A 110908-nucleotide genomic window follows, 5' to 3' on the forward strand; every position below is an offset into this window, starting at 1 on the left:
ACAGCTGGACCTGCTCGGGTGGGCAGGCCTGGGGGCTGCGGTGCGGGCGGGAGCTGCGGTCGAGCAAGCCATCGGGGCCTTCGTTGCGAAAGCGGGCCATCCACTTGTAGCCGGTGCGCAGGCTCACGCCTGCGGCTTCGCTGGCTTGGCGCATCGTCCAGTTCTGCTGGAGCACTCTGTCGACCAGAAGGGCTCGACCTGCGCGGGTCAATCGCGCATGCTTATGACTGTTCATCCGGTGTCCTGTCCTGAGTTGCTGGGGCCTGGTAACCACAGCTTCCCAGGTCGGGCCTGGATGAACAACCTATTGAGACATCACAGCTAGGACGTCATCTCGATTGCCATCATGGGTTCGGCAAGTGATTGGCCGTGGCCCATGGAACCTCGCCCCAGTGCCTTCTCCAGGCGGCCCCGCGGGTATTGCCCCGTGCCGTCCCCCGTCGCTCCCCCCTAAGCTCCCGTCTCCACAACACCCACATTCGGAGATCCCCCATGCGCTTGCGCACTTGGCTCACCGCTGTCGCCCTGGCCTGCACGTCCGTGGCTGTGCCGGCCCAGCCCGCTTTCCCCTCCAAACCCATCCGCGTAGTGGTCGGCTTCCCGGCCGGAGGCCCGCTGGACCAGCATGCGCGGCTGCTGACCGACAAGCTGCAGGCGGTACTGGGCCAGCCGGTGGTGGTGGACTACAAGGCCGGGGCCGGCGGCACGGTGGGCGCGCAGGATGTGATGAAGGCGCCGCCCGACGGCCATACGCTGATGCTGGCCAACACGGGCGTGATGGTCATCAACCCGGCGCTCTACGGCAAGCTGCCTTACTCCACGCTCAGGGATTTCACGCCCATCGCGCGCACGGCGATGCAGCCGCTGGCGCTGCTGGTCAATCCGAAGCTGCCGGCGCAGAACCTGCAGGAGTTCATCGCGTACGCGAAGGCGCGGCCGGGGCAGGTCAATTTCGGCTCGGCGGGCAACGGGGGCATCAGCCACCTGGTGCCGGAAATGTTCAAGACGGCCACGGGGCTGTTCATGGTGCACATCCCGTACCGCGGCAGCGCGCCGGCCTTCACCGACCTGATGGGTGGGCAGGTGCAGTTCATGGCCGAGAGCATTCCGCAGGCGGCGGCGTACCACAAGCAGGGCAAGGTGCGCGCGCTGGCCGTCACCAGCCGCGAGCGCAACCCGGCGCTGCCCGATGTGCCGACGGCGATCGAGAGCGGGCTGAAGAACTTCGAGGTGGTGGGTTTCTACGGCTTTCTGGCACCGGCCGGCACGCCCAAGGATGTGGTGGCGAAGCTCAGCGATGCGTTCGGCCAGGTCATGCAGTCGCCCGACGTGAAAAACCGCATGGTGGCGCAGGGCGCCGATCCGGCCTTCCTGGGCGCCGATGCGTTCGCCAGCTTCCTCGCGGCGGAGATGCCGCGCTGGGCCGTGGCGGTGCAGCAGTCCGGCGCCAAGCTGGACTGAACTGGGTTGAACCGGAGCCGCCGGCGGGCGTGCGGCGGTGGCTTACGCCGTGCCCGGCGTCGGCGTGCCGGCCGGCTCCCTGGGCGGGAGGGCGGCTGTGGCGGACAGCGGCGCCACGGCGGTGGTGGCCGGGGGCGAGAGCGCCAGGCCTGCGGCGCGCAGCGATTCGAGGACGGAGAACAGCAGGTCGCTTTTCACGCCGCCGGCGTTGCGCGGGTTGCTCACGTAGCCAATGGCCAGGAAGGTGAGGGTGCCGCTCACGATGTCTTCCAGGGTGACGCTGGGCCCGGGGCTCTCCAGGATGCTTTCGTGCGCCTTGAAGGCATCCAGGATCAGGGCGCGCATGCGCTGGGCGTCGGTGTCCAGCGGGGCCGGCAGGCGCAGCAGCACGCGGCCCTGCGAGCCGCCCCAGGTCATGTTGCGCACGGTCTTGGTGATGAACTCCGAGTTGGGCACGATCACGGTGGAGTGGTCGCCCAGCTGGATCTCGGTGGCGCGCACGTTGATGCGGCGGATGTCGCCTTCGGTGTCGCCGAGCTTGACCCAGTCTCCCACCTTCACGGGCCGTTCTGCCAGCAGGATCAGGCCCGAGATGAAGTTCTGCACGATGGCCTGCAGCCCGAAGCCGATGCCCACCGACAGCGCGCTCGCGACCCAGGCGATGCGCTCCACGCTGATGCCCAGCGCCGCCAGCGCGGCTGCGATCACCATCACGCCGCCGAAGTAGCCCAGCAGGGTGGTGATGGAGCTGCGCATGCCCGGCTCCAGCGTGGTGCTGGGAAAATACCGGTCGCTGAGCCAGCGCTTGATCACGCGGATGCCGATGAAGCCCGCCACGACGACGCCCAGGGCCGTCAGCAGGGCCTGCGGGGCCAGCGCGAAGTTGCCGAGGTTCAGGCCCTGGTCCATCGCGCTGCCACGGCGGAACAGCTCGTCCGGGCCGGTGCCGAAGGGGGCCAGCAGGGCGATGACCAGGTAGAAGAACAGCACGACGCGCAGGGCGCCGGACAACACGACCGCCGCCTGGTCGAGCAGGCCCGGGTCGATGCCCATGCCCGTGTGCAGGCGCCGCCCGAAGCCGCTGCGCGAGGAGAGCATGGCGTCGCAGAGGTCGTCCACCAGTTGGTAGAGCAGGTACGCGGTGGCGAAGGCGACACCGCTCCAGACCATCTGCCGCGCCAGCGCCCCGGCCAGCGCGATGTAGCCGAAGGCGACCAGCAGCAGCACCGCGAGGGAGGCGATGCCCGCGCAGGCGACCAGCAGGCCGACCCAGAGAGGGCGCGCCGGCGGGGCGGCCGGAGCGGGCGCGGAGTCTTCGCCGGCGGCCGGCTCCTGCGCCGGCACGGGCAGCGGCGCGTTGAGCTGCCGCACCGACGCGGCGACGACCGCGGCCACCAGCAGCGCGAAGCAGGCCTGGGCGGTGATTTCCGCGGCGAGGCTGGCGCCCACGGCGGCGTTGATCTCCGTCACCATGCCGCCGAGCGCCGCGATGATCGCGATCCACCAGGGGTAGGGGCTCAACCGCCGGGCAAGGTCGTCGGGCAGCGAGGGCAGGCGCCAGGAGCTGCGCTTGCGCGAGAGCAGGGCGTGCCCCAGGCCGATCACGAAGGCCGCGAAGACCGCGAGGCCCACGGCGGTGTGCCCGAGCCCGTCGAGCCGCTCGCCGAGGTTGTCGCCCGCGTCGAGCCCGCTCAGCAGCCATTGCGCGGCGGTGCCGGTGAAGATCACGTTCGCCAGCACGGAGGCCGAGGCCAGCAGGGAGCGCCGCAGCCGGCCCGCGGGCAGTTTGGCCGGCGCGATGCGCACGAGCAGGCGCTCGCCGGCCCAGTTGCCGACCACCAGGAGCAGCAGTGCGCCCAGCAGGCTGACGAGGAAGGTCCGGCGCCGTTCGGGTTCGAGGGCGCGCTGCGCGGCCTGCCGGGCCTCGATGGCCAGGACGGACAGGCGCTCGGTGTCCGTGGGCCATGCGGCGCGCAGGTTGCGCCAGAAGGCGGCGCCCAGGGGCGAATCGGCGCGTGCGGTGAGTTCGGCCTGGAACTGCTGGCGCCGCTGGCGCAGCAGGTCGGCGCCGAGCTGTTCCGCATCGACGGCGATCAGGCGCGCGAGCTTGAGGTCCGCATCGACGGTGGCGCGCTGCTTGGCGAGGGCGCTGCGCTGCTGGACGACGTCGGGCGAGTCGGCGGGCGCGCCTTTTTCGGGGGCGGGGCCGAGTCCGGCGAGGCGGCTGTCCAGGTCCGCAAGGTCGGCCGTGCGGCGGGCCACCACCTGCTCGGCCGTGGCGCCGACGGCGTAGGCCTCGTTCACGAGCTTGCGGCCGTCGTCCTGGTCTCCGAGCTTGCGGGGGATGGCCTCGAGGCGCTTGCGCAGCTCGTCCACGGAGGGCAGCGGCGTGTCGGGATCGACGATGTTCCCCGCGGCCGCCGCCGCAGCGGCCCGCGATGCCGCCGCGCTGCTGGCGGAGGCCGGGGCCGAGGCGGGTACCTGTGGTGCTGCTTGCACCATGCCGGGCGGCCACGCCAGCAGGCAGGCCGCCAGGAGGATCATCGCCAGCGCCGTGCGCGGAAGGCGCCGCAGGAAACGAAGCAGGGAAAGGGAGTGAATGGTCGCGTCCATGGCTGGACCCGCGAGGGTATCACCGCGCCGGACTGAAGAGGTCCACCCGGTCGGTGATGATCCCGTCGGTGCCCAGGTCGATGAGCCGCTGCGCGGCCCATTCGTCGTTCACCGTGTAGCTGAGCGTGCGCAGGCCGCAGGCCTTCACGGCGGCGACGTGCTCCGCCGTCCAGAGCGCGTGGTTGCAGACCACCGCCGCGCAGCCGAGCTGGCGGGCGGTGTCCAGCCAGCCGGGCTCCAGGGTGCCGAGCAGCAGCCCGCGCGGCAGCAGGGGCGCGGCGTCGCGCGCGCCCGTGAGCGCCGCCACCTTGAAGGAGGTGAGCAGCGGAGGGATGTCGGCCTGGTGCCAGAGCCGGGCCGCCAGCGCCGCGACGGCGCGGCCGGTTTCTTCCTCGGTGCCCGGCGTGGGCTTGATCTCGATGTTCAGCAGGTAGCCGTTGCCCAGGCAGTAGCGCGCCAGATGCTCCAGGGTCGGCAGGGGCTCGCCCGCGCTGCCGCGGGAATGCCAGCTGCCCGCGTCGAGCTGCGCGAGTTCGCCCCAGGGGCGCTCGCCGGCGGTGCCCTGGCCGTTGGTGGTGCGGTCCAGGGTGGCGTCGTGCAGCAGGAAGACGACGCCGTCGCTGCTGAGCTTGGCATCGCATTCGAACATGCGGTAGCCGTGGCGCGCGCCGAGCCGGAAGGCCGCCAGGGTGTTCTCGGGGGCCAGCCGGCCCGCGCCGCGGTGGGCGATCCATCGGGGGTAGGGCCAGGCGGCGGGGGGCGTGGTGGATGGGGTGGCAGTCATGGCGATGAACTATAGGACCGACGGCAGCGACCGTGGCGCTCAGGAAGAGCGGATCTCTTCGCCGAACTTGAGCAGGTTGCCGTGGGGATCGTGCACGTAGAGTTCGCGCATGCCCCAGGGGCGCTCCACGGGCGGCGGCAGGTCCAGCCCCCGCTGCGCGAATTCGGCATGCAGCGCGCGCACGTCGCCGCGCACGTAGCAGGAGGTGTTCTCGGCGATGTGGCGCTCGCGGCAGAGCCAGAAGTGCAGTTCGCAGCCGTCGCGCGCGGCGATGAGGTAGTCCTGGGCGCGCAATGCGACCGAGAAGCCCAGCCGTCCGGAATAGAAGGCGGCGCTTTCTTCGAGGTCGAGGGACGCCAGCACCGGGATGGTGGCGTGCAGCGGGGCCTTGTCTGCCATGCGGGCGGTGCCGGGCCGCTCAGAGCCGCTTTCCGGAGGCGGCGTCGAACCAGTGCAGCCGGTCCATGCGGGGCTCCACGTGGATCATGTCGCCGGGCTGGGGATGGTGGGTGCCTTCCTCGATGCGCACGATGACCGGCTCGTCCCCGCCGCCCGACTGCAGGCGGCCATAGACGAGGCGCTCGGCGCCCAGCAGCTCGACCGTCTCCACGCGCAGTTCCCAGCCCGCTCCGGCGATGTCGATGTGCTCGGGCCGGATGCCGAGGATCGCGCCCTGCCGCCCGCCCGGGGCGTTTTTCAGCAGGTTCATGGGCGGCGAGCCGATGAAGCTCGCGACGAAGGTCGATGCGGGCGTGTGATAGACCTCCTCGGGCGTGCCGAACTGTTCCATCACGCCGCCGTTCATCACGATCATGCGCTGGGCCAGCGTCATGGCCTCGACCTGGTCGTGCGTGACGAAGAGGCTGGTGATGCCCAGTTCGCGGTGCAGCTTCTGGATCTCCAGGCGGGTCTGCGCGCGCAGCTTGGCATCGAGGTTGGAGAGCGGCTCGTCGAACAGGAACACCTGGGGCTGGCGCACGATGGCGCGGCCCATGGCGACGCGCTGGCGCTGGCCGCCGGAGAGTTCGCGCGGCTTGCGCTCGAGCAGGTGGCCGAGTTCCAGGATCTTCGCGGCCTTGTCCACGCGCGCCTTGATTTCGTCCTTGGGCACCTTGGCGATCTTCAGGCCGTAGGCCATGTTCTCGAAGTTCGTCATGTGCGGATAGAGCGCGTAGTTCTGGAACACCATGGCGATGTCGCGCTGGGCGGGCTCCAGGTCGTTGACCACGCGGTTGCCGATGGCGATCTCGCCGCCGGAGATTTCCTCCAGGCCGGCCACCATGCGCAGCAGGGTGGACTTGCCGCAGCCGGACGGGCCGACGATGACGATGAATTCGCCATCGGCGATTTCGGCGTTCACTCCGTGGATGACCTGGTTGGCCTTGGGGCCGTGGCCGTAGCGCTTGACGACGTTGCGCAGGGAAAGAGATGCCATTTTGCGATTGGGTGCGTAGCTGGATGCGTGGGTGGAATGGGGCCGGGGGGACGGGGGCGGACTACTTCTCGGTATCCACCAGGCCCTTCACGAACCATTTCTGCATGAGGATCACCACCACGGCGGGCGGCAGCATGGCCAGGATGGCGGTGGCCATGACGATGTTCCATTCGTTCTGGCCGTCGCCGCCCGCGATCATGCGCTTGATGCCGATCACCACGGGGTACATGTCCTCGCTCGTGGTCGCCAGCAGTGGCCAGAGGTACTGGTTCCATCCGTAGATGAACTGGATCACGAAGAGGGCGGCGATGGAGGTGCGCGACAGGGGCACCAGCACGTCCTTGAAGAAGCGCATGGGCCCGGCGCCGTCGATGCGCGCGGCCTCGACCAGTTCGTCCGGCACCGTCAGGAAGAACTGCCGGAACAGGAACGTGGCGGTGGCCGACGCGATCAGCGGCACCGTGAGGCCCGCGTAGCTGTTGAGCATGCCGAGGTCGGACACCACCTGGTAGGTCGGTCCGATGCGCACTTCCACCGGCAGCATCAGCGTGACGAAGATCAGCCAGAAGCACAGGCCCTTGAACGGGAAGCGGAAGTACACGATGGCGAAGGCCGACATCAGCGAGATGGCGATCTTGCCGAACGTGATGACCAGCGCCGACACCAGGCTCACCCACATCATGCGCGCCACGGGGGCGGTGGAGCCCGCGCCCTGGTCGCGTCCGAAGAGCGCGGCGGAGTAGGTTTCCCAGAAGTGGCCCCCCGGCAGCAGCGGCATGGGCGCCTGCACGATCTCCTGGGCGGTGTGGGTGGACGCCACGAAGGCGAGGTAGAGCGGGAACGCCACGATGGCGACCCCCAGGACCATGATGAAGTGCGCGAGCATGCCGCGCGTGAGGCTGCGTTCTACCATCTCAGTATTGGACCTTCTTCTCGACGTAGCGGAACTGCACGACGGTGAGCGCCACCACGATGAGCATCAGCACCACCGACTGCGCGGCCGAGCCGCCCAGGTCCATGGCCTTGAAGCCGTCGTAGTACACCTTGTAGACCAGGATGGCCGTGTCCTTGCCGGGGCCGCCCTGCGTGGCGGCATCGACGATGGCGAAGGTGTCGAAGAACGCATAGACCACGTTGATGACCAGCAGGAAGAAGGTCGTGGGCGAGAGCAGCGGGAACTGCACGCTCCAGAACCGTCGCCAAGGGCCGGCGCCGTCGATGGCGGCGGCCTCGATCAGCGATCTGGGGATGGACTGCAGGCCGGCCAGGAAGAAGAGGAAGTTGTAGGAGATCTGTTTCCAGACCGAGGCCATCACGATCAGCGCCATGGCCTGGCCGGAGTTCAGCAGGTGGTTCCAGTCGATTCCGAGCTTGCCCAGCGCATACGACACCACGCCGAGCGACGGCGAGAACATGAACACCCACAGCACGGCGGCCACGGCAGGCGCCACGGCGTAGGGCAGGATCAGCATGGTCTTGTAGAACATCGCGCCGCGCACGATGCGGTCGGCGAACACCGCCAGCAGCAGCGACAGCACTATCCCTGAGCCGGCCACGAGCACCGAGAACAGCGCCGTCGTCTTGAACGATTCGATGTAGCCGGGGTCGTCGAACAGGCGCTGGAAGTTCTCGAGCCCCACCCACTCGGTGGAGGTGCCGAAGGCATCCTGCATCTGCATCGACTGCACGAGCGCCTGGCTGGCCGGCCAGAAGAAGAAGACGAGGATGATGGCCATCTGCGGGGCTATGAGCAGCCAGGGCAGCCAGGCGGATTGGAATCGGACGCGTTTTTCCATGGGGATGCGCGGGGCCCTGGGCATGCGCCCTCAGGTGCGTGCCGCAGGGGGGAGATGACGAAAAAACCCTCCCCGCTCGGCGGGGAGGGCCGGATGGGGCGGCCGGGCCGGCCCGCGTGGCGGATCAGCCCTTGTTGGCCTTCTGGAAGCGCTCCAGCTGTTCGTTGCCGCGCTTCACGATGGCGTCGAGTGCCTCCTTGGCGGTCTTCTTGCCGGACCAGACCTGTTCGAGCTCTTCGTCCTCGATGGCGCGGATCTGCACATAGTTGCCCAGGCGGATGCCGCGGCTCTTGTCGGTCACCTTGCGGATCATCTGCGTCACGGCGACGTCGGTGCCGGGGTGCTCCTTGTAGAAGCCCGACTTCTCGGTCAGCTCGTAGGCGGCGGTCGTCACGGGCAGGTAGCCGGTGCGCTTGTGGCTGGCCGACTGCACTTCAGGCGTCGAGATGAACTTGAAGAATTCGGCCACGCCCTTGTACTCGGCGGGCTTCTTGCCGGCCATCACCCAGAGGCTTGCGCCGCCGATGACGGTGTTCTGCGGGGCGCCGGGAACGTCCGGGTAGTAGGGCAGGGGGGCGAGGCCGTAGGCGAACTTGGCGTTCTTGGCCACGTTGCCGTAGAAGCCCGACGACGTGTTGATCATCGCGCACTCGCCGGAGACGAAGCTCGCCTCGGGCACGTTGCCGCGGCCCTTGTACACGAACAGGCCCTGCTTGGCCATGTTGGCGAGGTTCTCGATGTGGCGAACGTGCAGCGGCGAATCGACCTTCAGGCGTGCGTCCAGGCCCTGCAGGCCGTTGGCCTTGCTCGCGAACTCCACGTTGTGCCAGGCCGAGAAGCTTTCCACCTGCGTCCAGTTCTGCCACGCCGTGGTGAACGGGCACTTGTGGCCGGAGGCCTTGAGCTTGGCGGCGGCATTGACCACTTCGGGCCAGGTGGCCGGCGCCTTGTCGGTGGGCAGGCCGGCGGCCTTGAAGGCGTCCTTGTTGAAGTAGAAGATGGTGGTGGAGCTGTTGAACGGGAAGCTCAGCATCTGACCGTTGGGGGCCGTGTAGTAGCCGGCCACGGCGGGGATGTAGGCCTTGGGGTCGAACGGCGCGCCGGCATCCTGCATCACCTTGCCCACGGGCACGATCGCGCCCTTGCTGGCCATCATGGTGGCGGTGCCCACTTCGAATACCTGCAGGATGTGCGGCGCGTTGCCGGCGCGGAAGGCGGCGATCGAGGCCGTCATCGATTCGTCATAGGTGCCCTTGTAGGTGGGCACGACCTTGTAGTCCTTCTGGCTCTCGTTGAACTGGCGGGCCAGGTCGTTCACCCATTCGCCGTTCACGGCCGTCATCGAGTGCCACCACTGGATCTCGGTCTGCGCGTGGGCCGAAATGCAAGCGGATGCGGCGATGGCGGCTGCCAGGGCCAGGTGCTTGGGCTGCATGGAAACTCCTCAAAGTAGCGATGAAAGCGGCGCATGGTATGCGCGCTACATGTCATCGGTATGTCGTTGTCGCATAGACAGGGTTTTCCACGGATCAGGAACTTCCCTGGATGAAGGGCTCTGCGTGGCGAAATTGTGTCTGTTTTGTGACGGTTTTCCGGGCTCGACCGTCGCCTGCGTGACCGGGATTCCACGGTGTGGATCGAAAAGCCCCGCAGGTACAGGGTTTCTTCCCATTGCACAATGGTCGGCCGCCTGCAAGGCGTTGGCCTGCTCCCTTCCCTTCCTTACTTCTCCTTCCCCGTAGTTCCATGACCAAGACATCGCTGGACAAGAGCAAGATCAAGTTCCTTCTGCTGGAGGGTGTGCACCCTTCCGCGCTCGACGTGCTGCGCGGCGCGGGCTATACCCAGATCGAGGCATTGCCGGGGGCGCTGGAAGGCGAGGAACTGCACCGCAAGATCGCCGACGCGCATTTCCTGGGCATCCGTTCGCGCACCCAGCTCACGGCCGAGGTGTTCGCGCACGCACACAAGCTCGTGGCCGTGGGGGCCTTCTGCATCGGCACGAACCAGATCGACCTGGAGGCGGCGCGCGAGCGCGGCATCGCGGTGTTCAACGCGCCGTATTCCAACACCCGCTCGGTGGCCGAGCTGGTGCTGGCCGAGGCCATCCTGCTGCTGCGCGGCGTGCCCGAGAAGAACGCCGTGGCGCACCGCGGCGGCTGGCTCAAGAGCGCCGAGAACGCCTACGAGATCCGCGGCAAGACGCTGGGCATCGTCGGCTACGGCTCCATCGGCACGCAGCTGTCGGTGCTGGCCGAGGCGCTGGGCATGCATGTCGTCTTCCACGACGTGGTCAGCAAGCTGCCGCTGGGCAACGCCCGCCAGGCGCCGTCGCTGCAGGCCCTGCTCGCGCAGAGCGATATCGTGACCCTGCACGTGCCCGAGCTGCCCTCCACGCAGTGGATGATCGGGCCCGAAGAGATCGCGGCCATGAAGCCGGGCGCGATCCTGATCAATGCGGCGCGCGGCACGGTGGTGCGCATCGAGGCGCTGGCCGAGGCGATCCGCGCCAGGAAGCTGCTCGGCGCGGCCATCGACGTGTTTCCGGTCGAGCCGCGCAGCAACAAGGACGAGTTCACCTCGCCCCTGCGCGGCCTGGACAACGTCATCCTCACGCCCCACATCGGCGGCTCCACCATGGAGGCGCAGGCCAACATCGGGCTGGAGGTGGCGGAGAAGCTGGTGAAGTACAGCGACAACGGCACGTCCACCTCGTCGGTGAACTTTCCCGAGGTGGCGCTGCCCGCGCACCCGGGCAAGCACCGCATCCTGCACATCCACCGGAACGTGCCGGGTGTGCTGTCGGCCATCAACCAGGTGTTCGCCGACAACCAGATCAACATCGCCGCCCAGTACCTGCAGACCAACGAGAAGGTGGGCTACGTGGTGATCGACATCGACGCGCAGTCGTCCGAGCTGGCGCAGGACAAGCTCGCGAGCGTCCCGGGCACCATCCGCAGCCGCGTGCTGTTCTGAGCGCGGGGCGGCGGCGGCCGTGCGCGCGGCTGCGTGCCCGGCAGCGCCGCCGCCGCCCGAGCACGGCAGGGGCGGCTGGCTTAAAATCGCGGCCCCTCCCAAGGTTGGGAGCGTCCACGCTCCCCAGGTGATCCCCCCGATGAATGCACCCACTGAGTTGGCAGCCCTGATGCCACAGGCCGCCGAGCCCACTCGCCTGCGCGAGATTCCGTACAACTACACCTCGTTTTCCGACCGGGAAATCGTCATCCGGCTGCTGGGCTCCGCCTCCTGGGACGTGCTGGACCAGTTGCGCCGCGAGCGGCGCACCGGGCGCTCCGCCCGCATGCTGTACGAGGTGCTGGGCGACATCTGGGTCGTGCAGCGCAATCCCTACCTGCAGGACGACCTGCTGGACAACCCCGACCGCCGCAAGGCGCTGGTGGACGCCCTGCAGCACCGCCTGGCCGAGATCGGCAAGCGCCGCACGCCGGGTGAGGACGAGGAGCGTGACCGCCTGGTGGGGCAGTTGGTGGAGGCGGCGCGCCGCGCCATCGCGGAATTCGACGCCACTTTCGTGGAGGCGGCGCAATTGCGCCGGCAGGTGCAAAAGCGCCTGGGCCGCCACACGGCCCGCGACAACATCAAGTTCGACGGCCTCTCGCGCGTGTCGCACGTGACCGACGCCACCGACTGGCGCGTCGAATACCCGTTCGTGGTGCTCACGCCCGACACCGAGGCCGAAATGGCCGCGCTGGTCAAGGCCTGCATCGAGCTGGAACTGACCATCATTCCGCGCGGGGGCGGCACCGGCTACACCGGAGGCGCGATCCCGCTCACGTGGCGCAGCGCCGTCATCAACACCGAGAAGCTCGAAGCCATGACCGAGGTGGAAATGCGCCGCCTGCCGGGCATGGACCGCGAGGTGGGCACCATCTGGACCGAGGCCGGCGTGGTCACGCAGCGCGTGGCCGATGCGGCCGAGCGCGCGGGATTCGTCTTCGCGGTCGATCCGACCAGCGCAGAGGCCTCGTGCATCGGCGGCAACATCGCCATGAACGCGGGCGGCAAGAAGGCCGTGCTCTGGGGGACGGCGCTGGACAACCTGGTCAGCTGGCGCATGGTGACGCCCGAGGCGCAGTGGCTGGAGGTCACGCGCCTGGACCACAACATGGGCAAGATCCACGACGTGGAGACGGCCACCTTCGAGCTGCAGTATTTCGAGGCCGACGGAAAGACCCCGGTCCGCACCGAGCGGCTGGCCATTCCCGGCCGCACCTTCCGCAAGGAAGGCCTGGGCAAGGACGTGACGGACAAGTTCCTCTCCGGCCTGCCGGGCATCCAGAAGGAGGGCTGCGACGGCCTCATCACCAGCGCGCGCTGGGTGGTGCACCGCATGCCGGCGCACACGCGTACCGTGTGCCTGGAGTTCTTCGGCAACGCCAAGGACGCGGTGCCGAGCATCGTCGAGATCAAGGACTTCATGTTCGCCGAGCAAAAGCGCAGCGGCGTGCTGCTGGCCGGCCTGGAGCACCTGGACGACCGGTATCTCAAGGCCGTGGGCTACGCCACCAAGAGCAAGAAGCACGGCGGCGGGCTGCCCAAGATGGTGCTGTTCGGCGACATCGCGGGCGACGACGCCGACGCGGTGGCGCGCGTGACCAGCGAGGTCGTGCGCATCGCCAATTCGCGCGCGGGCGAGGGGTTCATCGCCATCAGCCCCGAGGCGCGCAAGAAGTTCTGGCTGGACCGCAAACGCACGGCCGCCATCAGCCGCCACACCAACGCCTTCAAGATCAACGAAGACGTGGTGATTCCGCTGCCTCGCATGGCCGAGTACACCGACGGCATCGAGCGCATCAACATCGAACTCTCGCTGCGCAACAAGCTCAAGCTGTGCGACGCGCTGGAGGAGTTCCTGCTGCGCGGCGACCTGCCGCTGGGACGCCAGGACGACGCGCACGAAATCCCTTCCGCCGAGTTGCTGGAAGACCGCGTGGCCCAGGCCGTGGCGCTGATCGGCGAAGTGCGGTCGCTCTGGAGCGGCTGGCTGCAGGGCGTGGAAGCGCTCTTCCCGCAACTGCAGGACCACACGCTGCGCGCGAGCTGGAAGACGCAGCTGCGCGAGCCGCTCGCCAAGATCTTCCCGGGCGCGTCGTTCCAGCCGATCATGGACGAGGCGCAGGCCATCCACCAGCGCGTGCTCAAGGGCCGCGTGTGGGTGGCGCTGCACATGCACGCGGGCGACGGCAACGTGCACACCAACATCCCCGTCAACAGCGACGATTACGACATGCTGCAGACGGCGCACGAGGCCGTCGAGCGCATCATGGTGCTGGCGCGTGGCCTGGACGGCGTGATCTCGGGCGAGCACGGCATCGGCATCACCAAGCTGGAGTTCCTCACGGACGACGAACTGCGCCCCTTCGCCGACTACAAGCGCCGCGTGGACCCGCAGGGCCGTTTCAACAAGGGCAAGCTGCTGCGCCATCAGGTGCCTGCCGCGCACGCAGAGAAGGCGCCCGCAGCCGTCTCGGCGCGTGAATCGCTGATGTTCTCGGACCTCACCAATGCCTACACGCCGAGCTTCGGCCTGATGGGGCACGAATCGCTCATCATGCAGCAGAGCGACATCGGCGCCATCGCCGATTCGGTCAAGGACTGCCTGCGCTGCGGCAAATGCAAGCCCGTGTGCTCCACGCACGTGCCGCGCGCCAGCCTGCTCTACAGCCCGCGCAACAAGATCCTGGCGACCTCGCTGCTGGTCGAGGCCTTCCTCTACGAGGAGCAGACGCGCCGTGGCGTGTCGATCAAGCACTGGCAGGAGTTCGAGGACGTGGCCGACCACTGCACCGTCTGCCACAAGTGCTACACGCCGTGCCCCGTCAAGATCGACTTCGGCGACGTGACGATGAACATGCGCAACCTGCTGCGCAAGATGGGCAAGAAGAGCTTCCGGCCCGGCAACAAGCTGGCGATGGCCATGCTGAACGCCACCAACCCGGACACCATCAAGCTGATGCGCTCGGCGATGGTGGACGTGGGCTTCAAGGCGCAGCGCGCGGTGGTCGATCTGGCGCGCGCCGTGGGCCGCCGCCAGACCGCGCATCCGCCGGCTACGGTGGGCACGGCGCCGGTCAAGGAGCAGGTGATCCACTTCGTGAACAAGAAGCTGCCGGGCGGCCTGCCGAAGAAGACGGCGCGCGCGCTGCTGGACATCGAGGACAAGAACTACGTGCCCATCATCCGCAACCCGGCCGCCACCACGGCCGAGACGGAAGCCGTGTTCTATTTCCCCGGGTGCGGATCGGAGCGCCTGTTCAGCCAGGTGGGCCTGGCCACGCAGGCCATGCTCTGGCATGCGGGCGTGCAGACGGTGCTGCCGCCGGGCTACCTGTGCTGCGGCTACCCGCAGCGCGGCAGCGGCCAGTTCGACAAGGCGGAGAAGATGATCACCGACAACCGGGTGCTCTTCCATCGCGTGGCCAACACGCTGAACTACCTGGACATCAAGACGGTGGTGGTGAGCTGCGGCACCTGCTACGACCAGCTGCAGGGCTACCAGTTCGACAAGATCTTCCCGGGCTGCCGCATCATCGACATCCACGAATACCTGCTGGAAAAGGGCATCCGGCTGCAGGGCAAGGGCGCCTACCTGTACCACGAGCCCTGCCACAACCCGATGAAGCTGCAGGACTCGGTGAAGACCGTGAAGGCGCTCGTCGGCCCGCAGGTGACCAGGAGCGACCGCTGCTGCGGCGAATCCGGCACGCTGGGCGTGACGCGGCCCGACATCTCCACCCAGGTGCGTTTCCGCAAGGAGCAGGAGATCCTCAAGGGCGAGGCGGCGCTGCGTGCCAGCGGCGCCGTGGGGCCCCAGGACAACGTGAAGATCCTCACCAGCTGCCCGAGCTGCCTGCAGGGCCTGAACCGCTACCAGGACGACCTGCAGAACGGTCTGCTGGAGGCCGACTACATCGTCGTCGAGATGGCGCGCGAGATCCTGGGCGAGAACTGGATGCCCGAATACGTGCGGCGCGCCAACGCGGGCGGCATCGAGCGGGTGCTGGTCTGATGGCGTCGGCCTGTCCCCTGTGCGGCGGCGACGGCGGCACGCTGGTCTGGCGCGGCCGGCAGATGCGCGTCGTGCATGCCGGCGAGGAGGCCGATCGCGGCTTCCCGGCGTTCTATCGCGTGATCTGGAACACGCACGTCGCGGAGTTCTCGGACCTGTCCGAAACCGAGCGCGCGCTCTGCATGGCCGCCGTGGCGGTGGTGGAGCAGGTGCTGCGCGAGCAGCTGCAGCCCACGAAGATCAACCTGGCGGCCCTGGGCAACATGGTGCCGCACCTGCACTGGCACGTGATCGCCCGCTTCGGTTGGGACAGCCACTTTCCCGCGCCCGTCTGGGCTCCGTCCCAGCGCGATCGCGACCTCGAGCGGGAGGCTGCCGTGCAGGCCCGCGGCGAATCCATCGCGCAGCAGCTGCGCGCGCGCCTTGCGCAGGCCGGCCTGGACTGAATCCGCGCATACGCGCCGGAGCACCGGCCGGCCGTGTTCTCGGCGCGTTCAGTCCGCCGTCGTCACGCGGTTGCGGCCTGCTTCCTTGCTGGCATACAGCGCCTGGTCGGCCCGGGCAATCGCGGCCTCCAGCGATTCGCCTCCGCGCAACTGCGCCACGCCCAGCGAGAGGCTCGCCGGGATGGCTTGCGTGCCGCGGCGGGCCGGATCTCCGGCCACGATGGCGCGCATGCGCTCGGCCAGGGCCTGCGCGTCGCCCAGGCCGCACGAGGGCATCACCAGGAGGAATTCCTCGCCGCCCCAGCGCGCCAGCAGGTCGTGCGCGCGGCTGCTGCGCTCCATGAGTTCCGCCACGTGCACGAGGACCTGGTCACCGGCTTCGTGGCCATGGGTGTCGTTGATGCGTTTGAAGTGGTCGATGTCGGCGATCACCACCGAGGTCGGCTGGCCCGCGGCCCGTGCCTGCGCGATGCGCTCCTGCGCCAGGCCGGCGAGGCGCCGCCGGTTGGACAACCCCGTGAGCGGGTCGGTGCACGCCTGCTCTTCCAGGCGGCGCTCGGCCCGAAGCACCGAGCCGTAGTAGTAGCGGACGGTGTAGGCCGCCATGGCGAATACCACCGCCACGTTGAACGCATGCGCGATCGACTGTCCCAGCGGATCGAGCGGCGCCTGCGCGCCATGGCGGCGCGAAAACTCGTACATGCCGACGTAGAAAACGAAGAGCGCAAACAGCATCACGGGCGTGGCGGCGCGGCGGCCCCGGCCCACCACGATGGCGGGAATGAACATCAGCAGGTAATAGTGGAAGCCGCTGTTCCAGCCGATCAGCCAGGTGCCGATGGCCGAGTGGCCCACCACCTCGAGCCAGATCAGCGCCAGCGCAGCGCCGTTGCGGTGCCGCTGCAGCAGTGCGTAGGCCGCGGCGTACATGCCGATGCTCACCAGGTTCAGCCAGGTGAGCAGCGGCGATCCGAGCATCAGGAAAAGGGGAATGAAGGCCGCGTCCACGGCCGCGGCCATCACGGTCACCCGCTGGGTCATCACCCAGAACGACTTGCGGGCCATGTGCCCCTCCCGGTGGGAGAGGGGGGCCGTGATGGCGGAAGCGTCGGTGGAGGGCATGGTGGCCTGGGGCGGGCTGCGGCTGGTGGGACAATTCTCGTCCACCAATGTAAGAGTTGCTACCGCCGCCTCCGGGCGTGGCGGACGAGAGGATCTCCCATGGCAGACCAGCACGCGGCCGCTGCCGCGCCGCAATCGCTCACCGTGCACGGCGCGTCGCGCGTGCTCGAAATCGCCTTCGACGACGGGGCGAGCTTCCGCATTCCGTTCGAGTTGCTGCGGGTGTATTCGCCCTCGGCGGAAGTGCAGGGCCACGGCCCGGGCCAGGAGGTGCTGCAGACGGGCAAGCGCGATGTGCAGATCACCGCCATCGAGCCCGTGGGCCACTACGCGATCAGGCCCGTGTTTTCCGACGGGCACCAGAGCGGCCTCTTCACCTGGCCGTACCTGTACAGGCTCGGGCGGGAGCAGGAATCGCTCTGGCAGCAGTACCTGCAGCGCCTGGCGGACGCCGGGCTGGACCGCGACGCGCCCATGCCGGCCCCGCGCGGCGGCGGTGGCAGCGCGTGCGGAACGCATTGACCCTATGCTCCAGTATCGGTAGCACCAGGTGAATTGCCCGTCAGCGCCAGCGCCGGTTTTTCTTTCCATCCACGCGTACCCGCCGCGCGACACATGCCCCAACCCGTTGCGGGGTTGTCGCTGCCTGCGCGGCCTTCGCACTCTTAGCATCCCACCATGAGCACCACCCATTTCGGCTTCCAGACCGTGGACGAGAACGACAAGGCGCGCCGCGTGCGCGGGGTTTTCGATTCCGTCGCTTCCAAGTACGACGTCATGAACGACCTCATGTCGGGCGGCCTTCACCGCGCGTGGAAGGCCTATACCGTCATGGTCGCCAACCTGCGCGAGGGCCAGCGCGTGCTGGACATCGCCGGCGGCACGGGCGACCTGGCGCGCGCGTTCGCGAAGAAGGTGGGCGCGAGCGGCACGGTGGTGCACACCGACATCAACGAATCCATGCTGCGCGTGGGGCGCGACCGCCTCATCGACGAAGGCACCGTGCTGCCCACGCTGGTCTGCGACGCCGAGCGGCTGCCGTTTCCCGACAACCATTTCGACGTGGTGAGCGTGGCCTTCGGCCTGCGCAACATGACCCACAAGGACGTGGCGATCGCCGAGATGTGCCGCGTGCTCAAGCCGCGCGGCCGGCTGCTGGTGCTGGAGTTCTCGCAGGTGGCCAAGCCGCTGCGCAAGCCCTACGACTGGTATTCCTTCAAGGTGCTGCCGCGGCTCGGGAAGCTCGTGGCCGGCGACGATGCGAGCTACCGCTACCTGGCCGAGTCGATCCGCATGCATCCGGGCCAGGAAGAACTCAAAACCCTCATGCAGAAAAATGGCTTTGGGCATGTGGACTATCACAACATGACTGGCGGTATCGTGGCCCTGCATGTTGGAATCAAGTGCTGAACTGGACGAAGCGCACGCTTTCGATAACTAAACCGAGTGGAGATGACATGATGAAATTCTGGTCTGTGGCTTTGGTGGCGATGCTCGCGGTGGTGCACCTCGATGCCGACGCCCGCCGCATGGGCGGCGGCAAGTCGGTGGGCAAGCAGTCGAGCAACGTGACGCAGCGCGAGGCCGCGACCCCGCCGGCCACGCCCGCGGGCCCCACGCAGAACGCGGTGGGCAACAGCCCCGCCAACGCAGCCGCGGCGAAGCCGGCGGCGGCACCGAACGCGGCGCCCGCCGCCGCCCCCAAGAAGCCGTGGGGCGCGATGCTGGGCGGCCTGGCCGCGGGCCTGGGCCTGGCGTGGCTGGCCCACTCCCTCGGCCTGGGCGAGGCCTTCGGCAATTTCCTGCTGATCGCGCTGCTCGCGCTCGTGGCCTTCGCGGTGATCGGCATGGTCATGCGTTCGCGCAGGCCTTCTTCCGCTGCGGCGATGGGCGGCGCGCCCTTCGCCTTCCAGGGGGCCGGGTCCGCATCCCCCTCCGATGCGGCCGTACCCCGGCAGTACAGCCCGCAGAACGTGGGCAACGATGCCTCCGCGCGCCCCTTCGAGCGCAGCGGCATGGCGTTCGACGCGTCCCGTACCGGCGGCGCGGGCAGCGGGGTGGTGATCGGCTCGGGCCTGTCCGGTTCGCAGAACTGGGGTATTCCCGCCGACTTCGACACGCAGGGCTTCCTGGACGCCGCCAAGCGCAACTTCGTGACGCTGCAGGCCGCCTGGGACCGCTCGGACATCGCCACGCTGCGCTCGATGATGACCGACAGCATGGTCGATGAGATCCGCGCGCAGCTCGGCGAGCGCGAAGCCCTGCGCGGTGCCAGCCAGCCCAACCACACGGACGTGGTGATGCTGGAGGCGCAGCTGCTGGGCATCGAGGACCTGGGCGACGGCTACATGGCCAGCGTCGAGTTCTCCGGCATGATCCGCGAGGAGCTCTCTGCCGGCCCGAGCCCGTTCCGCGAGGTCTGGAACATGACCAAGCCCAAGAGCGGCACCAGCGGCTGGCTGGTGGCGGGCGTGCAGGCGCTCCAGTGAAACCGGCGGGGCCGGTCCGCCGCGCGGCGGGCCGGGCTCCAATGGCACGGACCGTGTACGGGCAAGCTTTCGGGCATCCGGGCGAGTTCGGGGAATAATCGGGGACTATGGCAGCACCACAGTCCCCTTTTTCGTTCCTGGACGGGCTCTTCGAGCGCCTGGCCAGCGGCCCCCAGCCCCCGCAATGGCTGGTGCATGAGGTGCAGCACCGCCTGGTGCTGCTCGTCAACCACGTGCTCATGCAGGAACCCGAGGCCATGGAGCGGCTCGTGCGCCAGAGCGGCAGCGTGGCGCGCGTGCAGTGGCGCATCTACTCCATGTCGCTGCGCGTGACGCCGGCCGGCCTGTTCGATCTGGCTGGCGAGGCGGCGGTGCCCGACCTGCGCATGGAGATCACCGACATGTCGCCGCTGGCGCTCGCCCAGGCCGCCCTGCGCGGCGACAAGCCCGCCATCCGCATCGAAGGCGACGTGCAGCTGGCGGCCGAGATCCAGTGGCTGGTGGACCACGTGCGCTGGGATCTCGAGGAAGATCTTTCGCGCCTGCTCGGCGACGCGCCGGCGCATGCGATATGCACGGCCGCCCGGCGTGCCGCGCAGGCGCTCAGGCAGTTCGTCGGCATGCGCATGGGAGGACGCCCCGCAGCGGGCGGCACCGCCCAGGCGGCCGCTCCCGCTTCCGATCGCGGCGTTCCATGAGCCGCCTTTTCCGCGGCGCCACCATCGTCTGGGTGGTGCTGCGCTATGGACTGGATGAGCTGGTACTGACGAGCTTCCAGAAGCCGTGGCTGCGGCTGCTGGCACGCATCGTCTCCTTCGGCCGCAAGCTGGACGCGCCGCGCGGACAGCGCCTGCGCGAGGCCCTCGAGCGGCTGGGGCCCATCTTCGTGAAGTTCGGGCAGGTGCTGTCCACGCGGCGCGACCTGCTGCCGCCGGACATCGCCAACGAACTGGCGCTGCTGCAGGACCGCGTTCCGCCCTTCGACCCGGACGTGGCCGTGGCCACCATCGAACGCGCCTTCCGCCGGCCGGTGGGCGAGGTGTTCGTCTCGTTCGAGCGCGTGCCGGTGGCGAGCGCATCCATCGCGCAGGTGCATTTCGCCATCGTGCGCGACCGCCACGGCGTGGAGCGCGAGGTGGCCGTGAAGGTGCTGCGGCCCGGCATGCTGCCCGTGATCGACAACGACCTGGGCCTCATGCGCGCCATGGCCGGCTGGGTGGAGAGCCTGTCGGCCGACGGCAAGCGCCTGAAGCCGCGGCAGGTGGTGGCGGAGTTCGACAACTACCTGCACGACGAGCTGGACCTGATCCGCGAGGCCGCCAATGCCGCGCAGCTGCGCCGCAACATGGAGGGACTGGGCCTGGTGCGCATCCCGGAGATCCTCTGGGACTTCTGCCACCCGGAAGTGCTGGTGATGGAGCGCATGAAGGGCGTGCCGATCAGCCAGATCGAGCGGCTGCGCGCGGCCGGGGTGGACATCCGCCAGCTGGCGCGCGACGGCGTCACCATCTTCTTCACCCAGGTCTTCCGCGACGGCTTCTTCCACGCGGACATGCACCCGGGCAACATCCAGGTGAGCCTGGAGCCGGGTTCGTTCGGCCGCTACATCTCGCTGGATTTCGGCATCGTCGGCTCGCTCACCGAGTTCGACAAGGAATACCTCGCCCAGAACTTCACCGCCTTCTTCCGCCGCGACTACAAGCGCGTGGCGGAGCTGCACGTGGAGAGCGGCTGGGTGCCGGCCGACACGCGCATCAACGAACTGGAGTCGGCCATCCGCGCCGTCTGCGAGCCGTACTTCGACCGCCCGCTCAAGGAGATCTCGCTCGGCATGGTGCTGATGCGGCTGTTCCAGACCTCGCGGCGCTTCCACGTGGAGATCCAGCCGCAGCTCGTGCTGCTGCAGAAGACGCTGCTCAACATCGAAGGCCTGGGCCGCCAGCTCGACCCGGAACTGGACCTCTGGAGCACAGCCAAGCCGTTCCTGGAAAAGTGGATGCTCGACCAGATGGGGCCGCAGCGGCTCTGGCGCGAAGTGAAGGCCGAGTCGCCGCATTTCGCGAAGATGCTGCCTGAGCTGCCGCGCCTGCTGCACGACTACCTGCACCACAAGCCGCACGATCACCGGCGCGAGATGCAGGAACTGCTCGCCGAGCAGCGCCGCACCAACCGGCTCCTGCAGAGCATCATCTACGGTGGCATGGGTTTTGTATTGGGACTGCTGGCGCTGCAGTTCCTGATCCGCATCCGGTTCTTCCACTAAAGCCCCCCGCAGCGCCGCCTGCGCATTCCCTTTCCCGACAACCCTCACTTCGCGACATCGAGGAGCATGCCGTGCTGCTGACCCTGGTCATCGTCTATCTGCTGGTCACCATCGCCATCGGGCTGGTGGCGGCCAAGCGTGTCAAGAACACGGCGGATTTCGCCATTGCCGGGCGCAACCTGCCGCTCTACATGATCATCACCACCACCTTCGCGACGTGGTTCGGTTCGGAGACGGTGCTGGGCATCCCCGCCAAGTTCATCCAGGGCGGCCTGGGCAACGTGGTGGAGGATCCCTTCGGCGCCGGCTTCTGCCTGATCCTGGTGGGCATCTTCTTCGCCGCGAAGCTCTACCGCATGACGCTGCTCACGATCAGCGACTACTACCGCGAGCGCTACGGCCGGGCGGTGGAGGTGATCTGCTCGCTCATCATCATGTTGAGCTACCTGGGCTGGGTCGCGGCGCAGGTGACGGCGCTGGGGCTGGTGTTCAACCTGCTGTCGGGCGGCGCCATCAGCATTCCGGTGGGCATGACGATCGGGGTGGCATCCATCCTCGCCTACACGCTCTTCGGCGGCATGTGGTCGGTGGCGGTGACCGATTTCATCCAGATGATCATCCTGGTGGCGGGCCTGGCCATCATCGCGGTCTTCGCGGGCGAGATGGCGGGCGGGGCCGGCAAGGTGATCGATTTCGCGGCCAGCCGCGACCTGTTCCGCTTCCTGCCGGAGCCTGAATTCCACGACGTGGTGTTCTTCATCGCGGCCGGCATCACCATGATGTTCGGGTCGATCCCGCAGCAGGACGTATTTCAGCGCGTGATGTCCGCCAACAACCTGAAGGCCGCCACGCGCGGGCCCGTCATCGGCGGCATCTGCTACATCCTGTTCGCCTTCGTGCCCATGTTCCTCGTGGCCAGCGCGCTCATCATCATGCCGGCGGAGACGGCGGCGCTGCTCCAGGACGATCCGCAGAAGGTGCTCCCCGCGCTGGTGCTCGAGAAGATGCCCTTCGTGATGCAGGTGCTCTTCTTTGGTGCGCTGCTGTCGGCGCTCAAGTCCACCGCCTCGGCCACGCTGCTGGCGCCCAGCGTCACGTTCACCGAGAACATCTGGCGCCAGTTCCGCCCCTCCATGACCGACCGCGAGCACCTGCGCACCATGCGCATCAGCACCCTGGTGTTCAGCCTGCTGGTGCTGGCGTATTCGATCCGCATGCAGGGCACGTCCATCTACGAACTGGTGTCCGGCGCCTACCAGGTGCCGCTGGTCGGCGCCTTCGTGCCGCTGGTGTTCGGCCTGTACTGGAAGCGTGCCACGACCCAGGGCGCGCTGTGCGCCATCGTGCTGGGCCTGGGCTTCTGGCTGGCGTTCATGGCGCTGCCCGCGGGCGAGGTGTTCCCGGCGCAACTGGCCGGCGTGCTGGCCGCCGTCGCGGGCATGCTCGCCGGCTCGCTGGCACCCCAGTGGGTGGGTAACCGCCACGGATCCCACCACCGCGTGGTCGGTGCGGAGTGAGCCTCAGGGGGCCGCGCGGGCCGCGAAATGAGGGCTGGCAGGGGTGCCGGAGCGCCTGCCTATAATTGAAGGTTTTGCAAACCCTCCTTCGCGCCTTGAATAGCACGGTAAAAAATGCCTATCTATGCCTATAAATGCGGCTCCTGTGGCCATGCCAAGGATGTGCTGCAGAAGATCTCCGATGCCCCGCTCACGGTCTGCCCCGCCTGTGGCGCCGAGACGTTCTCCAAGCAGGTCACGGCCGCCGGCTTCCAGCTCAAGGGCTCGGGCTGGTACGTGACCGATTTCCGCGGCGGCAACGGCGGCGGCGCCAGCGCCCCGGCTCCGGCCGCGGAAGGCGCCGCGGCGCCCGCGCCTGCCCCCGCGGCGCCCGCGCCTGCCCCCGCGGCGGCACCCGCACCGGCACCGGCTGCTCCCGCCGCGGCGCCCGCCGCCCCCACCTCCAAGAGCTGAACGTCCTCGATGTCCGCTTTGCGCAAATGGCTGTTCACGGGCCTGCTGGTGATCGTTCCGGGCGTGATCACCGCCTGGGTCCTGCACTGGATCATCAGCACGCTCGACCAGACCCTGCAGATCCTGCCGGAGAACTGGCAGCCCGACCGGCTGCTGGGCTTCCACATCCCCGGCTTCGGGGTGCTGCTCACGTTCGCGATCCTGCTCACCGTGGGCGCGCTGGCGAGCAACTTCGCCGGCCGCAAGCTGGTGGAGTGGGGCGACCGGCTCGTGAGCCGCATCCCCGTGGTGCGCTCGATCTATTCGAGCGTCAAGCAGGTCTCGGACACGCTGTTCTCCGAAAGCGGCAACGCCTTCCGCACGGCGGTGCTCGTGCAGTGGCCGCGCGAGGGCGTCTGGACCGTCGCCTTCATCACGGGGGCGCCGAGCGGCGAAGTGGCCGCCTACCTGCGTGACGGCTACGTCAGCGTGTACGTGCCGACGACGCCCAATCCCACCGGTGGCTATTTCGTGATCCTGCGCAAGAGCGACTGCATCGAGCTCGACATGAGCGTGGACGCCGCGCTGAAGTACATCGTGTCGATGGGCGTGGTGGCTCCCCCGGACCTCACGCTCACCGATTCCAAGTAACCCTTTCCCTTCGGCGCGCCCCGCGCGGGCGCCTGATACCTCCCTCCAGTTTGGGCGCCCCCCGCGGGCGCAGGAAGAAGCACCCATGGCCATGCGTTCCCACTATTGCGGTCTCGTCACCGAAGCCCTGATGGGCCAAACCGTCACCCTCGCGGGCTGGGTGAACCGCCGCCGCGACCATGGCGGCGTGATCTTCATCGACCTGCGCGACCGCGAAGGCAACGTGCAGGTGGTGTGCGACCCGGACCGCGCCGACATGTTCAAGACGGCCGAGGGCGTGCGCAACGAGTTCTGCGTGCAGGTCAAGGGCCTGGTGCGCGCGCGCCCCGAGGGCACGACCAACGACAGCCTCAAGAGCGGCAGGATCGAGGTGCTGTGCCACGAGCTGAACGTGCTGAACCCCTCGGTGACGCCCCCGTTCCAGATGGACGACGAGAACCTGTCGGAAACCACGCGCCTCACGCACCGCGTGCTCGACCTGCGCCGCCCGTACATGCAGCGCAACCTGATGCTGCGCTACAAGACGGCGATCCAGGTGCGCAACTTCCTGGACAAGGAAGGCTTCATCGACATCGAGACGCCCATGCTGGGCAAGAGCACGCCCGAGGGCGCGCGCGACTACCTCGTGCCCAGCCGCGTGCACGACGGCCAGTTCTTCGCGCTGCCGCAGTCGCCCCAGCTCTACAAGCAGATGCTGATGGTGGCCGGCTACGACCGCTACTACCAGATCACCAAGTGCTTCCGCGACGAGGACCTGCGCGCCGACCGCCAGCCCGAGTTCACGCAGATCGACTGCGAAACCTCGTTCCTGAACGAGGAAGAAATCCGCGCGATCTTCCAGCGCATGGTGACCGAGGTGTTCAAGACCCAGCTGGACGTGGACCTGGGCGAGTTCCCGATCATGACGTACCAGGACGCGGCGTTCCGCTTCGGCTCCGACAAGCCCGACCTGCGCGTGAAGCTCGAGTTCACCGAACTGACCGAGGTCATGAAGGACGTGGACTTCAAGGTGTTCTCCGGCGCGGCCAACATGCAGGGCGGCCGGGTGGTGGCCCTGCGCGTGCCTGGCGGCGCGCGCGAGAACGGCGGCCTGTCGCGTGGCGAGATCGATGCGTACACCGAGTTCGTGAAGATCTACGGCGCCAAGGGGCTGGCCTACATCAAGGTCAACGAACTGGCGAAGGGCCGCGACGGCCTGCAGTCGCCCATCGTGAAGAACATCCACGACGCGGCCATCGCCGAGATCCTGAAGCGCACCGGCGCGCAGGACGGTGACCTGCTGTTCTTCGGCGCCGACAAGACCAAGGTGGTCAACGACGCGATCGGCGCGCTGCGCCTGAAGATCGGTCACAGCGAGTTCGGCAGGAAGAACGGCCTGTTCGAGAACGTCTGGGCGCCCCTCTGGGTGGTGGACTTCCCGATGTTCGAGTACGACGAGGACGACGCGCGCTGGGTGGCCGTGCACCATCCCTTCACGAGCCCCAAGGATGGCCATGAAGACCTGATGGATACCGACCCGGGCAAGTGCCTCGCCAAGGCCTACGACATGGTGCTGAACGGCTGGGAGCTGGGCGGCGGCTCGGTGCGGATCCACCGTGCCGAGGTGCAGAGCAAGGTGTTCGCGGCCCTCAAGCTCACGCCCGAGGACGCCCGCGCCAAGTTCGGCTACCTGCTGGACGCGCTGCAGTACGGCGCGCCTCCGCATGGCGGCCTCGCCTTCGGCCTGGACCGCCTCATCACGCTGATGACGGGCGCCGAGTCGATCCGCGACGTGATCGCCTTTCCCAAGACCCAGCGCGCGCAGGACCTGCTCACGCAGGCCCCGAGCCCGGTGGACGAAAAGCAGCTGCGCGAACTGCACATCCGCCTGCGCAACCCGGACGCCGCCAAGGCCGCCTGACCGGAGGCCGGCAACGGTTTGACCCGGCATGGCAGGGGCCTCGCGGCTTCTGCCATTTTTTTTAGCGAGGAACCTGTCACATGCGGACTTTCGCGAAGGGCGCCGCGGCCCTGGCGGCGGTGCTGGCCCTGGCGGCCTGCGGCGAGAAGAAGACGGAACTGGGCGAGGGCGGTTCGGTGGTGAGCGGTTCGGCCGGCCCCCAGGGCGCGCGCAACGCCGCGCACGAACTGGTGCGCTGCGACGCACCGGTCGCCACGCTGGCGCTGGCCGAGAACCCGAACGGCTACGTGATGGGCTCGGCCTACCAGCTGCCGGCGTCGCCCGTGCCGCTGGTCAAGCTGCTCGCCCAGCAGAGCGGATGTTTCCGCGTGGTGGACCGGTCGGCTGGCCTGCGCGGCACGGTACAGGAGCAGGAACTGCGCGAGGCCGGTGTTCTGCGCAAGGACACCACGGTGCACAAGGGCCGGGGCTACGAGGCGCAATACACCCTGACGCCGAGCGTCACCTTCAGCGAGCAGGATGCCGGGAGGGGCCTGGGCGGCATCCTCGCGATGATCCCCGGGCTGCGCGACATGGCCGGCCTCATCGGCCTTGCGGAGCAGGTGAAGTTCAAGGAGGCCCAGACGGCGCTGCTGCTGTCGGACAACGAGACCACGGAGCAGGTGGCCGCCGCCACGGGCGCTGCCCGCACCACGGACCTGGGCGTGGGCGGCCTGGTGCTGGGCCGCCTGGGCGGCGGCGCCGGGGCCGGCTGGAGCAACACCAACGAGGGCAAGGTGATCGCCGCGGCGTTCCTCGACGCGCACAACCAGCTCGTGGCGCAGGTGCGCGCGCTGCAGGCGAAGGAGTTGCCTCCGGCGGTGCCGGTGCGCAAAACCGCGGCAGGCAGCTGAACGCCGGCTCAGGGTTGACGAGAGTCCGGCGGGTGCGATTTGCTTACAGTGGTTCGACCTTTCCATGGCATCGGGGGAGCGGGTGTGTCCCGTGGTGGGTATGCACTCTCTCGTGGCGGGCCGGCGCTGGACCTGGCGGCTTTGATGGCGGCTGGCTGATGCGCCAGGGATACGTGCGGCCCCAGGCACCTCCATCCCGCGGCGTCGCGGGCTACAAGATTCCCGAGTCGGTGCTGGTGGTGATCCATACGCCTGCCCTCGAGGTGCTGATGATCCGCCGCGCAGGCGGCGGGGACCCGCACTGGCAGTCCGTCACGGGCAGCAAGGACTGGCCGGAGGAGCCCTTCGAGGCCGCCGCCGTCCGCGAGGTGTTCGAGGAGACCGGGATCGATGCCCGGGCGCCAGGGCATGTGCTGACGGACTGGTTTCTCGAGAACGAGTACGACATCTGGCCCCAATGGCTGTACCGCTATGCGCCGGGCGTGGTGCGCAACCGCGAGCGGCTGTTCGGGCTGCGGGTGCCCGCGGGCACGCCGGTGGCGCTGAACCCGCGCGAACATGACGCCTGGCGGTGGCTGCCCTGGCGCGAGGCCGCGCTGGCCTGTTTCTCGCCGTCGAATGCGGAGGCCTGCCTGTGGCTTCCGCGGTTCGCGGCCTGCGCGAGCCCGGAAGACCCCGGTTGACCTCGGGCGGAGAGACCCGCGCCGCTGGCGGATCGTGGCGCCAGGCGCTCAGACAGGGCGCAGCCGCAGCATGTCGGCGGCATCTCCGCCATGGGAGGCGTCGGCTTCCGGCCCGCTGTCCGTGTCGGGAGGCATGGAAGCGGCTGCCCTGGCGGCTGCGCCGGCGGGCGCTCGGCCGGTGCGCAGCACGAGTTCCCCGGGCTTGCGCTCCGTGCCCTGTCCGAGCATCGCCCTGGCCGGGGCATGGCCGCAGCGGGAGCGCAGGGTGTCGATGCGTTCCTGGTGCCGGGCGGCCACCGAGGCATCCAGCCGGGGGGCATAGCGCGTGAGCACCTGCTGTGCCAGGTCCAGCAGCTTGGTGTTCAGCGTGCCGTCCGCATGCGCGAGGAGCTGGTCCACGGCGCTCGCCGGATCGCCGCCGAGGCTGCGGGCGATCGCTTCTTCCGCTGCCCGGTTGACCCGGGGGAGGCAGGCCCGCAGGGCTTCCGCGTATTCCGGGCAGAGGCTGCCGGCCCGCGCCAGCAGCTCGCACAGGCTGCGCGTATTGGAGTAGCGCATGCCCAGCGATTCGATCCATCCAGGAGCGTCCGGCAGGTCGATGGAGGTGCGCGTCAGCACGGCCAGCAATCCCACCAGGTTGCATGCGGCCTCGAAGTCGAAATCCGGGGCCGTGGCCTCCGCGGCCATCCCGCGCACTCCGGCCACCGCCTGCGCGAACTGCCGCTGCAGGATCAGCTGCAGGGCGCGGACCACGTTCTCGAAGCGCAGCAGGCGCTGGCTGGCCGGATGGCGCTCGCGGATGCGCGCGAAATCCGCCATGCAGCGCTCCAGCCCCTTGCGGTCGGTCGTGTCGAAGTAATTGAACGCGAGCAGCACCACCGACTGATAGTCGAAGAGCTTGGAGTCCAGGCCGAGCACCGCGGCGCGGTAGAGCATCTTCGTGGCGGTATCGTGGTCGCCGAGGTAATAGGCCATCATGCCCAGCTTCTGCAGCCGCACGACGGAATCGGGCGTGAGCTGCGCCGCGGTGCGGTAGGTGCCGAGCGCCTCTTCGAACTGGCCCATCTCGACCTGCGCGCGCCCGAGGACGTCGTAGGCGTCGGCGAACGATGCGTCGTCGCTGATGATGCCCTGCAGGGTCGTGACCGCGCGCGGTGCCTGGCCGGCCTCGATCTGCGAGCGGGCCACGCCCAGCTTGGCCCAGGGCAGGGCGCGTGCATCGATCACGGCCTCGAACAGCGTGCGGGCCTCGTCGTGCCGGCCCAGCCGCAGCAGCAGCTCGCTGCCGATGCGCGCGGCATACAGCCAATAGGGCTCGCGCGCCTCGAAGCGCTGCACGCAGAGCCTGGCCGCGCCTTCGAAGTCCTCCTCGCCGATCGCGTCGAAGATGGGCTTGAGGTGGTTCTTGCGCAGCCGCGCCAGCGACAGCCGCTCGAACAGGGCGCTGGGCGTGAACGGCTTGAGCAGGTAGCCGTCGAGGGCGGATTCGGCCGCTTCGGCCACCGCCGCATACGACGCCTCGGCCGTCACCATGAAGAAGACCGTGGAAAAGGGCAGCATCTGCGCGCGGCGCAGGTCATCGAGCAGCGTCTGCCCCGACTGCCCGGTTTCCTGGAAGTACTGCTCGCACAGCACGTAGTCGAACACGGTGTGTTCCAGGCGCGCGCGCGCGTCCTGCACCCTGCTGCACTGCACGACACGCGCTATGCCGTATTCCCGCAGTTGCGCCACCAGGATGCTGCGCGACGTGGCGTTGCCATCGATGACCAGGGCCTGCGATTCGGCGAGGTGGGCGGCTTTGGCGCTGGACATGGAGGGCCGCGGAGCGGCTTGAGGAAAAGGTGGAGAGGCGACGTGCCAGTGTAGGGCCTGGCGGCCGGGAACGGGAGAGGGAAAGCGCGGGAGGCCGGAAGGCTGCGCCACAATCGCGCCATGGAACCATGGGACGTCTCCGACGGCACCGGCATTCTCCGGATTGCCACCTACAACATCCACAAGGGCGTGCAGGGCCTGGGCCCCGCCCGGAGGCTCGAGATCCACAACCTCGGCCATGCGGTCGAGCAGCTGGACGCCGACATCGTCTGCCTTCAGGAGGTGCGCAAGGTGCACCGGCGCGGTGCACGGCATTTCCCGCGCTGGCCCGAGCTGCCGCAGGCCGAATTCCTCGCCCCGGAGGGCTACGAGGCGGTCTATCGCACCAATGCGTTCACGCGCCATGGCGAGCATGGCAATGCGCTGCTCACGCGCTGGCCGGTGATCGGCCACCAGCACGAGGATATGTCGGACCATCGCTTCGAGCAGCGGGGGCTGCTGCATGTGGAGGTCGAGGTCCAGGGCCGCCGCGTGCATGCCATCGTCGTCCACCTGGGCCTGATCCCGGGCAGCCGGGTGCGGCAGGTGGAGCAGCTGCAGCGTTTCGTGGCGCGGGAGGTACCGCCCGGCGCGCCGCTGGTGGTCGCGGGGGATTTCAACGACTGGGGCCGGCAGGTCAAGCACGCGCTGGCGGCGTTCGGCCTGCGCGAGTACGAAGGGGAGCCGCGCGCGCTGACCTATCCGGCCCGCCTGCCGCTGGTGCAGCTGGACCACGTGTACGTGCGCGGCATGGAGCCCATGGGCCTGCACGTGCCGCGCGGCCGCATCTGGTGGCGCATGTCGGACCACCTGCCGCTGATCGCGGAATTCCGGCTGTGACGCCGCAGGCCCCGCGTTCCGCTGCGCCGGCACCCGCGTCCGCGCCCGCACCGCGGCGCGGCGTGCCCCGCTTCACCCTGCGCCGGCGCCGCGCGGCTCCGGCCCCCTTGTCCGGCGGGCACCGCGTCGCGCTGCTGCAGGGCTCGGCGGAGCTGTTCGCCGCGCTGGTGGCCGACATGGATGCGGCGCTCTCGGACATCCAGTTCGAGACCTACATCTTCGACTGCACCGGCTCCGGGGCCGACATCGCGGAGGCGCTGATCCGCGCGGCCCGCCGGGGCGTGCGCGTGCAGCTCGTGGTGGACGGGGTGGGCACGGGCCGCCTCTGCCCGCCGTGGCCCGAGCGCTTCGAAGAGGCCGGGGTGCGCATGCAGGTGTACTCGCCGCTGGGCCCGCTGGGCCTGCTGCTGCCCAGGCGCTGGCGGCGCCTGCACCGCAAGCTGTGCGTGGTGGACGGCTGCGTGCTGTACTGCGGCGGCATCAATGTGCTGGACGACCTGCACGACCCCAACCATGGCGCGCTGGAGTCTCCGCGGTTCGACTTCGCCGTGCGGGTGGAAGGCCGCCTCGTGGAGGAGGCCGGCGAAGCCATGGAGCAGGTTTGGTGGCGCCTGCAGGCCACGCGCGATGCACGCCAGCACCGGCTGGCCGACCTGATGCGCGATCTGCGCGCCGCCGCGCAGGCGCGCCAGGCGGAGCGCAGGGCCCGGGAGGCCGCGTCCGATGGCCCTACGGCGGCGCACGGGCTGCGTGCCGGGCTGCTGCTGCGCGACAACCTGCGCAACCGCAGCCGCATCGAGCGCGCCTACCGCCGCGCCATCGGCAACGCCCGCCACGAAGTCATCATCGCCAACGCCTACTTCCTGCCGGGGCGCAAGCTGCGGCACGCGCTCGTGCTGGCCGCGCGCCGCGGCGTGCGCGTGCGGCTGCTGCTGCAGGGGCGCTACGAATATTTCATGCAGTACCACGCGGCGCGGCCGGTCTATGGCGCGCTGCTGGCGGCCGGGGTGGAAATCCACGAGTACGCGCCGAGCTTCCTGCACGCCAAGGTGGCGGTGATCGACGCGCAGGGAGAGCGCCCCTGGGCGACCGTGGGTTCGTCCAACCTCGATCCGCTGTCCATGCTGCTGGCGCGCGAGGCGAACGTGGTGGTGGAGGACGCAGGATTCGCCCGGGTGCTGCGGGAGCGGCTGGTGGACGCCATGGAGCACGCCGGCCGGCGGCTGGACCCGCAGGCCTGCGGGGCGCGCCCCTGGGGCCAGCGGCTGCGCGACCGGGTGGCGTTCGCGCTCATGCGCCTCGCTCTGTGGGTGACCGGCAGCCGGTACTGAGGCGGCCCTGCCTATCGGCGTTTGCTATTGATTTGGTAGCTCGATGTGGCCCGTTGGCGCCGCCAGAGTCGGCGAAACCCTTGTCGAGCCGGGGTGGCGCATCGCTGGTACCATCGCCTGCATGTTCACACACCTCGCCGACGATCCGAACAGCGCTCCCCCGCCCGAAGGCGCGCCTGTCTCGGCCAAGATTCGTGAGCGCCTGCTCGCGGCCCGCAAGCGGTTCCATGCCAACGACAACATCGCCGATTTCCTGGAGCCCGGCGAACTCGAGCAACTGCTCGACGAGGTCGAGGCCAAGATGCAGGGCGTGCTCGACAGCATGGTCATCGACACGGCCGGCGATCACAACACCCAGGACACCGCGCGCCGCGTGGCGAAGATGTACCTGGGCGAGGTGTTCCGGGGCCGCTACGTCAAGCAGCCCGCGATCACCGAGTTCCCCAATGCCGAGCACCTGAACGAGCTCATGATCGTCGGGCCGATCACCGTGCGCAGCGCCTGCAGCCACCATTTCTGCCCCGTGATCGGCAAGCTGTGGATCGGCGTGCTGCCCAATGAGCACACCAACGTCATCGGCCTGTCGAAGTACGCGCGCCTGGTGGACTGGGTCATGGGGCGCCCGCAGATCCAGGAGGAGGCCGTGGTGCAACTGGCCGACCTCATCATGGAAAAGACCCAGCCCGACGGCCTCGCGATCGTGATGGAGGCCAGCCACTTCTGCATGTCCTGGCGGGGCGTGCGCGAGATGGACAGCAAAATGCTGAACTCGGTGATGCGCGGCGTGTTCCTGAAGGACGCCGCGCTGCGCCGGGAATTCCTCTCGCTCATCCCCGGAAGGACCTGACATGCTCGTACGCCTGCTCTATGCGAGCCGCGCGGTGGATACCTCCAGCGCGGCCATCGAAGACATCCTGGCCCAGTCGCGCCAGCACAACCCCGGCAGCGGCATCACCGGCGTGCTGTGCTATGGCGGCGGCGTGTTCCTGCAGGCCATCGAGGGCGGCCGCTCCGCCGTGAACGAACTCTACGGCCACATCCTGCGCGACCCCCGCCACAAGGACGTCGAGCTCCTGCACTTCGAGGAAATCGAGGAGCGCCGCTTCGGCGGCTGGACCATGGGCCAGGTGAACCTCGGCCGCATCAACCATTCGACCCTGCTGAAGTATTCCGAGAAGCCGGAACTGGATCCGTACCTGGTGTCCGGCCGGGTCTCCCTGGCGCTGCTGGAAGAGCTCATGGCCACGGCGTCGGTCATCGGCCGCACCTGACGCGGCGCGCCTGCAGCCTCCCGGGCTGCCCGGCGCTTTCCGTTCCGCTGTCGCCCTGCCGCCGCAGGGCCCCGCATGCCCCTTTCCGCCTTCGCGCTCATCCTGCTGGCCGGCCTCATCCACGCGGGCTGGAACATCGTCGCCAAGAAGGCGGGGGGCGATGCGCGCTTCGCCTTTTTCACCTCGGCGGTGATGATGGTCGTCTGGGCCCCGGCCGGTATATGGCTGGGCCGGGAGGCCGTGCCGCTCTGGGGCGCCGTGGAGTGGGGTTTCGTGGCTGCCAGCGGTCTGCTGCACGTCGCCTACTACGTGATCCTGCTGCGCGGCTACCGCAAGGCGGACCTCACCGTGGTGTACCCCGTGGCGCGGGGCTCGGGGCCGCTGCTGTCCTCCTTCATGGCCATCGCCTTCCTGGGCGAGCACATCAGCGCGCTGGGCCTGGCCGGCATCGCAGGCGTGGTGGGCGGGGTGTTCCTCATCGCCGGCGGACCGGCACTGCTGCGGGCGTCGCACGACCCCGTCGCGCGCGCCCGGGTACACAAGGGCATCGCCTACGGGCTGCTCACGGGCGCTTTCATCGCGAGCTACACCGTGGTGGACGGCTACGCCGTGAAGGTGCTGCTGATGTCGCCCATCCTCGTGGATTACATGGGCAACTTCGTGCGGGTGGCGCTGCTGGCGCCGGTCGTGCTGCGCGACGTGCCCACGGCACGCCGGCTGTGGCGCGCCCAGTGGCGATTCGCCGTCGTCGTGGCGGTGGTGAGTCCGGTGGCCTACGTGCTGGTGCTCTATGCGATGCAGGAGGCGCCCCTCTCGCACGTCGCGCCGGCCCGGGAGGTGTCGATGCTGTTCGCGGCCCTCATCGGCGGCCACCTGCTCGGCGAAGGCGACCGCGCAGCCCGCCTGGCGGGCGCCGTGCTCATCGCGGCCGGCGTGGTGGCGCTGGCATTGGGTTAGTCCATGGCGGCACCGGCGCTCCCTGCTGACCCTGTCCCCCGGCCGCTGCTGCTCGGCTGCGACTTCTCCAGCAGCCCCGGCCGGCGCAAGCCCATCGTGGTCGCGCTCGGCCACGAGCGCGGGGGCCGGGTGGCGCTGTCGGCGCTGGAGCGGTTCGAAACGCTGGAGTCCTTCGGCCGCTGGCTGGCAGCTCCCGGCGCCTGGGTGGGAGGCTTCGACCTGCCGTTCGGACTCCCGCGCGGCCTGCTGGAGACGTTGGGCTGGCCCATGGACTGGGCCGGCAGCATGGCCCACTACCGCAGCCTGACCCGGCCGCAGATCCGCGAGACGTTCGCTGCCTTCTGCGCCGCGCGGCCCGTGGGCGCGAAGTTCGCCCACCGCGCCACCGACGGGCCGGCCGGATCCAGCACCTCCATGAAATGGGTGAACCCGCCCGTGGCCTACATGCTGCACGCGGGGCTGCCGCTGCTGATCGATGCGGGCGTGCACATTCCGGGGCTGCGGGCCGGTGATCCGGCGCGCGTGGCGCTGGAGGCCTATCCGGGCCTGCTGGCGCGCGAGATCCTCGGGCGGCGCAGCTACAAGAGCGACGAGGTGGCGAAGCAGACCACCGAGCGCTTCATCGCCCGCAAGGACCTGGTCGCGGGCCTGGAAGCGGGCGCCACCCGCCTGGGCCTGCGGCTGGCGCTCACGCACGCGCAGCGGGACACGCTGGCCGGTGACGCGAGCGGCGACAGCCTGGATGCCGTGCTGTGCCTCGTGCAGGCCGCGTGGGCGGCACAGCGCCATGCCCGGGGCGACGCGCTCTACGGGCTGCCTGCCGGCATGGATCCCCTGGAAGGCTGGATCGTGACCGCGCCGTTCCCCGATCGCTGACGGCCCACGGCAAATCCCTGCTTTGCGCCGGCTTCACACGGGGGCCGCACAATGCGGCCAGGATCGCCGCGGACATCGGCGACCAAAGGAGTTCCGCATGCTCGACAAGGCCATGGCAAGAAAGGCGGCATGGCGCCGACCGGCCTGCGCCGCACTGGCAGCAGTGTGCTGCATGGCCGCGCACGCCGGTCCTGCCGCCTGGTATTACTGGCGCAGCAAGGTGGACGGCCAGCGCGTCTGTGCGCAGGTGTCTCCCGGCCCGGGCTGGGAGCGCGACAGCGGACCCTATGAAGGCCCGGGATGCACGGCGCCGCGCAAGGTGCTCGTGATCCCGATGCGTTGATCCCCGGCTCCGCCCGCCGCTGCGCGCCCCGTCAGCTCCCCAGCGCGGTCTTGGCGAGCGCGGACATCAGGTTCCTGGCGTCCGCCGGGGCGGCCACCTGCCCGGCCCCGATCAGTTCCACCCCGCCCGTGCCCCGCGTTTCCACGGTGGCCGGGCGGAACAACATGCCTGCGGGCCCGTCGGCGGCGGCGAGCAGCGTGAGCGGATCGTAGAGGTTCAGCCGGCTGATGCTTTCCCACACCGCGTCGAAGGATGCCTCGGCGGATGCCCGCCACGCCTCGAAGGCCGGTGCGTCCTGCCCGGGTCGGGCGACGAACGTGTCATAGAACCAGCGTTTGTCGAGCCGGGCAATCTGGCCTTCCATGATGCTCCGCCACAGATGCCTGAGTGCGTCGCGCTGGATGTCCATCAGATAGCTGCCCACGGGGTGGCCGGTCTGGCCCAGCGCTTCGTAGAGCTCCGGCGGTACTGCCGCCTGATAGGCGGCTTCCTTGCTGACGATGCGCAGGGGAATGCCGTATTCCTGGGCCGTGCGGTAGAACGCGCGCGCGGCGGCCTGGTCGGTGTGGTTGTTGTAGGCGCGTTCGTCGGGCTGCACCCACCCTTCGGCGTCCGGGGCCTGCTCGATGCCACCCATGATGACGATGCGTTCCACCTTCTCCTTGACGAGATCAGGGTGCTGTTGCAGCAGGGCGTTGGCGTCGGTCATTCCGGCGATCGCCACCAGCGTGGCCTTGCCGTCCAGGCGAGCCAGGCTGCCGCCGATGTCCTGCCCTGCTTCCGGCCCCAGGCGGTCTTCCGGAACGCATAGCGATTCTCCTCGCCGCAGAAAGACACCATGGTCTGCCGATCGCCGGCCGATGTCGTACTCGCGGCCCGCCGATACGGCGACCTCGGGCATGCCGAGGGCATCGAATACCCCCTTGGCGAATCGCGCGCGCTCCTTCCGGATGTCGGCAGGGCCGAGTGTGGTCACGACGTGGTGGATCTTCGCCAGCCCCATGTCCTGCAAGGGTTTTCCGATGACGAAGGACACCGCGTCGTCCGGGTCCTTGTTGGGATCACTGAACAGAATGCAGTTCTGCGGCCGGGCGGGGCGGGATTGCCTGAGCCGCTCGAGGACCGCGGCTTCCGCTGCGGACAGGGGCACTGGCGTGCGCGCCGGGCGCGAGCTTTCCGCCCGGGTCCAGAGCGCCGCGAACAGGAGCGCGGGCCAAAGTGCTGCCGCCGGCGCCTGCCGGGGGGCGCGCAGTCCTGCGCGGGATGGCGGGCGGCCCAGGCCCGGGCCACGGATGCCGCGCAGCTCTGCCAGCGGTCCTGCCGCATCGCGGCGGGATGAGCGGCGGGTCTGCGACGGCCGTGCCGTGCCGCTTTCGCCGCCGGGCACCGGGGTCGCGGGCCGGGCGGATTCGGTGCGGCCCGGACGGAATGATGGAGGAATGGATGTCATCTTTCCATCCTGCGCGAACGCCGCCAGTTGCCGGATGGAGGAGCGCAGAGCCTCGCGATACCGCGAAGCGCAACACGCAGTGCGCGCCCGCGCCTGCCTGCATCGCATCAAACGCTCTCGCGCTCCACGATCGAGAACCCGATGTCCACCCGGGGTTCGGGCACGGCGCGGCCCTCCGCCCGATCGGCAATGAAGGCCGCTGCCGTGCGGCCGATGCGCGTGCCGTCGATGCGCACGGTGGTCAGGCTGGGCGCCAGCGTGGCAGCGAACTCGATGTCGCCGAAACCCACCACGGCCAGGTCCTGCGGCACCGTGATGGCGTGCTCGCGGGCCTCCGTGAGCACCCCGAGCGCCAGCATGTCGGAACTGCAGAACACGGCATCGATGTCGGGGGCGTCCTTCCGCAGCGCAGCCAGTCCTTCGCGCCCCTGGGCATGCGACGTGGGGGCGGGGACCCACCGCAGGACCGGCTCCTGCAGGCCCAGTTGCCGGGCGGCCTCGGAAAAACCCCGCTGGCGTCGCGCGGCGCGCTCGTCGTCACCGCTGATGAGCGCCAGCCGGCGCCGGCCGCGGCCATGCAGGTAGCGGCACACGGCCTCGCCCAGCCGCTCGTGCGACAGCCCGACCAGCATGTCGATGGGCGTGGGCGTGGTGTCCCAGGTTTCCACCACGGGAATGCCCGAAGCGAGCAGCAGGCGCCGTCCCTCGGGGGAATGCATCACGCCCGTGAGCACGATGCCGTCCGGGCGCCGCCCGACGATGGCGCGCAGCAGTTCGTCCTCGCGCGACGCTGCGTAGCCCACTTCGCCGAATACCACCTGGAACCCTCGCGCATGCAGCGCATCGGTGAGCGACTGGATCATTTCCCCGAACAGCTGGCCGCGGATGGTGGGCACCAGGGCCATGACGAGGTGGCTGCGCGCAGAGCGCAGGCCGCCCGCCAGCAGATTGGGCACGTAGCCCAGGGCGGACACGGCTTCCTCCACGCGGGCCCGGGTGGCCTCGCTGACCTGCTGCGGAGTCTTCAGCGCGCGCGATACCGTGATCATCGATACCCCCGCACGGTCGGCCACTTCACGCAGGGTGACGGCCGCGCGGGCAGACGACCCTGCACGGGCGGCCGCACCGGGGGGCAGGGAAGGGGAGTCGGGGAGCAGGGCCATCCGGTGAGTCTAGGGGGTGCTGCTCCGAGCGATGGCGCCGGGTGACGGAACTGCCGATCCATCGTGCAGGGTTTACCCTCTGCGTTCGATGGATGTTAACGTTAACATCCGCAAAAAGGAGACAAAAGCCATGCCCGCCACCCGATTCCGGCGCTGCCTCTGCGCCGCCCTTTCGCTGTCCGCCATGCTCTGCGCTGCGCCGCCTGCCTTCGCGCAGGGCGCCTGGCCGGACAAGCCGGTCACCATCATCGTCCCGTTCCCCGCGGGCGGTTCCACCGACATGGTGGCGCGCGCCATGGCCCAGTACATGGGGGACAGGCTGGGCCAGAACTTCGTGGTGGACAACCGGCCCGGCGCGACCGGCACCATCGGCGCGGGCTTCGTGAAACGCGCGGCCCCGGATGGCTATACCCTGCTGGTGTCCTCGCTGGGCGCCTTCGTCGTCACGCCGCACCTGCAGAAAAACGTGCCCTACGACGCCACCAGGGACTTCGACTACATCACCGTGCCGGTGCAGGCGCCGAACGTGCTCGTGGCCAACGTGGCGCAGAAGGCCCGCACGGTGCCCGACGTGATCGCCCAGCTCAAGGCCCAGCCCGGCAAGGTGAGCTTCGCGAGTTCGGGCAACGGCTCCTCCGATCACCTGGCCGCCGAAGTGTTCTGGCAGCAGACCGGCACGCAGGGCCTGCACATTCCCTACAAGGGCGGTGCGCCGGCCATCAACGACCTGCTGGGCAACCAGGTGGACTTCTCTTTCCAGAACGTGAACGCCGTGCTGCCGCACATCCGCGCGGGCAAGCTGCATGCCATCGCCGTCACCGGCAGCAGGCGTTCGCCCGTGCTGCCCGATGTGCCCACGCTGGCCGAGGCCGGGGTGACGGGTGCCGAGGTGTATTCCTGGCAGGGCATGGCCGCGCCCAGGGGCCTGCCCGCCGCCGTGAAGGACAAGCTCGCCGCCGCCGCCATCGCATCGATGAAGGATCCTGCCGTGCGCAGGCGCATGGAAGAGCAGGGCCTGGAAATCGTGGCCAGCACGCCGGCCGAATTCACGGCCTTCCAGGCGCGCGAATGGACCCGCTGGAAGCAGCTCATCGAAACGCGCAAGATCACCTCCGACCAGTGAACGGCACCTCCCTGAGCGGCTGCGCCGCTTCCCTGTGCTCTCGCCGTGCTGCGCACGGCGTCCGCTGGCGTGGCCTGCCCAGCGGCCATCTGGTGGTTGCACGGCGCGCCGGATAGGGCACCGGGTGCAGTACTTACTTTCCTTTCCTCATTCACCATGACCTCTTCCGAGCACCTCCAGGCCCCGGGCGCCACGCCCGTCATCACCGACCTGCGCGTCGTGCCCGTGGCCGGCCACGACAGCATGCTGCTGAACCTGAGCGGCGCGCACGGCCCCTTCTTCACGCGCAACCTGCTGATCCTGCGCGACAGCGCCGGCCGCACCGGCGTGGGCGAAGTGCCGGGCGGCGAGAAGATCCGGCAGACGCTCGAAGACGCGCGCGCGCTGATCGTGGGGCAGGGCGTGGGCAACCACCGCGCGGTGCTGAACGCGATGCGCGCGCGCTTCGCCGACCGCGACAGCGGTGGCCGCGGCCTGCAGACGTTCGATCTGCGCGTGACCATCCATGCCCTCACCGCCGTGGAATCGTGCTTTCTCGACCTGCTGGGCCAGCACCTGGGCGTACCCGTGGCCGCATTGCTCGGCGACGGGCAGCAGCGCGAGGCCGTGCAGGTGCTGGGCTACCTGTTCTACGTGGGCGACCGCCGCAAGACCGACCTGGCCTACCGCGACGAATCCGGGGCGCAGGACGACTGGTTCCGCCTGCGCAACGAGGAAGCGCTCACGCCCGAGGCCATCGTGCGCCTGGCCGAGGCCACCCACGCGCGCTACGGCTTCGCCGACTTCAAGCTCAAGGGCGGCGTGCTGCGCGGCGAGGACGAGGTGGAGGCGATCCGCGCGCTGCACGAGCGCTTCCCTCAGGCGCGCGTCACGCTCGATCCCAACGGCGGCTGGCTGCTGAAGGATGCCGTGCGCCTCACCCGTGACCTGCACGGCGTGATGGCCTATGCCGAAGACCCCTGCGGCGCCGAGGGCGTGTATTCCGGCCGCGAGGTGATGGCCGAATTCCGCCGTGCCACCGGCCTGCCCACGGCCACCAACATGGTCGCCACCGACTGGCGCGAGATGTCGCACAGCCTGTCGCTGCAATCGGTGGACATCCCGCTCGCCGACCCGCATTTCTGGACCATGGCCGGATCGGTGCGCGTGGCACAGGTGTGCGAGGCCTTCGGCCTGACCTGGGGCTCGCACTCCAACAACCACTTCGACGTGTCGCTCGCCATGTTCACCCACGTGGCGGCCGCGGCGCCCGGCAAGGTCACGGCCATCGACACCCACTGGATCTGGCAGGACGGCCAGCACCTCACATGCGAACCCTGCCGCATCGAGGGCGGGCAGATCCAGGTGCCGCAGCGCCCCGGCCTGGGGCTGGAGCTGGACATGGACGCGGTGGAGGCCGCGCACCGGCTCTACCTGCAGCACGGCCTGGGCGCGCGCGACGATGCGGTCGCCATGCAGTACCTCGTGCCGGGCTGGCGCTTCGACAACAAGCGGCCCTGCATGGTGCGCTGAGGGCGCGGCACCGCCTGCCGGTTCGGGCGGATGCCTTACAGCCTCGCCGGGCAGGGCGCCATCGTGTCCAAGTTCTGCAGCGCCGGCCAGACCTGCGTGTGCGCCAACCGCATCTACGTGCCGGCCGGAGTGTATGGCGCCTCGTGGGAAAGCTGGCCGAGGCCATGCGGCGCCTGAAGGTCGGAAACGGCATGGACGAAGGCGTAGATCATGTTTCGCCCATCGACGAGGCCGCCCTGAAGGAGGTCCAGGAGCACCTGTTGGACGTCGTGGACAAGGGCGCGCATCCTGGCGGGCGGCAAGCCGCATGCACGGGCGGCAGCTTTCTTCGTCCCCATCGTGCTGTCCGATGCGCCGCAGATGCGGTCTGACGAGGCGGCCTGTTCGGCGGCGTGAAGCAATCCGGTCGGTGGCGCGAGGGCTCCCGCTACGGAACCGGTGGCTTTCTGGTCATCGAGTACCTGTGCCTGGGCGTGATGCGCTCCTCCTGAAAGTTCGAAAACCACGACATCGCTTCGCTCGGCCTGCCGTTATGTCTCCGACTGATCATTCCAAATGTGGTGGATACAGGTTATCCAATCACAGGAGTGGAGGTTTGCAATGGACAACAACATCATCAGTCATCGCGCATCCGGCCGAATGAACAAACTGCAGTCGCCGGTCTCCGATGCGGAGATTGGACAGGGAAAGCCAGACGCGGCGAGTCCATCCAATGCATCGGAACCAGTTACCGGCCTGCAGGCGCGGGCGACGGATTACGGGCAGCAGGCCGCCGTGCGGCCCCGCGTCAGCCTGCCGTCCACCACCGGAGCTGCCGAGTCCGGGGCGAGCCTGGACTTGGAGGCAGGCATTACCGAGTCGCGGGGAGCCCTGCAGGCGGAGCGGGGCGGTGCGATTGCTTCCACACCACCGGCCGCACGGCGCGCAGCTCTGCAGCGTATGCAGGTGTCGCTCGCGGAGCAATCATCCCGGGAGGTCAATCCACAGATGGCCGTGGACCTGGTGAACCGCTTGCGTCCGCTCATGAGGCAGATACCCACGCACTCGGATCTCATGAGGGAGGTGTCGGAAACCGATGTAGAGGCATGGTACGGAGCCCAGGGCCTGGACCGAGAGGATGTGGATGCACTGCAGCGCAGCGCTTTCCTGTCAGGCTTGCCGAATCCCACCGGATCGTTCATGAACAATGCGCTGCAATATATCGTCTCGCCGTGGGTCAACTACGCCACGGGCAATCCCTGGGCCGGCGCCGGGATCGGGTTCGGCACGGCCGCCATCGCTGCTCCCATGAACGCCCTGCAGCAGTCGGCCGTCGTGACCCTGTGCGAGTCGCTTCGCGAACGCCACGGCCCGGTGATCGTTCCCGACAAGAAGAACATCAACGACAGGCACTGGCTGCCCGAACTCTCCAAAGCGCTGGAACACGAAGTCGTTCAGTTCAGTGCCCTGCACGACCGGATGCGCGCTACGCTGGCAGAGCACGGCATCCAGGCGTCCCTGGGAGGTCCACCCGACGCCGTGCTCGCGGCGCTTTCCGGGCTCACCCGCGAGGCGCGCCAAGAACTGCACCTGCAGGCGAGGCAGTGGCTGGACTCCGAGAAGAAACTGCACAAGACCCATGGAGAATTCATGATGACGCAGGGAGCGCATGAACGCCAATGGATGGGCAACAGATGGCAGTTCGTGCCCCGGACCTTGCGTTCCCCCGCAGCCAGCCTGCTGGGGCTGGTGGGCAAGTCGGGAGCCGCCCGGGTCCTGCCGCCCACGCTGCAGGTGGTGGCCTCACTCATGCTGACGGCAGCCCAGCACGTCGCCGCGGGTTTCGACGAAAGGGCCAAGCAGGAATACAACAATGTCCTGAACCTGCTCTACGGACAATTCTTCACCGCTTCGGGTGCCGACAAGCTGGCCCGTGGGCAGCCATTGGACGCGGATGACATCGATACCGCAAAGCTCCGGGGTTTCATCTCGATGCCGATGCAGTCCCTGGTCAAGCGTGTTTCAGCGGAGGTGGAGCGGCAGGTGACAACCTTGCGGGGCCTGCTGGCCGATCGTCCGCCGGCCGCCGGGCAGGGCGAGACCGACAGTCGGGCGAGCGATCAGGCGGCCCTCGCCGGCATGGAGAACGATGCGACGCTGCTCCGGGAAGGGCGGTTGTCGGAATTGGACCCCGACGGACTCGCGCAGTCCCTTCTCCTCGCATCGGAAAAGTCGGTGCTCTCAGAGCAGCTATGGCGGGATCTCGTTGCCAAGTACACGGTGAAGGAGTTTTCCGCGCAGACCGCGCAGCGGCTCGGGCAGGCCTTCCACCTCGGGGTCTTCGGCAGTGCCGCGTCCTCGATCATCGGCAAGGTGACGTCCGCGGCATCCGGAGGCACGCGGCAGGCCCCGGTCGCGCAGACCGTGGGGGTGTCGGTGCTGTCCGGTGTCATGGCGGCCATCGGGGCGAGCAACCAGCACACTGCCATTTCCGTCAAGAACAACCGGCGAGAGGGCGAAGTCGATGTCGGTCTGGGGAAGCAAGTGCTGCGCGGCGTCATGGGCGGCCTGAGCGAATCGCTGGCCCAACGCCGCGGATCACGTGCGGGTCAGGACATGAAGGCTTTGCTGGCCCAGGACCAGATCGGGAACCTGCTGGGTTTCGTTAAATTACTGAACCAGCAGTTGAGCGCAGAATTCGACGTCGCGCCCGAGACCCTCTCCCTGTCCGAGGCTGGCAGGGTACTGGGTCCGGGCCATGCCTCTGCAGCGGGTGCGACGGAAATAGTGATCGAGATGGACCAAGACCAGGCCACGTCCGGGACGCCCCTGACTGCGTCGTCTCATCCGCCCGTCAGCGACAGGTAGGCCCGCCGCGTCTCCGGCGATACCGATTCCACCAACTGCTGGTGCGGCGTACGGTGGCGGGCCACCATGCGCGCCGAGGCCACCGTCTTCGACTTGCAGAACCAGTGGCAGGTGTGCTGCATCAGCAGCAGCTCCGCCGTCAGCGTGAAAGCCTTGTCGCGCTGCGTGAGGCCGGCATCGTTGCGCACGCCGCGCGCGATGCCCTGCGCATGGACCACGAACGCCTGCCGCAGGTCGAAGGACACCGCGGGAAACAGCTGCAGCGCGAAAGGCAGGGCCACCGGAATGCGGCTCACGCGCGTCTTCTCGGGCGGCACCTGCGAAAACTCCGCCGCGAAGCGCTGGAACTGCTCCGCCAGTTGCTGTTCCGTGGTGCGCAGCAGTTGCCAGATCTGGTCGCGCCGCGCTTCCTCCTTCTCGCCGAGCGCCCGCAGGTACCCTTCCAGCAGGTTCTCCATGAGCTTTTTGATCTGGTAGTTCGCCAGATGGCGGGCCAGCAGGCCGATGCGGCGGCGCTGCTGCCGGAGGTTCAGCATGTGCACGCCGGCGGCGATGAGGGCCGCCATGATCAGGGTATCCATTCGGTGGGGTGTCCAGGGAAGTAGGGGCGAAAAAAAAGATGTGCCGCGGGTTCATGCCCGGCGTGGTGCCGGCCTGCGCGGCATGCCGGAGGTTCCCCTCACGCCCACGACAGCGCCGACAGGTCGTTGGCGAAGATGGGCATGTCCTTCCACAGGCCCCGCAGGTTCCGGTTGGCCACCGTGGCCCATTGCGCCTGGTAGAGGAACGCGTGCACGCAGTCCTCCGCCAGCAGCCGCTGCGCATCGCCCAGCAGCCGGGCCCGGTCGGCGGGCTGGGCCGCGTTCCTGATCTGCTCGTAAAGCGCGTCGAACCGCGGCGAACGGTATCCCCAGTAGTAGTCGGGCTTGGCGAAATTGCCCAGATCGAAGGGCTCCACGTGGGAAATCAGCGTGAGGTCGTAGTTCCTGTTGGCATAGGTGCCGCTCAACCACTGCGCCCATTCCACGTTCCTCGGCTTCGCCACGATGCCCACCTTGGCCAGCTGCGCCGCGATCACCTCGCCGCCCTGGCGCGCATAGGGCGTGGGGGGGAGCGTCATCGTGAGCTCGAGCGGCGTCTTCACGCCAGCCTCCGCCAGCAGCCGCCGGGCCTTGTCGGGGTCGTAGGGGTTGACTCCCGTGGTGTCCACGTAGCCGAACGCGCCCGGGACGTAATGGCTGCCGATGGGAACGCCCAACCCGTCCGCGCCGCCCTGGATCACCGCCTTGCGGTCGATCGCTGCCGCGATGGCCCGGCGCACGCGCACATCGTCCAGGGGCTTGCGCTGGTTGTTGATCGCGAGGATGGTCTTGGCGCGGGAGCCGCTCACGATCACCTGGAAGCGCGGATTGGCCTTGAACTGGGGCACGCTGCGCGGCGCCACGCGCGGGAACGCGTCCACGTCGCCCGCCATCAGGGCCGCCACCTGGGCGGCAGGATCGGAGATGAAGCGGAACACCGCGCGGCGGATCTTCGCCGTGCCCGGCGTGCGGTAGCCGTCCCACGCGGTCAGCGTGACGGACGCCCCCTGGCTCCAGGCCGTGAACTGGTAGGGCCCCGTGCCCACCGGCCGCACGCCGTTGCCCTCCGCACTCGTGGGCTCCACGATCGCGGCCGTGGCCTGGCCGAGCAGGAACAGCAGGTCCGGATCGGCTTCCTTGCTGGCGACGGTCACCGTGTGCTCGTCCACCACCTGCGCCGTGAGGTTCGCGAAGGTGCGCTTGTCCTTGTTGGTGCTTTTCTCCACGGCCGCACGGTCGAAGGAATACTTCACCGCCTCGGCATTGAACGCTGCGCCATTGTGGAATTTCACGCCCCGGCGCAGGTGGAAAGTGAGGGTCTTCAGGTCCGGGGAGATGTCCCATCGTTCCGCCAGCAGCGGGGAGGTACTGCCGTCGGGGTTGATCCGGGTCAGCGTCTCGAACACGTTGTAGAGCGTGATCTCGCCGATGGCCGATGCCGCACCAGACGTCGGATCCAGGCCCGGCGGCTCCAGCGTCATCGCCAGCACGACGGTGTCCTTCCGGGGCTGGGCCAGGGCGGGCAGCGGCAGTGCCAGCGGCGAGGCGGCAGCTGCGGCGAGGAGGGTGCGGCGGTCGATGGGCATGGGCGGTGTGTCTCCGGTGGGTCCGGGTGCGTTTTTACACCACGTGGCGCATTCCACCATGCTGCCCGGCGTCGCCAGGCCGGTCCGACACCGTCACCCCGGCGCCCCCGAGCCGGTCGTCGCCCGCGAACGGCAGCATCTCCAGGATCGACAGACGCGCCGGGCGGTCGATATGGCGGATGACGCGCTCGCCCCAGCGGTCAGGCCGGGCATCGACGATGGCGCCCGGCAGGATGGGCAGATCCTCGCTCAACGGACAGGGGCGGCCAGGTCCGCGAGCCCTTGCGCCTGGTGGATCAGCCACAGCCACATCACATATCTATGAATACGAAGCACTGCCCTCCTGCCCGGACGCCACCCGGGGAACGGCTGCCACCAGTTCCCGGGTATAGGGATGCCCGGGTGACCGGAACAGCACGTCCGGCGTTCCCCGCTCCACGATGCGGCCTTCCCTGAGCACCACGACCTCGTCGCACAGGTGGCGCACCACGGCCAGGTCGTGGCTGATGAGCAGCAGGGAGAGCCCGGCCTGCTCCTGCAGGTCCTGCAGCAGGTTCAGGACCTGGGCCTGCACCGAGACGTCGAGCGCGCTCACCGGTTCGTCGGCCACGACCAGGGCCGGGCGGGTGATGATGGCCCGCGCGATCGCGATGCGCTGGCGCTGGCCCCCGGAAAACTCGTGCGGATACTTGCCCGCATCGGATGGGCGCAGGCCCACCTGGGCCAGCACTTCGGCCACGCGCTCGCGCTGCTGCGGGCGGGGCAGGCCCGCCAGCGCCGCCAGTGGCTCGGCCACGATGCGCTCCACGGTCATGCGCGGATCCAGCGAACCATACGGGTCCTGGAACACCATCTGCACGTCGCGCCGTGCCGCGCGCAGGCCCGCCGCGCCGAGCGCGTGCAGATCGCGCCCCCGCAGCAGCACCTGGCCCGCGGTCGGCGTGTCCAGCGCCATCACGAGCCGCGCCAGCGTGGACTTGCCCGAGCCCGATTCGCCCACCACACCCAGGCTGCGGCCCGGCGCCAGCGCGAAATCCACGCCGTCCAGCGCCCGGAAGCGGGGTGCCGGAGTCCACAGGCGCTCGCGCGGCAGCGGATAGTCGCGCACCAGGCCGCGCACTTCCAGCAGCGGTGCCGGCAGGTCGTCCGCCTCCGCCGCAGCGCGGCCCGGGGCATGCTGCCCGCTCACCGCCGTGCCTCCGCCGCCTCTGCTGTCTGTGCCGCCTCCACGGCCTCCAGCCGGATGCAGCGCGCATGGTGCGCCGGCCCCACCTCCACAGGCACCGGCAAGCCGGCGTCGCAGTCCGCCACCGTGAACGCGCAGCGGCCCGCGAACGGGCAGCCCGGCGGCAGCGCGCCGATCTCCGGCACCGTGCCGGGAATGGTCGGCAGCCTCGCCCGGCTGCCTCCGGCCGCGCTTCCGGCTTCTTCCGTCCAGCGCGGCCGCGCAGCGAACAGCCCATGGGTGTAGGGATGGGCGCGGTGCGCGAACACCTCGCGCGTCGGGCCGTCCTCGACCACGCTGCCGCCGTACATCACCAGTACCCGTTCCACGTTCTGCGCGACCACGCCCAGATCGTGCGAGATCAGCACCAGCGCCATGCCCCGCTCGGCCACGAGCCCCGCGATCAGTTCCAGGATCTGGCGCTGCACGGTGGCATCCAGCGCGGTCGTCGGCTCGTCGGCGATCAGCACGTCCGGCCCGCAGGCCAGCGCCATCGCGATGGTGATGCGCTGGCGCTGCCCGCCCGAAAATTCATGGGGATAGGCGTCGAAGCGCTGCGCTGCCCGCGGTATGCCCACGCGGTCCAGCAATGCCACCGCCCGCGCGCGCGCCTCGGCCCGCGCCATGCCGAGATGGCGCCGCAGCGGCTCGGCCACCTGCGCGCCGATGGTGTGCACGGGGTTGAGCGCCGTCATTGGCTCCTGGAACACCATCGCGATGCGCCGCCCGCGCAGGCGCGCCAGTCCGGCGTCGGGCATGTCCAGCAGCTCCTGGCCGTCGAAGCGCACGCGGCCCGTGGCCCGGGCGCCCTCGGGCAGCAGCCCCATGAGCGCCATCGCGGTGAGCGACTTCCCGCAGCCCGACTCGCCCACCAGGCCGATCGTGCCGCCGCGTGCGAGCGTGAAATCCACCCCGCGCACCGCTCGCGCCATGCCGTGGCGGGTGGGCAGGTCCACCTGGAGGCCGCGCACCTCGAGCAGGGCGCCCGGAGTGGTTGAAGGGGCGGGGGGGAGGAACTTCCCGGAAGTCACTGGCGGACCTTCTTCGTTCAGCGGCGGCGCGCCAGGCGTGGATCGAGCAGGTCGCGCAGCCCGTCGCCCAGCAGGTTCAATCCCAGCACCGCCAGCGCGATCGCCAGCCCGGGCCACACGGCCAGCAGGGGCGCCTGGAACATCAGCGTCTGCGCCTCGCTCAGCATCCGGCCCCAGGAGGGCTGCGGCGGCTGCGTGCCCAGGCCCAGGTAGGAGAGGGCGGCCTCGGCCAGGATCGCCAGCGCGAACTGGATCGTCGCCTGCACGGTCAGCACGGCGGCGATGTTGGGCAGCACATGCTCCAGCGTGATGCGCCAGGGGCCCTTGCCGCACGCGCGCGCCGCCAGCACGTACTCCCGCGCCCAGACAGCCTTGGCCGAGGCGCGCGCCACGCGCGCGAAGGTCGGGATGTTGAAGATGCCGATGGCGATGATCGAATTCACCACGCCGGCACCCCAGACGGCGGTCAGCATGATGGCCGAGAGGATCGCGGGAAACGCGAATGTGAAATCCGCCAGGCGCATCACGGCTTCTTCGACCCAGCCCCGCCGGGCCGCGGCCAGCAGCCCGAGTGCCGTGCCGGCCGTGAGCCCGATGCCTACCGCGATCACGCCCACCAGGATCGAATTGCGCGCGCCCACGAGCAGCAGTGAGGCCACGTCGCGTCCATACGCATCCGTGCCCAGCCAGTGCGCGGCTCCGGGCGGCAGGAGGGCCGATCCCATGTCCATGTCGTAGGGCGACCCGGGCGTCCACGCGAAGGACAGCCCCGCCGCCAGCACCATCACCAGTGTCAGCGCGGCGCCGAGGGCGAAGCTGGGATGCCGCAGGGCGCGACGCAGCCCGTCCGCTGCCATGGCGGGCCGGGTGGCGGCAGGCTCGGGGGCGCGGAGCGGCGTGCGCATCAGAGACCGCTCGCTTTCACGCGGGGATCGATCGCCGCGTAGAGCAGGTCCACGGCGAAGTTCACCACGATCACCATGGCCGCCAGCAGCATCACGCAGTTGCGCACCACGACGAGGTCGCGGTTCGCGATCGACTGGAAGATCAGCCGGCCCAGCCCCGGCAGGTAGAAGACGTTTTCCACGACGATCGTGCCGGCCAGCAGGTTCGCGAACTGCAGCCCCATGACGGTGACCACGGGAATCATCGCGTTGCGCAGCACGTGGCCCCAGAGCGCCGAGCGCCGCGACAGGCCCTTGGCCCGGGCCGTGCGCACGAAATCCTCGCGCAGCACCTCCAGCACCGCGGAGCGCGTGATGCGCGCGAGGATGGCGGCCTGCACCACCGCCAGCGACACTGCGGGCAGCAGCAGCGCCTGCAGCGCCGCGAGCGGACTGCCGCCCGATGCTTCCGTCCAGCCGGGAAACCCCCCCGCCGAGAACCACTGCAGCTTCACCGAGAACAGCAGGATCAGCAGGATCGCGAACCAGAAATTGGGGATCGCGATGCCGATCTGCGCCAGCCCCATCACCCCCACGTCGCCCCAGCGGCGATGGCGGGATGCCGCGTACACCCCCGCCAGCAGCGCGAGCACGGTCGTGATCGCCATCGCCATCACCGCCAGCGGCACCGTCAGCGCCAGGCGCTCCAGGACCAGGTCGCGCACGGGCGTGCCGTAGGCCAGGCTGGTTCCCATGTCGCCCGACAGCAGGCCGCCGATCCACTGCACGTAGCGCAGCGGCGCGGGCTGGTCCAGGCCCAGCCGGGCGGCCAGAGCCTCCACCGCCTCGGGAGACGCGTCGGGGCCCATCATTACCTGCGCGGCATTGCCGGGCAGGATCTCCAGCACCAGGAACACGACCACCGACGCCCCGGCGAGGGTGGCGGCGAACGTGAGCAGGCGCTTGAAAAGGAACGGTCCCATGGAGAGGCGGTCGGGGGCGTGGGCGGAAAGGCGCAGCATAGCGGCAAACACGCCGGGGCCTTCCGAGGCCGGAGGCCGCCGGCCCCTGGCACGGCATGGGGATGGCGGGCTGGGATAATCCTTCCATGACGCCCGTTTCCCGCACGCCCACCGTGCGCCGCTCCATCCGGAGGCACCCATGGCCCTGATGATCACCGACGAGTGCATCAACTGCGACGTGTGCGAGCCCGAGTGCCCCAACCACGCCATCTACCTGGGCGAGGCCACCTACGAGATCGACCCGGACAAATGCACGGAGTGCGTGGGGCACTTCGACGAGCCGCAGTGCGTGCAGATCTGCCCCGTGGCCTGCATCCCGGTCAACCCCCTGCATGTCGAGAGCCGCGAGACGCTCATGCAGAAGTACGTGCGCCTGGCCGGGGCGGCAGCAGGTCCAGGGGCTCCGGAACGTCCCTCCGAAACCTCCGGATAGCGCGCGGGGCCGTGCACCGCGGCGCGAACCCGCCTACTGGTCGCCAGGAGCCGCAGGCGCGTCCACCGGTGCCGCAGCCGGCCGTGGGGGCTTGGGCCGCGGCGGCTTGGTCGTGTGCACCAGCAGCGTGGCCTTGTCCATGTCTCCGGCCAGCATGGCGGGCGCGGCCTTCAGGGAGTGGGCAATGCTGTCCTCGATCAGCGTGCGGTGGTCGGGCGACGGCTTCTTGAGCACCCAGTTCGCCACCTCGGCCTTCACGCCCGGGTGCCCGATCCCGATGCGCAGGCGCCAGTAATCCGGCGAGCCCAGCTGGGCGTGGATGTCGCGCAGGCCGTTGTGCCCGGCGTGGCTGCCGCCACGCTTGAGCTTGGCCTGTCCCGGCAGGATGTCCAGCTCATCGTGTGCCACCAGGATTTCCTGCGGCTGGATCTTGAAGAAGCGGGCCAGTGCGGCCACCGACTTGCCCGAGAGGTTCATGAAGGTCTGCGGCTGCAGCAGCCACACGCTCTGCCCGTTCACGTTCGCCCGGGCGACCAGCCCGTGATAGGCCCGCTCCGGCACGAGGTGCACCTTCAGGTCGCGGGCCAGCCCGTCGATCCACCAGAAGCCCGCGTTGTGCCGCGTGGCGTCGTAATCCGGCCCGGGGTTGCCCAGGCCCACAAACAGTTTGATCATGGTGCGCGCGATTATCCGGGGAGCGCCGGCAGGCGCCCCAAAAAGCAACGGCCCACGCGCTCGGAAGCGGTGGGCCGTGGCCGGCGAGGGCGGCCCGCGGGCGGGCAGCTTTCGGTCAGCGGGCAGGAATTACTTCTTGCCCTTCTTGGCGGGAGCGGGAGCCGGTGCGGCAGCGCCTTCGGCCGGAGCCTCGACTTCGGCCACCGGGGGCACCACGGACACCAGCACGGGGTTCTGCTGGCCACCGCGCACCACGGGGGACACGCCGCGGGGCAGCTTGATGTCCTTCAGGTGCAGCGAACGGCCCTTTTCCAGCTTGCTCAGGTCCACGTTGATGAACTCGGGCAGGTCGGAGGGCATGCAGGACACGTCCAGTTCGGTCGCCACGGGGTTGACCATGCACTTGTCGATCTTCACGGCCGGGGACTCTTCGGCGCCCGTGAAGTGCAGCGGCACCTTCATGTGCAGCTTGGTCTTCTCGTCCACGCGCTGGAAGTCGATGTGCAGGACCAGTTGCTTGTACGGGTGGTACTGCACGTCGCGCAGCAGCACCTTGCTGGTCTTGCCGGCCAGTTCCATGTCCAGCACGCTGGAGTGGAAGGCTTCCTTCTTCAGGGCGTGCCACAGGGCGTTGTGGTCCACCTCGATGAGTTGGGGTTCGGCGGAACCGCCATAGACGATGCCGGGCGTCTTGCCCGAATTGCGCAGACGGCGGCTCGCACCCGTACCTTGCTTTGCGCGCTCAAAAGCGACGAAGTTCATGTTTCACTCCTGTGGGGGCCTGCCGCGACCAGCGGGCCCTGCGTTGACAAAGACCCGCGCCGTCAAGGCCGCGGGCCGTAAAGGTTCCCGAACGCGCAAGCCTCCCGAAGGAGGCTTGGCATCGACTGCCCCGCTGGAAGGCGGGAGCAGGGGAGGATGGAATCCTCAGTCCGAGAACAGGCTCATCACCGACTCTCCCTTGGCGATGCGCTGGATCGTCTCGGCGATCAGCGGCGCCACGGAGAGCTGGCGAATCTTGGTGCATCCCTTGCCGGCTTCGCTCAGGGGGATGGTGTTGGTGACGACCACCTCGTCGAGCGCGTCGCCCTGGGAGATGCGGTCGATGGCGGGGCCCGAGAAGATCGGGTGCGTGCAATAGGCGTACACCTTCTTGGCACCGCGCTCCTTGAGGACCTCGGCCGCCTTCACGAGGGTGCCTGCCGTGTCGATCATGTCGTCCATGATCACGCAGTTGCGGCCTTCCATCTCGCCGATCACGTGCATCACTTCCGAGACGTTGGCCTTCGGGCGGCGCTTGTCGATGATGGCGAGATCGCAGCCGAGCTGCTTGGCCAGCGCACGCGCACGCACCACGCCGCCGACATCGGGCGACACGACGATGAGGTCTTCGTAGTTCTTCTGGCGCAGGTCGCCGAGCAGCACGGGCGACGCGTAGATGTTGTCCACGGGGATGTCGAAGAAGCCCTGGATCTGGTCGGCGTGCAGGTCCATGGTCAGCACGCGGGCGACGCCGACGGCCTGCAGCATGTTGGCCACGACCTTGGCCGATATCGGCACGCGCGTGGAACGCGGGCGGCGGTCCTGGCGGGCATAGCCGAAGTAGGGGATCACGGCACTGATGCGCTCGGCGGATGCGCGCTTGAGCGCATCGACCATGATCAGCAGTTCCATGAGGTTCTCGTTCGTGGGGGCGCAGGTGGACTGCACCACGAACACGTCGCGGGCACGGACGTTTTGCTTGATTTCCACGGTGACTTCCCCGTCGGAGAAGCGTGCCACGTCGATGGCGCCGAGGCTCGTGCCGAGATGCCGGGCGATATCAGCGGCCATGCCTGGATTGGCATTGCCGGTGAAAACCATGAAGTCGGGGTGATTGGCTTGCATGCGAGACCCAGCAGTCTGAAGTAAATGCCCGAAGCGGAAAGCTTTGGCAGGGGAAGAAGGATTCGAACCTTCGCATGCCGGAATCAAAATCCGGTGCCTTAACCAGCTTGGCGACTCCCCTACACAGGTTGACTGCCTGATGGCAATCCACCTCAATCTTCATCTGCTGCCCACCCTGCTAGGGGGTGGAGCCTCAGATTATCACATACTTTTGCCCTCCATCCGGTGGGCAGATCGAATAAATCGATCGCATGTGTCATTTGCGCAAACACCGCACTTCCCGAGCCGGTCATTCGTGCCTGCAATCCCTTGTGCTCCAGCCAGCGGATGGCTTCGGAGACCTCGGGGCAGAGCGTTTCTGCGACCGGCTGCAGAACGTTCTTACCAAATTGGTAGTGTGCTGCAGCAAAGCCTGAGATTGTAGCACGCTCTGAATTGCGTTCCAGCGAAGGAGACGAAAAAATCGATTTCGTATCCAGTCCGGCTTCGGGCTTGACCACCACGAACCGGCTCTGCGGCAGCGCGTGCACGTTCTCGAGCGGCATGATTGTCTCACCGATTCCCTCGACCCAGGCGTTCCTGCCGCGCAAGAAGAAGGGAATGTCGGCCCCGAGCGACAGTCCGATGCGCTCGAGCGCCGTGCGGCCCAGGCCCAGCCCCCAGAGCCGGTTGAGGGCGAGCAGCGTGGTCGCCGCGTCCGAAGAGCCGCCGCCCATCCCGGCCTGCGCTGGGATGGACTTCTCCAGGACGATGTGCGCACCCTGCCGCGTGCCCGTGGCCGCCTGCAGCGCGCGGGCCGCGCGCGTGCAGAGGTCGTCGGCAGGCAGCCCGGCGCCCATGTCTTCCCGGCTGATTCCGCCGTCCGGGCGCAACTCGATATGCAGCGTGTCGCACCAGTCGATCAGCATGAAGACCGACTGCAGCAGGTGGTAGCCGTCGGGCCTGCGCCCGGTGATGTGCAGGAACAGGTTGAGCTTGGCCGGGGCAGGCAGGTCGTGGAGCGTGCGCATGGATCGGGTCAGCGGTCCAGCACGATGCGCAGCGTGGCCTCCGGCAGCGGGCTCTGGCGGTGCGCGGTCAGCCGGCCGTCGTCCAGCCTGCTGGTATCGACCGTCCAGCCGGGTATCGCTATGGCATCGCCATCGAGCCAGGCGAAGAGCGCCGCGACGGGCAGCGCGCTGCCCGTCAGTTCGAGCACCAGCGCGTCGAGCGATGGGGAAGTGCGGCGCTCGCCGCCCTTTTGCAGCACGGCGCCGGCAGGGGACCATTCCAGGGTGGCGAGCACGTTGCCCAGAGGGTTCAGGAGCACGAGCTCTCCCTGCTGCGGTCCGCCGCTCAACTCGAATCCGGCGCTGACGGGCGCCACCGCGGGGTCGTCCACCTGCAGGGCCATGCGGCCGTTCCACTGACGCGTGCCCGGCTGCGCCGCGGTCCTGGGCGGGCGGGGCGGGGTGGCGCATCCGGCCAGCACCAGCGCGAATCCTGCCACGACTCCGATCAGACTGCGGCGCAGTGGCACCGCGGGCAAGGACGCCACCCTCACGGGGCGGCCTTCAGCCGCTTGATGGTTTCCTGCAGCGTTTCGTTGTCCTTGTTCAGCTGCAGTCCGGTGCGCCAGACCTGCAGGGCCCTGGAGCGCTCGCCCATGGTCCACAGCACCTCGCCCAGGTGGGCCGCGATCTCGGGGTCGGGCTGGCGCTGGAAGGCTTCGTTCAACAGCCGCGCGGCCTCGGCGTGATTGCCCAGGCGGAACTCCACCCAGCCCAGGCTGTCGGTGATGAACGGATCCCTGGGCGCGTAGGTCAGGGCCTTCTGGATCAGTTGCCGGGCTTCCTGGAGGCGGATGCCACGCTCGGCCAGCGAATAACCGAGCGCGTTGTAGGCGTGGTGGTAGTCGGGGCGCTTTTCGATGATCTGGCGCAGCAGCCGCTCCATGCCGGCCAGGTCGCCGGCCTTCTCGGCCAGCATGGCCTGGTCGTATGCCAGGTCGTAATCGCCCGGCGCCATCGCCACGGCCTTGCCCTGCACCTCGAACGCCTGCTGGTACTGCTTGGCGTCGCGCAGCAGTTGCGCCTCGGCCACGAGCTTCTGGCGTTCTTCCACCGGGTTTCGGGCCGGCAGGCGGCGGATCAGCGCGATGCCTTCGTTCAGTTTGCCCTGCCGCGCCAGCAGCGAAGCGCGCCGCGTCTGAGCGGCCAGGAGTTCGGATGAATTCTCGATTTTTCCGAGCCAGGCTTCCGCCTGGGCGAGGTCGCCGCGCTTTTCGGCGATCTGCGAGCGCAGCAGGTAGGCCTGGCCCATGGCGGCCTTGCGCGGGTCCGTGGGCGGATAGGACTGCAGCAGGCGTTCGAACTGTTCCAGCGCCGATTCGGATTCCTGCAGGCGGTCGGATTGCAGGGCCAGGGTCGCTTTCAGCAGCCAGGCCTCGGCCATGTCCGGGGCTTCCCGCGTGAGCAGGTCCAGCTGCGTCCCGGCCTCCGAATAGCGCTGCAGGTTGAGGAGGACCCCCGCGTAGGCCATGCGGATCTCCGGCTGGGGCTTGCCGCCCATGTACCGGGCCACCAGCGGCTCGGCGTCGGCTTCTCCCGCCTCGACGAGCTGCAGCGAGAGCAGGGCCGCCGCGTCCAGCGTGGGCTCCTGCGCCAGGGCGTTGCGGGCGGCCTCGAGCGCGCCCTTGCGGTCGCCGGCAGCGAGCCGCATCCGCCCCAGCGCCGTCCAGGCGAGCGGCCCGGTCGCCGGGTTCTGCAACTGGTCCGCCAGGGCCTTCTCGACGATGGCGGCCGCGGCTGCCTTGTCAGATGCGCGTCCGTACAGTTGCGGAATGGCCTGGAGTGACAGCAGCCGGTCCTTCGGCGGAGACTGCGCCAGTTCCTGCCGCAGCAGGTCGCCCGTCTCGTGGATGCGGTTGAGCGCGATGAGGATCTGCAGCACGTAGCGATTGGCCTCGCGCGATTGCGGCTGGGCTTCCTTCCAGGCACGCGCTGCCGCCAGGGCGTATTCGCCGGAGCGCGACTGCAGCGCGATGTCCGTCGCGCGCCGGTAGAGCTGGGCGTCGCCGCTGCGCCGGGCCGCTTCGAGCATGAGGGCATAGCCGGTGCCGGGGTCTCCCTGGCTGGTGCTCAGTTCGCCGACGAGGATGTCGTAGAACAGTTCGGCATCCAGGGCTGCGCGCGCTTCGCTGTTGGGGATGTTCTCCACCTGCAGTTCCGTCTGCTGGGTTCGCGCGGAGGGGGGCGGGGGAGCAGCCGGGGCCGCGAAAGAGGGCGCCGCCACGGCATACAGTGCGCACAGCAAAGCGGCACTCCGAAGTCGATGTGATTGCTCCATCGACTCATAATAATCCATGCCAGATACTGTTTGCGGAGCCCGACCATATGCCTGAGTTGCCCGAGGTCGAAGTCACGCGCCGCGGCATCGCGGACGCCGTGGCGGGTGCGGTGATCGAGTCCGTGGTCCTGGGGAAGTCGCTGCGCTGGCCCCTGGGCCGTGCTCCCGAAGACCTGCACGGCCTGCGCGTCGTGGCCGTGCGGCGCCGCGGCAAGTACCTGCTGCTGGACCTGGACCGCGGCATGCTGCTGATCCATCTCGGCATGTCCGGAAGTCTGCGCTTCGACCGGAGCGCCGATGCACCCGGCGCGCACGACCATTTCCTCATGGCCACCAGCCGGGGCACCCTGCGCCTGAAGGACCCGCGCCGCTTCGGTGCCGTCGTCTGGGCGGATTCCGAGACGAGCCCGCAAGCGGTGAAGCTGCTGGGCCGGCTCGGAGTGGAACCGCTCGGCGATACGTTCACGCTGGAGGGCTTCGTGGCGGCGCTGCGGGCCAGCCGCCTGCCCGTCAAGCAGTTCCTGCTCGGGGGCAGGGCGGTGGTCGGTGTCGGCAACATCTATGCGTCCGAAGCGCTGTTCCTGGCCGGCATCCGGCCGACGGCGCGTGCCTCGTCGATCGGGCCCCTGCGCGCCCGGCGCCTGCACGAGGCGATCCGCGCGGTGCTGGCCCGGGCGGTGGAACGAGGCGGCAGCACCCTGCGGGACTTCGCCGGCGTGGATGGCAACGCCGGGCATTTCCAGCTCGAAGCCCACGTCTATGGGCGCGAGGGCCTGCCGTGCCGTACCTGCGGCACGCCGATACGCTCCATGCGGCAGGGGCAGCGCAGCACGTACTATTGCATCCGCTGCCAGCGTCCCTGATTTGAATGGGCAATGCCGCCCGGGGTACTGATATATTTTGCAGGTGCCTGCAGGGCCGCAGCGCAGCATCCACCTCCAGGAGCACCGTGGGACCTTCTTTCAACGAGCAATTCGACCAGCATGGCGCCTGGCGGCGCGCGTTCGCGCTGCAACTGAAGCACCTGGGGGAATGGATGTCGTCCCATGCCCTCATGGATGCCGCCATCGAGGAAAAGCTGCGCCGCCTGGAAGACCAGGTGCGCAGCGACAGGGTCATGGTCGCATTCGTCGCGGAATTCTCGCGCGGCAAGTCCGAGCTCATCAACGCGATCTTCTTCGCCGACTACGGCCGCCGCATCATGCCGGCCAGCGCGGGGCGCACCACGATGTGCCCTACCGAACTCGGGTACGACCCGGCGCTGCCCAACAGCCTCAGGCTGCTGCCCATCGATACGCGCAAGCAGTCCCAGGGCCTCGCCGAATGGCGGCTGCGGCCGGACCAGTGGACCGAAGTCCCGCTGAACGTCGGCGATGCCGAGCAGCTCGCCCAGGCCATCGAGAAGGTGTCTGAAGTGCGCAGGGTCCCGCAGGACGAGGCGCGCGCCCTCGGCTTCTGGCACGACGACCAGCCGCAGGAGAATCCCGTGCCCGACGCGAACGGGCTGGTGGAGGTGCCGGCGTGGCGCCATGCGCTGATCAATATTCCCCACCCCCTGCTGCGGCAGGGCCTGGTCATCCTGGACACTCCCGGCCTCAATGCCGTGGGTGCCGAGCCGGAACTCACCATCAATCTCATCCCCCAGGCCCATGCCGTGCTGTTCATCCTGGGCGCGGATACCGGCGTCACGCGGTCGGACCTGGAGATCTGGCGCCAGCACGTGGCGCCGTCCGTGGGCCACGCGGATGCGCAGCTGGTGGTGCTCAACAAGATCGACACCTTGTGGGACACGCTGAACTCCCCGACCCAGGTGCAGGAGCAGCTGGACCGGCAGCGGCTGGCCTCCGCCGACATGCTGGGCGTGGCGCCCGACCAGGTGCTGCTGGTGTCCGCCCAGAAGGGCCTGGTGTCCAAGATCCACTGCGACGACGTGTTGCTGGAGTCGAGCGGGCTGCCGGCGCTGGAAGATGCCCTGGCTCAGGGAGTGATGGGCAAGCGCCAGGCCATCCTGCGCTCGGCCGTGACGGCCGGCGTGGCGTCCCTGCGCTCGGAGGCGGGCCGGACGATCAACATCCGCCGCCGCGACCTCGACGACCAGATGCTGGAACTGCGCAGCCTGCGCGGCAAGAATGCATCGGTGATCGAATCCATGCGCGTGCGCATCGAGCAGGAGCAGCGCGAATTCGACGCCAGCGCCGCCAAGATCCAGGCGGTGCGCGCCGTGCACCTGAAGCTGCTGCGCGACATCTTCCATGATCTGGGCGCGCGCTCGCTCAAGGCGGAGATGACGGCGCTGGTCGAAACCCTTCAGCAAAAGGGGATCAAGCTCGGGGTCCGCAAGGTGTACGCGGATACGTTCGAGCGCCTGCGCGCCATCATGGACAAGGCCCAGGCCTCCGCCACCGAAATCCACGCCATGCTGGGCGGAACGTTCCGCCAGCTCAACGCGGACTTCGGCTTTTCGCTGCAGGTGCCCGCCACGCCGCGGCTCGAGGGGTTTCTCACGGAGATCCAGCAGATCGAAAGCCGCCACCTGCAGTACATCGGGGTAGGCAACACCCTGCGGCTGGCGCAGCCCGACTTCACGCAGCGCCTCGTGCGGGCGCTGGGAATGCGCCTGCGCACGGTGTTCGAATCGGCCGCGAACGACCTGGAGCTGTGGAGCAAGTCCGCCACCGCGCAACTCGATGCGCAACTGCGGGAGCGCAAGCGCAGCTTCGCCCGGCGCATCGAGGCCGTGGACCGCATCCAGCACGCCGCCAGTGGCCTCGTGGAACGCATCGCGGAGATCGAGCAGGCCGAGCAGGAACTCGCGCAACTGGAGGCGCGCCTGCACGAGCTGACGGAGCAACTGGCTTCCCTGCCGGCGGAAAACGGCAAGCCCCAGCCCCGGGCGCCGCTGTCCGCATGAAGCGCGAGGTCCCCGACATCGCCACCGAAGTGGTGCGCTGGCAGGCCGTGCACGGCCGCAACCACCTGCCGTGGCAGCAGACGCGCGACCCCTACCGGGTCTGGCTGTCCGAAATCATGCTGCAGCAGACGCAGGTCAACACGGTGCTGGACTATTACACCCGGTTCCTGGAGCGGTTCCCCGACGTGCGCGCCCTGGCCGCGGCGCCGGAGGACGACGTCATGGCCCTCTGGAGCGGGCTGGGCTACTACAGCCGCGCCCGCAACCTGCACCGCTGCGCCAGGGAGGTCGTGGATCGGTACGGCGGGGAATTTCCGCGCTCCGCCGAGGCCCTGGCCGGCCTGCCTGGCATCGGCCGTTCCACGGCCGGCGCGATCGCCTCCTTCTGCTTCGCGGAGCGCGTGCCCATTCTGGACGCCAATGTCCGGCGGGTGCTCACGCGGGTGCTCGGCTTCGATGCCGACCTGGCCGTCGCCCGCAACGAGCGTGACCTGTGGGACCGTGCCAGCGAACTCCTGCCGCACGACGATCTGCAGGAGGCCATGCCCCGCTACACGCAGGGCCTGATGGATCTGGGCGCGAGCCTCTGCACGCCCCGCAAGCCCGCCTGCATTCTCTGCCCCCTGCAACCGCAATGCGTGGCCGCCGTGGCCGGCAATCCCGAGGATTACCCCGTGCGCACGCGCAAGCTGCTGCGGCGGGCGCAGGCATGGTGGTTTCCGCTGCTGCACGACGGCGAGGGGCGCCTCTGGCTGCAGCGCAGGCCTTCCGAGGGCATCTGGGCCGGCCTGCATTGCCCGCCCATGTTCGACAGCCGGGAGGATGCGCTGCAATGGCTCGCGCAGCGCGGCGCGGGCCGCACGCCGCGGGAACTGGACACCGTGTTCCATGTCCTCACGCACCGGGACCTGCACCTGCATCCCCTGCTGGTGCGCGGGCCGGAAACTGCCGCGCCCGGCCAGGCCGAAGCGGCGCAGGAGGGCGGCTGGTACACAGCCGCGCAATGGAAGGCGCTGGGATTGCCGGCCCCCGTGCGCAAGCTGCTGGAACAGTTGCAGCTGCCCGCTGCGGGAGCCGTGGAGGCCTGAGCCGGGGTGCCCGGGCAGGGCGGCCGTCTAGCGCCCGTCGAGTTCCCGGTGCCGTCGCAGCGTCGTCCAGCGGTCTGAAAATTCCGCTGCGAGCTGCTCGACGAGATACACGGACCGGTGCTGCCCCCCCGTGCAGCCGATCGCCACCGTGACATAGCTGCGGTGGTTCTGGGCCAGCGGCTCCAGCCAGTGCCCCAGGAAATGGGTGATGTGTTCGCGCATCTGCCGCACCTCCCGGGCCTGTTCCAGGTAATGCACCACCGGCTGGTCCTTGCCGGTGAGGTTGCGCAGACCCGGCTCGTAGTGCGGGTTCGGCAGCATGCGTACGTCGAAGACATAGTCCGCGTCCACCGGCACGCCCCGCTTGAACGCGAACGACTGGAACACCAGCGTCAGTTGCCCGGGCAGCGCGGGCATCAGGCTCTTCACGTAACCCTGCAACTGCGCGGCGCGGATGGCACTGGTGTCGATGACGTGCGATTGCTCGCGCAGGTCGGCAAGCAGCTCGCGCTCGAGCTCGAGGGTTTCCAGGAGCGCATGCGGCTCGCCATACCATTCATCCCGGGACAGCGGATGGCGGCGGCGGGTTTCCGAGAAGCGGCGCACCAGCGTGTCCGTCGTGGCATCCAGGAACAGCGAATGCACGGTCACGCCTTCCCCGCGCAGCCGGCGCAGCTGCTGCGGCACCAGGGGCAGCGCCGTGGCGCTGCGCACGTCCATGGCGATGGCCACCCGGTTGCCGTGGTGCTGGTGCTCGAGCGCCACGAAGGCCGCGAGGAGTTCGGGGGGGAGATTGTCCACGCAGTAGTAGCCCGCGTCTTCCAGCGCGTGCAGCGCCACGGACTTGCCGGAGCCCGACATGCCCGTGATCAGCACGATCTCCAGGGTGTCTGCCATCATGGCCGGGCTCCCTTGGCCGCCGCGCGGCTGTTGTCCAGCATCTCTCGGGCGTGCGCCAGGGTGGCGGCCGAAGCGCGCTCGCCGCCGAGCATGCGCGCCATTTCCTGGATGCGGCGGTCGCCTTCCGTGGCCGCCACGGTGCTGACCGTTCCCTGTGGGCGGGAGCGCTTGGACACGACGAGGTGGTGGTCCGCGCACGCGGCCACCTGCGGCAGGTGGGTCACGGCCAGCACCTGCCGGTCGCGTCCGAGCCGCTGCATCAGTTGGCCCACGGTCTCCGCAACGGAGCCGCCGACGCCGGAATCGACCTCGTCGAAGATCAGCGTGGGCGCTTCGCCCAGGCGGCTGGTGGTCACCGAGATCGCCAGCGAGATGCGCGACAGCTCACCGCCCGAGGCCACCTTGCCGATCGGGCGCGGCGTCACCCCCTGGTGGCCCGCCACCAGGAAGGCCACGTTGTCCAGCCCGTGCGGGCCCGGCTCGGCCTGCGCGTCGAGCGCCACGTCGAAGCGGCCGCCCTTCATGCCCAGCCCCTGCATGGCCTGCGTGATGGCGCGCGCGAGCTGCGGGGCGGCCTTGGCGCGCTTCTGCGAAATCTCCCGGGCGGCCTGCATGTAGGCGGCTTCGCTGCGGCGGGCCTGCTCCGTGAGGGCTTCCACGTCCGAGGCCCCGTCCAGGCGTGCGAGCTCTTCCTCCCAGCCGGCGAGCAGCGCGGGCAGGTCCTGCGGCTGGCGCTTGAAGCGCCGGGCCAGCGACATCCAGAGCCCCATGCGCGCATCCAGCGTTTCGAGCCGGTCCGGGTCCACGTCCGTGTGGCGCAGGTAGGCCTGGAGCGAATGCGCCACGTCCGATGCCTGGGCCAGGCAGGACGCCAGCACGTCCAGCATGGACTGGAACTGCGGATCCAGCGACGCCTTGGCTTCCAGCAGGCCGCGGGCGCGCACCAGCGGGCCGTGCGCGCCCGATTCATCGTCCTCCAGCGCCGCCAGCGCGGCCTGGGCCGTGTCGATCAGCGCCTGCGCATGCGAAAGGCGCGTGTGCTGCGCGTTCAGCTCTTCCCATTCGCCATCGGCGGGGGCGAGTTTCTGCATCTCCGCGATCTGCCACTGGAGCCGGTCGCGCTCCTGCTGGATGTCGTTCTGGCCCGCGACGGCGGCATCCAGTGCCTTGCGGTCGTCGCGCCAGCGCGTCCAGAGGGGCTGCAGGCCTTCCGGGCGGATGCCGCCGTACGCATCCAGCAGGCCGCGCACAGCGTCCGCGCGCGTGAGGCTCTGCCAGGCATGCTGCCCGTGGATGTCGAGGAGGCGGGAGCCCAGGGTGCGCATCTGCGTCGCGGTCACCGGCACTCCGTTGATCCACGCGCGGCTCTTGCCCTGGGTGTCGATGGTGCGGCGCAGCAGCAGGCCGTCCTCCGGTGGAATACCCGCATCGTCCAGCCAGGCCGCGATGGCAGGAGTGCCATCGAATTCCGCGCACAGGTCCGTGGACGCCGCGCCTTCGCGTACCACCCCCGGATCGGCGCGCGCGCCCAGCAACAGTTGCAGCGCATCGATGAGGATGGACTTGCCGGCGCCGGTTTCGCCGGTCAGGACGGTGAATCCGGAATGGAGGTCCAGCTCGAGGGACTCGACGATCACGAAATCACGCAGCGCAATCCGCTTCAACGCCATGCTCAGTAGCCTCCTTCGTTCCAGCGGAGCTTCTTGCGCAGCGTGGCGAAGTAGTTCCAGCCGCGCGGATGGAGAAAGCGCGCCCGGTAGTCCGAGCGCTGTACCAGGATGCGGTCGCCGTGCTGCAGGGACGCGAGGGACTGCATGTCGAAATTCGCGCTGACATCGCGCCCGCTGACGACTTCCACGGCCACTTCCATGCTGTCCGACAGTACGATGGGCCGGTTCGACAGCGTATGCGGCGCGATCGGCGCCAGCACCCAGCCGGGAATCGTCGGGTGCAGCATCGGGCCGCCTGCGGACAGGGCATAGGCGGTGGAGCCCGTGGGCGAAGCGATGATGAGGCCGTCTGCGCGCTGGTTGGAGACGAAATGGCCGCCCACTTCCACGCGCAGTTCCACCATCCCGGAGGTGGACCCGCGGTTGACCACCACGTCGTTCATCGCCAGTGCCTCGAACACGCACTGGCCCTGGCGCATCACCCGGGCCCGCATGAGGGGGCGCAGGTCTTCCTCGTACTCGCCGCGCAGCATGGGTTTGAGGACCGTCGGGTACTCGCCCAGGGGAATGTCGGTGATGAAGCCGAGCCGGCCCTGGTTGATGCCGATCAGCGGCGTGCGGTACTGGGCGAGCTGCCGGCCGACGCCCAGCATCGTGCCGTCGCCGCCCACCACGAGGCAGAGATCGCAGTCCAGCCCGATGCGCTCCACGGAAAGCGCCGGGTAGTCGGTGAACCCCGTGTTCGCGGCGGTATCCGCCTCGAGGGCGACCTCGCACCCCTCGTTGGCCAGGAATCTGGCGATGCCGTCCAGCGCGTCGCGCGAGCTGTCGGACATGCCTGCAGAAGTGGGCGCCTGGTACTTGCCGACGAGCGCCACGCGTTGGAACCTGAGCTTCATCGCGGAAATTAGATCATTAAAATGATTCAATGCTCGATGACCGTGCCAAGTTGTTGCTCAAAGCGCTGATCGAGCGCTACATCGCCGACGGCCAGCCGGTGGGATCGCGCACCCTGTCCAGGTCGTCGGGGCTGGATCTTTCGCCGGCGACCATCCGCAACGTCATGGCCGACCTGGAGGACATCGGGCTGATCGCCAGCCCCCACACCTCGGCGGGCCGCATCCCCACGGCCAAAGGCTACCGTCTGTTCGTTGACACCATGTTGACGGTGCAGCGCGGCGAGCTGTGCTCCCCCGAGCTCGCTCCCGACCAGCCGCAGAAGGTCATCGCGAACGCGGCGCAGCTGCTGTCCAGCCTTTCGCAGTTCGTGGGCGTCGTCATGGCTCCGCGCCGGCCGTCGGTCTTTCGCCACATCGAGTTCCTCCGCCTTTCGGAGCGGCGCCTGCTGGTCATCATCGTCTCGCCGGACGGCGACGTGCAGAACCGCGTGATCTTCACCGAAGTGGACCATTCCCAGTCCCAACTGGCCGAGGCCGCCAACTTCCTCAACAGCCATTATTCCGGCCTGGGGATGGAAGAGGTGCGCGAGCGGCTCAAGACCGAGGTGGACCAGTTGCGCGGAGAGATCGCTTCCCTCATGCAGGCCGCGGTGAACGTCGGCTCCGAGGCCATGGCCGCCTCGCAGGAGGAGGTGGTCATCTCCGGCGAGCGCAACCTGCTGGCCCTGAGCGATTTCTCGAACGACATGGGCAACCTGCGCAAGGCCTTCGACCTCTTCGAGCAGAAGACCCAGATACTGCGCCTGCTGGACGTCTCCAACCGGGCCGAGGGTGTGCGCATCTTCATCGGGGGCGAAAGCCAGGTCGTGCCGTTCGAGGAGCTCTCGGTGGTCAGCGCCCCCTACGAGGTGGACGGGCAGGTCGTGGGCACGCTGGGCGTCATCGGTCCTACGCGCATGCCCTACGACCGCATGATCCAGATCGTGGACATCACCTCCAAGCTGGTGACCAACGCGCTGAGCCATCGTCGCTAGGGTGCCCGGTCCGGATGACGCGGCATGCGGCCATGGCGGACCGGAAAGCCGGGGGCGGACGGTTTACCGGCCGTCGCTCCAGGTACCTGCCTTGATCACGGTGGTCGAGGTTTCGCAGGCTTGCCGCTTCTGCTGGATCGCATCGGCCGACAGCCCGTAATAGTAGGCATCGAGCGGCCGGCCCATCAGTCCCTTGCATGCACCGCTGGCAGGCCGCGGACATTGGCGCATCAGTGTCACCTTCCCCGGTTTCCCAACGAGCCCGGCCGATGCCTGTGCTACCGCATCGCAACTGCTCTTGAGTTGCTCCGCCGTGACGTCGGACGAGAACTCCATGCAGTCTTTCACCGCAGTCCCGGCACCCGCGACGGAGATGGTGCCCTCGATCACGCAGGCGCGGTTGGCGGACCAGGCCGCAGGGGCGACGAGCAGGCCGACGGCAAGCAGTGGGGCGGCAATCCTCATGTTTTCTCCAATTTTCGGGATGGCGGAAGGCGGAAACGCGGATTTATACGTGGTGGCCCCTTCGTCCGGTGCCCCGCCATGGCAGGAATTGCGTAACCCGTTGTATCGCTGGCGCAGTTCGAGGCTGGTTCCGCAGTAACCCGATGGCTCAGGACCCATCGACCCGCACACCGCGCAGCCTGGAGATCAATTCCACGCGATTGCTCACCCCGAGCTTTTGCAGGATGGCCGTCAGGTGTTCCTTCACCGTGTGCTCCGAGAGATGCAGCGCATTCGCGATGGGTTTGTTGGGCAGCCCCTCCAGAACCAAGGCGAGGATCTGGCCCTGGCGCGGGGTCAGGCCGAGATCGACGGGAGCGAGATGGATCTCCCGCAGAGGCGTGGCGCCGAGGGCTGCGGGGGAGAGGGATGCCGTTGCCCCCGGGTCGAACCAGGAGGCGCCATCGAGCACGGCATTGACGGCGGCATGGAATGTCTCGGGCGATTCCCGCTTGTGGACGAACCCGTGCGCTCCACTGGCCCGGACCTTGAGCACGATGGCCGGATGGTGGTCCGCGCTCATGATCAGCATGCGTGTTTCCGGAGACATCGCGAAGAGATTGCCGATGAACGACGTCGCTGCGCCCTCCGCGAGCCAGAAATCCACCAGGGCGAGGACCGGGGAACCATGCGAGGCAATGATGCGCAGGGCCTCGGACGTCTCGTGGGCGTGGCGGACGTCTGCCAGGCGGGGATGGCCGCGCAGGAACTCGGCCATGCCGCGTCCGACGAGGGGATGGTCATCCACGACCAGCGCGCAGCGCGTCAGCGGAAGACGGGAGGAGGCGGGCAAGGGCATATGACGTTCTGGCGGTAGGGGCCGGATCGTCATAAGCAACGCGCCCGCGATCGCGAGGTTAACCCATGAGCGGAGGTGGGCGAGTTACAAACTACTGCCGAGGCGTATGGGTGAACAGACTGCCCCGATGCCGGTCCGCATCTCACGCATGGCTTTCCGGCATGGCTTTCCGGACTGCCGATACGCGGCCATACCGGTGCTCCAGGAAGCCGCTGGCGCCTGTTTTTGCCGCGGTCCAGCCGGCTATGCGACAATCGGAGGCTGTGGGCCGTTAGCTCAGTTGGTTAGAGCAGAGGACTTGACGGGGAGGTTCCTGTCCCCAGGCGACGGCCTGGGAATGGAGCGGCACCCAATGGGTTGCTCAAGGTAAGTTCACTCTGCCTTGAAGTAGAACTTCTCAAATTCGGTGAACGCTACTGCGCGTCCTGCGCGCTATGCCAACGCCGAGCGAAGCCCTCCGCAAGGAGGGAACGTGTAGAGACTCGACGGGAAGGCCGAAAGGCAAGACAGAGTCCAGGCCACGAACCGGAAACGGGCGGCGAAAGCCGAAGTGGCACGCATAATCCTTTGGTCGCTGGTTCGAGCCCAGCACGGCCTACCACATACACGAAAAACCGGGGCGACACGCTTCGCCCGATGCCGGCTCGGGGCGCATGGCGCCCTGAACGTCCCGCCACCCAGAAGCCGGGTGTTTCCGCACGGCTCCTGGCGCTTCGTGGCGGATGTCGATGCCGCCAGTGTGGCCAGCACCCGCGTTTCGCTTGCTGCTTCACGGGTTCGCCCCGAAGACGACAGTGCGCATCCGCTTCGATATGGTGCCCTTGATCTCCCGCCCTTCGAGATCAATCCCTGCTATCGGAAGGTGCCCATGAAAAAACTGACATCGTTTCTGTTCGCGCTGTCGCTCTCCTTCGCTGGCGCGGCCGGTGCCGTACCCATCGCTGCCGGCAAGCAGCGTTTCCTGGGGTGCGCCTACAGCGCCCCGGAGGCGCGGGATTTCGACAAGTACTGGAACAAGGTCACGCCCGAAAACGCCGGGAAATGGGGCAGCGTGGAGGCGGTTCGCGGCCGCATGGACTGGAGGGCTCTCGACGAGGCCTACAACTTCGCCAAAAAGAACCACATGCCTTTCCAGTTCCACCAACTGATCTGGGGCAGCCAGCAGCCGACCTGGGTGCGGACGTTGCCGCCGGCAGAGCAACGTGCCGCGATCGAGCATTGGTTCGCCTCGGTGGCGCAGCGCTACCCTGACATCGATTTCATGGAAGTGGCCAACGAAATACTGCCGGGCCACAACCAGCCCGACGGCAGGTACCCTGACAGCGGCAATTACATGCAGGCGCTGGGTGGTGCAGGTGCCTCCGGCTGGGACTGGGTTCTGCAGGCGTTCCGGCTGGCGCGGCATTACTTTCCCCGGTCCAAGCTGATGATCAATGACTTCGGCATCACTGGCAGCGCCAACGCCACCCGCCAATATCTCCGGATCATTCAGTTGCTGCAGCGCGAACATCTGATCGATGGGATCGGCCTGCAGGAACATGCCTTCGAGACCGCTTACGCGCCCATGTCGCTGCAGCGCTCCAATCTCGACATCCTGGCTTCCACCGGCGTGCCGATCTACGTCACCGAATTCGATCTGGACGGGGCGACCGATGCCCAACAGTTGGCCAGCTACCAACGCATTTTCCCGATGTTCTGGGAACACCCGGGCGTACGCGGCGTGACCCTGTGGGGCTTCCGGCCCGGCCTGTGGCGCGACGCCGAACGTGCCTATCTGGTCCGGCAGAACGGCATGGAGCGCCCGGCGCTGGTGTGGCTGCGCAACTACGTGGCGAGCAGGTCGTGATGCGGTGCTCGGCGTGCTGAAGGGTTCAACGCGGTGTTTGAATCCGTGCGCAGGGTCAGATCTTCCGTCCGTTCCAGATCCAGATGACTTTGCCCAGGATCTCTACCGCGTGCTTGCCGTCCAGCACGTCCACCGTCTTCACGGTGGGGTTGTCGCTGCTGATCTCGTAGGCCCCGTCCAGACGCTGGCGCACCCGCTTGATGAAGAGGCGGTTCTGGGCCGCCAGCACATAGACCCCGTCCACCTCCAGGGTGCGTACGCCCGCGTCCACGAGGAGCACGTCGCCATCCAGGAACGTGGGCTCCATGGAGTCCCCATAGGCATGGATGAAGCGCAGGTTATCCGGCGTGCTCAGGCCGCGCAGCGTCCTGCCGATCCATGCCGGCGACAACGTGAGGTGACCGACCATGACATCTTCAGGGACCATCTCGCTCCCGGTGCCCATGGACGCGGTGTTCGCCAATTGAGGCACCGACACGCTGCTTTCCGGTGAAGGCGGCCGGGCAGTCGTTTCCCCGCGCCTGGTCGCCGGCCCGTCGCCCGTCAGCACCCAGGCGGCCGAGCAACCGATGAGCTCCTCGGCCTTGAGTGCCCCCGCCTTGGAAACTCCCCGCACCTCCCAGTTCTTGAGATTCTGGGGCGACTCCCCGAGCAGCCGGGCTACTGCGGACTGGCCTGCAACATCCCTGATCTCGGACGCGGCTTGGTAAAGGCGGGCGGTGCTCTCATGCATGGCTTCATTGTGCCCCAATTAAACAAATTGTTTTAAACAAAAGTTGGACTTTTGTGTAAACGTGATGTTTAATCAATGAACGCGAGTTCGGTACGGCAGCGCGGCCGCTACGGAGTTCGACAGCCCTTGGAAGGTTTCCGTACCACGAACCATGACTACGAGGATGGCCATGCCCCCCTGCAATTTTTCTGCACTCGAAGAGGCGTACAGCTCCGCCGCCAACGCTTCCGACCTGCGCTTTTGTGTCCGCGAGAGCTCTCCCCATGCACCTGCCGATGTCCTGGTCGCGGCCGGTTGGAGCCGCTCCCACATCGGTGGATCGCTCCTGCGGCTGCGCGCGGAACATGATGCTGCTGCGCGGAAGGCCGACGGGGGCCGCGCACCGGAGCGGGTGTGCCGTCCCGCTCGCCTGCGGGCGCTGCCGGAAGTGCACGGGCAGCTTGCCGCGCAGGCGGCCCGATGGAGCATGGATTCTCCCGAGATCGTGTCGGCCGCCGTGCTCCGCTGGTGGCTGCAGCCTGCATGTTCCAGGTGCCTCGGCAGGAAGTTCCAGCCCCTGCCTGGTACGGATCGGCTTTCCCCCAGGAAGTGCGTGGCATGCAATGCTACCGGCCTGTCCAGCGTCCCGCATGGCGAGCCGGGACGCCGCCTTGCCAGCTTTATCGACGACTGCGTGCAGAGCGCCCTCCAATCCATGCACTCTGTCCTGGGCGGACGTGACGCCTGACCGTGATCGCATCAGTTGATCGCAGAGGGTGCTGATCCTCTCGCGCAACGCCTCTTCGTCGAACGCCCGCAACGACAGCCTGGCCATTGGCCTGTAGCGATTGCGGTAGCCCTCGAAGAAGAAGCTCGCCCGAAATTTCCCAAAGCCTGCAGGGCTCGCTCTGCAGGCTTTTTTCATTCCTCCGAGGCACTCATGGCGTTGGTCGTGTAACGCCCGAGGCTGCAGGAAGACGCAGTTGGCGGCGCAAGCCGCGACCCATGCAAACGCGCTCACGCGCAACGAGGAGATGCCATGAAAACCAAAACCACGGACGCTGAAAAGCACTTGAAGTTCGACGCGACGATCAGCGTGGGCACGATCTGCCAGTTGCTTGCGTTCATCGGATCGGTGGCTCTGGCCTATGGCTCGTTCAGCGAAGAACGTGCCCGGCAGGACAGCCGCATCGCGCAGGCAGAGGTGGTGGCCGCAAGGGAGCGGGAGTCCGCGCGTGAGGACATCCGGGAGGTCAAGGCCCGTATGGAAACCTTGGAGCGGAGCCATCAGAACGCCAGGGAGTCCCTGGCAGCGCTGCAGTCATGCACCGGGGCAAGCTCTACCAGATAGAAAATTCCAGAAGTCTTCCGGCACGGTGAATTTCTGTACTACAATAGCGTTCTGCTTCTGATGCGACGGACTTGATCCAAATGGTCAAAAAAGTTTCTCAGAAGTTTTTTGAAGAGTGGCAAAAACATGCTATAATTCAAAGCTTAGCGGCTGTAGCTCAGCTGGATAGAGTACTTGGCTACGAACCAAGGGGTCGTGGGTTCGATTCCTGCCAGCCGCACCAAATGGTAAGCCTCGTGATGTCAAAGTCACGAGGCTTTTTCCATTTTCTGCCAGCCGCCGCTGGTGGTCGCCATCACACCTGGAGCCGACCGATCTCATGAGCAAGGCCTTCACCAAGGAAACCGACAACGCTCCGGACGACGATGCGGAGTTCCCGTCCGCGCCCCCGTTGCCGGCCGGCAGCAAGAACTACATGACGCCGGCAGGCTATGCCCGCCTGCGGTCCGAGCTGCTCGACCTGATGGACAACGAGCGGCCCAAGGTGGTGGAGGTCGTCCACTGGGCGGCGAGCAATGGCGACCGGTCCGAGAACGGCGACTACCTCTACGGCAAGAAGCGGCTGCGGGAAATCGACCGGCGCATCCGGTTCCTGACCAAGCGGCTGGATCTCGCCGAGGTCGTGGACCCGTCGCTGCACCATGGCAGCGACCAGGTGTTCTTCGGTGCCACCGTGACCTACGTGGACGATCTGGACGTGGAGCGCACGGTCACCATCCTGGGCATCGACGAGGTGGACACCAGCCAGTCGCAGGTGAGCTGGGTGTCTCCCGTGGCGCGGGCGCTGCTCAAGGCGCGCGAGGGCGACGAGGTCCGGCTGGGCACGCCCGGCGGGCTGCGCGCGCTGGAGATCCTGCGGGTCGAATACCCGGCCGTGGCGCCGACCTGACGCCTTTGTGTTGTCGTCTTCACGTGCCCATTGAGGGCACGAAGACGGACATCGAGACGGTCGCAAAGACGAGCGCTTGACGGGGGGGCGGAAGGGCTCCCGCCCGTCGCCCTACAGCGACGGCAGGATGCGGAACGCGCGCAGCACGGCCGTGGTGCGGCGCAGGTTGCGCAGCGCCGCTTCGATATGGGCCTGGTCGCGCACGGCCACGACCAGCCGGAGGTCGGTGGTGTCCATGGCCTTTTCCTCGTCCATGTCGACGTGGACGATGTCGGCTTCGGAGCTGGCCAGTTCCGCGGCGATGCGCGCGAGCACGCCCTTGCCGTTGGTGACCGTGACGACGATGCCCGTCTCGAACATGCGGGTGGGCTCGTCCGCCCAGTCGACGGTGATGAAGCGTTCGCTGTCCTTGTGCTGGAGCTTCTTGGCCACGCCGCATTGCGCGTTGTGGACCACGAGGCCCTCGCCGCGGCCGAGGTAGCCGACGATCGGGTCGCCCGGCACCGGCCGGCAGCAGCTGGCGTACTGCACCGAGGCGTTCTCGCTGCCGTCGAGCGTGACGCCGCCCTGCGAGACGTTCTCGTGCGAGGTGTAGCGCTCGCGGGTCAGCAGCAGCGCATCCGGGCGGTGGCCGTGCTCGGCCATCAGCACCATGAGGCGCTTGGCCACGATGCCGGCGATGCGCTTGCCCAGGCCGATGTCGGTCATGAGTTCGGTGCGCGTGCGGTTGCCGGTGAAGCGCAGCAGCTTGTCCCAGAGGGCCTGGTTCTCGTCTTCCGAGGGCAGGCGCTCCAGCCCTTCGGCGCGCAGGGCCTGGGTGAGCAGCTTCTCGCCCAGGCCTGCGGATTCGGTGTGGGCGAGCGTCTTGAGGTAGTGGCGGATCTTCGAGCGGGCGCGCCCGGTGCGCACGAAGCCCAGCCACGCGGGGTTGGGCGTGGAGACGGGCGCGGTGATGATCTCCACCACGTCGCCGTTCTTCAGCTCGGTGCGCAGGGGAACCTGCTCGTTGTTGATCTTCGCGGCCGTCGCCCGGTCACCCACGTTGCTGTGGATGGCATAGGCGAAGTCCACGACGGTCGCGCCGCGGGGCAGGGCCATGATCTGGCTCTTGGGCGTGAACACGTAAACCGCGTCCGGGAACAGGTCCACCTTCACGTGGTCCCAGAATTCGGCGGCGTCGCGCGTCTCGTTCTGGATGTCCAGCAGCGACTGCAGCCATTTGGTGCCCAGGCGTTCGGCCGTGCCGCCCTCGGCGTTCTCGGCCTTGTAGAGCCAGTGCGCCGCAACGCCGGCCTCGGCCACCACGTGCATCTCCTCGGTGCGCATCTGGAACTCGATGTTGACGCCGGAGGGGCCCACGAGCGTGGTGTGCAGCGATTGGTAGCCGTTGAGCTTGGCGATGGCGATGTGGTCCTTGAACCGGCCCGGCACGGGCTTGTAGAGCTGGTGGAGGACGCCCAGTGCGGTGTAGCAGTCGGTCACCGACGACACGATCACCCGGAAGCCGTAGATGTCCGTCACCTGGGCGAAGCTCAGGTGCTTGGTGTCCATCTTCTGGTAGATGGCGTAGAGCGTCTTTTCGCGGCCGGCGAGCCGGGCCTTCATGCCGATGCGGGCGAAGGCGGCGTCCACCTCGGCCTGCACCTTCTGGATGAGGTCGCGCCGGCGGTTGCGCGCCTTGTTCACGGCCTTGGAGAGGGTGGCGTAGCGCCAGGGATGCAGGTGCCGGAAGGACAGGTCCTGGAGCTCGCGGTAGGTCTGGTTCAGGCCCAGGCGGTGGGCGATGGGGGCGTAGATCTCGAGCGTCTCGGATGCGATGCGGCCCCACTTGGTGCGCGGCATGTCCGAGAGCGTGCGCATGTTGTGCGTGCGGTCCGCCAGCTTGATGAGGATGACACGCACGTCGCGCGCCATCGCCAGCAGCATCTTGCGGAAGGACTCGGCCTGGTTCTCCTCGCGGGTGTTGAACTGCAGTTTGTCGAGCTTGGTGAGGCCGTCCACGAGTTCGGCGACCTGCGGGCCGAAGCGTTCCAGCAGGTCGGCCTTCGTGACGCCGCAGTCTTCCATCGCATCGTGCAGCAGCGCTGCCATCAGGGCCTGGGCGTCGAGCTTCCAGGTGGCGCACTGGGCGGCCACCGCGATGGGATGGGTGATGTAGGGCTCGCCGCTGCTGCGCAGTTGCCCCAGGTGGGCCTTGTCGGCGAATTTGTAGGCCTGCCGCACCTGCTCGATGCTGGCCGCATCGAGGTAATCGAGGTTCTCGGTGAGCGAGGCGAAACTGGCGGCGGCCGCATTGGCGGCCGCCGCGGACGCGCCCGCCGCCGGGGCGCTGCCGGGGCGCGGCTCCGGGGCGGAGGGTTTGGTCAGGACCTCATTCATACCCTGAAATGTAGCGTGCCCGTGCCCAGCCGGCCGAAGGCAAAAAAAAGCACCGCCTGGCGGTGCTGTTGATCGGAGGCGCGCTGGATGCGCGGTCGTCAGGATCAGCCGGGCACCTTCTTGAGCATCTCCAGGCCGATCTTGCCTTCTGCGATCTCGCGCAGCGCCGTCACGGCGGGCTTGTTGCGGCTCTCGATCTTCGGGGCGTGGCCCTGGCTCAACATGCGCGCGCGGTACGTGGCTGCCAGGACGAGCTGGAAACGGTTCGGGATGTGCTCGAGGCAGTCTTCAACGGTGATGCGTGCCATGCGGATTCTCCTGGCGGTCTAGACGATATTGAGGGATTCGAAGGTGTCGGCCCGGGCCCGGCGCTGGGCTGCGTACTTGAGCCGCTGGGCGTGAACGACGGTTTTCAGGTCGAAAAGCGCCCGTTCGAAAAGCTCGTTGATTATAACGAAGTCGAATTTGGCGGCCTGCGCCATTTCGACGGCCGCATTCTTGAGCCGCAACTCGATCACGTCGGGAGCATCTTCGCCGCGGCGCTCCAGCCGCGAGCGCAGTTCTTCCCAGCTCGGCGGCAGGATGAAGATGAGCACGGCGTTGGAAAAGGCTTCCTTCACCTGCATGGCCCCCTGGAAGTCGATCTCGAGAATGACGTCCGCGCCCTGGCCGATGCGCTCCTCGATGCCCTTGCGGGAGGTGCCGTAGCGGCGGCCGTGGACGTGCGCCCACTCGATGAAGCCGTTGGCGGCGACCATGGCGTCGAACTCCTGCTCCGAGGTGAAGAAGTATTCGCGCCCATGCCGTTCCTGGCCGCGCGGCGGGCGCGTGGTGTGGGAAACGGAGGGCTGCACGTGGGAGTCGAGTTCGAGCAGGGCCTTGACCAGGCTCGACTTGCCTGCGCCGCTCGGCGCCGCCACTACGAAGAGATTTCCGGGATAGTCCATACGGGATGTGCGCGGGCCGCTATCAAAACAGGAGAATTATCGCTCACTCGATGTTCTGGACCTGCTCGCGCATCTGCTCGATGAGCACTTTCATGTCCACGCTGATGCGGGTCAGTTCCATGGCGGCGGACTTGGAGCCGAGGGTATTGGCCTCGCGGTGCAGTTCCTGGATGAGGAAGTCCAGCCGCTTGCCGATCTCCCCGCCCTTCTTCAGCAGGCGCTCGATCTCGTCGAGGTGGGAGTCGAGGCGCGTGATCTCTTCCGCGACGTCGATGCGGATGGCGAAAGCGGTGGCTTCCGCGAGGGCGCGGTCCTGTGCGGCTTCGGGCACCGGCACGCCTTCGGTCAGCGCCATGGCTTCCTTCCAGCGCTCCAGGAAACGCTGGCGCTGCTGGTCCACGAGCTGGGGCACCAGGGGCGCGGCCTGTCGTGCCAGGTCGCGCAGTTGCTTCAGGCGGTCCTGCAGCATGGCGGAGAGCCGCTTGCCCTCGCGCTCGCGCGCCGCCACCAGGTCTTCCAGTGCCCGCTGGGCGAGGGCCTGGATGCCCTCGGGGCTCCAGGACGCGGAGGACGCCGCGGAACCCGCGCACAGGCGCAGCGCGTCGGCCACGGACAGTGGCGCGGCGGACGGCAGCCAGGCGCGGACGGAATCCTGCGCCGAGTTGAGTTGCTGCAGCATGCGCGCGGAGGGCGGAGCGATGAGGCCCTGGGCCTCCGATTCGATGGAGGCGCGCACCTCCACCTTGCCGCGCTTGAGATGCTGCGTGACGAGGGCGCGCAGGCCGGGTTCCTGGGCCCGGAGTTCATCGGGCAGGCGGAAGGAGAGATCCAGGAAGCGGCTGTTGACGGAGCGGATCTCGATACCCAGGCGGGCGGGGCGGGCACCGCTGTCGGCATCGGTGGCGGAGGCTTCGAGCTGGGCGCTCGCGTAGCCGGTCATGCTGTAAACTGCCATCGGACTTTTTCGGTGATTGCTTGCGATCCGGCGATTATCCGGGTTCCTTTTCCCGATCGGGACGCGTCCAGGTTTTTTCGCGAATATGTCAAAAATCAAGCCGGCCCCCCTGCCGCCCGACACCATGCTGGGCGGCTACCGCGTGGTACGCCGGCTCTCCTCCGGCGGCTTCGGCGTCGTGTACCTCGCAGTCGATGCGGAAGGCCAGCAGGTCGCCATCAAGGAGTACCTGCCTTCCTCCCTCGCCACGCGCTCGCCTGGCGAGCTGCTGCCCAAGGTGCCGCCCGAGAAGCTGTCGCTCTATCGACTCGGGCTCAAGAGCTTCTTCGAGGAAGGCCGCGCCCTGGCCCAGATATCCCACGCCTCCGTGGTCAGCGTGCTCAACTTCTTCCGGGAGAACGAGACCGTCTACATGGTGATGAACTACCTGGAAGGCGCCACGCTGCAGGATTTCATCATCACCGCGCGCGACCTGAAGACGCAGAAGGTGTTCCGCGAATCGACGATCCGCTCGCTGTTCGACGAGGTGCTGCGGGGCCTGCGCATCGTGCACCAGCACAAGATGCTGCACCTGGACATCAAGCCGGCCAACATCTTCATCACCGACGACAACAAGGCCGTGATGATCGACTTCGGGGCGGCGCGGGAGGTGCTGTCGAAGGAGGGCAACTTCATCCGGCCGATGTACACGCCCGGCTTCGCGGCGCCGGAGATGTACCGGCGCGATTCCTCCATGGGTCCTTGGACCGACATCTACGCCATCGGCGCCTGCATCTATGCCTGCATGCAGGGCTTTCCCCCGAACGAGGCGCCGCAGCGCGCCGAGAAGGACCGGCTGTCGCTCGCCCTGAGCAAGCTCCGGGGCGTCTATTCCGACAACCTCATCGAGGTGGTGGAGTGGTGCATGGCGCTCGATCCGCTCTCGCGCCCGCAATCCGTCTTCGCGCTGCAGAAGGAGTTGAGCCGCGAGGGCGAGCGCCGCTATACCAAGCTGTCCGTCGGCGAGAAGATGCGGCTGCAGCTCGACACCCTGGTGTCGGATACCAAGAAGAACGTGCAGAAAGTGGGCGAGGCCACGCGCATCGGCGCAGGGGCGAAGCAGAAATGAAATTCTCGGTCTTCCAGGTGAGCCGCCGCGGCGGCCGCGAAATCAACGAGGACCGGATGGGCTATTGCTATACCCGGGAGTCCAGCCTCTTCGTGCTGGCCGACGGGATGGGGGGGCATCCGGACGGAGAGGTAGCCGCGCAGATCGCGGTGCAGACGGTTTCCGCCGCATTCCAGCGCCAGGCCAAACCCGTGCTGCCCTCGGTGGACGTCTTCCTGGCCGAGGCCCTGCTGGCCGCGCACCACCAGATACTGCGGTATGCCAGCGACCGGGGCATGCTGGACACGCCCCGCACCACGCTCGTGGCGGCGGTGGTGCAGTCGGGTAGTGCGAGCTGGGTGCATTGCGGGGACTCCCGCCTCTACATGGTCCGCTCCGGCGAACTGCTCACGCGCACCCGCGACCATTCCTACATGGAGCTGCGCAATGCCTCCCTGCCCGGCATGGACCGCATGAACCGCAACGTGCTGTTCACCTGCCTGGGGTCTCCGACCAAGCCCATCTACGACATCACGGGCCCTGTCGCGCTGGAGCAGGGCGACCGGCTGCTGCTGTGCTCCGACGGACTGTGGGGTGCGCTGGACGATGCTTCCATCGCGCGCCAGCTCGGGAGGCTGCCGGTATCCCAGGCGGTGCCGGAACTGGTGGAGGACGCCCTGCGCAGGGCGGGGGATAGCAGCGACAACGTCACGGTGGTGGCCATGGAGTGGGAAACTCCGGATACCTTCGAGTCCACACAGGGTATATCGACGCACAGCATCGGCGACGACGGTTTCGCCTCCACGATCCAGGCCGGACCGTTCGAGGCCGGTGCGGGCGACGAGCTGGACGATCTCGACGACGAGGCGATCGAACGCTCCATCGCCGAGATCAACGAGGCCATCCGCCGGTCGGCCGCGCGCAAGACCTGAAAGCCCACGGCGCGGGCTGGCCGGGCGCGACGTCTGGCGCTGCCTGAGCCTGCGTTGCGTCCTCCGGTGCGGATCGCGCGCCTTCCATGCCGGTCGCGGGCCGGATGGCCCATTCACTCCCTTTCACGCCCTTTCACGCGGTGCAACCCATGCCTTCATCTTCCCTTTCCCATCCTTTCGAGCGCAGCGCGGGCCGCGGCGTCGATGCCCTGCGCCCCGTGCGCATCACCCGCCACTACACCATGCACGCGGAAGGCTCGGTGCTGGTCGAGTTCGGACATACGAAGGTGCTGTGCACGGCTTCTGTCGAGGAGCGGGTGCCGCCGCACAAGCGCGGCAGCGGGGAAGGCTGGGTGACGGCGGAGTACGGCATGCTGCCGCGCGCGACGCACACCCGCAGCGACCGCGAGGCCGCGCGGGGCAAGCAGAGCGGCCGCACGCAGGAAATCCAGCGCCTGATCGGCCGCAGCCTGCGGGCGGTGTTCGACCTGCGCGCGCTGGGCGAGCGCACCATCCAGCTCGATTGCGACGTGCTGCAGGCCGACGGCGGTACGCGCACGGCGGCCATCACCGGTGCCTGGGTCGCCGCGCACGACGCCGTGTCGGCCCTGCTGGCGGGCGGGAAGATCGCCGCGTCGCCCATCACGGCGCCGCTGGCGGCCGTGTCCGTGGGCATCGTGCAGGGCACACCGCTGCTCGACCTGGAGTACACCGAGGATGTGCAGTGCGACACCGACATGAACGTCGTCATGATGGGCGGCGGCCGGTTCGTCGAAGTGCAGGGGACGGCGGAAGGCATCGCGTTCACGCGCAGCGAGATGGACCGGCTGCTCGACCTGGCCGCCCGGGGCGTGGACGCCCTCATCGCCCTGCAGCGGCAGGCGTTGTCGGCGCCGGCATCCGGCCTGTGAACCCCTTTCCCGAAAGCATTCCCACCATGAAACTCGTCCTCGCATCCAACAACCGCGGCAAGCTGGCCGAGCTGCAGAGCATGTTCTCTCCCCTGGGCGTGGAGCTGGTACGGCAGGCGGATCTCGGCGTGGGCGAGGCGGACGAGCCCTTCCATACCTTCGTGGAGAATGCGCTGGCCAAGGCGCGTTTCGCCGCGGAGCACACCGGGCTGCCGGCGCTGGCCGACGATGCGGGCCTGTGCGTGGATGCCTTCGGGGGACAGCCGGGCGTGCAGACGGCTTATTACGCCACCCGTTTCGGCTACGAGAAGGGCGACGCGAACAACGTGCGTGCGTTGCTGGAGCAGATGCGGGGCGTCGCTTCGCGGCGGGCGGCGATGGTGAGCACGCTCGTGGCCGTGCGCAGTCCCGACGATCCGGAACCTCTCATCGCCGTGGGCCGGGTGGTCGGAGAGATCGCCACGGAGCCGCGCGGCGACGGGGGCTTCGGCTTCGATCCGGTGATGTTCATCCCGGAGTTCGGCAAGACGTTCGCCGAGTTGCCCGTGGAGGTGAAGAACGCGCACAGCCACCGGGGGCGGTCCGCGCAGCAGATGCTCGCGCTCATGCGGGAACGCTGGTTCTGATCCACCCGGCACCCCGGCCCGAACGCCTTTTCCCCTCCGGCATTTCCCGTCTTCCTCTGCTTTCCATCCCGTGTCCATTCCCATCGTTCCTGCCGCCACTCCGGGCGCCGAAGAGGCGCCAGCCCCGCTGCGCGATGTGCGGCATTCGATGCGGCCCGGCGTCCTGAGCCTCGGCGCTCCGCCACCGCTGTCGCTGTACGTGCACCTGCCCTGGTGCCTGAAGAAGTGCCCCTACTGCGACTTCAGTTCGCACGAGGCGCGTGGCGGCGCGGGGGCGCTGCAGGAGCAGCGCTACCTGGATGCGCTCATGGCGGACCTGGAAGCCGCCCTGCCGCTCGTCTGGGGGCGCACGGTGCACAGCGTGTTCATCGGCGGGGGAACGCCCAGCCTGTTCTCGCCGCAAGCCATCGACCAGCTGATCGGCGGGGTGCGGGCGCGGCTGCGGCTCGAGGCGGACGCCGAGATCACGCTCGAGGCCAATCCCGGGACCTTCGAGAAGGACCGTTTCCGCGCCTACCGCGCGGCCGGGGTGACGCGGCTGTCCGTCGGCGTGCAGAGCTTCGACGACCGCTTCCTGCAGGCGCTGGGGCGGGTGCATGACCGGGCACAGGCCCTGGCTGCGGTGCAGGAGGCCGCGCAGGCGTTCGATACGTTCAACCTCGACATCATGTACGCGCTACCCGGGCAGAGCCTGGAGGACCTGGGGCGCGACGTGGCGCTGGCGCTGTCGCTGCAGCCGCCGCACCTGTCCATCTACCACCTGACCATCGAGCCCAACACCTACTTCGCCAGGTTCCCCCCGGTGGTGCCGGAGGACGATCTGGCCTATGCCATGCTGGACCGGATCACCGCGATGACGGAGGCGGCGGGGCTGCGCCGCTACGAGATTTCTGCCTATTCCCGCTCAGGGCACCAGTGCGTGCACAACACGAACTACTGGCAGTTCGGGGACTATCTCGGCATCGGCGCGGGGGCGCACGGCAAGCTCAGCTTCGCCCACCGCGTGGTGCGGCAGGTGCGGTTCCGCGATCCGCAGCGCTACATGGAGCAGGCCCTGGCCGGCAATGCCGTGGCGCAGGACCACGAAGTGCGCAGGGCGGATCTGCCGTTCGAGTTCATGCTCAATGCGCTGCGCCTGCGCGAGGGCTTCGCGCTGCAGGATTTCATGGACCGCACGGGACTGCCATTGAGCGCCATCGCGGGCGCGCTGGACGAGGCCGGGCGCAAGGGCCTCATCGTGAGGGATGCTGCGCGCGTACGCCCCACGGAGCGCGGGTTCGATTTCCTCAGCGACCTGCAGGAGCTATTCCTGGCGGACTGAGCGGGGTTGCGGTGCGGGCTGCGGCCCGGCAGGTCAGCCGCAGCGGGCCGCGACGATGCGGCCGGAGGCGTCCACCTCGAGATTGAGGCGCTGCGGGTCATATTCCTTGGTGACGATCTGCCCGGGGCGCAGCAGCCGTGCCAGTTGGGCCCCGGACCGCACGCGCGCATCCTCGACCACTCTCGCGGTGCCGTTCTGGCCGATCAGGGCCTGGGCCGGCTGGGCGTTGCAGGTGCCACCCATGGGGGCGCCGGTCGGGCCGACCGGCGCGGGCGCGGGCTGTCCGCCCCACGGCATGTTCGCCGTGCTGCAGCCACCGGCGAGGAGTGCGAAGGCGGCGGTGGCGAGAAGGCTGGCAGTGGTGCGCATGGATGGAAGCTCCGTCATCTGAAAAGGTGGGCAGGGTGTCTGGTGCCTGACCTTAGCGCAGCGGGCTGCCCGGGAACGTCACGAGCGGTAACACGGGGCTGCCGCGGGCGGTGGCGTCACGGATGGTGCGCAGCCGCGGCCGAGGTTTCCAGCCCGAGGGCCCGGATGCGCGCGGCGGCTGCATTGGCTTGCGACGCCGAGGTGAACGGGCCGGCGCGCACCCGCAGCAGTTCGCGGCCATCTGCCGCGGTGACCGGCTGCGTGGCCGCCGGAATGCCGGCCCGCCGGAGCATGCCGTGCGCGCGTTGCGCATTCGCGGGCTCGGCGAAAAGGCCGACGTTGATGTAGAGCTTGCGCGTGGGCGCCGCCGCGGAGTCGGCGCGGTCTGCCGTGGCAGCCGCCGCCGGGCGCGAAGCCGCGGAGCCGGCCGCGCGGCGAGAGGCGGCGCTGGCCGGTGCCTGGGCGGGACGGGTGGCGGTGGGTGCTGCTGCCGAGGCCGCCGCAGACCGCGATGAAGCGGCGGATGCAGCGGATGCCGGCGCCACGGCCGGAGAGACCGCGGAAGCTGCCGGGACGGGACTCGCCATGGCCCGGGGTGCCGCGCTGGCAACCTGCCGGGGCAGCACGGGCAGGGATGCGGCCGCCGGGCTGGTGCTCGGCGGCACGGCCGGCCTGGAACTTGCCGATGCCGGTGCCGACGCCTGCGCCGCGGGAGCAGCGGGCCGGGATGCCCCGTCGGCCGGCTCGGCTGCCGATGGCGCGGAGGCGGGGGCCGCGGCGGGGACGGAGGCCGGACCGGCGGTGCCTGCGGAAGCTGATGTTTCCCCGGACAGCCCGGAGGGCGCGCCGGACGCAGGCTCCTGAACGGCGGAGGCGGTGGCCCGTGGGCCCTCCGCGGCAGCAGGCGGCGCGTGGGGGGCGGTGGCAGACCCCATGGCGGACAGATCCGGCTGGAACAGCAGCAAGGCGGCCAGCAGCAGGGCCAGCATGGCGTTGGCCGCGCCGATCCACACGAGCCGGCGCTGCGTCGGCGCATTGTGTTCCAGGCGCTCCTGGGCCTGGGCGAGCGTGGCGGAGGCGGCCAGCGCCTTGGTGATCCGCTTGCGGATCTCGCCGTGGACGATGGCGTTGCCGTAGAGCCCCGGGATCACGGTGGCCGCCAGCAGCACCGCCAGGCCCAGGCCGGCGAGCACCGGAAGCGGCCAGGTGCCGGTGTAGCGGCCGACCGCGACGGCCAGGAGCGCCAGGCCCTCGAGTGCGGCGACATAGACGAGCGCTGCGCTCCACAGCTGCCGGAACACCATCCAGTTGAGCGTGAGCAACGCGGCCGCCCAGTTCCATCCGGGCAACGTGCGGCCTGCTTCGTCGAAGCGCTCGAAGGCGGGCAGGTACCGCGCCGCGCCGATCGGACCCAGGGCGGCGCGGTACAGCGCGGCCATGGTGCTTTCGGTGGAGCGTCGGGCGGTGGTGGCGGCTGTGACCGCGTAGGCCGATGGTGCGGACATGGCCCGGATTCTGGCACGGGCCGCCCGCGGTCCGGCTGGCGGCCCGGCTCGGGAACGCGCGGTTTTGTCGCCGGCGCGTGCGGGGTGGTGTCCGACAGGCGGACACCGCCGCGGCTTCCACCATGGTGGGCATGGAGGCGCCCGAGCCGCTCCTGCCCGGCCCGTCTTGCATGGGACGGGGCGGTGGCGCGGGTGCCGGGCCTTTCACGCATCTGATCGGAAAGAGGTTTCGCAATGGAAACGATCGACGGTAATGGGGACATGCGGCCCCTGGCGGTGGTGACGGGAGCGTCGTCCGGTATCGGCCTGGAACTGGCACGGTGTGCCGCGCGGGGCGGTTACGACCTCGTGCTGGCGGCGGACACCCCGCTCAACGGTGCCGCCGACGCCTTGCGCGCCGAAGGCGCGGAGGTCGAGTTCATCCAGGTGGACCTGGCCACGGCCGAAGGGCTGGAAAAGCTCTGGGCGGTCATTGGCGACCGCATGGTGCATGCGCTCATGGCCAATGCGGGCCACGGCCTGGGCGGGGCCTTCCTGGACCAGCCTTTTGCCGATGTGCGCCACGTGATCGACACCAACGTGACCGGTACCGTATGGCTGGTGCAGCGCGTGGCGCAGCGCATGTGCGCGGCCGGCCGGGGACGCATCCTCATCACCGGTTCGATTGCCGGCTTCCTGCCCGGCAGCTTCCAGGCCGTGTACAACGGGACCAAGGCGTTCGTCGATTCGTTCGCGGCCGCGCTGCGCGACGAGCTGCAGGACTGCGGGGTGACGGTGACCTGCCTGATGCCGGGAGTGACCGATACCGCATTCTTCGAGCGGGCGGGCATGCTGGACACGAAGTTCGGCACCCAGTCCGGCAAGTCCGATCCGGCCGAGGTGGCGCGAACGGGCTACGCGGCGATGGAGGCCGGCGAGGCGGATGTGGTGGTGGGGCTGGGCAACAAGCTGCAGGTGGCCCTGGCGAAGGTGACCCCCTCCCAGCTGGTCGCGGCGCAGCACCGGAAAATGGCCGAGCCCGGCACGGCCGACCGCTAGCGGCCGCGGCAGTGCCCCCGGAGCGGCGCGGGCAGGCCGCTCAACTGCCGGCGTGCTCGAGGGTGTAGAGGCCCACGTCGATGTGCCCCGTGCGGAAGCCGGCTTCGCAATAGCACAGGTAGTATTCCCAGAGCCTGCGGAACGGCTCATCGAAGCCCAGCGGCTCGATGGACGGCCAGGCGGACTGGAAGCGCTGGCGCCAGTACGCCAGGGTTTTGGCGTAGTCGGGGCCGAAGGTCTCGCTCGAGCGGATGCGCAGGCCTGCGCCCGCGGCCTGGCTGGCAAGCACCGAAGGCGAAGGCAGCATGCCGCCCGGGAAGATATACCGCTGGATGAAGTCCGCGCCCGAACGGTAGTGCTCGAAATGGCGGTCGGCGATGGTGATCACCTGGAGTACGGCGCGCCCGCCCGGCCGCAGGCGGTCGCGCAGGGTTGCGAAGTAGGTGGGCCAGTAGGATTCGCCGACGGCCTCCAGCATCTCGATGGAGACGATGTGGTCGAAGGTGCCGGGCACGTCCCGGTAGTCCTGCAGCCGCAATTCCACGGCGTCCTGCAGCCCCGCCTGCCGGATGCGTTCCCGGGCGAATCGCAGTTGCTCCGCGGACAGGGTGATGCCCGTCACCCGGGCACCCCGCTGCGCCATGTCCTGGGCCAGGGCGCCCCAGCCGCAGCCGATTTCCAGCACGTCGTCGCCGGGCTCGAGTGCCAGGTGCTGCGCGATGCGTTCCAGCTTGACGGCCTGGGCTTCCTCGAGCGATTCCGTCCCCGTGGGATAGATCGCGCTGGAGTAGAGCATCGACGGGTCCAGCCACTGCGCGTAGAAGTCGTTGCCCAGGTCGTAGTGGAAGGCGATGTTGCGCCGGCTACCGCCGCGCGTGTTGAAGCGCAGCAGATGGCGCAGCCTGCCGGCCCAGCGCGCGGGCCAGCCGCCTTCGGTGGCGCGGCTCCAGGGGACCTCGTTGCGGCTGCCGCACTCCAGCAGGGCCGTGAGGTCCGGCGTGGACCATTCACCCTGGCGGTATCCCTCCGCCAGGCCGAGGTCGCCCCCGGCCAGCAGCCGCCACACGGGCTTCCACCCGTGCAGGACCATGGCCGCCTGCGGCCCGGGCTCTGCGCCGGCGCCATGCAGGACCCTGCCATCCGGCAGGTGCACCGAGAGCGACCCGCAGGCCATGCAGGAGAGCAGCCGGCGCAGCAGGAGTTCGAAGGGGCGTTGCAGCCAGGGCCTGCCGGCGGGTCGCCGCGCATGGGGCAGGTGGTGGGCGGTGGATTCCGTGGACAGGCCGCTCGCGGCCTTCGTGGGCGAGGTGGAAGAGGGCGTCATGTTTCTTCGGGGCGGATGACGGTGAGGTGCCGTGCGGGGGCCGGCGGCTTGGCATGGACTTTCGCGCCCTTGAGCCAGATCTGCAGCGCTTCCCAGTGGATGGCGCCCATCACCTTCAGCGTGAGCAGGGGATGCGTGAAGAAGGCGCGGGCGAGCGCGCCGTCCGTCAGGGGACGCAGGCGCAGCCGCCATGCCGCGTGGAGCACGGGGCCGGCGGCGTCGCTGGCCGTCACGCCGAGCGACAGCCCATCGCCGGGGACCTGCGGGCGCCGCAGGTCGAACGCGTAGCGCAGGGACAGGGGCAGGAAGGGCGAGACATGGAAGGACTTGTCGCATCCATGGCGCTGCCGCGTGCCGTGCGCCTGCGCACCGGGCACCGCCACGAGGTAGCTGTGGCGCTCGCCGAAGGTGTTGTTCACTTCGTAGAGCACCGCGAGCAGGCCGCCGTCGGGCCGGTGGCAGGCATACACCGTGAGCGGGTTGAAGGCGTAGCCCAGGATGCGCGGCATGGTCAGCATGCGGATGGGGCCGATGCCGGTCCCGATGCCCGCCGCGGCGAGCTGGCGCTCCACGTGGCTGCGCAGGGCTTCGCCCGTGCCTGGACCGTAGTCCCGCTCGTGCAGGCTGAAGAGGTTGAACCGGTTGAGAGAGAAGAACCGCAGCCGGCGAGCCAGTTCCGGCAGTTCGTCCACGTCCAGCCAGAGGGCGTAGACGCGGTAGCGCAGGCGATGGCGTGCGGGGCGGTGGCGCTGGTGCGTGACCTCTCCGACGCACAGGGCGCTGCCCGGCACCGGCGTGGCCGCGGGAATCATGCGGAGGCTCCGGGCGCATGCGCCGGCATGCAGTGGATGCGGCCCGATGCGTTCGGCACGGACCAGGGGCGCCGCACGCCGCCCAGGGCCTCGGCCACGGCGAGGCCTGCCTGCAGTCCGTCCTCATGGAAGCCTGCACCGAAATACGCGCCGCAGAACCAGGTGCGCCGCTGGCCCTGGAGGCTCCACAACTGCCGCTGGGCGCGCAGCGCGTCGCCGTCGAAGATGGGGTGTTCGTACGTTTGCGTGTGCAGCACGTGGCGGGGATCGGGTTCGCGGACCGGGTTCAGGGTCACGAACAGCGGCAGGTCGTCCGGGAGGTGCTGCAGCCGGTTCATCCAGTAGGTCACGCTCAGGCCGTCCGCCAGGCTGCGGTCGCTGGCGTAGTTCCAGCTGGACCAGACCGCGCGGCGGCGCGGCATCAGTGCCGGGTCGCTGTGCAGCACGGTGCGGTTGCGGCTGTAGCCGAACGCGCCCAGCCAGCGCGACTCCTCGGGCGTGGCATCGGGCAGCAGGCGCAGCGCCTGGTCGGCATGGGTCGCGATCACCACATGGTCGTGGCGGCGGGATTCCCGCGCATCGGCGGTGCGGACGTGGATGCCGCCTTCCGTGCGGCGCACCTCCACGGCGGGCCGTTCGAGCGACAGGCCGTCCTGCCCCAGGGCGGCCACGAGCTTTTCCACGTAGCGGCGGCTGCCGCCCCGTACCGTGCGCCATGCGGGCCGGTGGCCCAGGTTGAGCAACTGGTGGTTCTCGCAGAAACGGACGAAGGACTCCGTGGGGTACTGGCCGATGCGCGCGGCGGGGGTGGACCAGATGGCCGCCGCCATGGGGTAGAGGTGGTCTTCGCGGAAGGCGCGGCCGAAGCCGCGGCGGTCCAGGTACTCATCCAGCGGCAGCAGCCCCATCTGCTGCGCGTCGCCGGGCGCGAGCCGGTAGAAGCGCACCAGGTCCCGGAGCATGGACCAGAAGCGCGGGCGCAGCAGGTTGGCGCGCTGCGCGAACAGGCCGGACAGGCCGGAGCCGGAATACTCCAGCGCCCCGCCGTCCATGCTGACCCCGAACGACATGTCTGTGGGAACGGTTTCCACCCCGAGGTGCGCGAACAGGGCCGTGAGGTTGGGGTAGGCCGATTCGTTGTAGACGATGAAACCGGTATCGACGGCCACGGTGCCGGAGGGGCCCGCTACCTCCACGGTGTGGCTGTGGCCGCCGGGGCGCGCATCGGCCTCGTACACGGTCACCCGGTGGCGGCTGGCCAGCAGCCAGGCTGCGGCCAGGCCGGAGATCCCGCTGCCGATGACGGCGATGTCGAGCGGGCCGTTGCGGGCTGCGCCTGCGGAGCCGCCGCCAGCGGCGGACATGTCTGGTGTTGTTCTCATTGGAGTCCTCGGATGCTGCCGTGCTGTACGCATCTGCCAGGCTCTTGGATTGCGATGCCGCGGGGCGTGATCTAATCCACCCATCGCTGCGTAACGGCAGCACCATGACCATCGTCCGCAAGCCCCTGGCAGAGCAGCCTCCCGCGAGGACCGCTTCCGCTCTGCCTCCCTACCTGTCGATTGTGTCGAAGTATCACACCGAAGGACTGCCTTCATCGCCTTCGTCGGAAGCGTGGATCGCCCTGGTGCGCGCCGTGGCCGACCACGGCGACCGGCAGGCCTTCGCGGCGCTGTTCAAGCATTTCGCCCCGCGGGTGAAGGCCTACCTGATGCGCCTCGGCCTGGCGGAGGGCGTGGCGGAAGACCTCACGCAGGAAGCGATGGTCAATCTCTGGCGCAGGGCGGGCACCTTCGACCCGGCGCATGCGGGTGTCTCCACGTGGGTGTTCACCATCGCGCGGAACCTGCGCATCGACCATCTGCGCCGCAAGTCCAACCAGTTGTCCGAAAGCGACGACGGGCTCGACATGGCCCTGGACGACGATGGCCCCGAGGAGCTGGCCTACGCCGCCCAGTGCGAAAACGACGTGCGGCGGGCGATCGAGTCGCTCGCCCCCGAACAGGCACAGGTGCTGCGCCGCTCCTTCTTCGAGGACCAGCCCCACGCCCGGATCGCCGAGGATCTCGGCATCCCGCTGGGGACCGTGAAATCCCGCGTGCGCCTGGCCGTACGCCACCTGCGCCGCCTGCTCGGCGCCCATGCGCCATGACGATCCATCATCATCCCGGAGATGACCTGCTCCTCGACCTGGCCGCGGGGCGGCTGCCGCCGGGGCCGGCGCTGCTGGCTTCGGTGCATGCCGAGATGTGCCCGCAGTGCGGGCAGCGCCTGAGGGCCCTGGAGGCCGCCGGCGGCGTTCTGCTGGAATCCCTGCCGCCAGAGACGCTGAGGCCCGACGCGCTTTCCCGCGTGCTGGGGGCCATCGATGCCCTTCCCGGGGACGATGCTCGCCGGCCGGGTGCGGCTGCCGAGCCGGTAGCTGGCGGCCCTGACTGGCCTGCGGGAACACCGTGGCCGCAAGCGCTGCGCGGCGTCGCGTTTTCGCCCTGGAAATGGATCGCCCCGGGCATGCGCTGGAGCCGCCCCCTCTCGCCGCCGGCCGGCGACGTGAACGTGTTCCTGCTGCGCATCGGCCCCGGCCGCAGCCTGCCTGCCCATACCCACGGCGGTTTGGAATGGACGCAGGTGCTGCACGGCGCCTTCCATGACGGACACGCGTTGTTCGGCGCGGGGGATTTCGATGCCGCCGATGGCAACGTGCATCACCAGCCGGTGGTGCAAGGGCCGGGAGACTGCATCTGCCTGGCGGCCGTCGATGGCCGCCTGCGCTTCGACGGAATGCTGGCGCGGCTGGCGGGCAGCCTGGTGGGCATGTAGGGCCGGCCCCGGCGGGGCCAGGCCCCGGCCGTTCAGGCCGATGCGGGCGGAAACCACCGCAGGATGACCGCGCAGGCGATCGCGCTGGCGGCCCCGGTGGCGACCGTTCCCCAGGCCATGTCCATGGCGGTGACGTGCCAGGGCCAGTCCCGCAGCACGGCCTGGTTGGTCAGCCCGAAGGTGGCATAGGCCAGCAGCCCGAGCGCAGCGCCCAGGCCCAGGGCCTGCTGCCAGCTTTGCTTTTCCACGCCCGGCACGACGGCGAAAAACACCATGCCCGCCACGTACAGCAGGTAGAACACCACCGCGGGGGCGAACGAGACGCCTTCCTGCATGAGGTGCCCGATGTTGGGACGGTACAGGCGCTGGGCCATGGTGCCGAGCCACACGGAATCCAGCGCGAGGAAGGCGAGGGCGGTGGCGGCGTAGGCGATGGCGTAGGTGCGTGGCATGTCGGCTTTCGGAAGATGGAGGTGGAAGGGAACGGGGTGGGGCTGCGGGAGTGCGGATGCCGTCATGGAAGCCGGTAGCTGAGCTTGCGCCCGCCACGCACGGTGGAATCCAGCCCCACCCACTCTCCGGTGTCGGCTGCGTACCAGACGTCGATGGGGTTGCGGGGCCCGGTGATGCGCCAGCGCGTTGCCGCGCGGGGCTGGCCGCGCACGGTGATGGAGCCGTCTTCCTCGCGGGATATCTGCACCGGCTCGAGCTTCCCGGTCTGCGGGTCCAGCAGTTGCCGGGATTCCAGGATGGCCGGATTCCAATAGGCGAAGCTGCGCGTGCAGGGGCCGTCCGGCGGGAATTCCTGGCGCACCGTGCTGCGGTCGCCGTCGTCGTCGGTGTCGGTCGCGATGCGCCTCAGGCAGTTGCCACGCCACTGCTCCCGGGCTTCGTGCCGGTACCGGTACACCGCGATGCCCAGCACTTTCACCGTGAAGCGTGCCGAGCTTTCCAACTGGCGGCTGCCGCCCTCCGGGGCGCCGAGCCGGAATCGGTGCTCGCCGATCGGGCTGCCGTCCAGCGACACGGCGAAGCTCCATTGCTGCTCCGTCGCGCCCTGCGCATGGGCGCCCGCCGTGGCCGCTGCCAGCAGCAGCCCGGGCCCCAGCGCCGATGCCAGCGCGACAGCCCGCAGGCGCCGGGAGCGCGCGGGCCCGTTCACGAGGACCTCCCGGACCGCGGCGGCATCGGGATGAAGGCGCTCGTGCGGCGCTGGTACTCGCGGTAGGCCGGCCTGCGCGAGGGCATGTCCTTTTCGAGCAGCGCCACCCCCGAGACCCGCAGGAGCAGCGTGGTCATGAGCAGGGGCGAGGCGATGCTCCAGAACGCCGGCATGCCTGCCAGGCCCAGGGCCGCCAGCCACAGGCCCCACCACACGCAGGCCTCGCCGAAGTAGTTGGGGTGCCGGGTGTAGCGCCAGAGGCCCTGGTCCATCACGCGGTCTGCTCCGCTGCCACGGCGCTTGAACCGGGCCATCTGCGCATCCCCCACGGCCTCGAACACCAGGCCGAAAACGGCCAGGGCCAGGCCGGGCAGGGCCTGCCAGGCAGGCCCCGGACGAAGAAGCGCCACCGCGGCGAAAAGAGGGGCGGATACCACCCACGCCAGCACCGCCTGCAGGCCGAAGACCAGGTACAGGCTCCTGAGCCCGAAGCGCTCGCCGTGGCGCTCCCGCATGGCCTGGTAGCGGCGGTCCTCGCCGTGGCCCCAGTTGCGCAGCGTGATGAAGACGGCGAGCCGGGCCGCCCAGGCGGCCGCCACGCCGACGGCCCACCATGCCGCGCCGCCCTCGGACGCAGGGTTCAGCCGCAGGGCATACACCACGCCGGCCCCGGCGATCATGGGGCCCCAGACCCGGTCCACGAGGCTCGCGTCGCGGCGTGCCAGGCTGGCGGCCCAGGTGGCCAGGGCCACGCCGGCGGTCCATGCCAGGCCGCCCAGCGCGGCCTGCCAGGCGTCTGTGCCAAAGAAATCCGCCATGCCGGCCTCCCGTCCCGTCAGGCCGCGCCGTGCGCGGGCCGCTTGTCGAACAGGTAGTGGCTGACCCACCACTGCTGGCCGTCGCCGTAGGCGAAGAGTTCCTCGACGGCCAGGAAGAAGAGACGCCAGCGGATCCACCAGGTGTCCGCCTCGTCGCCGTACACCTGCCGGAACAGCGGCTGGAGCTCCGCGTGGTGGGCGTCCATGTTGTCCAGCCACGCCCGCGATGTCTTCGCGTAGTGGGTGCCTTCCCATCGCCAGCGCCGCGCGACGCGCAGGTCGTCCTGGCAGTGCAGTGCCAGGTCGTCGCTGGGCATCATGCCGCCCGAGAAGAAATACTCGCTCATCCAGTCGCTGGCGTCCCGGGCGACGAACGGGTAGGGGGCCTCCCGGTGGGTGAACACGTGCATGAAGAAGCGGCCGTCGTCGGCCAGCCAGCGTGCCACGTGCGAGAAGGCGCGCGGCCAGTTGCGCAGGTGCTCGAACATTTCCACCGACACGATCCGGTCGAAGCGCTCCGCGGTGTCGAAGACGTTGAAGTCGCAGGTCTGCACGCGCACGTTGCGCAGTCCCCGGAGCGCGGCCTCCGCCTCGATGTACCGGCGCTGGGAGTGCGAGTTGGAAATGGCCGTGATCGTGCTGGCCGGGTAGCGCGCCGCCATCCACAGCGTCAGCGAGCCCCAGCCGCAGCCCAGCTCCAGGATGCGCTGGCCGTCCTGCAGGCCGGCATGCTCGCAGGTCTCGGCGAGGGCGGCCTCCTCTGCCTGCTCCAGGGTCGTGGTGCCGGCCGCCCAGAGGCAGCAGCTGTATTTGCGGTGGGGCCCAAGCACCTTGCCGAAGAATTCCGCAGGCACCTCGTAATGCTGCTCGTTGGCTTTCTCGGGAACCAGCGCGAGCGGCGCCGAGCGGATGCGCTCCAGGAAGGCCTGGGTCTGTTCCGCCGCAGATGCCCCGTCGCCGCTGCGCAGTTCGGCGAGCCGGTCTTTCAGCAGCCGGCGGATGCCGTGCCGTACGAGCCGGTCGGGGAGCAGGCCCCGTTCGACGAGGCGGATGGCGGTGGCGGTGTTCTGCAGCATGCGAGGGGCTCCGGCGTGCGGCGTGCCGGATGGCCCGCCTGGTTCCGGCCTGTACGCGGCGGGCTCCTGTTTGGATTGCAGGACGCCGGCGTGCCGGCGTCCCGCGGCTGCCACCGCGGGTTCAGGTCTTGGTGCCGGTGGCGCCGTCGAGCACCATGCGCACGCGCCGTGCGAGATCCGCCAGCCGGTAGGGCTTCTTCAGGATCTCGAATTCGGTGGGCGCGACGTTGGCGAGGCTGCCCATGTCGCGGTCGAAGCCCGTGGTCAGCAGGGTATGGATGCCGGCCACCGTCTTGCGCATCTCCCGGGCCAGCTCGTAGCCGTTCAGGCCGCCGGGCATCACCACGTCGGTGAAGAGCAGGTGCGGAAGCGCGGAGGGCTCCAGGGAGCGCACGAGCTTGAGGGCCGCGTGCGCGCTGTGCGCCACGTGGACCGTGTACCCCAGGCCTTCCAGCATGGCCTGGGCGAGGTCGGCCACCTCGACGCGGTCGTCCACGACCAGCACGGTTTCCGTGCCGCCGCGCGCATGGGGGGCGAGCGATTCCACTAGTTCGGGGTGCGTGCGCCCGTGCACGGCCGGAAAGTACATGCGCACCGTGGTGCCCACGCCGACTTCCGAATAGATCGTGACGGCACCGCCCGATTGCTTGGCGAAACCGTACACCATGGACAGCCCCAGGCCGGTACCCTTGCCTTCTTCCTTGGTGGTGAAGAACGGGTCCATCACGCGCGGCACCATGTCGGCCGGGATGCCCGAGCCGGTATCGGTCACCGACAGGGTGGCATAGCGGCCCGGGGGCAGGCCGGAGAAGGCATGGCCGTCCTGGGCGTGCAGCTCGATGCCGCGCGTCTCGACCCGGATGCGGCCGCCGTTGGGCATGGCATCGCGGGAGTTGAGGAGCAGGTTGAGCACCGCCACTTCCAGTTGGGTGGTGTCCAGTTCGCAGTTGGGTACGTCGTCACCGAGCACGTAGTCGATCTCGATCGCTTCGCCGAGCGTGCGTTCGGCCAGCGAGGCCATGCCCGTGGCCAGCGCATTCAGGCTGACGACCCGGCCCTGGAGCTTCTGCTTGCGGGAGAACGCCAGCAGTTGCTGTGTGAGCGTGGAGGCCTTGCCGACGGCGCTGCGGATGCTGTCGATGGAGCGGTCGATGTCCTCGCGACCGAGCTTCTGGCTGCGGTTGCGCACGCGCATCACGTCCAGGTGGCCGGACATGACCTGCAGCAGGTTGTTGAAGTCGTGCGAGATGCCACCGGTCAGCTGGCCGAGCGCCTCCATCTTCTGCGCCTGCGACAGCGCTTCCTCGGCGTCGCGGCGCCGGCTCACGTCGAGCTGCGAAGCGAAGAAATAGACGAGCTCGCCACGCGCGTTGTAGACCGGCGAGATGAACAGCGCGTTCCAGAACGTGGAGCCGTCCTTGCGGTAGTTGAGCAGCTCCAGCGAGATCTCGCGCCGCTGATCGATGGCTTCGCGCAGGGCCGCGACGGTGTTGCGGTCGGTGGCGGGGCCCTGGAGGAACCGGCAGTTGTGCCCGAGGATGTCCTGCGGCTGGTAGCCCGTCATCGCGACGAAGGCGCGGTTGCAGAACACGATGGGGTTGTCGGGCTGGCGCGGATCCGTGACCAGCATCGGCATCCGCGTGGTTTCGATGGCCGCGAAAAAGATGTCGTCCTTGTGCTCGGCGACCTCGTTGGGAGCGCCTTCCGCGACGAAAGGACGCGCCTGGCCGGTAATGGGGGGCTTCTCGCTGCTCATCAGGTGGACTATACGGACAAACCAGCGGCCTGGACATTTCCCCCGGGGCGGCCGGCCTGTAGGCGCAGGCGCCGTGCGGTGCAGGTGGCGGTGGCGTCCTACGCAGCATGGTGCGACCTGCGCATGAATGCGGGTGGCGTCCTTGCCAAGATCGGTCGGCAAAGGAGATCGGATCATGTGGAATCTGGACGTGGAATGGCCCGAACTGGTGCTGCGCGGCGTGCTCGTCTATCTCGCGCTGTTGTGCATGCTCCGCGTTTCCGGCAAGCGGACGGTGGGGCAGTTCACCCCGTTCGACCTGCTGGTGATCATGCTGTTGAGCGAGGCGGCCAGCAATTCGATGACGGGAGGGGACGACTCCCTGCCGGGCGGCCTGCTGGTGTGCGCGGTGTTGATGGCGCTGAACGCGGCCGCGGGCTTCCTGAGCGCGCGCAGCCGCACGGTGGAGGCCGTGCTGGAAGGCGAGGCCGTGCTCGTGGCGCGCGACGGCCAAGTTTTCCGCGATGCGCTGCGCCGCCACCGGGTATCGCGCAGCGACTGGGAAAAAGCACTGCGCGAGGCCGACTGCGACGAGCCGGCGATACGGCTGGCTTTCCTGGAAGCGGATGGCAGCATCGTCATCCAGAAGACACAGGGCGCGCAGGCGGAGTGACCCGGCCGGGCGCAAAAAGGCAGGGACGGTTTCGACCATACAGATGCGCGCCGGATTCGGCGCTTTCCTACGGCGCCGGTGGACCGCGGCGGGGAATCCTTGGCGGCATCTTCATTGCCGATGCCTTCCATCCGTGTCTTCCGCCGCCTCCCTCCGTCAAACCCGGCTGCCGCGCAACCGGGACGTGCTGCTCCTCGTGGACGTGGTCAATCCGTTGAACTTCCCCGGCGCCGATGTGTTGCTGCCGGGCGCCATCCGCGCCGCGCGGGCCACGCTGCGGCTGCGCGAGCAACTGGAAGGCCGCCATGTGCCGGTGATCTATGCCAATGACAACTACGGTACCTGGCACAGCGAATTCAGCGACCTGCTGGCGGCCTGCCGGCAACTGCCCGGCGCGCGCGGCGAGCTGGCCCGCCTCATGTCTCCCCGGCCGCGCGACCTGACACTGCTCAAGCCTTGCCATTCGGCGTTCCAGTCCACGCCGTTGCTCCATCTGCTGCGGCAGATGGGCACGCAGCGCGTCATCGTCGCCGGCCTGGCCGCGGACATGTGCGTGATGCTCAGCGCCACCGATGCGCGCATGCTCGGCTACGACGTCTGGGTGCCCGGGGACTGCACCGCCGCCGAAAGCCCCGCGCGCAAGCGCAATGCCCTGCGCCAGCTGGAACAGGCTTTCCGGTGCGATGTGCGGCCCGGTGCGTCGGCCTCCGGCAACTGAGCCTCGGCCATGGCCGTGCCGTAAAGCCCCGCGGGCGCGCCGTGCGGATCTGGCCTGTCGCGCCCCGCGGCGGGCGGCCCGGAAACCTGCTGTGACAGTTCCGCCATGGCGGGCCGGGCTTGTCCTACGTCCGGGCCGCGGTGGGCCGCCCAGCATGGATGCATCGCACTTGCATTGCAGAGGAGTTCTTTCCATGGCGGACGACAAGACCAAGGTGGGTGGCGCGGACCGGCGGCTCATCAATCTCTCGGAAGACTACGAAGTGCGCGACTGGGCCTCGGTGCTCAATTGCGACGAATACGAACTGCGCAGGGCCGTGCAGGCGGTGGGCAATTCGGCGGAGGCCGTGCGCAGCTACCTCGCGCAGAACCGCGAGCGCGCGCAATGACGCCCAAAGCACCGGAGCACACCATGAAGCCTGACGACGACACCTCCACCCAATCCCTGCCCGACACGTCCCGCGACGCCATCGCGGTTGCCGAGCAGGAGCGCCGGCGCGATACCGGCCACTACGACCAGTACGGCATGCGCGACGACTCCCGCCCCGCCGCCACCCCTGCCGGCGCGGAGAACCTCGCTACCGGTGAAGGCGCGCGCCGCTTCGGCGCCAGCGGCGACGAGAGCACCTACGGCAACCGCGAGCGCCAGCGTCCCGGCGACCGGCACTCGGACCGGCTGCAGACCGGCCCGATCGCGTCGGTCGATTCCTCCGGCTCCGCGCGGGCACTGGGGCTCGACTACGGCGGCGACGAGCCCGACGGCCCCATGCCCTCGTCCCGTCAGGGCGCGGGCCTGATCGGCGAGACGCGCGACCGCAGCCGCCAGCACTGACCGGCATGCCTGCCCGAGCGATGCATCAAGACACCTTGCACGGCGGCAACCTGCGCCCGCTGGCCTGGGCCGGCGGATGCATCGGGTTCAGCCTGGGCGGGTTCTTCGACGGCATCCTGCTGCACCAGATCCTGCAGTGGCACCACCTGCTGAGCCGCGTGCGCTCGCCCGTGCTGGAGAACATCCGCCTGCAGATCCTGGCGGACGGATTGTTCCACGCGCTGATGTACGTCATCGCCGCCGTGGGAATCTGGAAGCTTTGGAAGTCGCGCGCCCTGTGCGCCCTGCCACGGGCGGACCGCACGTTGTGGGGGCATGCGCTGATGGGCTTCGGCCTGTGGCACCTGCTGGATGCCGTGCTGTCCCACTGGGTGCTCGGCCTGCACCGCGTGCGCGATGCCGCCGAGATCCCGCTGCTGTGGGATGTGGGGTGGCTTGCCGTGTTCGGGCTGCTGCCTTTGTGGTTCGGCTGGCGCGCACGTCGCGGGCCCCCTGCAGGGCAGGGGGGCGCGGATGTTCCCCGTCCGCAGGACGGCAGCGTGCCCGCGCGGAGTCCCGGCACGCCGGGCCGGTGGCTGTCCGCCGTGCTGATCGTGACCGGTGCCGCGCTCGCCTCCGTGTGGCCGCAGGCCGGACGCGGCGGCGATGTGATGGTGCTGTTCGGACCCGGCGTCCCCGCTGCGGCGGCCATGGAGCGGTTGTCCGCAGTCGATGCCCGCGTCATGTGGGCGGACCGTTCCGGTGCCCTGTGGGCCGTGCGGCTCGAAGACCCTGCGGCGGCCCGCCGGCTGTACGGGCAGGGCGCGTGGCTGGTAGGCGACTCGCGCCTGCGCTGGGGGTGCCTGTCCTGGATGGGTGCCGGTCCGTCCACGTGACGGCCGGCTGGAAAAAAGTTTCGCCGGTGCGCAGGGGTGCCGAAGGGGGCCCGACCTGCCGCGCCATTGACTCGCTGCCATGCGGCCGCTGCCGCTGCCGCATGGAATTTCCCCGGTTGTTTTGCAAAAAGGAGTATCGCCATGAACCAACGCTATCTGCTGATCCCCGCCACCATCGCTTTCGCCTGCGCCCTGCATGCCACGGGCACGCAGGCGCAGACCGCCCCTACGCAGACGCAGCCCGGCGCGGGCGCCGCACGCTCGGTGGACGGAGCGGAGGGCCAGGCGTCGCGCCTGACACGCGCCGAGAAGTCCTTCCTGGACGATGCCGCCCACAACGGCCATGCGGAAGTCAAGAGCAGCCAGCTGGCCCTGCAGAAGGCCCAGAACCCGAAGGTGCGTTCGTTCGCCCAGCAGATGGTGGACGACCATACCAAGGCCAACCAGGAACTGGCCGCGCTGGCGTCCGGAAAGAACGCGCGTGTGCCCGACGGCCCGTCGCTGATGCAGGAAGGCAAGCTCAAGCTGCTGGGCACCGCCGACGGCGCGGACTTCGACAAGCGCTACATGGAAACCATGGGCCTGCAGGCGCACCGGGACACGATCGAGCTTTTCGAAAAGGGCGCCCGCGATGCGCGCGACCCGGAGGTGAAGGCTTTCGCGCAGAAGACCCTGCCGAAGCTGAAGCAGCATCTGGAGATGGCGCAGCAGCTGGCCCAGGAAGTGGGCGTGAGCGCGGACAAGGCCGCGGCCAGCGGCAAGTGATCCGGCAGGCACGATCGGACCCCGCACCATGACGCATTCCGCCGTGCCTCCTTCCGGCACCGTGCAGGCGCCGGGCCCTGCTGCTGCCGCAGCGGTGGCCGGGGCCGCCGCTATCCCGGCCAGCGGGCACGGCGACGGACACCACGGCACCCATTCCGAAGCGCACGGCCCCGTGCCGACGGGCTGGCGCCGCTGGCTGAACGCCACCAGCCACAAGGACATCGGCACGCTGTACCTGCTGTTCAGCTTCGCGATGTTCATGGTCGGGGGCGTGTTCGCCATGCTGATCCGGCTCGAACTGCTGCAGCCGGGCCTGCAGATTCTCAACCCGGAGACCTACAACCAGCTGGTCACCATGCACGGCCTGGTCATGGTGTTCGGCGCGATCATGCCGGCGTTCGTGGGCTTCGCGAACTGGATGATCCCGCTGCAGATCGGCGCGTCCGACATGGCCTTCGCGCGCATGAACAATTTCAGCTTCTGGCTGCTGTTCTTCGCGGGGCTGCTGCTGCTCGGCTCGTTCTTCACCACGGGCGGTGCCGTGGCCGCCGGCTGGACCCTCTACGCGCCGCTCACCCTGCAGATGGGGCCGGGCATGGACATGGCGATCTTCGCGATCCACCTCATGGGCGCGAGCTCCATCATGGGCGCGATCAACATCATCGTGACCATCCTCAACATGCGTGCGCCGGGCATGACGCTCATGAAGATGCCGCTGTTCTGCTGGTCCTGGCTGATCACCGCCTACCTGCTCATCGCGGTGATGCCCGTGCTCGCGGGCGCCATCACCATGACGCTCACCGACCGGCACTTCGGCACCACCTTCTTCAACGCATCGGGCGGCGGCGACCCGGTGCTCTACCAGCACATCTTCTGGTTCTTCGGGCATCCGGAGGTGTACATCATGATCCTGCCGGCCTTCGGCATCGTGAGCCACGTCATCCCCACCTTCGCGCGCAAGAAGCTCTTCGGCTACAGCTCCATGGTGTATGCGCTCGCGGCCATCGCCATCCTGTCGTTCATCGTCTGGGCGCACCACATGTTCGCCACCGGCATGCCCGTGACCGGCCAGCTGTTCTTCATGTACGCCACCATGCTCGTGGCCGTGCCCACCGCCGTGAAGGTCTTCAACTGGACCGCCACCATGTGGCGCGGCTCCATGACCTTCGAGACCCCGATGCTGTTCGCGGTGGGCTTCATCTTCGTCTTCAGCATCGGCGGCCTGAGCGGCGTCATGCTCTCCATCGCGCCGCTCGACCTGCAATACCACGACACCTATTTCGTGGTGGCGCACTTCCACTACGTACTGGTCGCCGGGTCGCTCTTCGCGATGTTCGCGGGCTACTACTACTGGGTGCCCAAATGGACGGGCGTGATGTACTCCGAGCGGCGCGGCCAGTGGCATTTCTGGACGTCGATCGTCTCGCTGAACGTCACTTTCTTCCCCATGCATTTCCTGGGACTGGCCGGCATGCCGCGGCGGTACGTGGACTACGCGGCGCAGTTCACCGATTTCCACGCACTGACCAGCGTCGCGGCCATCGTTTTCGGCTTCTCCCAGGTGTACTTCCTCTTCGCCGTGCTGCTGCCGGCGCTGCGCCACCGCGGCGCGCCGGCCGGCGCACGGCCGTGGGAAGGGGCAGAGGGGCTGGAGTGGGAAGTGCCGTCACCGGCGCCGATGCACACCTTCGTCACGCCGCCGCGGCTGGATGCCAGCGCCACGCGGGTGGTGGCGTGATGGCCGAGGCGGAGGTGAGGGCCCGGCCTGCCGGCGCCGCACCCCTGCCGGTCCGGCACTGGAGGCTCGCCCGCAGTCCTTCGCTCACACCCGCGCAATACGGCGCCGTGTTCCTGGGCACGGCCGGCCTGATGCTGTGCTTCGCCGCTGCCTTCGGCGCGGCGGGCTACTGGCCGATCGCCGTCTTCTATTTGCTGCTGGTCGCCGGGCTGGCCGGTGCCTGCTGGAGCGGAGCCCGGCATGCCCTGGACGGCGACCTCATCGTCCTGCTCGACAACGGAGAATTGGAGATTTGCTGTCTCCGCGGCGCACAGGAGCAGCATTACCGGTTCCCGGCCGCCTGGTGCCGTGTCGAGTGCGTGCCTGGCCGCCACCGCGCGGAACGTTCCGGGTTGTGCATCGCATGCGGCCGCCACCGCATCGCCCTGGGCGCATGGGGATCTCCTCGTCGCGCCGACCGACTGGCGGGGGAGATCCGGGCTGCAGCGGCCACGCTGGCCCACGAGGTCCATGCACGGGAGCTTTCGGCGCCGCTCAGGCCATGAGCTCGCGGCTGTCTGATACCGCGTTCACCCGAAGGCCCGGATCGGCTCTGGCGGACGTTCAGAAAACGTCCCGCCCCGCTCCCCGCGCGATGATGCGCAGATCGGCACCGACCCGATCGATGTCCTGCCATGCCATCGCATGGGCCCCGGCCAGCGTGCCCGGCGGGCCCCATTGCGCCATGCCACGGCCGGCTCCGAGCAGCGTGGGCGCCATGTACAGCAGGATCTCGTCCACCAGCCGGGCACGCACGAGCGCGCCGTTGAGCCGGGCACCTGCTTCCACGTGCAGTTCGTTCACGCTGCGCTGGCGCGCCAGGTCCTGCAGCACCCAATGCAGGTCGATGTGCCCGTCGCCTGCCATCGGCGCGGCGATGACCTGTGCGCCGCGGTCCTGCAGAACTGCTGCCTTCGCAGAATCGGCACTGGCCGTGTAGATCAGTATCTGGCGCTGGGGCACTTCGAAGAAGCGGGCGCCTGGCGGTGTCTGAAGATGGCTGTCGATGATGGCCAGATGGGGCTGGCGTGGCGTCTCGGCCTCCCGCACATCCAGCCGGGGATCGTCCGCAAGGATGGTGCCGATGCCGGTGAGCACGGCACAGGCGCGGGCGCGCCACGCGTGCCCGTCGGCGCGCGCTTCGGGCGAAGTGATCCACTGGCTGGTGCCGTCGGGCAGTGCGGTGAATCCATCCAGCGACGTGGCTGCCTTCATGCGCACCCAGGGCAGGCCGCGCTGCATGCGGCTGAAGAAGCCGATGTTGAGTTCCCGCGACGCCGCGGCGCCCGGGCCTACTTCGACTTGTACGCCCGCTCCCCGGAGACGCTCGAAACCCTGTCCCGCCACCAGCGGATTGGGATCGGCCAGCGAGGCGACCACGCGGGCGATGCCTGCTTCCACCAGCGCATCGCAGCAGGGGCCCGTGCGGCCGTGGTGGGAGCAGGGCTCCAGGGTGACGTAGGCAGTGGCGCCGTGCGTGGCATGGCCCCGGGCCCGGGCATCGCGCAACGCCATCACTTCTGCGTGGGGCCCACCGGCGCGCTGTGTCGATCCCTGGCCGATGATCTGCTGGCCGGCGTTCACCAGCACGCATCCCACGCGGGGATTGGGGGAGGTCCTGTAGAGCCCGTCTTCTGCCAGCTGGAGCGCAAGCTGCATCAAATCGGCGGGGGAGGCAGGAGCGGAGGGCACGGACATCCCGGTATTTTGCGCCGACTGGTCGGATAGGCCCGCCGAACGGCATCGCCAGCGGAAAGCGGCCGGCCTAAGATTCCGGCATGGACCATAACAGTTTGTTGTACTCCTTACGTTCGCGCTGGCGGACGGGAGACGCATCGCCACGGCGCAGGGAGTCAGGGTTTACCCTGGTGGAGGTGCTGGTGTCGATCGTGGTGCTCTCGTTCGGCATCCTGGGGCTGGTCGGGGTGCAGGCCTTCGCGCTGCAATCGACCCGGGAGGCCCGCCTGCAGGCCCAGGCGGCCAACCTGGCGCGGGAGATGACTGAACTGATGCGGGGAAACAACCAAATTGCCATCAAGAGCGATGCCAGTTTGAATCCGTATCTCATCAATCTGCAGAGCCCGTTGAGCCCGGCTACCGCCAATTATTGCCTGGGCGTGGCCTCGTCGTCCGCGTGCGCGGATGGGACGGCTGTGGCGCGTGCGGAACTGACCGATTGGCTTACGCGGCTGGATGCGGCCCTGCCCGGAGCGCGGGTGGTCATCTGTTTCGACAAGGCGCCCTACGACAGCAACGGCATGCCGCGATGGGACTGCACTCCTGGAGCCGCTGGCGTGGATGAGGTGGCGGTCGTCAAGATCGGTTGGACCCGCAAATCCACGCTGCGCGCGTCTGCCACCAGTGACGGCGTGGAAACCGCCACGGCCAGCGGCAGCTATCCCTACGTGGTGTTTCCCGTCACGAGCGGCAACCCGGTGGAAGCCCCTTCGCTATGACTCGCTTTTCCCATCCCGTGACCCGCCGGTTACGGCAGAACGGCCTCACGCTCGTGGAGCTGATGGTCGCCATGGTCATCAGCCTGCTGATCGTGCTGGCCGCGGCGGTGAGTCTCGTGGTCGCCCGGCAGGGCTTCAACAACGTCGATGCCGCATCGCAACTGCGCGACAACGCCCGCTTCGTGGAAGACATGGTCCAGCGCCTGGGTGTGCAGGCGGGCTACCGCGACCTGTTCCATGCCGCCTACGAACAAAGTGCCAGCACCACCGGGATCGATCCGTCGGCGGTGCCTAATACCTTCGTCTATGGGTTCAACAACAAGGCGCGCGCATCCGCTGATAACTGGTATGAAGCGAGCACGAACCGCACATCGGGCAGTGTGGGGTATGGAAGCGACGTGCTCGTGCTGCGTTTTCAGCCCGCGACGTCCAACAGCGAGGCCGCCAAGACGGATAAGGGCATGATCGACTGCTCCGGCAACACGCCCCAGGTCGGTGCGAAGGACCGCTATGACCGGGTGACAAGCGTGCTGCATGTCGCGATCAGCAACGACGGCGAGCCGGCGCTGATGTGTACGACCTGGATGCGCGATCCCGGGACAGAAGCTCTCACCAAATCCGACCCGCTTCCCCTGATCTCCGGCGTCGAAAATTTCCAGGTGCTCTACGGCGTTGACGGCATTTCCGCCAACAATGCCACGATGCCCGCGGCTTCGACAGCGGACAGCGTGCAGGACCGCTTCCTGCGCGCCGACCAGATCACGGTGTCGAACCCATTGGTGTCGGCCGCGAACTGGCGCCGTGTGCGCAGCATCCGCATTGGCATGGTATTGCGGGGCGCTCCGAACTCGGCCGTGGACCGTACATCCCAGACTTTCTATCCCCTGGGCACCGCGAAAGGGTCGAGCGGGGGGAGCGTCGGCAGCATGTTTGCCGATGCCACCAACGACCCCGGCACCGTATTCACACCGACGGCGGACGGCCGGTTGCGGCAGGTGGTCACCTTCACAGTGCATTTGCGCAACAACCAGCGGGAGCCTGAATGATGTCCCGTTCTCACCTCGAAGACCAAGTATGGGGCGTGGTTTCCCGTCGCCAGGCAGAGGCAGGCATGTCGCTGATCGTCGTCCTGCTGATCCTGGTAGTGGTATCCATCCTGGGCGTGGCGGGCATCCAGATCTCGATGATGGGCGAGCGCTCGACCCGCAACGACCGCGACAAGCAGGTGGCGTGGCAGTCCGCGGAGGCGGCGCTCATCGATGCGGAACTGGACATCCTGGGCAAACCCGATGCCTCCACGGTGACCAAGCGTGGGGAAGTGTTCAAGCGCGGCAGCACGGACGTCGGGAAATTTCTTCCGGGTTGCGGCGGCGATCGGGACGCCAAGAACCTGGGCCTGTGCTATTCCCCGTCCGGGGCGGCGCCTGCATGGCTGACGGTGGATCTGGCGGCATCCACCAATCCCCAGTCCGTGGCTTTCGGCACGTTTACCGGGCGTGCGTTTCCGTCGGGTCAGGCTGGCCTGCAGCCCGCTGCGCCGCCGCGCTACGTGATCGAACTGGTCGAAGACCCCACAGACGCCCGCACCACGGCGCCCAAGGACCGCAAATACATCTACCGCGTGACCGCCATGGGATTCGGCCCCAGTGCCTCCACCCAGGGCGTACTGCAGATCGTCTACAGAAACTGAGCCCGCCATGAACTCCCAGAGTCCATTCCTCCGGCCCTCCCCGCGCCAGCGGGGCTTCATCAACAAGCCCTTCGTCGGGGCCGTGGCCATCCTGGCAGGCCTCGCCGCGTTGGGAACATCGTTTATGGCGATGGGGACGGGCTCTCCCGTCACCACGCCGCCGATCAATCTGTCCAGCGACCCGCTGTACGCGGTGAACGTGAAGGACAAGCCCACGATGGCCCTGGCGCTGTCGGTGGAGTTCCCTACGGTGGGCGCGCAGTATGTCAATGTGCCCGACACGAACAGCGACGACTCTTATGCCAACACCAAGGAATACCTCGGCTATTACGATGCGGAAAGCTGCTATCGATACAACGATGCGCCGACCGAAACGCCGGAAAGTGGAAGAACAAGTGCCGACTACAAGCGCTTCGATCCCATCGGAAAGGCCACCAACCGCAAGTGCAGCGATGCGTTCAGCGGCAATTTCCTGAACTGGGCCACCAATTCTGCCGTGGACATGCTGCGCCTCGCGCTTTCAGGCGGCGACCGCTATGTGGATACCTCGACGCTGACTATCCTGCAGCGGGCGGTATTGCCGAACGGGGACCCCACCTGCATGTGGAACTCGAACAATTTCCCGGCGAAACGGCTGGCGAAGGATGGAGGAGGGGCGAACTCCTATTGGGGGGCTGTTCCGGCTGCCATGATCACCGGCGCCAACGGCAGCGACATCTGGGTGGCCAATACGCTGAACCGGGTGTACTTTCGGGCGGGGTCTTCCGCTACGGGATCCTGCTCGGACACCAGTGGATACACGCTCGGGGCACCTACCACGGCACAGAGCCGTGGCACGACCGACTATCAGAACAACAAGCCCTTGCCCAGCGATGCCGTGCTGTGCACGGTGGAAGGCGCAATGTGCAACTTCACTGGCGTGCGCGAAGTATGGTTTGGCATTCCCCCAAACCCTCGAAACCGGCTCCAGAACTGGGCCGTCGTTCCCGCTTCCAACGGCATCAATTGCAATTTCCTGGTGATTGGGGATCCCGCGCCCGGTTCGAGCAAGAGTTGCTATACGCGCCCTTACACGGGCACATGGCAGCCTCCAAGCACGACGCTCAATTCCGACGGCTTCTTTTACTCCCGGGTGCAGGTGTGCAACAAATCCGGGGATGCTCTGCAGGATGTCCGGGATTACGGACTGTGCCGCCAGTATCCGAATGGGAACTACAAGCCCGAGGGTGTGATCCAGAAGTATTCCGACCAGCTTCGGCTATCCGCGTTCGGATATCTCATGGACCAGACCGCCAGTTATGACAACGGTCGTTATGGTGGGGTGTTGCGGGCGCCGATGAAATACGTAGGCCAGAAGAAATTCGATGAGCTCGGCAGGGAGGAAACCTCCACGAACGCCAAGGCCGAGTGGGATATCAATACCGGTATTTTTCGGAAAAATCCAGAATCTGACACGGTTTTTGGCGTCAGTGGGGTGATCAACTACCTGAATCAGTTCGGTCGCACCGGGCCCGTTCCTGGACGATACAAGAAATTCGACCCTGTGGGTGAGCTCTATTACCAGACGCTGCGTTATATGCAGGGCCTTCCGCCGACAGGAGATGCCGTTTCAAACCTGGGCACGCCATCCGCCAGCAATGCCTTGTACGATGGCTACCCCGTCTATGCGGACTGGACCAATATCGATCCCTATGGTGGATCGCGGTCTCCTTCGGAAGACTATTCATGCGTGCGCAGCAACGTGGTGGTGATCGGGGATATCAATACCCATGATGGTAATTGGCGCAACATTCCATCGGCCGATGATCCCGCCAACAATGTCACCAACTTCCGTACTTGGCATACACTGGTCCAGAACTTTGAAAAAGGGGTGGCTACCAGATATATTGACGGTCAAGGGGTGACGCGCACATCGTCCAACCCCAATGCTGCCAATACGAGCGTTCCTTCAAACAGCCAGACCAGCCAGATCATGGGTTATGCCTACTGGGCACATACACAGGACATCCGTGGCAGGCGTTGGACCGCCGCACCTGCCAAGCAGCGTCCGGGGTTGCGTGTGAAGACTTTCCTCTTCGACGTGAACGAATATGGCCGGCAGAACGATGCGAATGTGCGCAGGAGGAGCAACCAGTTCTTCATGGCTGCCAAATATGGGGGATTCACTTCCACATCCCCCGATCCTGAGAAATCTGATGTGCCGTTCAACAGCTACGGCAATCCGTTCCGAAGCCAGGCCAGAAGTGATGACAAACCGGACAATAACGTATGGCAGAAGCCCGGTGCCGCAGGAGAAGCGTCCACTTACTATCTGCAAAGCGATGCGCGCGGAGTGCTGGCTGCATTTCAGGCCATCTTTGAAAGTGCCAGCGGCAGTGCCCGAAGCATCGCGGGAAGTGCTTCGCTTTCGAACGTCCAAGCGAGTACCGACAATTTTCTGTATTCCGCGAAATTCGATGTGGCCTCCTGGACGGGCGATGTGATCGCGGAGCAGATCACGCGAACCGGGACGGGCGCATCGGCCCGCCTGGCCGTAGCGACGACCCCTACGTGGAGCGCCGCTGCGCGCCTCAAGCTCAAAAATGCAGCGGACCGCAAGATATTCGCGGGCCATGGCAGCCGGCAAGCCGCGACGGAGTTCACGTGGGCCGGTATCGATGGCAAGCCGATGCAAGCGTCCTTGAGCAAGGCATCTCCGGGCGCTACGGCAGACTCGTTGGGTCCGGACCGGTTGAATTACCTGCGCGGCGTGCGCACGAATGAAGGCTCCGGTGCACAGTTCCGGGTCCGTACGGAATTGCTGGGGGATATCGTGAATTCCGGCGTCACATTCTCCGGCCCGCCGGCAACTGCATTCACGGGTAACAGCTACGCCTTGTTCAAGGCTGAGAACGCCAGCCGTGCTCCCGTCGTATTCGCCGGTGCGAACGACGGCATGCTGCATGCGTTCGCGGCCAAGACCGACCCTGGCAATGGAATCACTGCGGGGGACGAACTATTTGCCTACATCCCGAGCTGGATGGGCCCAAAGCTCTCCGCACTGACGGCGCCGACCTATGTGAACAACCACCAGGCTTACGTGGATGCGCCGTCGGCCGTCGGCGAAGCACAGGTTGCCTTCACCGCAGGCGCTGGAAGCAGGTCGGACTGGAAGACGGTGCTCGTTTCCGGAACGGGCGCGGGAGGCCGGGGCGTTTTCGCGCTCGATGTTTCCAAGCCGGAAAGTTTCGCTGTCGGCAATGCGATGTGGGAGTTCACCGGGGCCGACGACGCGGATATGGGCTTCGTGGTCGGGCGTCCGCAGATCCTGAAATTCCGGACCGGCGCCGATACCTACCGCTGGTTTGCAGTGGTGGCCAGCGGTGCGGACAACTACACCAGCACATTCGACAACGGCGGGGGTGGCGGCCGTCCTGCGTTGTTCCTGCTGGCACTGGACAAGGCAACCGGCGCTGCTTGGGTGGAAGGGACCAACTACTTCAAGTTGATTTTCCCTGTGGACACGAGTCTGGCGGCCACCGTGGCCACCGGCATGGCGAACTTCACTCCACTCTACGCCCGTGGCGGCGAAGTGACACAGATCTATGCTGGTGACCTGCATGGCAAGGTGTGGAAACTGGACTTCACTTGTACCAAGACCGGGGCTGACGACACTTCGTGCACATACGGCTACAAGACAACCAACAACTGGACGGTCGCCAACCTGAGCAGTTTCGGTGCCAGCGGAACACCGTATCCGTTCTTCATCGCCAAGGACACTTCGGGTAAGACGCAGCCGATCACCTCGGCGCCCCAGCTCTTCACCGGTCCGATCGTGAACGGTAAAGAGACTTTCTACGTATTGATCGGCACAGGCAAGTATCTGGAGGCATCCGACCGGACTTCCACCAACACCCAAAGCGTGTATGCCCTCTACGACAACGGCTCTTCAACGGTCGATTCCGACACGCCTGCTGCGGCCATTTCCGGACGGGGCAGGATGGCCGCCGGGACGGTGGATACCTCTGCGCGAACGGTGAGCGTCGCCAGTTTCAAGTGGGGTCGTCCCGTTAGCGATGGCGATACCACCCAGAGGGCCGGTTGGTACATCGATCTGCCGAGTTCCGGCGAGCGGTCCGTCAGCGGTTTCACGGACCTCGGGGGGTTGAATGTGGCCTTCAGCACGGTGATCCCCGGCGATATCGGGGCAGCGGGCTCTTGCAGCACCAATTCAGGTTCCGGACGCCAGTACACGATGGACGTCACGGCGGGGAACGGCAGCACCGCGGATTCTCAGGTGGGGCTCTTGAGCGCCTTCGTGGTCATCGAAGATACCGCCAGCTCCACGGTGACCAATTACGATAACAGCGGTCAAGCCGTGCGCACGATCATGAAGCGCAGCCTGCAGTCCGGCTCCTCGGGCGTCTCCGAAGGCAAGAGCAGCCAGGTGCAGGAAGTGGTCGGCCGGCTCAGTTGGCGACAAATCTATGACTACCGGGAACTCCGGAAGAAAGCGACGACTACTCCATGACAGTCCATCGTTCAAACCGTGGTTTTTCCCTGCTGGAGCTGATGATCGTTGTGGCGGTGGTCGGCATCCTGGCTGCGGTAGCTTACCCCGCCTATACCGACTCCGTGCTCAAGGGGCGGAGGGCCCAGGCGCGCACGGCTCTGGCGGAGCTGATGCAGCAGCAGGAGCGATTCCTGACGCAGCGCAATTGCTACCTCGGATTCAGCAACAGCGGAGGCACTGCGACCGCCACGGCGAATACGGCTTGCGGTATCGCGGCATCCTTCACCGTGCCTTTCAAGACGTATGCGGGAGAAAGCCTCGGCTCGGCCAGCTACCAGCTGTCGGCCACGACCTGCAGCAGCACCCTGACGCTGTCGGACTGTGTCAAGGTGGTGGCCAGCCCGGTCAAGTCGGACCCTGCCGTGGGTGATCTCTCTCTCACCAGTACGGGGGTCAAGTCGTGTACGGGCACGGCCAGCAGCACCAATCCCAAGCTGTGCTGGCCATGAGGAATAATCTGCACTGCGGATCGCAGGCCAGCCAGGGCCCCAGGATTGCCAGGCGGCACCGGGGGTTCACCCTGATCGAGCTCATGGTGACGATGGCGCTGGTGGCCGTGCTGCTGCGCATCGGCATCCCGAGCTTCGTGAGCTTCCAGCGCAATTCCGAACTGACCTCCGCCGCCAACGGGCTGCTTGCGAGCGTCAATTCGGCCCGCACGGAGGCCATGAAGCGCAACATGAACGCGGGGTTGGTTCCCACCACGGGCAGTTCATGGGGAGGAGGGTGGACCGCATTCGTGGATATCGATGGCAATGGTTCCTTCGACGCGGCCAAGGACCTGGTGGTGTCAACGCAACCGGCGCTGGCGTCTTATTTTTCCGTGACCGGTACAGGCACCGCGACAGGCGATACCCCCTCCATCACCTTCAACTCTTCAGGTTATGTGAAGGATTTCGGCAACGTCACCCTGGAAATCGCGCGCAACGATCTTTCCGATGCGGCGCTGCTGGAGCAGACGCGACGGGTTGTCATCTTCAAGACGGGCCGCGTGCGCGTCTGCAAGCCGACGTCCGCGACCGATGCCGCGTGCTCCAGCGGCGGGAGCTGACGATCCGCCGTCCGGCTTCTGGCGGCGGGTCTCCTCCCGCTACACCCCCCCGATCTCCCGCCAGATCGCCGACAGCGGCAGGACCTTGTCCACGCCCCCCCGCTTGATCGCCTCCTTCGGCATGCCGAAGACCACGCAGCTCTCTTCGTCCTGGGCGGTGGTGCGGGCGCCGGCCTGATGCATCTCCAGCAGGCCGGCGGCGCCGTCGTCGCCCATGCCGGTCATGATGATGCCGTGGGCGTTGGCACCCGCGCACTTGGCCACGGAGCGGAAGAGCACGTCCACCGACGGGCGGTGGCGGTTGACGAGCGGGCCGTCCACCACTTCCACGTGGTACTGCGCGCCGCTGCGGCGCAGCAGCATGTGGCGCCCGCCGGGGGCGATCAGCGCGCGGCCCGGCACCACGCGGTCGTTGTTCTCCGCTTCCTTGACGGCGATGCGGCAGAGGCCGTCGAGGCGGCTGGCGAAGGCGGCGGTGAATTTTTCCGGCATGTGCTGCACGATGACGATGCCGGGGCACACGCGGGGCAGGGCGGTGAGCACTTCTTCCAGCGCCTGCGTGCCGCCCGTGGAGGTGCCGATGGCCACCACGCGCTCGGTGGTCTGGGTCATCGCGCGGCCCGCGCCGGGCGGCAGGATGGCGTCGGCGGTGTTCTTGCCGGTGGGTGCGGGCGGCACGGCGGGGTCCCCGGCCCGGCGGGCCAGGCGCCGTACGTTGGCGCGTGCCGCGGCGCGTACGGTGGAGACCAGTTCGTCCGCGGACTCGGTCAGGAAGGTCTTGAGGCCCAGCCGGGGTTTGGTCACGATGGCCACCGCGCCGGCGGCGAGCGCCTCCATGGTGGTCCTGGCGCCTTTTTCCGTGAGCGTGGAGCAGATGACGACGGGCGTGGGGCGCTCGGCCATGATCTTGCGCAGGAAGGTGATGCCGTCCATGCGCGGCATCTCGACGTCCAGCAGGATCACGTCCGGCCACTGGTGCTTCATGCGCTCCATGGCCAGCAACGGGTCGGCTGCCGCGTACAGCACCTCGATGCCGGGGGCCTCCCCGAGCAGGCCGGTGAGTACCTGGCGCACGACGGCGGAATCGTCCACGACGATGACTTGGATGGGTTTCATGGGATGTTGCGTCTGCTGTGAAGCGCTGGTGGGGCAGCCGGCTGCGGCGACTGCAGTGCGGCCGGGGGATCTGGCGGACCCAGACCGCGCCGCTGGCGACGTCGAATACCACCTGCCGGTGGCCGTCGCCGAAAAGATGTTCGCTGCGGACCCCGATGCCCCGACCGGCCAGCAGGTGCCGCGCCGCGTGGCCGTTGCGGGTGCCGACGGCGTCCATCACGGACCGCGGGCGGGTGGGAAACATGTTGCCGCCACCGAAGATCTTGGCCTCGCATTCGGCGATGGGTACGCGCTGGCGCCGCAGGCCGCGCACCATCAGCTCCAGCGCCTCGTCTCCATAGCGGCCGTCCAGTTCGCCGGGCCGGGCGGGGCGGCCGCGGTCGGCCAGCAGGAAATGCGACATGGCGCCGATGCGGCGCGCGGGATGCCACAGCGTGATCGCTACGCAGGAGCCCAGCATGGTGCGCAGCCGCATGGTGTCGTCACCCACGAAGTATTCCCCCGGCTGCAGAAAGACGTCCATGGGCCTGTAAGACGTCGGCACGCGCGGCTCCGGTCGTCATGGCTTGCGGTAGACCGAGGGCGCGACCTGCTCCATGGCGGCGTCGATGCCGTGCAGGCTCTCCGAGTGGCCGATATAGAGGTACCCGCCCGGGCGGATGAACGAGATCACGCGGGCCACCACGTCGCGCTTGGTGTCGCCGTTGAAGTAGATCATCACGTTGCGCAGGAACACGACGTCGAAGCTGCCCAGGTCGGGGAGTTTCGTGTTCAGGTTGGCGTGGAGGAAGCGCACCTTCTGGCGCAGTTCGCGCGCCACCAGCAGCGTTCCCGCCTGGGGCCCCTGGCCCTTCAGGCAGAAGCGCCGCAGGTAGGGTTGGGGAATCTGGCGGGCGCGCTGCTCGGGGTAGTGGCCGGTGCGGGCCTTGTCCAGCATGCGCGTGCTGATGTCGGTGCCCACCACCTCGAATGCCTGGCCGCCGCGGCAGTCCGCCAGGACCATGGCGATGCTGTAGGCCTCTTCGCCGCTGGAACTGGCGGCGCTCCACACGCGGAAGGGCGAGGCGCCGCCGGGCTGTTGCGCGGCGCTGCGCAGCAGCTCGAAATGCCGTGCTTCGCGGAAGAAATAGGTTTCGTTGGTGGTGAGCAGGTCGATCGCCATCTGCACTTCGGCGGGATCCTGGCCGCTTTGCAGCAGCGCGAAGTATTCCGCGTACCCCGCCATCCGGGTCGCGTGCAGGCGCTTGGCCAGGCGCCCGCAGACGAGGGCTTTCTTCGCCGGGGACAGCGTGATGCCGGCCGCATCGAAGATGAAGCGCTGGAAATGCCCGTAGTCGCGATCGGAGATGGTTCTGTTTGGCATGGGGGGACGGTGGTCAGCTAAGCCGCAGGGAGTCCAGGCGCGACCGGTGGGTCCGGTTCCAGGAGTGCAGGTCCTCGCCGGGCATCGCCTTGGCGATCAGCCATCCCTGGGCGCTGGTGCAGCCGAAATCCTGCAGCAGCCGCCAGTCCTCCATGTGCTCCACGCCCTCGGCCACGGTGGTGAGGTTGAGTCCCCGTGCGAGGTCCAGCGCCGATTCCAGGATCACCCGCAGGCTTTTCCGGCGATGGGCGCCGTGCACGAACGAGCGGTCTATCTTGAGTTCGGTGAAGGGAATGCGCGACAGCTGCCGCAGCGAGGAGAAACCGGTGCCGTAGTCATCGATGGACAAACCGAACCCCTTGAGCCGCAGGCGTACCAGCGCAGAGTGGGCGGCGCTGCAGGTTTCCACCATCGATCCCTCGGCGACCTCCAGCATCAGTTGCGAAGGCGCCAGGCCGTACCGCATCTGCTGCGCGCAGATCTGGTTCACGATGTCCGGCGAGGCCAGCAACTGCGGAGACAGGTTGATGGCCAGCGTGAGCCGCATGCCGCGCGATTGCCAGGCGGCGCACTGCAGGAAGCTGCGCTCCATCATGGCCAGCGTCAACTCGTGGATGAGCCCCACGCGTTCGGCCAGCGGAATGAATTCGTCCGGCGGCACCATGCCCAGGACCGGATGGTTCCAGCGCGCCAGGGCCTCGACACCTCGCAGCATGCCGGTCCGGGTGTCCACTTTCGGCTGGAAGTGGGGCGTGATGCCTCCGCCCCGGATGGCCTGCTCGAGCATCGCCGCGTCGATCGGCATGCGGGGGGCGCGGCGCCGGTCGGCGGCGGGCGCTGGCGGAGACGGCACCTCCCGCAGGATCGCCTGCAGATCGCTGCTTGCCAGCG

Annotated in this window: 104 protein-coding genes, 2 tRNA genes and 2 pseudogenes (1 of these 108 cut by a window edge); 56 read left to right on the top strand and 52 right to left on the bottom strand. The window is 68.3% G+C overall.

The window, feature by feature from the left end:
* Window positions 1–235, bottom strand: a 235-nt coding sequence (locus BLR99_RS07280) for a leucine zipper domain-containing protein (RefSeq protein ID WP_139160146.1), incomplete at its 3' end; no start/stop codon positions are given.
* A 257-nt stretch (window positions 236–492) separates the two neighbouring features.
* Between BLR99_RS07280 and BLR99_RS07285 the strand changes: the two genes are divergently transcribed.
* Window positions 493–1461 (top strand): Bug family tripartite tricarboxylate transporter substrate binding protein, encoded by a 969-nt coding sequence (locus BLR99_RS07285; RefSeq protein ID WP_074686966.1) that lies wholly within the window; start codon window positions 493–495, stop codon window positions 1459–1461.
* Window positions 1462–1503: 42 nt separating this feature from the next.
* Here the strand turns inward: BLR99_RS07285 and BLR99_RS07290 are convergent, their stop codons facing one another.
* The 7 genes from BLR99_RS07290 to ugpB all read right to left on the bottom strand — a co-directional run bounded on the left by BLR99_RS07290 (window position 1504) and on the right by ugpB (window position 9524).
* Window positions 1504–4074, bottom strand: coding sequence for a DUF3772 domain-containing protein (locus BLR99_RS07290; RefSeq protein ID WP_074686968.1), 2571 nt, complete (start codon window positions 4072–4074; stop codon window positions 1504–1506).
* Between the two features lie 19 nt (window positions 4075–4093).
* A complete protein-coding gene (gene ugpQ / locus BLR99_RS07295) occupies window positions 4094–4858 on the bottom strand; it encodes a glycerophosphodiester phosphodiesterase (protein ID WP_074686970.1) in 765 nt (254 codons plus the stop codon).
* A gap of 39 nt (window positions 4859–4897) precedes the next feature.
* Window positions 4898–5257 carry a bleomycin resistance protein gene (locus tag BLR99_RS07300; RefSeq protein WP_074686972.1) on the bottom strand — a complete coding sequence of 120 codons (360 nt, stop codon included), beginning with the start codon at window positions 5255–5257 and terminating at the stop codon, window positions 4898–4900.
* A 19-nt stretch (window positions 5258–5276) separates the two neighbouring features.
* Entirely contained in the window at window positions 5277–6293 is a 1017-nt protein-coding gene (locus tag BLR99_RS07305) for a sn-glycerol-3-phosphate import ATP-binding protein UgpC (RefSeq protein ID WP_011796699.1), read from the bottom strand.
* Window positions 6294–6354: 61 nt separating this feature from the next.
* A complete protein-coding gene (ugpE, locus tag BLR99_RS07310; RefSeq protein ID WP_011796698.1) occupies window positions 6355–7206 on the bottom strand; it encodes a sn-glycerol-3-phosphate ABC transporter permease UgpE in 852 nt (283 codons plus the stop codon).
* Between the two features lies 1 nt (window position 7207).
* Window positions 7208–8089, bottom strand: a complete 882-nt coding sequence (gene ugpA, locus BLR99_RS07315) for a sn-glycerol-3-phosphate ABC transporter permease UgpA (RefSeq protein ID WP_017438555.1) — start codon at window positions 8087–8089, stop codon at window positions 7208–7210.
* A gap of 124 nt (window positions 8090–8213) precedes the next feature.
* The gene (gene ugpB / locus BLR99_RS07320) at window positions 8214–9524 is read right to left on the bottom strand and encodes a sn-glycerol-3-phosphate ABC transporter substrate-binding protein UgpB (RefSeq protein WP_011796696.1); all 1311 of its coding nucleotides are present in this window, start codon (window positions 9522–9524) and stop codon (window positions 8214–8216) included.
* Between the two features lie 311 nt (window positions 9525–9835).
* Here ugpB and serA point away from each other — a divergent pair, with 311 nt between their 5' ends.
* The 3 genes from serA (at window position 9836) to BLR99_RS07335 (ending at window position 15565) form a co-directional block, all read left to right on the top strand.
* A complete protein-coding gene (serA, locus tag BLR99_RS07325) occupies window positions 9836–11065 on the top strand; it encodes a phosphoglycerate dehydrogenase (RefSeq protein WP_074686974.1) in 1230 nt (409 codons plus the stop codon).
* Window positions 11066–11204: 139 nt separating this feature from the next.
* Window positions 11205–15119: a DUF3683 domain-containing protein gene (locus BLR99_RS07330; RefSeq protein WP_074686976.1), complete on the top strand. Its 3915-nt coding sequence runs from the start codon at window positions 11205–11207 to the stop codon at window positions 15117–15119.
* Window positions 15119–15565, top strand: coding sequence for an HIT family protein (locus BLR99_RS07335; RefSeq protein ID WP_011796693.1), 447 nt, complete (start codon window positions 15119–15121; stop codon window positions 15563–15565). The genes BLR99_RS07330 and BLR99_RS07335 overlap by 1 nt, the downstream gene beginning before the upstream one ends.
* Window positions 15566–15613: 48 nt before the next feature.
* Here BLR99_RS07335 and BLR99_RS07340 read toward each other — a convergent pair whose 3' ends face one another.
* Window positions 15614–16687, bottom strand: a complete 1074-nt coding sequence (locus tag BLR99_RS07340) for a GGDEF domain-containing protein (RefSeq protein ID WP_074686978.1) — start codon at window positions 16685–16687, stop codon at window positions 15614–15616.
* A 99-nt stretch (window positions 16688–16786) separates the two neighbouring features.
* Between BLR99_RS07340 and BLR99_RS07345 the strand changes: the two genes are divergently transcribed.
* The 11 genes from BLR99_RS07345 (at window position 16787) to nudB (ending at window position 27515) form a co-directional block, all read left to right on the top strand.
* The gene (locus BLR99_RS07345) at window positions 16787–17209 is read left to right on the top strand and encodes a gamma-butyrobetaine hydroxylase family protein (protein ID WP_074686980.1); all 423 of its coding nucleotides are present in this window, start codon (window positions 16787–16789) and stop codon (window positions 17207–17209) included.
* Between the two features lie 156 nt (window positions 17210–17365).
* On the top strand, window positions 17366–18097 hold the full coding sequence (ubiE, locus tag BLR99_RS07350; RefSeq protein ID WP_011796690.1) for a bifunctional demethylmenaquinone methyltransferase/2-methoxy-6-polyprenyl-1,4-benzoquinol methylase UbiE: 732 nt from the start codon (window positions 17366–17368) through the stop codon (window positions 18095–18097).
* 47 nt (window positions 18098–18144) lie between these two features.
* Window positions 18145–19176, top strand: a complete 1032-nt coding sequence (locus BLR99_RS07355; protein WP_011796689.1) for a Tim44 domain-containing protein — start codon at window positions 18145–18147, stop codon at window positions 19174–19176.
* A 107-nt stretch (window positions 19177–19283) separates the two neighbouring features.
* Window positions 19284–19874: a hypothetical protein gene (locus tag BLR99_RS07360; protein WP_074686982.1), complete on the top strand. Its 591-nt coding sequence runs from the start codon at window positions 19284–19286 to the stop codon at window positions 19872–19874.
* Window positions 19871–21439 carry a ubiquinone biosynthesis regulatory protein kinase UbiB gene (gene ubiB / locus BLR99_RS07365; RefSeq protein WP_074686984.1) on the top strand — a complete coding sequence of 523 codons (1569 nt, stop codon included), beginning with the start codon at window positions 19871–19873 and terminating at the stop codon, window positions 21437–21439. Before BLR99_RS07360 ends, ubiB begins: the two co-directional genes overlap by 4 nt.
* Window positions 21440–21510: 71 nt before the next feature.
* Complete coding sequence (locus BLR99_RS07370) at window positions 21511–22956, top strand: high affinity choline transporter 1 (protein WP_017438789.1); 1446 nt, start codon at window positions 21511–21513, stop codon at window positions 22954–22956.
* A 114-nt stretch (window positions 22957–23070) separates the two neighbouring features.
* Window positions 23071–23409, top strand: a complete 339-nt coding sequence (locus BLR99_RS07375) for an FmdB family zinc ribbon protein (RefSeq protein WP_074686986.1) — start codon at window positions 23071–23073, stop codon at window positions 23407–23409.
* Between the two features lie 9 nt (window positions 23410–23418).
* Window positions 23419–24039, top strand: a complete 621-nt coding sequence (locus tag BLR99_RS07380) for a DUF502 domain-containing protein (RefSeq protein WP_011796685.1) — start codon at window positions 23419–23421, stop codon at window positions 24037–24039.
* An 85-nt stretch (window positions 24040–24124) separates the two neighbouring features.
* A complete protein-coding gene (aspS, locus tag BLR99_RS07385; protein WP_011796684.1) occupies window positions 24125–25939 on the top strand; it encodes an aspartate--tRNA ligase in 1815 nt (604 codons plus the stop codon).
* Window positions 25940–26019: 80 nt separating this feature from the next.
* Window positions 26020–26832: a CsgG/HfaB family protein gene (locus tag BLR99_RS07390; protein ID WP_074686988.1), complete on the top strand. Its 813-nt coding sequence runs from the start codon at window positions 26020–26022 to the stop codon at window positions 26830–26832.
* Between the two features lie 158 nt (window positions 26833–26990).
* A complete protein-coding gene (nudB, locus tag BLR99_RS07395; protein ID WP_011796682.1) occupies window positions 26991–27515 on the top strand; it encodes a dihydroneopterin triphosphate diphosphatase in 525 nt (174 codons plus the stop codon).
* 48 nt (window positions 27516–27563) lie between these two features.
* Here the strand turns inward: nudB and BLR99_RS07400 are convergent, their stop codons facing one another.
* The gene (locus tag BLR99_RS07400; protein ID WP_017438931.1) at window positions 27564–29327 is read right to left on the bottom strand and encodes a response regulator; all 1764 of its coding nucleotides are present in this window, start codon (window positions 29325–29327) and stop codon (window positions 27564–27566) included.
* 120 nt (window positions 29328–29447) lie between these two features.
* Between BLR99_RS07400 and BLR99_RS07405 the strand changes: the two genes are divergently transcribed.
* The 7 genes from BLR99_RS07405 (at window position 29448) to BLR99_RS07435 (ending at window position 34984) form a co-directional block, all read left to right on the top strand.
* The gene (locus tag BLR99_RS07405; protein WP_048857420.1) at window positions 29448–30206 is read left to right on the top strand and encodes an endonuclease/exonuclease/phosphatase family protein; all 759 of its coding nucleotides are present in this window, start codon (window positions 29448–29450) and stop codon (window positions 30204–30206) included.
* 62 nt (window positions 30207–30268) lie between these two features.
* Window positions 30269–31537 (top strand): cardiolipin synthase ClsB, encoded by a 1269-nt coding sequence (gene clsB / locus BLR99_RS07410; protein ID WP_170838034.1) that lies wholly within the window; start codon window positions 30269–30271, stop codon window positions 31535–31537.
* 121 nt (window positions 31538–31658) lie between these two features.
* On the top strand, window positions 31659–32384 hold the full coding sequence (folE, locus tag BLR99_RS07415; RefSeq protein ID WP_017439518.1) for a GTP cyclohydrolase I: 726 nt from the start codon (window positions 31659–31661) through the stop codon (window positions 32382–32384).
* Window position 32385: 1 nt separating this feature from the next.
* Complete coding sequence (locus tag BLR99_RS07420) at window positions 32386–32808, top strand: BLUF domain-containing protein (RefSeq protein WP_011796677.1); 423 nt, start codon at window positions 32386–32388, stop codon at window positions 32806–32808.
* A 75-nt stretch (window positions 32809–32883) separates the two neighbouring features.
* The gene (locus BLR99_RS07425) at window positions 32884–33765 is read left to right on the top strand and encodes an EamA family transporter (RefSeq protein ID WP_011796676.1); all 882 of its coding nucleotides are present in this window, start codon (window positions 32884–32886) and stop codon (window positions 33763–33765) included.
* Window positions 33766–33768: 3 nt separating this feature from the next.
* Window positions 33769–34641, top strand: coding sequence for a DUF429 domain-containing protein (locus tag BLR99_RS07430; protein ID WP_011796675.1), 873 nt, complete (start codon window positions 33769–33771; stop codon window positions 34639–34641).
* A gap of 97 nt (window positions 34642–34738) precedes the next feature.
* Window positions 34739–34984, top strand: coding sequence for a hypothetical protein (locus tag BLR99_RS07435; RefSeq protein ID WP_017439767.1), 246 nt, complete (start codon window positions 34739–34741; stop codon window positions 34982–34984).
* 31 nt (window positions 34985–35015) lie between these two features.
* Here the strand turns inward: BLR99_RS07435 and xopQ are convergent, their stop codons facing one another.
* Complete coding sequence (gene xopQ, locus BLR99_RS07440; RefSeq protein ID WP_048857421.1) at window positions 35016–36434, bottom strand: type III secretion system effector XopQ; 1419 nt, start codon at window positions 36432–36434, stop codon at window positions 35016–35018.
* 107 nt (window positions 36435–36541) lie between these two features.
* The gene (locus BLR99_RS07445; protein WP_011796672.1) at window positions 36542–37597 is read right to left on the bottom strand and encodes a LacI family DNA-binding transcriptional regulator; all 1056 of its coding nucleotides are present in this window, start codon (window positions 37595–37597) and stop codon (window positions 36542–36544) included.
* A gap of 184 nt (window positions 37598–37781) precedes the next feature.
* Here BLR99_RS07445 and BLR99_RS07450 point away from each other — a divergent pair, with 184 nt between their 5' ends.
* The gene (locus tag BLR99_RS07450) at window positions 37782–38720 is read left to right on the top strand and encodes a Bug family tripartite tricarboxylate transporter substrate binding protein (protein WP_048857434.1); all 939 of its coding nucleotides are present in this window, start codon (window positions 37782–37784) and stop codon (window positions 38718–38720) included.
* Window positions 38721–38876: 156 nt separating this feature from the next.
* A complete protein-coding gene (gudD, locus tag BLR99_RS07455) occupies window positions 38877–40232 on the top strand; it encodes a glucarate dehydratase (protein WP_011796670.1) in 1356 nt (451 codons plus the stop codon).
* A gap of 113 nt (window positions 40233–40345) precedes the next feature.
* Here the strand turns inward: gudD and BLR99_RS23045 are convergent, their stop codons facing one another.
* Window positions 40346–40738: a hypothetical protein gene (locus tag BLR99_RS23045; RefSeq protein WP_158296387.1), complete on the bottom strand. Its 393-nt coding sequence runs from the start codon at window positions 40736–40738 to the stop codon at window positions 40346–40348.
* 94 nt (window positions 40739–40832) lie between these two features.
* On the opposite strand from BLR99_RS23045, the gene BLR99_RS07460 reads away from it, so the two are divergent.
* Entirely contained in the window at window positions 40833–43079 is a 2247-nt protein-coding gene (locus BLR99_RS07460) for a type III secretion system effector protein (protein ID WP_139160147.1), read from the top strand.
* On the opposite strand, the gene BLR99_RS07465 is transcribed toward BLR99_RS07460, so the two are convergent.
* The 7 genes and pseudogenes from BLR99_RS07465 to BLR99_RS07495 form a co-directional block, all read right to left on the bottom strand.
* Window positions 43055–43660, bottom strand: coding sequence for a hypothetical protein (locus BLR99_RS07465; RefSeq protein WP_011796668.1), 606 nt, complete (start codon window positions 43658–43660; stop codon window positions 43055–43057). The two genes, BLR99_RS07460 and BLR99_RS07465, sit on opposite strands and share 25 nt — an antisense overlap.
* Window positions 43661–43758: 98 nt before the next feature.
* Window positions 43759–45246: an ABC transporter substrate-binding protein gene (locus tag BLR99_RS07470; protein ID WP_011796667.1), complete on the bottom strand. Its 1488-nt coding sequence runs from the start codon at window positions 45244–45246 to the stop codon at window positions 43759–43761.
* A gap of 85 nt (window positions 45247–45331) precedes the next feature.
* Window positions 45332–45499 (bottom strand): annotated as a pseudogene (locus BLR99_RS07475) (type II toxin-antitoxin system HipA family toxin); the annotation flags it as partial.
* A gap of 66 nt (window positions 45500–45565) precedes the next feature.
* Window positions 45566–46435, bottom strand: a complete 870-nt coding sequence (locus BLR99_RS07480) for an ATP-binding cassette domain-containing protein (RefSeq protein ID WP_011796665.1) — start codon at window positions 46433–46435, stop codon at window positions 45566–45568.
* Window positions 46432–47502 carry an ABC transporter ATP-binding protein gene (locus BLR99_RS07485; RefSeq protein WP_011796664.1) on the bottom strand — a complete coding sequence of 357 codons (1071 nt, stop codon included), beginning with the start codon at window positions 47500–47502 and terminating at the stop codon, window positions 46432–46434. The genes BLR99_RS07480 and BLR99_RS07485 overlap by 4 nt, the downstream gene beginning before the upstream one ends.
* A gap of 17 nt (window positions 47503–47519) precedes the next feature.
* Entirely contained in the window at window positions 47520–48407 is an 888-nt protein-coding gene (locus BLR99_RS07490; RefSeq protein WP_011796663.1) for an ABC transporter permease, read from the bottom strand.
* On the bottom strand, window positions 48407–49369 hold the full coding sequence (locus tag BLR99_RS07495; protein ID WP_041828111.1) for an ABC transporter permease: 963 nt from the start codon (window positions 49367–49369) through the stop codon (window positions 48407–48409). Before BLR99_RS07495 ends, BLR99_RS07490 begins: the two co-directional genes overlap by 1 nt.
* A 178-nt stretch (window positions 49370–49547) precedes the next feature.
* On the opposite strand from BLR99_RS07495, the gene BLR99_RS07500 reads away from it, so the two are divergent.
* Window positions 49548–49841 carry a YfhL family 4Fe-4S dicluster ferredoxin gene (locus tag BLR99_RS07500; protein WP_011796661.1) on the top strand — a complete coding sequence of 98 codons (294 nt, stop codon included), beginning with the start codon at window positions 49548–49550 and terminating at the stop codon, window positions 49839–49841.
* Between the two features lie 33 nt (window positions 49842–49874).
* On the opposite strand, the gene pth is transcribed toward BLR99_RS07500, so the two are convergent.
* From pth to BLR99_RS07535, 7 genes are all read right to left on the bottom strand, one after another.
* On the bottom strand, window positions 49875–50516 hold the full coding sequence (gene pth, locus BLR99_RS07505) for an aminoacyl-tRNA hydrolase (protein ID WP_011796660.1): 642 nt from the start codon (window positions 50514–50516) through the stop codon (window positions 49875–49877).
* A 129-nt stretch (window positions 50517–50645) separates the two neighbouring features.
* Window positions 50646–51278, bottom strand: a complete 633-nt coding sequence (locus BLR99_RS07510; protein WP_011796659.1) for a 50S ribosomal protein L25/general stress protein Ctc — start codon at window positions 51276–51278, stop codon at window positions 50646–50648.
* A gap of 165 nt (window positions 51279–51443) precedes the next feature.
* Window positions 51444–52403: a ribose-phosphate pyrophosphokinase gene (locus BLR99_RS07515; RefSeq protein ID WP_074686990.1), complete on the bottom strand. Its 960-nt coding sequence runs from the start codon at window positions 52401–52403 to the stop codon at window positions 51444–51446.
* 44 nt (window positions 52404–52447) lie between these two features.
* A tRNA-Gln gene (locus BLR99_RS07520) sits at window positions 52448–52524 on the bottom strand.
* Between the two features lie 31 nt (window positions 52525–52555).
* Window positions 52556–53413, bottom strand: coding sequence for a 4-(cytidine 5'-diphospho)-2-C-methyl-D-erythritol kinase (gene ispE, locus BLR99_RS07525; protein ID WP_011796657.1), 858 nt, complete (start codon window positions 53411–53413; stop codon window positions 52556–52558).
* 8 nt (window positions 53414–53421) lie between these two features.
* The gene (locus tag BLR99_RS07530) at window positions 53422–53931 is read right to left on the bottom strand and encodes a lipoprotein insertase outer membrane protein LolB (RefSeq protein ID WP_116212502.1); all 510 of its coding nucleotides are present in this window, start codon (window positions 53929–53931) and stop codon (window positions 53422–53424) included.
* A gap of 11 nt (window positions 53932–53942) precedes the next feature.
* A complete protein-coding gene (locus BLR99_RS07535; RefSeq protein WP_041827552.1) occupies window positions 53943–55748 on the bottom strand; it encodes a tetratricopeptide repeat protein in 1806 nt (601 codons plus the stop codon).
* A 29-nt stretch (window positions 55749–55777) separates the two neighbouring features.
* On the opposite strand from BLR99_RS07535, the gene mutM reads away from it, so the two are divergent.
* The 3 genes from mutM (at window position 55778) to mutY (ending at window position 59729) form a co-directional block, all read left to right on the top strand.
* Window positions 55778–56593 (top strand): bifunctional DNA-formamidopyrimidine glycosylase/DNA-(apurinic or apyrimidinic site) lyase, encoded by an 816-nt coding sequence (gene mutM / locus BLR99_RS07540; RefSeq protein ID WP_011796654.1) that lies wholly within the window; start codon window positions 55778–55780, stop codon window positions 56591–56593.
* 86 nt (window positions 56594–56679) lie between these two features.
* Complete coding sequence (locus tag BLR99_RS07545; protein ID WP_011796653.1) at window positions 56680–58641, top strand: dynamin family protein; 1962 nt, start codon at window positions 56680–56682, stop codon at window positions 58639–58641.
* Window positions 58638–59729 (top strand): A/G-specific adenine glycosylase, encoded by a 1092-nt coding sequence (gene mutY / locus BLR99_RS07550; protein WP_011796652.1) that lies wholly within the window; start codon window positions 58638–58640, stop codon window positions 59727–59729. The genes BLR99_RS07545 and mutY overlap by 4 nt, the downstream gene beginning before the upstream one ends.
* Before the next feature lie 27 nt (window positions 59730–59756).
* Here mutY and rapZ read toward each other — a convergent pair whose 3' ends face one another.
* The 3 genes from rapZ to BLR99_RS07565 are packed head-to-tail and all read right to left on the bottom strand — an operon-like array spanning window position 59757 to window position 63198.
* Window positions 59757–60629, bottom strand: coding sequence for an RNase adapter RapZ (rapZ, locus tag BLR99_RS07555; RefSeq protein WP_011796651.1), 873 nt, complete (start codon window positions 60627–60629; stop codon window positions 59757–59759).
* Entirely contained in the window at window positions 60626–62299 is a 1674-nt protein-coding gene (recN, locus tag BLR99_RS07560) for a DNA repair protein RecN (RefSeq protein ID WP_011796650.1), read from the bottom strand. The genes rapZ and recN overlap by 4 nt, the downstream gene beginning before the upstream one ends.
* A 2-nt stretch (window positions 62300–62301) precedes the next feature.
* Window positions 62302–63198, bottom strand: coding sequence for an NAD kinase (locus tag BLR99_RS07565; protein ID WP_011796649.1), 897 nt, complete (start codon window positions 63196–63198; stop codon window positions 62302–62304).
* A 29-nt stretch (window positions 63199–63227) separates the two neighbouring features.
* On the opposite strand from BLR99_RS07565, the gene hrcA reads away from it, so the two are divergent.
* On the top strand, window positions 63228–64232 hold the full coding sequence (gene hrcA / locus BLR99_RS07570) for a heat-inducible transcriptional repressor HrcA (protein ID WP_011796641.1): 1005 nt from the start codon (window positions 63228–63230) through the stop codon (window positions 64230–64232).
* A 63-nt stretch (window positions 64233–64295) separates the two neighbouring features.
* Here hrcA and BLR99_RS07575 read toward each other — a convergent pair whose 3' ends face one another.
* Together BLR99_RS07575 and BLR99_RS07580 are read right to left on the bottom strand one after the other, a co-directional pair.
* On the bottom strand, window positions 64296–64697 hold the full coding sequence (locus BLR99_RS07575; RefSeq protein ID WP_017437958.1) for a hypothetical protein: 402 nt from the start codon (window positions 64695–64697) through the stop codon (window positions 64296–64298).
* Between the two features lie 148 nt (window positions 64698–64845).
* Window positions 64846–65535 (bottom strand): LuxR C-terminal-related transcriptional regulator, encoded by a 690-nt coding sequence (locus BLR99_RS07580; RefSeq protein ID WP_017437957.1) that lies wholly within the window; start codon window positions 65533–65535, stop codon window positions 64846–64848.
* 868 nt (window positions 65536–66403) lie between these two features.
* Between BLR99_RS07580 and BLR99_RS07585 the strand changes: the two genes are divergently transcribed.
* Window positions 66404–67381, top strand: a complete 978-nt coding sequence (locus tag BLR99_RS07585; RefSeq protein WP_011796638.1) for an endo-1,4-beta-xylanase — start codon at window positions 66404–66406, stop codon at window positions 67379–67381.
* Window positions 67382–67436: 55 nt separating this feature from the next.
* Here BLR99_RS07585 and BLR99_RS07590 read toward each other — a convergent pair whose 3' ends face one another.
* Window positions 67437–68114 (bottom strand): S24 family peptidase, encoded by a 678-nt coding sequence (locus BLR99_RS07590; protein ID WP_017437956.1) that lies wholly within the window; start codon window positions 68112–68114, stop codon window positions 67437–67439.
* Between the two features lie 1018 nt (window positions 68115–69132).
* Here BLR99_RS07590 and BLR99_RS07600 point away from each other — a divergent pair.
* From BLR99_RS07600 to greB, 3 genes are all read left to right on the top strand, one after another.
* A complete protein-coding gene (locus tag BLR99_RS07600; RefSeq protein ID WP_011796635.1) occupies window positions 69133–69444 on the top strand; it encodes a hypothetical protein in 312 nt (103 codons plus the stop codon).
* Window positions 69445–69590: 146 nt separating this feature from the next.
* Window positions 69591–69667: transfer RNA gene (locus BLR99_RS07605), tRNA-Arg, on the top strand.
* Between the two features lie 96 nt (window positions 69668–69763).
* Window positions 69764–70333: a transcription elongation factor GreB gene (greB, locus tag BLR99_RS07610; RefSeq protein WP_017437954.1), complete on the top strand. Its 570-nt coding sequence runs from the start codon at window positions 69764–69766 to the stop codon at window positions 70331–70333.
* 111 nt (window positions 70334–70444) lie between these two features.
* Here greB and BLR99_RS07615 read toward each other — a convergent pair whose 3' ends face one another.
* From BLR99_RS07615 to BLR99_RS07630, 4 genes are all read right to left on the bottom strand, one after another.
* Window positions 70445–72712 (bottom strand): RelA/SpoT family protein, encoded by a 2268-nt coding sequence (locus BLR99_RS07615; protein ID WP_046060530.1) that lies wholly within the window; start codon window positions 72710–72712, stop codon window positions 70445–70447.
* Between the two features lie 104 nt (window positions 72713–72816).
* Window positions 72817–73020: a DNA-directed RNA polymerase subunit omega gene (gene rpoZ, locus BLR99_RS07620; RefSeq protein ID WP_011796632.1), complete on the bottom strand. Its 204-nt coding sequence runs from the start codon at window positions 73018–73020 to the stop codon at window positions 72817–72819.
* An 18-nt stretch (window positions 73021–73038) separates the two neighbouring features.
* Window positions 73039–73659, bottom strand: a complete 621-nt coding sequence (gene gmk, locus BLR99_RS07625; RefSeq protein ID WP_017437952.1) for a guanylate kinase — start codon at window positions 73657–73659, stop codon at window positions 73039–73041.
* 43 nt (window positions 73660–73702) lie between these two features.
* Window positions 73703–74614, bottom strand: coding sequence for a YicC/YloC family endoribonuclease (locus BLR99_RS07630; protein ID WP_011796630.1), 912 nt, complete (start codon window positions 74612–74614; stop codon window positions 73703–73705).
* A gap of 85 nt (window positions 74615–74699) precedes the next feature.
* Between BLR99_RS07630 and BLR99_RS07635 the strand changes: the two genes are divergently transcribed.
* The 5 genes from BLR99_RS07635 to hemW all read left to right on the top strand — a co-directional run bounded on the left by BLR99_RS07635 (window position 74700) and on the right by hemW (window position 79491).
* Window positions 74700–75722 (top strand): serine/threonine protein kinase, encoded by a 1023-nt coding sequence (locus tag BLR99_RS07635; RefSeq protein ID WP_011796629.1) that lies wholly within the window; start codon window positions 74700–74702, stop codon window positions 75720–75722.
* Window positions 75719–76633 carry a PP2C family protein-serine/threonine phosphatase gene (locus BLR99_RS07640; protein WP_011796628.1) on the top strand — a complete coding sequence of 305 codons (915 nt, stop codon included), beginning with the start codon at window positions 75719–75721 and terminating at the stop codon, window positions 76631–76633. The genes BLR99_RS07635 and BLR99_RS07640 overlap by 4 nt, the downstream gene beginning before the upstream one ends.
* 149 nt (window positions 76634–76782) lie before the next feature.
* Window positions 76783–77544 (top strand): ribonuclease PH, encoded by a 762-nt coding sequence (rph, locus tag BLR99_RS07645; RefSeq protein WP_046060531.1) that lies wholly within the window; start codon window positions 76783–76785, stop codon window positions 77542–77544.
* A 26-nt stretch (window positions 77545–77570) separates the two neighbouring features.
* Complete coding sequence (gene rdgB / locus BLR99_RS07650; RefSeq protein WP_011796626.1) at window positions 77571–78170, top strand: RdgB/HAM1 family non-canonical purine NTP pyrophosphatase; 600 nt, start codon at window positions 77571–77573, stop codon at window positions 78168–78170.
* A 70-nt stretch (window positions 78171–78240) separates the two neighbouring features.
* A complete protein-coding gene (gene hemW / locus BLR99_RS07655) occupies window positions 78241–79491 on the top strand; it encodes a radical SAM family heme chaperone HemW (RefSeq protein ID WP_017439241.1) in 1251 nt (416 codons plus the stop codon).
* A 33-nt stretch (window positions 79492–79524) separates the two neighbouring features.
* Here the strand turns inward: hemW and BLR99_RS07660 are convergent, their stop codons facing one another.
* Window positions 79525–79860, bottom strand: coding sequence for an I78 family peptidase inhibitor (locus tag BLR99_RS07660; RefSeq protein WP_011796624.1), 336 nt, complete (start codon window positions 79858–79860; stop codon window positions 79525–79527).
* Between the two features lie 116 nt (window positions 79861–79976).
* A complete protein-coding gene (locus BLR99_RS07665) occupies window positions 79977–81365 on the bottom strand; it encodes an SPOR domain-containing protein (protein ID WP_046060533.1) in 1389 nt (462 codons plus the stop codon).
* A gap of 234 nt (window positions 81366–81599) precedes the next feature.
* Here BLR99_RS07665 and BLR99_RS07670 point away from each other — a divergent pair, with 234 nt between their 5' ends.
* Window positions 81600–82403, top strand: coding sequence for an SDR family NAD(P)-dependent oxidoreductase (locus BLR99_RS07670; protein ID WP_017439244.1), 804 nt, complete (start codon window positions 81600–81602; stop codon window positions 82401–82403).
* 40 nt (window positions 82404–82443) lie between these two features.
* Here BLR99_RS07670 and BLR99_RS07675 read toward each other — a convergent pair whose 3' ends face one another.
* The 3 genes from BLR99_RS07675 to BLR99_RS07685 are packed head-to-tail and all read right to left on the bottom strand — an operon-like array spanning window position 82444 to window position 85921.
* Window positions 82444–83727, bottom strand: a complete 1284-nt coding sequence (locus tag BLR99_RS07675) for an SAM-dependent methyltransferase (RefSeq protein ID WP_017439245.1) — start codon at window positions 83725–83727, stop codon at window positions 82444–82446.
* Window positions 83724–84539, bottom strand: a complete 816-nt coding sequence (locus BLR99_RS07680) for a DUF1365 domain-containing protein (protein ID WP_011796620.1) — start codon at window positions 84537–84539, stop codon at window positions 83724–83726. Before BLR99_RS07680 ends, BLR99_RS07675 begins: the two co-directional genes overlap by 4 nt.
* On the bottom strand, window positions 84536–85921 hold the full coding sequence (locus BLR99_RS07685; protein ID WP_017439187.1) for an NAD(P)/FAD-dependent oxidoreductase: 1386 nt from the start codon (window positions 85919–85921) through the stop codon (window positions 84536–84538). The genes BLR99_RS07680 and BLR99_RS07685 overlap by 4 nt, the downstream gene beginning before the upstream one ends.
* 104 nt (window positions 85922–86025) lie before the next feature.
* Here BLR99_RS07685 and BLR99_RS07690 point away from each other — a divergent pair, with 104 nt between their 5' ends.
* Both BLR99_RS07690 and BLR99_RS07695 read left to right on the top strand, forming a co-directional pair.
* Entirely contained in the window at window positions 86026–86691 is a 666-nt protein-coding gene (locus BLR99_RS07690; RefSeq protein ID WP_017439186.1) for a sigma-70 family RNA polymerase sigma factor, read from the top strand.
* Complete coding sequence (locus BLR99_RS07695) at window positions 86688–87359, top strand: ChrR family anti-sigma-E factor (RefSeq protein WP_011796617.1); 672 nt, start codon at window positions 86688–86690, stop codon at window positions 87357–87359. The genes BLR99_RS07690 and BLR99_RS07695 overlap by 4 nt, the downstream gene beginning before the upstream one ends.
* Before the next feature lie 32 nt (window positions 87360–87391).
* Here the strand turns inward: BLR99_RS07695 and BLR99_RS07700 are convergent, their stop codons facing one another.
* The 5 genes from BLR99_RS07700 to BLR99_RS07720 all read right to left on the bottom strand — a co-directional run bounded on the left by BLR99_RS07700 (window position 87392) and on the right by BLR99_RS07720 (window position 92171).
* Window positions 87392–87811, bottom strand: coding sequence for a DUF2177 family protein (locus BLR99_RS07700; protein ID WP_011796616.1), 420 nt, complete (start codon window positions 87809–87811; stop codon window positions 87392–87394).
* Between the two features lie 62 nt (window positions 87812–87873).
* Window positions 87874–88521 carry a DUF6134 family protein gene (locus BLR99_RS07705; RefSeq protein ID WP_046060535.1) on the bottom strand — a complete coding sequence of 216 codons (648 nt, stop codon included), beginning with the start codon at window positions 88519–88521 and terminating at the stop codon, window positions 87874–87876.
* Window positions 88518–89339 (bottom strand): DUF1295 domain-containing protein, encoded by an 822-nt coding sequence (locus BLR99_RS07710; protein WP_046060536.1) that lies wholly within the window; start codon window positions 89337–89339, stop codon window positions 88518–88520. The genes BLR99_RS07705 and BLR99_RS07710 overlap by 4 nt, the downstream gene beginning before the upstream one ends.
* 17 nt (window positions 89340–89356) lie before the next feature.
* Entirely contained in the window at window positions 89357–90415 is a 1059-nt protein-coding gene (locus BLR99_RS07715) for an SAM-dependent methyltransferase (protein WP_017438506.1), read from the bottom strand.
* 121 nt (window positions 90416–90536) lie between these two features.
* A complete protein-coding gene (locus tag BLR99_RS07720; protein ID WP_017438507.1) occupies window positions 90537–92171 on the bottom strand; it encodes a hybrid sensor histidine kinase/response regulator in 1635 nt (544 codons plus the stop codon).
* 175 nt (window positions 92172–92346) lie between these two features.
* On the opposite strand from BLR99_RS07720, the gene BLR99_RS07725 reads away from it, so the two are divergent.
* The 8 genes from BLR99_RS07725 to BLR99_RS07760 all read left to right on the top strand — a co-directional run bounded on the left by BLR99_RS07725 (window position 92347) and on the right by BLR99_RS07760 (window position 98295).
* Entirely contained in the window at window positions 92347–92823 is a 477-nt protein-coding gene (locus tag BLR99_RS07725; RefSeq protein WP_011796611.1) for a DUF421 domain-containing protein, read from the top strand.
* 133 nt (window positions 92824–92956) lie between these two features.
* Window positions 92957–93541 (top strand): cysteine hydrolase family protein, encoded by a 585-nt coding sequence (locus tag BLR99_RS07730; RefSeq protein ID WP_017438508.1) that lies wholly within the window; start codon window positions 92957–92959, stop codon window positions 93539–93541.
* Window positions 93542–93734: 193 nt separating this feature from the next.
* Complete coding sequence (locus BLR99_RS07735) at window positions 93735–93929, top strand: DUF3606 domain-containing protein (RefSeq protein ID WP_011796609.1); 195 nt, start codon at window positions 93735–93737, stop codon at window positions 93927–93929.
* 23 nt (window positions 93930–93952) lie between these two features.
* Complete coding sequence (locus tag BLR99_RS07740) at window positions 93953–94372, top strand: hypothetical protein (protein ID WP_017438509.1); 420 nt, start codon at window positions 93953–93955, stop codon at window positions 94370–94372.
* A gap of 20 nt (window positions 94373–94392) precedes the next feature.
* Window positions 94393–95247, top strand: a complete 855-nt coding sequence (locus tag BLR99_RS07745; protein ID WP_017438510.1) for a DUF2243 domain-containing protein — start codon at window positions 94393–94395, stop codon at window positions 95245–95247.
* A 141-nt stretch (window positions 95248–95388) separates the two neighbouring features.
* Complete coding sequence (locus BLR99_RS07750) at window positions 95389–96012, top strand: DUF4142 domain-containing protein (RefSeq protein WP_011796606.1); 624 nt, start codon at window positions 95389–95391, stop codon at window positions 96010–96012.
* Window positions 96013–96040: 28 nt separating this feature from the next.
* Window positions 96041–97750, top strand: coding sequence for a cytochrome c oxidase subunit I (gene ctaD, locus BLR99_RS07755; RefSeq protein WP_011796605.1), 1710 nt, complete (start codon window positions 96041–96043; stop codon window positions 97748–97750).
* Window positions 97750–98295, top strand: coding sequence for a DUF2244 domain-containing protein (locus tag BLR99_RS07760; protein WP_011796604.1), 546 nt, complete (start codon window positions 97750–97752; stop codon window positions 98293–98295). Before ctaD ends, BLR99_RS07760 begins: the two co-directional genes overlap by 1 nt.
* A 58-nt stretch (window positions 98296–98353) precedes the next feature.
* Here BLR99_RS07760 and ribD read toward each other — a convergent pair whose 3' ends face one another.
* Window positions 98354–99487 (bottom strand): bifunctional diaminohydroxyphosphoribosylaminopyrimidine deaminase/5-amino-6-(5-phosphoribosylamino)uracil reductase RibD, encoded by a 1134-nt coding sequence (gene ribD / locus BLR99_RS07765; RefSeq protein ID WP_011796603.1) that lies wholly within the window; start codon window positions 99485–99487, stop codon window positions 98354–98356.
* 80 nt (window positions 99488–99567) lie between these two features.
* Here ribD and pilV point away from each other — a divergent pair, with 80 nt between their 5' ends.
* From pilV to BLR99_RS07795, 6 genes are read left to right on the top strand one after another with little or no spacing between them, the layout of a single operon-like run.
* On the top strand, window positions 99568–100245 hold the full coding sequence (gene pilV / locus BLR99_RS07770; protein WP_011796602.1) for a type IV pilus modification protein PilV: 678 nt from the start codon (window positions 99568–99570) through the stop codon (window positions 100243–100245).
* Entirely contained in the window at window positions 100242–101291 is a 1050-nt protein-coding gene (locus BLR99_RS07775; protein WP_011796601.1) for a PilW family protein, read from the top strand. The genes pilV and BLR99_RS07775 overlap by 4 nt, the downstream gene beginning before the upstream one ends.
* Complete coding sequence (locus tag BLR99_RS07780) at window positions 101288–101935, top strand: pilus assembly PilX family protein (protein ID WP_011796600.1); 648 nt, start codon at window positions 101288–101290, stop codon at window positions 101933–101935. Before BLR99_RS07775 ends, BLR99_RS07780 begins: the two co-directional genes overlap by 4 nt.
* A gap of 7 nt (window positions 101936–101942) precedes the next feature.
* The gene (locus BLR99_RS07785) at window positions 101943–106445 is read left to right on the top strand and encodes a pilus assembly protein (RefSeq protein ID WP_011796599.1); all 4503 of its coding nucleotides are present in this window, start codon (window positions 101943–101945) and stop codon (window positions 106443–106445) included.
* The gene (locus BLR99_RS07790) at window positions 106442–106936 is read left to right on the top strand and encodes a type IV pilin protein (protein WP_011796598.1); all 495 of its coding nucleotides are present in this window, start codon (window positions 106442–106444) and stop codon (window positions 106934–106936) included. The genes BLR99_RS07785 and BLR99_RS07790 overlap by 4 nt, the downstream gene beginning before the upstream one ends.
* On the top strand, window positions 106933–107538 hold the full coding sequence (locus BLR99_RS07795; protein WP_011796597.1) for a GspH/FimT family pseudopilin: 606 nt from the start codon (window positions 106933–106935) through the stop codon (window positions 107536–107538). The genes BLR99_RS07790 and BLR99_RS07795 overlap by 4 nt, the downstream gene beginning before the upstream one ends.
* Window positions 107539–107577: 39 nt before the next feature.
* Here the strand turns inward: BLR99_RS07795 and BLR99_RS07800 are convergent, their stop codons facing one another.
* The 4 genes and pseudogenes from BLR99_RS07800 to BLR99_RS07815 all read right to left on the bottom strand — a co-directional run.
* Window positions 107578–108654 (bottom strand): protein-glutamate methylesterase/protein-glutamine glutaminase, encoded by a 1077-nt coding sequence (locus BLR99_RS07800; protein WP_011796596.1) that lies wholly within the window; start codon window positions 108652–108654, stop codon window positions 107578–107580.
* A gap of 130 nt (window positions 108655–108784) precedes the next feature.
* Window positions 108785–109177: pseudogene (locus tag BLR99_RS23655) on the bottom strand (chemotaxis protein CheD); the annotation flags it as partial.
* A 36-nt stretch (window positions 109178–109213) separates the two neighbouring features.
* A complete protein-coding gene (locus BLR99_RS07810) occupies window positions 109214–110017 on the bottom strand; it encodes a CheR family methyltransferase (RefSeq protein WP_011796595.1) in 804 nt (267 codons plus the stop codon).
* 13 nt (window positions 110018–110030) lie between these two features.
* On the bottom strand, window positions 110031–110908 hold the 3' portion of the coding sequence (locus BLR99_RS07815) for an EAL domain-containing protein (RefSeq protein WP_011796594.1). The gene runs 19 nt beyond the window's last position; 878 of the gene's 897 nt are visible here — the last part of the coding sequence; the start codon falls outside the window, past its right edge; its stop codon occupies window positions 110031–110033.

This window comes from Paracidovorax citrulli (assembly GCF_900100305.1).
Lineage (GTDB): Bacteria > Pseudomonadota > Gammaproteobacteria > Burkholderiales > Burkholderiaceae_C > Paracidovorax > Paracidovorax citrulli.

Excerpts from the sequence above, each read along its gene's own strand:
- BLR99_RS07285 (WP_074686966.1), top strand. The coding sequence starts at position 493 with ATGCGCTTGCGCACTTGGCTCACCGCTGTCGCCCTGGCCTGCACGTCC.
- BLR99_RS07290 (WP_074686968.1), bottom strand. The coding sequence starts at position 4,074 with ATGGACGCGACCATTCACTCCCTTTCCCTGCTTCGTTTCCTGCGGCGC.
- ugpQ (WP_074686970.1), bottom strand. The coding sequence starts at position 4,858 with ATGACTGCCACCCCATCCACCACGCCCCCCGCCGCCTGGCCCTACCCC.
- BLR99_RS07300 (WP_074686972.1), bottom strand. The coding sequence starts at position 5,257 with ATGGCAGACAAGGCCCCGCTGCACGCCACCATCCCGGTGCTGGCGTCC.
- BLR99_RS07305 (WP_011796699.1), bottom strand. The coding sequence starts at position 6,293 with ATGGCATCTCTTTCCCTGCGCAACGTCGTCAAGCGCTACGGCCACGGC.
- ugpE (WP_011796698.1), bottom strand. The coding sequence starts at position 7,206 with ATGGTAGAACGCAGCCTCACGCGCGGCATGCTCGCGCACTTCATCATG.
- ugpA (WP_017438555.1), bottom strand. The coding sequence starts at position 8,089 with ATGGAAAAACGCGTCCGATTCCAATCCGCCTGGCTGCCCTGGCTGCTC.
- ugpB (WP_011796696.1), bottom strand. The coding sequence starts at position 9,524 with ATGCAGCCCAAGCACCTGGCCCTGGCAGCCGCCATCGCCGCATCCGCT.
- serA (WP_074686974.1), top strand. The coding sequence starts at position 9,836 with ATGACCAAGACATCGCTGGACAAGAGCAAGATCAAGTTCCTTCTGCTG.
- BLR99_RS07330 (WP_074686976.1), top strand. The coding sequence starts at position 11,205 with ATGAATGCACCCACTGAGTTGGCAGCCCTGATGCCACAGGCCGCCGAG.
- BLR99_RS07335 (WP_011796693.1), top strand. The coding sequence starts at position 15,119 with ATGGCGTCGGCCTGTCCCCTGTGCGGCGGCGACGGCGGCACGCTGGTC.
- BLR99_RS07340 (WP_074686978.1), bottom strand. The coding sequence starts at position 16,687 with ATGCCCTCCACCGACGCTTCCGCCATCACGGCCCCCCTCTCCCACCGG.
- BLR99_RS07345 (WP_074686980.1), top strand. The coding sequence starts at position 16,787 with ATGGCAGACCAGCACGCGGCCGCTGCCGCGCCGCAATCGCTCACCGTG.
- ubiE (WP_011796690.1), top strand. The coding sequence starts at position 17,366 with ATGAGCACCACCCATTTCGGCTTCCAGACCGTGGACGAGAACGACAAG.
- BLR99_RS07355 (WP_011796689.1), top strand. The coding sequence starts at position 18,145 with ATGATGAAATTCTGGTCTGTGGCTTTGGTGGCGATGCTCGCGGTGGTG.
- BLR99_RS07360 (WP_074686982.1), top strand. The coding sequence starts at position 19,284 with ATGGCAGCACCACAGTCCCCTTTTTCGTTCCTGGACGGGCTCTTCGAG.
- ubiB (WP_074686984.1), top strand. The coding sequence starts at position 19,871 with ATGAGCCGCCTTTTCCGCGGCGCCACCATCGTCTGGGTGGTGCTGCGC.
- BLR99_RS07375 (WP_074686986.1), top strand. The coding sequence starts at position 23,071 with ATGCCTATCTATGCCTATAAATGCGGCTCCTGTGGCCATGCCAAGGAT.
- BLR99_RS07380 (WP_011796685.1), top strand. The coding sequence starts at position 23,419 with ATGTCCGCTTTGCGCAAATGGCTGTTCACGGGCCTGCTGGTGATCGTT.
- aspS (WP_011796684.1), top strand. The coding sequence starts at position 24,125 with ATGGCCATGCGTTCCCACTATTGCGGTCTCGTCACCGAAGCCCTGATG.
- BLR99_RS07390 (WP_074686988.1), top strand. The coding sequence starts at position 26,020 with ATGCGGACTTTCGCGAAGGGCGCCGCGGCCCTGGCGGCGGTGCTGGCC.
- nudB (WP_011796682.1), top strand. The coding sequence starts at position 26,991 with ATGCGCCAGGGATACGTGCGGCCCCAGGCACCTCCATCCCGCGGCGTC.
- BLR99_RS07400 (WP_017438931.1), bottom strand. The coding sequence starts at position 29,327 with ATGTCCAGCGCCAAAGCCGCCCACCTCGCCGAATCGCAGGCCCTGGTC.
- BLR99_RS07405 (WP_048857420.1), top strand. The coding sequence starts at position 29,448 with ATGGAACCATGGGACGTCTCCGACGGCACCGGCATTCTCCGGATTGCC.
- folE (WP_017439518.1), top strand. The coding sequence starts at position 31,659 with ATGTTCACACACCTCGCCGACGATCCGAACAGCGCTCCCCCGCCCGAA.
- BLR99_RS07420 (WP_011796677.1), top strand. The coding sequence starts at position 32,386 with ATGCTCGTACGCCTGCTCTATGCGAGCCGCGCGGTGGATACCTCCAGC.
- BLR99_RS07425 (WP_011796676.1), top strand. The coding sequence starts at position 32,884 with ATGCCCCTTTCCGCCTTCGCGCTCATCCTGCTGGCCGGCCTCATCCAC.
- BLR99_RS07430 (WP_011796675.1), top strand. The coding sequence starts at position 33,769 with ATGGCGGCACCGGCGCTCCCTGCTGACCCTGTCCCCCGGCCGCTGCTG.
- BLR99_RS07435 (WP_017439767.1), top strand. The coding sequence starts at position 34,739 with ATGCTCGACAAGGCCATGGCAAGAAAGGCGGCATGGCGCCGACCGGCC.
- xopQ (WP_048857421.1), bottom strand. The coding sequence starts at position 36,434 with ATGACATCCATTCCTCCATCATTCCGTCCGGGCCGCACCGAATCCGCC.
- BLR99_RS07445 (WP_011796672.1), bottom strand. The coding sequence starts at position 37,597 with ATGGCCCTGCTCCCCGACTCCCCTTCCCTGCCCCCCGGTGCGGCCGCC.
- BLR99_RS07450 (WP_048857434.1), top strand. The coding sequence starts at position 37,782 with ATGCTCTGCGCTGCGCCGCCTGCCTTCGCGCAGGGCGCCTGGCCGGAC.
- gudD (WP_011796670.1), top strand. The coding sequence starts at position 38,877 with ATGACCTCTTCCGAGCACCTCCAGGCCCCGGGCGCCACGCCCGTCATC.
- BLR99_RS07460 (WP_139160147.1), top strand. The coding sequence starts at position 40,833 with ATGGACAACAACATCATCAGTCATCGCGCATCCGGCCGAATGAACAAA.
- BLR99_RS07465 (WP_011796668.1), bottom strand. The coding sequence starts at position 43,660 with ATGGATACCCTGATCATGGCGGCCCTCATCGCCGCCGGCGTGCACATG.
- BLR99_RS07470 (WP_011796667.1), bottom strand. The coding sequence starts at position 45,246 with ATGCCCATCGACCGCCGCACCCTCCTCGCCGCAGCTGCCGCCTCGCCG.
- BLR99_RS07490 (WP_011796663.1), bottom strand. The coding sequence starts at position 48,407 with ATGCGCACGCCGCTCCGCGCCCCCGAGCCTGCCGCCACCCGGCCCGCC.
- BLR99_RS07495 (WP_041828111.1), bottom strand. The coding sequence starts at position 49,369 with ATGGGACCGTTCCTTTTCAAGCGCCTGCTCACGTTCGCCGCCACCCTC.
- BLR99_RS07500 (WP_011796661.1), top strand. The coding sequence starts at position 49,548 with ATGGCCCTGATGATCACCGACGAGTGCATCAACTGCGACGTGTGCGAG.
- pth (WP_011796660.1), bottom strand. The coding sequence starts at position 50,516 with ATGATCAAACTGTTTGTGGGCCTGGGCAACCCCGGGCCGGATTACGAC.
- BLR99_RS07510 (WP_011796659.1), bottom strand. The coding sequence starts at position 51,278 with ATGAACTTCGTCGCTTTTGAGCGCGCAAAGCAAGGTACGGGTGCGAGC.
- BLR99_RS07515 (WP_074686990.1), bottom strand. The coding sequence starts at position 52,403 with ATGCAAGCCAATCACCCCGACTTCATGGTTTTCACCGGCAATGCCAAT.
- ispE (WP_011796657.1), bottom strand. The coding sequence starts at position 53,413 with ATGCGCACGCTCCACGACCTGCCTGCCCCGGCCAAGCTCAACCTGTTC.
- BLR99_RS07535 (WP_041827552.1), bottom strand. The coding sequence starts at position 55,748 with ATGGATTATTATGAGTCGATGGAGCAATCACATCGACTTCGGAGTGCC.
- mutM (WP_011796654.1), top strand. The coding sequence starts at position 55,778 with ATGCCTGAGTTGCCCGAGGTCGAAGTCACGCGCCGCGGCATCGCGGAC.
- mutY (WP_011796652.1), top strand. The coding sequence starts at position 58,638 with ATGAAGCGCGAGGTCCCCGACATCGCCACCGAAGTGGTGCGCTGGCAG.
- rapZ (WP_011796651.1), bottom strand. The coding sequence starts at position 60,629 with ATGATGGCAGACACCCTGGAGATCGTGCTGATCACGGGCATGTCGGGC.
- recN (WP_011796650.1), bottom strand. The coding sequence starts at position 62,299 with ATGGCGTTGAAGCGGATTGCGCTGCGTGATTTCGTGATCGTCGAGTCC.
- BLR99_RS07565 (WP_011796649.1), bottom strand. The coding sequence starts at position 63,198 with ATGAAGCTCAGGTTCCAACGCGTGGCGCTCGTCGGCAAGTACCAGGCG.
- hrcA (WP_011796641.1), top strand. The coding sequence starts at position 63,228 with ATGCTCGATGACCGTGCCAAGTTGTTGCTCAAAGCGCTGATCGAGCGC.
- BLR99_RS07575 (WP_017437958.1), bottom strand. The coding sequence starts at position 64,697 with ATGAGGATTGCCGCCCCACTGCTTGCCGTCGGCCTGCTCGTCGCCCCT.
- BLR99_RS07580 (WP_017437957.1), bottom strand. The coding sequence starts at position 65,535 with ATGCCCTTGCCCGCCTCCTCCCGTCTTCCGCTGACGCGCTGCGCGCTG.
- BLR99_RS07585 (WP_011796638.1), top strand. The coding sequence starts at position 66,404 with ATGAAAAAACTGACATCGTTTCTGTTCGCGCTGTCGCTCTCCTTCGCT.
- BLR99_RS07590 (WP_017437956.1), bottom strand. The coding sequence starts at position 68,114 with ATGCATGAGAGCACCGCCCGCCTTTACCAAGCCGCGTCCGAGATCAGG.
- BLR99_RS07600 (WP_011796635.1), top strand. The coding sequence starts at position 69,133 with ATGAAAACCAAAACCACGGACGCTGAAAAGCACTTGAAGTTCGACGCG.
- greB (WP_017437954.1), top strand. The coding sequence starts at position 69,764 with ATGAGCAAGGCCTTCACCAAGGAAACCGACAACGCTCCGGACGACGAT.
- BLR99_RS07615 (WP_046060530.1), bottom strand. The coding sequence starts at position 72,712 with ATGAATGAGGTCCTGACCAAACCCTCCGCCCCGGAGCCGCGCCCCGGC.
- rpoZ (WP_011796632.1), bottom strand. The coding sequence starts at position 73,020 with ATGGCACGCATCACCGTTGAAGACTGCCTCGAGCACATCCCGAACCGT.
- gmk (WP_017437952.1), bottom strand. The coding sequence starts at position 73,659 with ATGGACTATCCCGGAAATCTCTTCGTAGTGGCGGCGCCGAGCGGCGCA.
- BLR99_RS07630 (WP_011796630.1), bottom strand. The coding sequence starts at position 74,614 with ATGGCAGTTTACAGCATGACCGGCTACGCGAGCGCCCAGCTCGAAGCC.
- BLR99_RS07635 (WP_011796629.1), top strand. The coding sequence starts at position 74,700 with ATGTCAAAAATCAAGCCGGCCCCCCTGCCGCCCGACACCATGCTGGGC.
- BLR99_RS07640 (WP_011796628.1), top strand. The coding sequence starts at position 75,719 with ATGAAATTCTCGGTCTTCCAGGTGAGCCGCCGCGGCGGCCGCGAAATC.
- rph (WP_046060531.1), top strand. The coding sequence starts at position 76,783 with ATGCCTTCATCTTCCCTTTCCCATCCTTTCGAGCGCAGCGCGGGCCGC.
- rdgB (WP_011796626.1), top strand. The coding sequence starts at position 77,571 with ATGAAACTCGTCCTCGCATCCAACAACCGCGGCAAGCTGGCCGAGCTG.
- BLR99_RS07660 (WP_011796624.1), bottom strand. The coding sequence starts at position 79,860 with ATGCGCACCACTGCCAGCCTTCTCGCCACCGCCGCCTTCGCACTCCTC.
- BLR99_RS07665 (WP_046060533.1), bottom strand. The coding sequence starts at position 81,365 with ATGTCCGCACCATCGGCCTACGCGGTCACAGCCGCCACCACCGCCCGA.
- BLR99_RS07670 (WP_017439244.1), top strand. The coding sequence starts at position 81,600 with ATGGAAACGATCGACGGTAATGGGGACATGCGGCCCCTGGCGGTGGTG.
- BLR99_RS07675 (WP_017439245.1), bottom strand. The coding sequence starts at position 83,727 with ATGACGCCCTCTTCCACCTCGCCCACGAAGGCCGCGAGCGGCCTGTCC.
- BLR99_RS07680 (WP_011796620.1), bottom strand. The coding sequence starts at position 84,539 with ATGATTCCCGCGGCCACGCCGGTGCCGGGCAGCGCCCTGTGCGTCGGA.
- BLR99_RS07685 (WP_017439187.1), bottom strand. The coding sequence starts at position 85,921 with ATGAGAACAACACCAGACATGTCCGCCGCTGGCGGCGGCTCCGCAGGC.
- BLR99_RS07690 (WP_017439186.1), top strand. The coding sequence starts at position 86,026 with ATGACCATCGTCCGCAAGCCCCTGGCAGAGCAGCCTCCCGCGAGGACC.
- BLR99_RS07695 (WP_011796617.1), top strand. The coding sequence starts at position 86,688 with ATGACGATCCATCATCATCCCGGAGATGACCTGCTCCTCGACCTGGCC.
- BLR99_RS07700 (WP_011796616.1), bottom strand. The coding sequence starts at position 87,811 with ATGCCACGCACCTACGCCATCGCCTACGCCGCCACCGCCCTCGCCTTC.
- BLR99_RS07710 (WP_046060536.1), bottom strand. The coding sequence starts at position 89,339 with ATGGCGGATTTCTTTGGCACAGACGCCTGGCAGGCCGCGCTGGGCGGC.
- BLR99_RS07715 (WP_017438506.1), bottom strand. The coding sequence starts at position 90,415 with ATGCTGCAGAACACCGCCACCGCCATCCGCCTCGTCGAACGGGGCCTG.
- BLR99_RS07720 (WP_017438507.1), bottom strand. The coding sequence starts at position 92,171 with ATGAGCAGCGAGAAGCCCCCCATTACCGGCCAGGCGCGTCCTTTCGTC.
- BLR99_RS07725 (WP_011796611.1), top strand. The coding sequence starts at position 92,347 with ATGTGGAATCTGGACGTGGAATGGCCCGAACTGGTGCTGCGCGGCGTG.
- BLR99_RS07735 (WP_011796609.1), top strand. The coding sequence starts at position 93,735 with ATGGCGGACGACAAGACCAAGGTGGGTGGCGCGGACCGGCGGCTCATC.
- BLR99_RS07740 (WP_017438509.1), top strand. The coding sequence starts at position 93,953 with ATGAAGCCTGACGACGACACCTCCACCCAATCCCTGCCCGACACGTCC.
- BLR99_RS07745 (WP_017438510.1), top strand. The coding sequence starts at position 94,393 with ATGCATCAAGACACCTTGCACGGCGGCAACCTGCGCCCGCTGGCCTGG.
- BLR99_RS07750 (WP_011796606.1), top strand. The coding sequence starts at position 95,389 with ATGAACCAACGCTATCTGCTGATCCCCGCCACCATCGCTTTCGCCTGC.
- ctaD (WP_011796605.1), top strand. The coding sequence starts at position 96,041 with ATGACGCATTCCGCCGTGCCTCCTTCCGGCACCGTGCAGGCGCCGGGC.
- BLR99_RS07760 (WP_011796604.1), top strand. The coding sequence starts at position 97,750 with ATGGCCGAGGCGGAGGTGAGGGCCCGGCCTGCCGGCGCCGCACCCCTG.
- ribD (WP_011796603.1), bottom strand. The coding sequence starts at position 99,487 with ATGTCCGTGCCCTCCGCTCCTGCCTCCCCCGCCGATTTGATGCAGCTT.
- pilV (WP_011796602.1), top strand. The coding sequence starts at position 99,568 with ATGGACCATAACAGTTTGTTGTACTCCTTACGTTCGCGCTGGCGGACG.
- BLR99_RS07775 (WP_011796601.1), top strand. The coding sequence starts at position 100,242 with ATGACTCGCTTTTCCCATCCCGTGACCCGCCGGTTACGGCAGAACGGC.
- BLR99_RS07780 (WP_011796600.1), top strand. The coding sequence starts at position 101,288 with ATGATGTCCCGTTCTCACCTCGAAGACCAAGTATGGGGCGTGGTTTCC.
- BLR99_RS07785 (WP_011796599.1), top strand. The coding sequence starts at position 101,943 with ATGAACTCCCAGAGTCCATTCCTCCGGCCCTCCCCGCGCCAGCGGGGC.
- BLR99_RS07790 (WP_011796598.1), top strand. The coding sequence starts at position 106,442 with ATGACAGTCCATCGTTCAAACCGTGGTTTTTCCCTGCTGGAGCTGATG.
- BLR99_RS07795 (WP_011796597.1), top strand. The coding sequence starts at position 106,933 with ATGAGGAATAATCTGCACTGCGGATCGCAGGCCAGCCAGGGCCCCAGG.
- BLR99_RS07800 (WP_011796596.1), bottom strand. The coding sequence starts at position 108,654 with ATGAAACCCATCCAAGTCATCGTCGTGGACGATTCCGCCGTCGTGCGC.
- BLR99_RS07810 (WP_011796595.1), bottom strand. The coding sequence starts at position 110,017 with ATGCCAAACAGAACCATCTCCGATCGCGACTACGGGCATTTCCAGCGC.